Source organism: Pseudanabaena sp. UWO310, assembly GCF_006861605.1.
Lineage (GTDB): Bacteria > Cyanobacteriota > Cyanobacteriia > Pseudanabaenales > Pseudanabaenaceae > Pseudanabaena.
The window spans coordinates 57672-140982 of the sequence record NZ_SELU01000002.1 but is presented as its reverse complement, the minus strand read 5'-3'; the positions used below and the strand labels follow the sequence as shown (position 1 = coordinate 140982).

Here is an 83311-nt window from a genome sequence, read left to right as displayed (position 1 = left end):
ATATTCACTTAAGTCAGGACATCAAACCCAATAGAGAGTTGCGGCGCGAAGCGCCGCAACTCTCTATTGGGTTTGATTTTTGTCCTAACATTACTAACTATAGCTATAAAAACTAAACCTAGTAAGGGTTTTCAAGTTAAGAAATGGCTACGCCATTTCTTAACTTGGTATTATAAGTTATGGGAGAGAGCGAGAAAATACCCGAAAATAGAGCGATCGCCAAAATTCTTTGAGCGGATAAGCAATAAAGGTAATGGGATTAATAGTAACGATAATATCGCGAAATCCGTACTGAGCTAAAGTAGCGATCGCCCAAGCTACAAAACTTGCTGACATCACACCATAGGGATTGAGATCGCTTTTGAAAGGACCCAAAATCAATTTACGAATCAGACAAGGGGCATCAAGGCGACGCAATGTCACCAGATCGCCGATCGCACGCTTCGAGAGTTCATACAATGGGCTGAAGGCAGGATTAACTTCCGCTTCCGATGTATTTACCCAGATTTCTTTGGAAGTTATGGATTTATCTTCAGTTTTATCTTCAGCTTTATCTGCGGTTAAGGACTCTAGGAATAAATCCATCCAACGGAAAACAGAAAAGGTATTAACCTCATAGGATTTGTAAATTGATGCGGAATCTCTCGCCCCCAATAAATTAATGCCATGATTGAGGATGAGAATATCGACTTTTTGCAAGCGATCGCGTAGGGCTGATTCGTTACCTAACTGCCATGTCAAAACCTCTATTTCGCGATCGGTTTGGCGATCTGCCTCGACAGGGAAAGTAGCCTGCGACGAAGTCGTTAACGCAATCACCTGCGCTCCGCGCTTAGAAAGCTCTGACACCAAAGCCCGACCCATCGTTCCTGACGCGCCCGTAATCGCTATTACTTTGTCTTGAAGTGACAAGTCGATACCCTACATTCTTGCTACGGATTTAAACCTACTACAAAAATATGCCCTTCACGATCTAAATTGCGATCTAATACCAATTTCCAAAATGGCGTTGCCATTTTGGTATAAAACCAAGAATTAGCGTTGCGGCGCGAAGCGCCGCAACGTCTAATACCAAATCACAAAATGGCTACGCCATTTTGTGATTTTAAAACCCTTACTGGGTTTGGTTTTCAATTACCAAAAGTGTAGCCACACTTTTGGTAATTGGTATAATTTTTCACTGGGAAGGGAGTAACTGAAAAGCCTTATAAAACCTCATGGTAATTTTATTTTTATTGCTGATCTTTTCTTGTTTCCCAAAATAGGGATTAGTGAGAGCATAAGCCATCGATAAGCTCATCCATTAGCGAGAGCATGGTGCAAAAGGCGAGACATATGGGAAACTCAGAGCATCTGGCAATATTAAAACAAGGCGTAGCTGGGTGGAATAGATGGAGACTAGAAAATCCTGAAACTATTCCTAATCTGAGTGGGACTAATTTGAGACGAGCCAATCTACGCGAAGCGGATCTAAGTGGCGTAAATTTGCGTTGGACAAATCTGAGTAATGCCAATTTATTAGGTGCAAATCTCAGTAGATCCGATCTTGTCAAAGCAAATCTGCGCGAAGCTGATTTATATAAAGCAAATCTCAAGGATGCCGAAGTTAGTGGCGCTTATTTAAGTAGAGCCCATTTACGCGAAGCCTGCTTGCAGAGATGCGATCTGAGTTTAGCCAATTTGCAAGGAGCCGATCTCACTAATGCGTATTTTAGTGGCGCAAATTTGAGCGGGGCTGACTTAGATGAGAGCGATTTAAGCAATGCCAATTTAAATGAGACCAATCTAAGTAATGCCATTTTAAGCAATGCCATTCTCACCAACGCCGATCTTCGACGTAGTGACTTAAGCAACGCTAATTTAGAATATGCTAATCTTAGCAACTCAAATTTATCTGACTCAAAACTATGTACGGCTAATTTGAGTCATGCCAATTTGCAAGAATGCGATCTGAGTAATACGACTATTAATCAATCAAATTTAAGTCACGCGAATCTTGCTGATTCAATTCTTAGTAATGCCAATTTGAGTAATGCCAATTTAAGTTACACCAATCTCAAAAATGCTGTTCTTAGTAATGCCATTCTTAGCAATGCCGACCTGAGTGGGAGTAATTTGGAAGATACAATTTTAAGCGATGCAATTTTAAGCAATGCGAACCTGAGCGGTGCTATTCTCACGGGCGCACAACTCGTTTCGGCAAAGCTAGATGCCGCATTTTTGATCGGTACTAATTTAGTCAAAGCTAATTTGAGGCTAGCTACCCTAAATGGGGTTAGCTTATCTGAAGCTAATCTATTTGGCACAATTATGCCCGATGGTTCAATACAAAATTGCTAAATAGCTGTCGCCAATTGTACTAGGACATAAACCCCAAGAATTGACTGGCGGCGCGAAGCGCCGCCAGTCAATTCTTGGGGTTTGATTTGTCCTAAGTCAAGTGACTGTAGCTATAGCTAGGCATAATTAAAAACCAAACCCAGAAGAGCATACAGCCCGCGCAGCGGGCTGTATGCTCTTCTGGGTTTTAAGTTGGCGTAATACTTCCCTTAAGACTTTCCATTACTCCTTGGGTTTGCCACCAATATCTCCATCCCCATCAATATCGCGACCAGTGGCAGTTTCTAAGGCATCGATCGCTTTTCCAGCAGAATCTTTGGCAACTGCCCCAACATCGGTATTTAGGACATCGGTAACTTTTTTCAAATTCTCTTCGCCCACAACGCCTTCAACCTTATCCTTGATTCCTTCAGCGACTTCTCCAGCCTTCTGCTGTAGCCCGCTTACAAATCCACCAAATCCTGATTTTTGTTCTTCACTCATTTTGGGTAATCCTCAAGATTTTAGGTTAATTTATAGTAAATAGTTCGGCATAATTAAAAATCAAAATCAGAGAGGATACCGCCCGCTGCGCGGGCGGTATCCTCTTCTAAATTTTAAGTTTATGCTTATCTACTTAACAGTATAGTCTGAGAGCCTTGGGCAATGATGTTCTCAACAATACTTTAAAGTATGGATTTTTTTACAACGGGCTTTGAGAAAGGGTTTGCGTAGCAAACCCTTTTTCAAAGCCCAAAAGTAAAAGCCTTGCTTAGCAAGGCTTTTACTTTTGGGCTTTGAAAATTTGCCAGCTTAACCCGAACTGAAGTTACTTAATATGCTCCCTTGCCAAAGAGAACTAATCTTAGCGTTTCAATGAGAATTTCCAAATCAAAATTGAGCGTCCAGCGATCAATATAGAACAGATCTAGCTTGGCAACATCATCGATTGTATCCAGTTCCGATCGCCCCGATATTTGCCATAAGCCAGTTATCCCTGGCATTACTAAATGTCTTGTATGATGCCAATTACTAAATCGAGCTACATCACGTACAGGTAAAGGACGGGGACCAACGAGACTCATTTGTCCTAATAGTACGTTAAATAACTGCGGCAGTTCGTCAAGACTGGTGCAACGCAAAAAATGTCCGATGGGAATAATACGAGGATCCCGTTCGATTTTAAACATAACTCCATCCGAACTCTTGTTAAGATGCTCTAGTTCGGCTTGGCGGCGATCGGCATCCATAAACATGCTGCGAAATTTCCACATCCGAAAGGATTGACCTTGAAGCCCCACCCGATCTTGAGTATAGAATATGCTTCCTTGAGAACTGGCTTTAATCGCGATCGCAATTCCTATAAATACAGGCGATAAAACGATCAATCCGAATAACGAGGCAACCAGATCGAAACAGCGTTTAAAGATATATTCCCAATTTGCCAATAAATTTGACTCGATCCGAATCATGGGCATTGATGCAAAAATCTCTGGAGTACCGCGCCGATGCAACAGCATGAGGCTAGAGGGAACCAGTCTTAGTCCAATACCTGCATTGCGAAGTTGCCAATATAATTGCGAAGCTAGCTGTGTTTCGGGTAATCCTTCCGCAATTACTTCCTTAGCACCAGAGGTGATGATGGCTTGCATGGCGTGTGAGCTATTGGCAAGAGCCGAAGTCAGCACTCCCACAACTTTATAACCCGTTCTTTTTTCAATAACCTTGGTTAAGTAGGATATCCGATCGCTTGGAGCGACGATAAACACGGGGGTATGGGTTCTGGCAATTGGGAATTGATCGATAAGTATGGTTAGGAGCAGTCGCAAACCAATAATCATGATTACGCTACCGATCCAAGCAGGCAGAAAAAGCGATCGCGGCGCATCGACCGTAGGGTTATAAAAATAGCTGATGACTAGGGATGATAGATATACGCTACTTATAAACTGTCCCTGCTTTACATAATTACGCCATTGGGACTCCCCCCGATAAAAGTTGTGATAGGCAAATCCCCCCACGATCGCCACCGCAAAAGCCCAAAACAACCCAGTTAGACCTGCGAACTCGCCCCAATTTAGTTCGGGTGGGAGTGGAGAAAAGCCTTGATTTAAACTCAATGAACCCTTCCAAGCGATACCTAATCCCAAAATATCGCTAGCAATCAGTAATATCGTTCGCATCCAGTTAAATTCAAAGCCAGACCATGGCTGGATTTGATGACATGCCCGAATATCATACTTTTTGACATGCTTATCGGTTGATTGGCGATCGCTACTCACTCTCATGATCCTCTTCTGCTCTTAACCTGATTTTTCATCGCAAATTTGCTTAGTTAAGTCCCTGTTGGTTATCTTGCCCAAATTTGAGCTATAGCTGTCGCTATGCGGACAAATCAAAAAACCAAAAAAATGAATGGCGGCGCTTCGCGCCGCCACTCATTTTTTCGGGTTTATAGCTGTCGCCAATTGTACTAGGACATAAAACCCAAGAATTAATTGGCGGCGCAAAGCGCCGCCAATTAATTCTTGGGGATTTACGCCTAGCTACTTACTTAACAGTCGCTGCAAATGTTGCTTGGCAAACAAAAAAACAAAGCAGGGGTTATTAATTAAGTATCTTTGCCATAGCCGCTTTGGCTCCTGCACAAAGCGATATAGCCATTCCAAGCCGATCGCCATCATCCATCGAGGTGCTTGCGAAACCTGCCCGCTATGGAAATCAAAGGCAGCACCGACCCCAACCATTACCATGGACAGTTTCGGCTGGGCATAACTCATCCACAACTCTTGCTTAGGACAGCCAAGGGCAACAAACAACACTTTTGCCCCAGATTGAGCAATAAATTCGATATCTTTATCCATCTGGGATTCAAAGTCAGGATTATACAGATCTAGATAGGGAGGGGCATGTTTACCCGCGATCGCTAAATCGGGAAATTGCGACCTTAAGTTCTGCTCCAGTTTGTCTAGGGTTGCCGCCGTTGCCCCAAATAGATAGATCGGCAGATTTTCCCGCGCCGCACGATCGCATAGGGCAAGCATTAGATCGGGTCCATAGACTCTTTGCTGATTTCCTATTCCCAGCGATCGTAATCCCCATACCAATGGCATCCCATCGGGGGTAACGATCTCAGCATTTGCCAATACCTGACAATAGGTTGCGTCCCAATAGGCACTCATGACTACATGGACATTTGCCGCCACGATATAACAGGATTTATGATCTTGGACGAGGGTAGTAAGGCGATCGCAAATCTCGGTATAGCTAGTTGTGTCAATTCCAACATTCAGAATAGGTATACGCTGGCTCATATAGAAATTATGCCCTCAGGCAAACGCTGACTTCGCTCAATACACGCATAAGCCGAAGCATCTCACAACTCATTTACAATGCTTTGCGCTCAAATCCAAACCTAGAAAATTTTTGAAAGTGTTGATTCGCAACACTTTCAAAAATTTTCTAAGCTCATACCAAGTTAAGAAATGGCTAAGCCATTTCTTAACTTGGTATGAGCTTGGTATGAGATGGGTAGAAGCGATTATTGGGTAGACTAATTATTGAGTAGACTATATGTTAATATCGCTAAGGCAAAAAATACGGCTTTGGAGTTTTGATTCGCTCGATGAATACAGAAATTGCAGAAGATTTATTCACTCAGGGTATAGAACGCTACAAACAGGGTGAATCTGCGGCGGAATTAATTCCTGTGTTTGAAAAAGTATGCGATCGCCAACCTAAAGTTGCTAGCGGTTGGATCTGTCTATCTTGGCTTTATTTGCTCGATAACAATGCCAAGCTTGCGCTTAAGCCCGCCCAAAAGGCAGTTAAAATAGCGCCCGAAGATCCTCAAGGTCGCATTAATCTAGCGATCGCTATGCTAGAACTTTCTCAAAAGGGTGTGCGTGAGCAGGTAGAAGCCGCTCAAAACTGGCTCATGATTTTGAAAGATATTAAGCCCGAAATTGTTGAGAATTTTGAAGAAGGATTGCGTCGTCGTCCCGACTGGAAAGCCCTTGAAAAGGTTAGGGATTGGGTACTAAGCTAAAATTAAAACGATAAAATATCGTTTAATAATACCCATTATCAACATTTGTTAACAAGTATCGGTTAAATTCAATAAATAACTTCATTAAAGATCATATAACTTTATAACTAACATCGATTTGTCATCAAAACTTAACAGAGGATTTTTGTCAAGAGTGTTAGGCTACCTAAATATAAATTACTGAAACTGCTAATTTTTTTAATTACAGCTAGGGATAAATTTTTTTATTTAGAAGGAAGTTAACAAAATGATCTTAGAAAATGTCAGAGTAAAGCCCGATACCCGTAACCACAAAGGCTTTTTTGTTCTTGAAGCTTCTTACAAATTGGTCAATATTGACGGAAATGGATGGGCCTTGATCTGCTTGGATGACTATGCTTGTCATTATGTCGATCCCGACGATCTTAAGTTACCCAGAGGCTGGAAAAAGACAGTCAATAACGCAGTGATAGATGCCTAGCGATCGCCTTTGTGAGGTTTCCTCCATGCTTGATGATGAAAGTCTATTAAAAAAATCAAATTCGCAATAAAAAAGAGCAAACCTAAGTTTGCTCTTTTTTATTGCTCTTTTTTATTGCACTTTTTTATTGCAAGATTAAAGCCTAATACCAATTTCCAAAAGTGTAGCCACACTTTTGGAAATTAAAAACCAAGCCCAGTAAGGGTTGTAAAATCACAAAATGGCTACGCCATTTTGTGATTTGGCATAATACCAATTTCCAAAAGTGTGGCTACACTTTTGGAAATTAAAAACTAAACCCAGTAAGGGTTTTAAAATCACAAAATGGCGTAGCCATTTTGTGATTTAGTATAAAAGATGAATGGCGATGCAAAGCACCGCCATTCATCTTTTAGGCTTGAAGATAAATTAACAAAAAACCAGAAGTGAGATGTCACTTCTGGAAGATGTAATAAATACCTTCAACCGTTAATATCTAAATAAATAAAATCCCCATTTGTTAGTTACATGAGTAACCATGAAAATTTTAAACATATTTGACTAAACTACAAATCAAATATATTTATACTCATAACTACATTGATGTTTACTTTTCAGCAATTTACGAATAAATAAGTGCAAATTTCTATAATCTATGGTGATAAACACAGCTTTCTCTAGAAATAGGTACTTATTAATGTAAAGTGCTGAAAAAGTGATACCAACGAAAAATTTAAAGTTTACCTTGATGGATAGCCGAAAAAATTATCGACATCCTGCAAGGGCGACTTCTCTTTCTTCAGGTGGCTTCAGACTGGGAAACAAGAAGTGATTTTCTTCAACATACTGTGCTCCGAATAGTCCTTTTTCTGCCCAGAAGTATCGATCTGTTGTGTGCTCGTTCCGTCTTACAAGCAACAATGCTGGGGGAAGAATGCCATGTGTATGAATGTACTTACGTGCAGCCGTTACTGGCTTATCTTCTCCGCTATCGATACTAAATTGAGGAATATGTTCTAGGATTTTGCGCCCTTCTTGGCGACGTCTACTCTTCCGCTTACGTCTCCTTGCCAAATCAATACCTCCTAATTTAGACCCTGAAATGCGATCGGGATTACAAAACACTGATATTATAGCTAGGGTCAATAAGAAATTTCAACTTTTCTTTACAAATTTTTGTCACTGGTCATTTCCTGTGCCTTAGGTTGATACCAAGCCAAAATCTAGAAGTTAGGTTAGGTAATCATTACATCCCTATCTTTTACTCCAGTGATCGCTGTATCGACAACTACATCAATTTGCGGCAAAGTGGTTTAAAGCTTCGGCAAAGTCCCGAACTCCCCGAAATTGTCGGTATACCGAAGCAAATCTTACGTAGGCAACCTCGCTGACATCTTGTAAATATCGTAAAACCATCTCCCCAATTTCGACGCTTGAGACTTGATGGCGATCGCGTCCTTGAAGTTGCGCTTCGATTTCATCAATAATTGACTCCAGAGCCGTCTGCGATACCCCCGTTTTCTCACAGGCTCTGATCATGCCGCGCAGCAACTTCGACCGATCAAAGGATTCGCTCGCCCCATCACGTTTTAAAACCGTGATGGGGACAAATTCAATCCGTTCGTAGGTGGTAAATCGACGCTGACAGTTCAGACATTCTCGCCTGCGTCGGATACTACAGCCTGCCTCTGCCGAACGAGATTCTAAAACACGGCTATCAGTATGCTGACAAAACGGGCAAAGCATGACATATCTCAACTATGGTGTATAGGGATCGAATGGTATAGCTATATTCACTTAATACCAATTCTCAAAAGTGTGGCTACACTTTTGAGAATTGAAAACCAAACCCAGTAAGGGTTTTAAAATCACGGTTTTAAAATCACAAAATGGCATAGCCATTTTGTGATTTGGTATAAGTCAGGACATCAAACCGAATAGAGAGTTGCGGCGCGAAGCGCCGCAACTCTCTATTCGGTTTGATGTTTGTCCTAACATTACTGACTATAGCTATAAAACCGATTCTTTATTTATACAACTGTAAGTTATAGTGGTCAGTTTGGTGATGGGGAGCAAAGCCAAGGTATCGCAGCCTTGCAGGTATCATCCCGCGTAGGGATGTAAAACCACCGCTTTGAGAATGCGATCGCCTTTCCAGAGCGGTAAAGATAGCCATAATTTGCCTTCATCGATCCATTGTTGGCGCAATGCAGCGCTACTTAGTTGGGGATCCGTAGATTGGAGACAAATAATATTTAATGTCGGTTCGCAAACCAGCTCTAAATCCCTCGAAGCATCCACCCATTGCCGCAAATTATGCGATAGATCGAGTGATCGCTCAACTAGATAGCGACAGCCTTCTATGCCCATTGCCTTCATTGCCATCCACAATTTGAGGCTATCAGTGCGCCTTGTTCCTTGCAAATTGAGGTTACCAAAGTTGAGTGCGCGATCGTCCATATAGGGAAGTTCTCCTGCAAACCCATCCACCAAATGTTGTCGATCTTTTACGATGAGCATGGCACAGGTTCGCGCTACCCATAGCCATTTCTGAGGATTAAAGGTCATCGAGTCGGCAAGTTCGCAGCCTTGAAATAGAGGTTTTAGTTTGGGAGTAAAAATTCCCGCCCCACCATAGGCGGCATCAACATGAAACCAGCAATCATAACGCTTAGCAATGACTCCTACTGCTTGGATGGGATCGATCGCCCCTGTCACCGTTGTACCTGCGATCGCCGCCACAAAAAAAGGCGTTTTCCCTTGGCTAATTGCTTGTTGAATGGCTATTTCTAATTCCTCAATGAGGATTTCACCGCGATCGTTCGTAGGCACACGCACTAAGTTATCCTTCCCAATGCCAATCACATTCATTGCCTTCTCAAAGGAAGTATGGGCCGCATCGGAGACAAAGGCGACTAAATTACCAGAACCACCAACATTTTTGCTCTCAGGACATTTCCAATTTCTTGCCAATAAAAGCCCTGAAATATTAGCAAGGCTACCACCTGCGGTAAGCGTGCCAAAACAATCCTTGCCCATACCGAAGAAATGCCCAAACCATTGCATGAGCTGGGATTCCATTTCCGTAAATATGGGTGCTAGCTCGTAGCTCAGCATATTGTTATTGACTGCGGAAACTAGAGCGTCAGCCCAGATCGTGATGGCGGTGGGTACGCTGTCCATATGTCCCATATAACGGGGATTCTGGAAGTTAACTGTACGGGGCAAAATCTGCGATCGCACTTCGGATAGCAACTCTAAGAGTTCCTGTCCCTGTTGGGGAATGCGGAGCTCGAAAGCAGTTTCATCCTTGACAAAGGGATGACTTTGAGTATCCAGAACTGAATCCACGATCAGATCCACAAAGGCATAGCCTAACTTGCGGATGTCTTCGAGATTGGAGCGATCGGGATTGAGAAAATGGGAATTAAGGGAGAATTGGCGCGGGGAATCGGGCATTGTTACGTTTATTTATCAATGAGTCCCCAAGGGATACTGGCGATGGCATCGCAGGGGGATTTTAAGTTTAGTCGATGTAAGGGATGCGCGGAATCGAAGCAATCAAAGCCTTGGTATATTCGTGGTGAGGATTAGTCAAAACCGATGCGGTGCTGCCCTGTTCTACGATTTTACCGCCACGCATCACCGCAATGCGATCGCAAAAAAATTGGGCGACAGCGAGATCGTGGGTAATAAAGATATAGGTAAGTTTAAATTCCTGTTTGAGGTCGCGCATTAGCTGTAAAACTTGGCTCTGGATCGAGGCATCCAGCATACTTACTGGTTCGTCACAGATGACCAATTTTGGGTTAGTAATCAGGGCGCGGGCGATCGCGACCCTCTGTAACTGTCCTCCTGACAAATCGGATGGATAGCGCTCGGCTAGTTGCGAACTCAGCCCTACTTTTTCGAGAATGGCATATACCTTGTCGCGGGCGGCTTCGAGGTTGGGGACGATCTGGTGAATCAGCAGCGGGTCGGCTACGCTCCGAAATACGGTCATGGAGGGACTGAAACAAGCACGCGGATCTTGAAAGATCATCTGCATCTGCGATCGCATTTGGCGCAATTGTTCGCCTTTGAGCTTAGTGAGTTCCACGCTATTAAACCGCACCAAACCGCGATCGGGCTTAATTAATTGCAGGATCGCCCGCCCAGTCGTACTTTTGCCCGACCCACTTTCGCCAATAATGCCGAAGGTCTCACCTGAGAGGATCTCTAAGTCAATTCCATCAACAGCTTTGACCACACCAATCGAGGCATCAAAAAATCTAGCGATCGGATTGCCCCCAGTGACATAGTGCTTTTTCAGATGATTGACATAGAGAATCACTCTGGGAATAGACTTTTGCGGGACAGTAATTTTTTCAATTAATTGAGTTTCTTGCGGTTTTGGGTTCTCTTCCTGATTCTCTTCAGAAATATTTGCCTCAGTATTTATCCCAGTAGTTGCCTCAATATTTGCCTCTTCAGCAGCAATCGCAGGAGTATTGTCAGGGGATTGGAGATCTGGAATTACGGAAATATCTTGAATTACAGGAATATCTTGAATTACAGGAATATCTTCGATTTCCTGTTGGTTTTGATTGGATTCGAGAGCCTCGGGATGGAAATGTAGCACCGAAGTTAGCAAACTCTGGGTATAGGGATGTTGCGGGGAACGGAAGATCTGCTCGACGGTTCCCGTCTCCACGATCGCCCCGTTATACATGACGGCAATGCGATCGCAATATTCGGCAACCATACCCAGATCGTGGGTAACTAGCAATAAACCCATCGAACGACTTTTGCGAAGGGTCGTTAGCTCCTTGAGAATTTCCGAGGCGACAGTAACATCAAGACTAGTAGTCGGCTCGTCGGCAATCAACAAAACGGGATTCAGCAATAAAGAAAGGGCGATCGCAACTCTCTGGCGCATTCCGCCGCTAAATTCATGGGGATATTGCTTAGCACGGGATGGATCGATGCGAACGGCTCTCAGAGCTTCATTTAGCCGTTGCTTTGCCGATTGCGTCGATAGCTTAGGATAGTGAGATGCTAATACTTCCAGCCCATGTCCTTCTATGCTCATCAGAGGATCGAGTCTTGTCATCGGATCTTGAAATATTAGTCCGACTTTTTCCCCACGCCACTTACCATCTTTTTTTTCAGCGATCGCTTCGCCATCAACACATATCGTTCCTTCCATACTCGCGCTTTGGGGCAATAGCTTGATCAGCGATCGACCAATTGTCGATTTCCCGCACCCACTCTCACCGATTAAACCTAGCGCTTCACCTGCTTGTAAGTGGAAAGTGACGCGATCTACGGCGGGCAATGCATCGCCATAACGTACAGTTAAGTTTTCAACTTCAAGCAGCATGTTTTTAAGGTCTGAGTATCTAAAGCATCTCAAGCTAAAATATCACGCTTCAAGACATATAAAGTCTTTTACCATCAAATTTGCGTAAGCCTTAATTCATATTCATGGATATGTTTCATTCAAATATTCTTGAAGCAGAAGCTCCAATTTCTCGGTTTGAAATCCCTTAGCCAGCAATTGAATCTGCTGGACAAAAGGCAAATAGCGGATATCCCTTTGACCAATTTGCCCAGCGGTATCACCTAGTTTTTTGATTAAACCATCAAGAGCTAAATCCAACAACAACCTCAAGTCCTCCTCTGGTGGCACAACCAAATCTTCTGATTCTATTTTTCTTTCTTCCTTCTCCTCATATTTCCATGTAATTTCGAGATGCTTGCTCAATAGCCTAAACAATTCTTCAGAATGTACTGGTTTTTCAAGAAAATCATCCCCTCCTACGTCCAGACTTTTTTGCTGATCCTCATAGGCTACCGAAGCCGAAGAAACGATCACGATTAGTCCCTCTAATCTATCGTCCGCTCTGATCTGGCTCAACATCTCAAATCCATCCATCACTGGCATCGCCAAATCCGTTATCACAAGGTCAGGATGCTTGTCTCTTGTCTTCTCTAATCCTATCCGTCCATTTTCTGCTTCCGTAAGACTAAATCCTAACGGCTCCAGCAGATTAACAATCACCGACCTATTTTCCCATTTATCATCGACGATCAATATCTCCTTTCTCTCTCCTTCATATCCGATGATATTCTGTCCCTGTTCAACTGTTTTTTGCTTTACCCAGTCCTCGGCTACCTTTACTCCTATCCTGAAGCTAAATATGCTCCCTTTCCCTAGTTCGCTCTTAACTTGGATCTCTCCTCCCATCATTTGTACGATCCTTTGACTGATCGCTAGTCCCAATCCTGTCCCTTCCGATTGTTTCTTCTTCTCTCCTACTTGCTCGAAGGCTTGAAATATCCTTTCTATCTCTCCTTCCGCTATCCCTACTCCTGTATCCTCTACTTCTATCTTGATCTCTGCTCTTTCTACTCCTACTCCTACTCCTACTCCTACTCTAAATGTTACTTTCCCTTTGTCTGTAAATTTAATGGCATTGCTTAATAAATTAATAATTACTTGTCTTAATCTCTTTTCGTCTGTCTCGATCCCTTCTGGTAGCTCAGTTTCCCTTTCATAAATAAATTCGATCCCTTTTTGGTCGGCTCTCACTCGACATATTTCCACTACTCCTTGCAGAAATGACGGTAAATGGATCGTGTTTTCCTGTAGTTCTAGTTTCCTTGCTTCGATCTTTGATAGCTCTAGTACGTCATTGATTAGTGTCAATAGATGGCTGCCACATTGGTAGATGATATTGATCCCATGTCGTTCTTTCTCTTGCAGTTCTTTGGATCGGCTGAGGATTTGGGCATATCCTAGGATCCCGTTTAATGGTGTTCTTAGCTCGTGGCTCATGTTCGCCAGAAATTCGCTCTTGGCTTGGTTGGCGCTGTCTGCTTCTTCTTTTGCTCTCTGTAGCTCTTCAGTTCTCTCTGATACGCGGATTTCTAGATCTTCGTTTGATTTTTGCAAGGCATTGAATGAGTCCCTTAGTTGTTGTGTCATTCGCTCGAAGGAAGTAGAGAGAATTTCGAGTTCATCCATACCTTTATTAATTTTTAATTCAGGATTAACTGGCTGATTCGCATCTGACTCCATCAGCATCATTTGATTACATTCTTCGACAATTGGCTGCAAGCGTCGATTCAAACGCCTTACAAACCAAATTACGACCAAGACTAAAATGACACCAGCTCCTAATGTTCCTCCTAAAGTAATGCCTAAAACTGGTAACACAACAACATTTTTGGGAACAACTGCCAGCATCAGCCAATTAGTGCCCGCGACGCGATCATAAGCCCATATTTGCCCTTCTGATTCGAGAATTCCACTGCTATCCTGTATCTGCGGCCAAATTACTTGTAATTCAGGAATATCTCGATAACTATCTCTGGCTTTTGCCTTTGCTACATCGGGTGGATAGCCCAGTAGGTTTCCCTTTTGACTGATTAAAGCAAAATAGCCTTGATCGTGGAACGCCTTGTCCTTAATTTGTTGGGTAATGGCGTTCACATTAAGATCACTTGCCGTATAGCCCAATGTTTTCCCTTTATCGTCAAAGATGAGATAAGTAAAGGTACCCATAGTAATACCGTACCAATCATAGGGTTCACTCCACGCAGGTTTTCCTGCCTTAATACCAAATTGATAGTAGTCCTTGTCTGGATAAAACTCCGCATCAATTACATCCAAATAGCGAATGTTTTCATTAGGAGGGGGCAAGCGATCGCCTACCGAATCAGGAGATCCCTGATCGAGATAAAAATATGGATAAAACCATTTACGGTTGGTAATAATTCCATAGGGAGTTTGCCCAAATCCCGACCCCATTACTAGAGATGGACGTTTTTTAAAAAACTCAAATGTTAATCGTTTGTAATCCTTGGTAGTTATATTTGGCTGCGATCGCATAATTTGAAGCGCAACTTGCATATTAGCCGTAAAGGTTTCCACTTGAGAAATTTGACTCTCAACCTCGCGCACCTTGATCCTCAATGTCTTCTGTATCTCTTGTCTAGCTTGACTATCAAGTACTCGATAGACCAGTACTGACATGGCACTAAGTCCGACAAAAGCACCACCCAGCACATATATCATTAGACTAGTTCCAATTGACCGATGTGCTATGGAGTTTAATATTCCCGATTTATTCATCACTCGATCCTGCATAAGTTATATTTTGACCGTATTTATTAACTGTATTTATCTACTGAGCTACTGATAAAAAATTCTTGCGCCACACTCGTTAAGTTCGTATTAGATTGAATAGAATCATATCGAATCATCTCTTTTTAGAGAGGTAAAAGAATTAGGAACTCTGATCCTTGACCGATTATGGAGCTTACTTCAATACTTCCTTCATGTTTTTCTACAACGATCTGCTTAGCAATCGCTAAGCCCAATCCCGTCCCTTTTCCTACGGCTTTAGTCGTAAATAGATGATCAAAAATCTTATTTTTTACTTCCGCAGACATCCCTTTACCATTATCAGTAATTTTGATTTTCACATACTTCTCCGATCCTGAAGTTTGAATCGTAATTCGATTTGGATTGGCTTGGAGTTCGGCATAGCTACGTTTCTGACTGGCTTCATCTAGAGCATCAATCGCATTAGCTAAGATATTCATAAATACTTGATTAAGTTGTCCTGGGAAACATTTAATCGGAGGAATCTGACCGTATTCCGTGACAACTTCAATTTCTGGACGTTGTTCGTTTGCCTTGAGGCGATGGCGGAGGATCAAAATCGTGCTATCTAGCCCTTCATGGATATTAAAAGTCTGCTTAGCGTCACTATCGGCGCGGGAAAAGGTGCGGAGACTATTACTAATATCCTTGATCCGTTTGATTCCTTCTCGCATAGAACCAACCAACTTCGGTAAATCTTCGCGAATATAGGCAAGATCGATATTGTCAATTTCTTCTTGAATATCAGGATCGGGATCGGGATACTTTTTTTGGTAAAGATCTAACAAACCAAATAGATCCTTGATATAGCCTAAGGCGGGTTGGATATTCCCCCCAAGAAAGCCAATCGGGTTATTGATTTCATGGGCAACGCCAGCAACCAAATTGCCGAGAGCAGACAATTTTTCGCTTTGAATAATTTGCAGTTGAGAAGCTTGCAATGCGGCAGTTTTCTGCATCACCTGATCCTCTAACTTTTGCGTTAATAGGCTTAACTGTAGATGGGTTCTTACCCTAGCCAGTACTTCTTGTTCTTGAAAAGGCTTAGTAATATAGTCCACCGCACCTAGTTCAAACCCCTTGATCTTATTACTCATATCAGAAAGTGCTGTCATGAAGATAATGGGAATATTGGTGGTTTTGGGATTACTTTTTAGTCTTCTACAGGTTTCAAATCCATCAATTTCAGGCATCATCACATCTAACAAGATGAGGTCAGGCAGGTTTCGCTCAACCTGATGAAGGGCGCGTTCTCCACTCGTAGCGATCGCCACATCGTATCCCACATCGCTTAAAGCCTCTGAAATAACATCCAGATTAGTTGGGGTATCATCAACAATTAGAATCAAAGTATTAGAATCTTCAACAGTCATGCTCTCTATAATCCTCATTGTTATTAATTAGGTTTATTAATTAGGGTTATTAATTAGGGAGATATCGACGCAGTAGGGCTTCGATCTTTTCCGTTTTGAATCCCTTAGCCAGCAATTGAATCTGCTGGACAAAAGGCAAATAGCGGACATCCCTTTGACCAATTTGCCCAGCGGTATCACCTAGTTTTTTGATTAAGCCACCAAGAGCTAAATCCAACAGCAACCTCAAGTCCTCCTCAGGAGGCGCGACCAAAGCTTCTGATGCTACCACTTCCTCCTTTCCTCCCTTTTCATACTTCCACTTGATTTGCAAATGCTCACTCAATAGCCTAAACAATTCTTCAGAATGTACTGGCTTCTCTAAAAAGTCATCTCCTCCTTCCTCCAAACTCTTTTGCCGATCCTCTTGCCCTACGGATGCCGAAGAAACGATCACGATTAGTCCCTCTAATGTATCGTCCGCTCTGATCTGGCTCAACATCTCAAATCCATCCATCACTGGCATCGCCAAATCCGTTATCACAAGGTCAGGATGCTTGTCTCTTATCTTCTCTAATCCTATCCGTCCATTTTCTGCTTCTGTAAGACTAAATCCTAAAGGCTCCAGCAGATTAACAATCACCGACCTGTTTTCCCATTTATCATCGACGATCAATATCTCCTTTCTCTCTCCTTCATATCCGATGATATTCTGTCCCTGTTCAACTGTTTTTTGCTTTACCCAATCCTCGGCTACCTTTACTCCTATCCTGAAGCTAAATACGCTCCCTTTCCCTAATTCGCTCTTAACTTGGATCTCCCCTCCCATCATTTGTACGATCCTTTGACTGATCGCTAGTCCCAATCCTGTCCCCTCTGATTGTCTCTTCTTCTCTCCCACTTGCTCGAAGGCTTGAAATATCCTTTCTATCTCTCCTTCCGCTATCCCTACTCCTGTATCCTCTACTTCTATCTTGATCTCTGCTCTTTCTACCCCTACTCCTACTCTAAATATTACTTTCCCTTTGTCTGTGAATTTAATGGCATTGCTTAATAAATTAATAATTACTTGTCTTAATCTCTTTTCGTCTGTCTCGATCCCTTCTGGTAGCTCAGTTTCCCTTTCATAAATGAATTCGATCCCTTTTTGGTCGGCTCTTACTCGACATATCTCCACTACTCCTTGCAAAAATGACGGTAAATGGATCGTGTTTTCCTGTAGTTCTAGTTTCCTTGCTTCGATCTTTGATAGCTCTAGTACGTCATTGATCAATGTCAATAGATGGCTGCCACATTGGTAGATGATATTGATCCCATGTCGTTCTTTCTCTTGCAGTCCTTTGGATCGGCTGAGGATTTGGGCATATCCTAGGATCCCGTTTAATGGTGTTCGTAGCTCGTGGCTCATGTTCGCCAGAAATTCGCTCTTGGCTTGGTTGGCGCTGTCTGCTTCTTCTTTGGCTCGCTGTAGCTCTTCGGTTCTCTCTGATACCCGAATCTCTAACCCTGTAAAAGATGTTTTGAGTTGTATTGCCATCTGGTTGAATGCCCTTGCCAGTCCTGCGATCTCTTTAATGTCATTCCCTTCTACTTTGCGGTCTAGTTCTCCTGAGGCGATCGCTTCGCTGGCTTGCTGTAATTTCAATATCGGGAGCGCTATCCACTTTGCAGTATAGAGTCCCAATATGCTTGCTACAATTAATGCGCCAAAACAAAGAAAAATTGTCGTTCTTGTATTGTCATCAATCTGCGCCATGAAGTCTGATTCGGGTACGACGATTATACTCAGCCAGTCAATTCCATACTCGTCGCGGATATTGGAAACTTGGACGAGCTGTCTTTGGTTGTTGAGCGTAAATTCTAACTGCTGACTTTGGGTGATTTCGTTAAAACTACCGAAGCGTTCGAGTAAAACCTTGGATGTCCCACTAATTACTAAACTGTCCGCTTTTACGGCGGGAATTTGTTGCAGTTCCTTTTTCTGATAATCAATGATAAAAGGTTGCTCAATGGTGGAGCTAGCAATTAGATTGCCTGCGCGATCAATAATAAATGTCTGTCCTGTCTGTCCTACCTTGAGGTTACTAAGGAACCTATGGATTTTACTAATCCAAAAGCTATTGTTGGCGACTGCCACAAGCACATTATTTTTATCATAGATTGGATGGGATATTGTTATGGTGGGAAATGGCTGAGATCTTCCGAGAAAGGGTTTAGCAGCCCAAGTCGGCTTGCCTGCTTTTTGAGCAGCGATATACCAAGGACGAACTCTGGGATCGAATTTTGGTTGCGTCTCAATTAGAGAAGTTCTTTCTCCTTGATCATTAAGTTTGTACATTTTTCGCCGAGGGATGCTTTCCTGATCGACGATCGCAGCCATAATATAATTTTCACTACCATCAGGATTTACCGATTCCTCGACACTAATGCTAGTGCCATCAGCGAACCCAATTTGAATAAACTGAATCATATCTTTGCTGACTAACCGCCAAAAAGTTCGTTCTAGTTTTTTGGTGTCGGTTAAGTCGATTTGCTCCTCTTCGGAGGCGACTGCAATGGTTTGCCCGATCGTATAGGTTTTTTCTAGGTAGGCAAGAACTTGTAAGGTAATGCGATCGCTTATTTCTTGGCGTAATTGACTAGAAACATCATTAACCGCCTTCTGACCATTTCGTAGTGATAGATATCCCGTCAGCCCCACTGCGGCAAAGATTTGGAGCACAAATGGAACCACTAATACGAGCTGTAACGGCAGGGCTTTAGCTGATTTGACGCTAGACTTCATCATCGTTCCATTCATCTGTGTCGAATTTACATTGCAAAGACATTGAAAGAGATTAAATCACAATTTATCTTCGTAAAGGCAGAAGAATTGCAAAAATAGTTCCTCGCCCGATTATGGAGCTTACATCGATGCTTCCTCCATGCTTTTCTACAACGATTTGCTTAGCGATCGCTAACCCCAGCCCCGTTCCTTTTCCGACCCCCTTAGTAGTAAATAAATGGTCAAAGATCTTGGCTTTGACTTCTTCAGTCATACCTTTTCCATTGTCGGAAATGGTTATTTTGACATGATTATCTAACACCATAGTTTGGACAGTAATGCGATTGGGATTTGCCTCAATCTCTGCATAGCTAAGATTTTGACTGGCTTCATCCAATGCATCAATCGCATTAGCCAAAATATTCATAAATACCTGATTGAGTTGTCCAGGAAAACATTTAAGTGCTGGAACCCGACCATATTCTGTGATGACTCCGATCGCTGGACGGTGCTCATTTGCTTTGAGGCGATGGCGGAGGATCAAAATCGTGCTATCAATTCCTTCATGAATATCAAAGATTTGCATGGTATCGGTATCCGCACGGGAGAAAGTGCGGAGGCTATTACTAATAGCTCTAATGCGATCGCCTCCATTTTTCATAGCCCGAATCAAGTTGGGTAAATCCTCCCGCACATATTCAATATCAATTGATTCAAGTTCCTCAAGAATCTCTGCCCCGGGATCGGGGAACTTCGCAGAATATAGATCGATTAATCCCAATAGATCATTGATATAGCTTTGTGCTGCGCTTACATTACCCACGATACTACCCACAGGATTATTGATCTCATGGGCTACACCCGCGACTAAATTGCCCAGAGCAGACATTTTTTCACTTTGCACGATTAATAGTTGCGACTCTTGCAGTTCCTTAAGAGCCTGCTCAAGTTCTAGCGACTTCTGCTGAATTAAATCTTCTGCTTGTTTCTGCTCGGTTACATTGCGGATCGTAAATAGAACATTTTCAGTATGGCCCATCGGTACAACCCTGACTTCTTCGTATTGAGGCTTACCTTCAATGGTCAATACCTGATTATAGACATGCATTTCTCCTGTTTTCAGAACCAATTCAATATCACGCATTTTCTGCTGATAAAGTTCTGGTGATAAGTAATCCGCTAGTGACTTCCCAATCGGTTCTGCTTGAGCTGATGGATTGGGAGATTTTAACGCATTTACTTCTGACGATTCAGAATAGTCTAGATAAACTCCATCTCTATTAACCTGAAATATCATATCGGGAATTGCTTGAATGATGGCTCGTTTTTGGGCTTCACTTTCAGCAATTTGAACTAGCTGTAATTCCAGTTGGGCATTTAAGTTCGCTAATCGGAGAGAAGTAATCTGTTCTTGGTGGTATAGGTTGGCATTTTCCAAGGAAATCGCGGCTTGGGCACAGATAAAATTAAGTAATTCAACGCGATCGAGGGTAAATACACCGCTAGTTGCCCGATTTTCCAAATATAGTATGCCAATCAATTTGGCTTGATTGAGGAGAGGAAAACATAGCAAACTCTTGGGTTGTTCCCGAGTCAAATATTTCCCAATCACTGGTAGGGAAGTTTTACAGTCGTCTATCGCCACAAAAGTCTTCGTGTTTTTGACATATTGAATCAATTTAACGGGAACATTGACGTTGCCATCTAGAGCTTCGCTCGTCAGGGCGATCGCTTCAGGTGTAGCGATCGCCGCAACTTGCCATTCTCCTTGAGCGTCTGGCAAGATCAAGGCACAGCGATCGCCTCCAGAATTTTGGAGCACCACTTGCGTAAGTTCGTGCAATAACTGATCAATTTCAATAGTTCCAGAGATGCTCTGAGAAGCCTTAAGGAGCGCAGCAAAGTCCATCATGGCATTCATACTCGTAGAGGAACTGCTGGGATCGATCGAAGCATGAATCGATATATCGGGAATAGCAATCGTTGAGAGGGGTTCGATCTTCATGATTGGTGAGGCTGCTTGCTGGAGAATCACCTGCAATAGATGAGGATAGAGCCTTTCCAGATCTTCAACCTTGGCTTTAGCCCCCCAACGGGTATAGCCGTAGTAGGCTTCCTGCATATAGATAGCAGCAATCTTCTCTTTCCCCCAGTCCAGATAAAACTTAGCGGCAAGTTCGTTAGCCAGAGCTTCTTCTTGCATATATCCGTTAGCCTTAGCTCCAGCGATCGCGCGATCATAAAAGTCCATGGCTAAAGCCTTCTCCCCTTGAATGCGGAGAATTTCCGCCGAAACTAATTCGTACTTATGGAGATAATTAGTGGGAGAGTGGTTTGCTAAGTGTTGTAATTTTTGTTGATTGGCGATCGCGAGTTCAAGTTTGGTTTCTTTGGAAACGATCCCTCCTAAACTTGCTAAGGCTAAGCTTGCTAAGGAGTGATAGAAAGTATGGGCGGCAGTAAGAAGAAACCCAAAGGCGGCATCTTGGCTAGCGGTTGCCTTCACGGCATGGTCTAAAGCGATCGCATAATTGCCGAGGGTATAGTCAAATATCAGTCTCGACAGGTGAAAAGCGAAAAGACATTGATGGTTGTGGGTATTTTCAAAGCGTTGCAAAACTTCAGCATCACTCGGATCAATAGCATCTGAGCCATTGGCATTTGTATCGGCATTTATATCGGTATTTATATCGGCATTGATATCGGCATTTATAAATTTGTCATTAATACGCAGCCAGATCTTAGAATATTCAATGCAATGCTCCTGCTTAAATTGCTCTAAAATCGGCATGTACTTCACTTGGGCTTCTTGCAGAGACTCTAGAGGCTTGCCAATGAGAAATAAATGGGTGAAATACGCCATGATGCAGTAACTGACATATTCAATATCCGCAACTTCTAATCCCACTTCAATGCCCTGCGTCAGTAAAGGCAAAGTGGCATTTCCCGCCTCCTTACAAGTACAGACAAAGACCGCGAATAGCATATTTACTTTTGTTCTCAATGCCCGCGCTTGATATTGCTCCAACAAAGACAGGGCAACTTTGCCAGATTGATGGGCAGCATCTAAATCGCCAATTACAGCACAAAGTAACAAGCCATAGATCCCATAAGCATAGGCAGCTAGCTCCGAATATCCTTCGCGATCGCACAGATCCACCATCGTTAAGACTACGGCAGGAAACAATTCGGGCTTAACGTGATGGGTGGGTGGTGTAATTGTGATGAGAATCTGTAAGGCTGCAAGATAGACTGGGTCAGTCATTTGCGGCTTACTAACCAGTCCATCTTTACTGGGAAGTTGGGGCAGGTGATCTTGCCAGTTTGTCAGATCTACTAGAGATACACCAAGGCTTGTCAGTGCATTTAATCCCGTTTCAATAGCTTTTAACTGGAGATCTTGGGCGATATATATTTGTACCGATAACTCGTAAGCAAGGGTGCGATCGATCGGGCGATCGCATTCTTGCAAGATAATATCAATCAGTTTCAGAGCATCGGTAAATTCAATATTTAAATAGGCCGTTTCCGCAGCAGTCTCATAAAGCTGCAAGGTTAACTGATGGTCTGTTTGCCAAGAGTCTGATGGCAGTAAATTAATGGCTTCCTTGGCATAGCGTACCGCTGCGCTATAGGCAGTTGAGGCTTTAGCCCGTTTACAACCAGCAAAATTCAGATGCACAAGCTCTCTTTTTTCGGCAGGATCGGTGATTAAGGAGCTACTCGCATTGAGGTGACCCAGAATTTCAAATAGATTTTCCTCTTGCTCCAGACTAGAAAGATTTTGTTGCAATAGTCGTCCGATTGTCAGGTGAGTCTTTTGCTTTTGATCGTCAGGAATCAGTGAATAGGCAGCCTGTTGGACGCGATCATGCAAAAACCTGTAGTTAAGCGTTTCCTTGAGAGTTGGTTGGCTAATCGACTGCGACATATCGCTTTCTTCAAGATAAAACTTATAAATCTCGCTTTGAGGTAAAATCAACCCCTCCTGCAAAGCTACCCATAGCAAACCTGCTACCGACTCTGACGACCGCTCGGCAACTATAGCCAAAGTATCTAGATCAAACTGCGCACCCATACAAGCCGCCAGCTTTAAAATCGCCTGAGTAGTTACTGGCAATTTTTGCAACTGCAAAGCCATAAATTCCACTACATCATCCTTCAGAGCCGCATTCCGCACTTGGGCGATATCACATTGCCAATGGCTGGCATTGGCGTTAAAAGCGATCGCACCATCTTGATACAAAGCTCTGAGGAACTGAGTGGCAAAAAATGGGTTGCCTTGCGTTTTTTGCATTAATAGTTCCGTTAAGGGTTGCGCCAACTCTTCATGACAATGGAGCGTATCGGCAACCAAGAGATTCAAGCTATTCTGGTCGAGAGGTTGGAGGGCGATCGTACTTGTCGTTATATGCGTTTTACTGACCGCATCCAAGGTCAACATCAAAGGATGAGCCGTAGAAACTTCATTGTCTCGATAGGCTCCGATGACGAAGAGATACCCCGTTTCTAAGTCCTCCATCAATACCCGAATCAAATTTAGCGAAGCAGAATCTGCCCATTGCAAATCATCGAGGAACAAAACCAAGGGATGTTCGGGCTTGGCAAAGACGTGAATAAATTTCTGTAAGAGGGAATTAAATCGGTTCTGTGCGGCTGCCCCCGTTAGTGCGGGCGCGGGGGATTGCGCCCCCATAATTCGCTCTAATTCTGGGATGACATCAATAATGATTTGCCCATTTTCTCCCACAGCCTCTAAAAGTCGAGTTTTCCAAGTCTGCAATTGGAGATCGCTTTCGCCCATCAATTGCCCGATTAAGTCCCTAAAAGCTTGAACAAAAGCCGAAAAGGGAATATTGCGATTAAATTGATCAAACTTACCTTTGATGAAATATCCCCTTTGGCGGACAATCGGTTTATGCACCTCATTAACGACCGCCGTTTTACCAATCCCCGAAAATCCTTTAACTAGCATCAGTTCCGTTGCCCCATGGGCAACATGCTCGAAGGATTCTAGAAGGAGATTGACCTCGATTTCCCGCCCATACAGTTTTTCAGGTATCAGGAAGCGATCGCCCATGTCGCGTTTGCCGATCGCAAAGTTACTAATCTCCCCAAATTCTTGCAATTGATGTAGACATAGTTGTAAATCATGCTTTAGCCCTGAAGCACTTTGGTAACGTTCTTCGGCATTTTTAGCCATCAACTTATCAACGATATCCGAGAGCACAACGGGAATTTCGGGACAGATCTGGTGAATCGTGGGTGGTATTTTAGCTAAGTGACAATGCACTAATTCCATGGGGTCAAAGGAACCGAAAGGGCGTTGTCTAGCAAATAGTTCGTATAGCGTTACCCCAAAGGAATAGAAGTCTGTGCGATAGTCGATCCCCCGATTCATTCTTCCTGTCTGTTCGGGCGCGATATAAGCCAAAGTTCCTTCTAAGCCATTGGGGTTTTTAATTTCTGGAGTTTCCTTTGGCAATAGCGAAGCAATACTAAAATCAATTAATTTGATTTGGTTCGTTTCTGGGTGAATCAGAATATTGGCGGGTTTAATATCCTTATGAATAACGCAGGATTGGTGCAGTTCGTCCAAGATTTGAGTAATTTGGATGGCTATTTCCAATTTTTCCGCCAAAGATAATGGTTGCTTTTGGATATGCTGTTGTAGCGAAATACCTCCAAAATCTTCCATGACAATGGCGTAGCTATTACCACAGGCTTCCAAGCTGTAGGGGCGCACAATGCCGCTAACGTCCAATTTTTTGGCGATCGTGTATTGATTGCGAAATTTCAACAACTCATTGAAACTGGGGTAATCCTGTTGTAGCAGCTTAACTATCACGCCCCGACCGTTAGAGTCATCTATAGCTCGATAAACACTAGTTCGAGAGCCATTATAGATTTGCTCGGCAATAGTATAGCCAGCGAGTTGAGGAAATTTATGAAAATTATTACTTGCTATTAGAGACATGGTTATGGATCGATAACACTAAAGATAAGATTCGCCAAGATCTGTCATGTAGCCTCATTCTGTATCGACATCTTATTAATATCTGGATTTAGCTCTAAACCATTCAAATATCGCCTAACGATCACACTAAAATGATTTCCATTAAAACAAGATAAAATACTAGTGATACTCTTACCCCCTGCATATTTATTAGAGTATCTATTAGTACATCTTTTTACTAGAAAATCACCTAGATCCCCTATATATATTCTATGACAGATTACTTTTCTATTATACAGAAAGTATCAGACTAAAGTAGATACCAAGCATATATGCTGAGATTAAATCATCCCTATTAACTATAAAAATTGTGATAAGTTACATAGTCTAATTAGGAGCCAATATCAAAAGTAGCAATGTACACAATGCTTGCCACAAAAGCTTTAGGCTTTTATATTTAACTATGTTTAGTTACTTACAAGAACGGAACAGGTATATCAAATAGGCATATCAAACAGGCGATCACCTAAAATTATCCTATAACCAGATCGTTGAATATCTAATCTTTGAATGCATCTCTAAACAAATCCCTAAATCTAAATTTAGACACATCAATTTAAAAAATTATATTTCTATTAATTGAGTTAAAAAATCCAATGAATCATTTTTAAATTCTCATTATTTCTGTCATCCTTTAAGGCATAACTATCATTAACATGATTTTTTCTTTCACTTACTGCAATACATAAAAACACTCAATTCTCTGTAATACCAAGGCTCAAAATGGCTATGCCATTTTGAGCCTTTCAAACCCCTATACCAATTTCCAAAATGGCGTTGCCATTTTGGAAATTGGTATAGGGACAAAATCAAAACCGAAGAAGATAAGGTTGGCGCTTCGCGCCAACCTTATCTTCTTCGGTTTTATCGCAACTCAAAACTCCCAAAAACTAGTGGCGGTGCTTTGCACTGCCACTAGTTTTTGGGGGTTTATACTCTAAGTATCTAAGTAAACCTTACCTTGTTATCTTGTTATCTTGTTATCTTGTCTCGCTCGAACTGGGAACATCGAAGGACAACTCTAGTTGATCACTCGATTCTTCAATGGCGGATTCTTCCTTGCCATCGACAATATTAACGTCACTAGCATTAACAGCAACAACTCGCTCAGCAGGAACTTTATCGGCATTTTTATCAGCAATAACATTAGTAGAGCTAATATTGCTGATATCGCTCACAGCGGTATCTAAATTGTTCTCCGTCGGAACCCCAGTATTCACCACATCCTTGCTAACTTGAGTTTCCACCCGATCGCTTTCCCTAACGACGCGATCGCTCGCTTCCGCATTTTGCGTTTTAGTAGCAGCGCTCCTCAGTTTGATACTTACTTCGGTCGTTCTTTCTGCCACCAGAGCTATGCTCGCTGGGGATATATCTTCAGAGGTTTGTATGGGATCTTTTGCCGCGATCGCATCAAGGGCGGCTTCGGCGGATAAATCCATTTCTAATACCGAAGAATCCTTTGACTCCTCTTGGTTTGGAGTGTTTTCTTCATCAGGATTATCAAAAAGACTTACCAGATCGGGTAACTCTTCCCGCACCATCCGAATGGGCAGATTCGCGATTAACGCGGTCATGCGTTTATCCGACTCTAAGCGGATATCCAACGCGCCTTCATCAAGCTCTACATATCTTGAAACTACCCGCATGATTTCATGGCGCATATTTTCAAAAACCTGTGGCTCGATCGCGGCTCGATCGTGAGCCAAGATAAATTTCAAACGCTGCTTGACTTGCGCTCCACTGGGGACGTTACTTCTTTGAAACAGGCGATCGAGCAGTGTTGAAATCATTTCTAACCTCAGGAATTCCCACTAATCCAGCTAGACAGACGGGCAAAAAATCCTTTAGGGGGTACTTCGAGTTGTAAGAACTCGATATTTTTGCCTTCCAGTCTCTTTGCCACATTCTCATAGGCAGTGCCTGCTAGCGATGGCTTATCTGACAACACCAATGGTTCCCCTTTATTAGTAGAAACGATCACCTGTTCGTCATCAGGAATTACGCCAATTAATTTAACTGACAAAATATCCAGCACATCCTCGACACTCATCATGTCGTTATTTTTTACCATAGCTGGGCGAATCCGGTTCAAAATTAATTTAATATCGGTAATTCGGTTGGCTTCGAGTAACCCAACTACACGGTCGGCATCTCGCACTGCCGATATTTCAGGAGTCGTCACGACGATCGCTTCCTTCGCTCCTGCGATCGCATTTTGAAAACCTGACTCAATCCCTGCGGGACAGTCAATTAATACGTAATCAAAATATCGGCTTAAAACCTCTACTAGAGCCTTCATGTGAGCGGCGGTAATGGCGGTTTTATTTCGTGTTTGGGGAGCGGCTAAGAGCGATAGATTAGGTTGACGCTTATCTTTAACTAGGGCTTGATCGAGCTTACATTCTCGTGCAATTACCTCAAGGGCGGTATACACGATGCGATTTTCTAATCCCAATAAAAGATCGAGATTTCGCAAGCCAAAGTCAGCATCCACCAAAACCACTTTACGCCCTAGTTTAGCGAGCGCCATGCCGAGATTTGCTGAAGATGTGGTCTTGCCGACACCACCTTTACCGGAGGTAACAACGATAATGCGACTCATGTTTACGAATTACTGATTGACGAGGGATAGTTTAGCGAAGAATGATTAAATGCAGAAAAGTCAACTACTTGGACAATTTTAATTGCAGGTGTACCCTGCGTACTGACCAAGGCTACTTCTGGACAAAAAGATGTACTGGGAGTCTCAACACGAGCAATAAAACTAGCAATCCTAATCTGGGTGGCATTGAGGTGCAAAGCCATCACTACCGATTGGGCATTACCTTTAGCACCTGCATGAGCCATGCCTTTCAGCTTGCCACACACGATAATATCGCCTTCAGAGATTAACTCCGCACCAGCATTGACATCACCGAAGACAATAATACTGCCTGAATGCCGAATTTCTGTACCAGATCTTACGGTCATCTTAATGTATAGCGGATCATCCGTTGGCGCATTAGGAATTGGATTAAATCCTAACAACTCACGAAAGACAGTGCCTTGCTCAACAGAAAAACCCATACTAGCAGCATTGATCGCTGTCTGACGACGATTAGTGACAACACAATGCAACAATAATTGGTAATTTTGCAACGACTCATATATTTCTTGCAGTTGACGCGTATCCAATAGGCGATCGCCTGCTTGCAAATATACCTGCGTACGGGGTTTCCAATCATGACCACTCGCCGCCATGCGTTGCTCTAGCTGAGAAAGTATTTCTTCCCAAGTTAAAGTTAGTAATGAAGTCTCAGAATTAGTCGATGCCGAATCATCTGCACCAATAGATGGAGAAGATGGAGAAGACAGAGAAGATGAAGAACCATCGTTAGATTTATGAAATGGTAGCTTGATCTTTTTTTCAGTTGGCAATAATAGATTGAGCTTGCCCTCAAGGGTTTTAAACCTTACTTGGGAAATTTCAGGATCGGGAATTGCCTCAGCATCTGGCTGAGCCTTTTTAGTAGGCTGGCTGGGAATTGGCTTGAGTTCTCCCCCCTCCACATCTGCAACCGTAAGAGGGGCAGGGACATTGCCCAAGGAATCTTCACTTTTTTCGGTTACTACAATAACTTCAGGCATCTCCGCAGATGACAAATCCCCTGCAACCGACTGAAGTTTCGTAGGAGGCAGAGGATTCGATTTCACGGCAATATTACGCTGGTTGGCATTCATGAAGCTTTTTCAAATTTAGCACTGTCCATCCATCTACCACCAAAGCTCTCGGAATCACTAAGGTGGTGCAAAAACAAAAAAACAGAAAAACAGAAAACAAGGGGGCTTACGCCCCCTGTTTTCTCTAAGCCGACGGTAGTAACTGAAGGCTATTTTCAGAACCGTTAAGGGCTTCTTTTTCGATCACTTTGACCTTGCCATCGTCATCGACATCAACCTGTACGGAAGCACCTTCACGGACTTTACCTGTGAGGATCTCTTCCGCAAGAGAGTCTTCAAGTAAACGCATGATGGCGCGACGCAACGGACGTGCGCCGTAGCTAGGATTGTAGCCCTCTTGGACGAGTAGATCCTTAAAGCGCTCGGTTACCGTAAGAACGATATTCTTATCGAGCATCCGCTTGAAGAACTCATTGAGCATGAGATCGGCGATCTCCTTGACTTCGGGCTTAGTCAACTGACGGAAGACAATGATTTCATCAAGACGGTTGAGGAATTCTGGGCGGAAGTATTGCTTGAGTTCTTCGTTAACTAGGGAGCGAATGCGGGTATAGAGCGCATCTTCTTGGCTAGCAGCGAAGTCAAAGCCGAGTCCACCACCACCCTTTTCGATGACTTTAGAACCAACGTTCGAGGTCATGATCAACAGGGTGTTCTTGAAGTCAACCGTACGTCCCTTGGAGTCGGTCAAGCGACCATCTTCAAGGACTTGCAATAGCAAGTTAAAGACATCGGGGTGAGCCTTTTCGATTTCGTCGAATAGCACGACCGTATAAGGACGACGACGCACGGCTTCCGTAAGCTGACCGCCTTCGTTATAGCCGACATAGCCAGGAGGTGAACCGATCAATTTCGATACGGTATGACGCTCCATGTATTCGGACATATCGAGGCGAATCATCGCATCTTCAGAGCCAAAGAAGTAGGATGCGAGCGCTTTAGTTAGCTCGGTTTTACCAACACCTGTGGGTCCAGAGAAGATAAAGCTAGCGATCGGACGATTGGGGCTCTTGAGCCCGACGCGGGCGCGACGGATGGCACGGGAAATTGCTTTTACCGCTTCATCCTGTCCGATTACGCGACTATGCAGGGTTTCTTCCATCTGCATGAGCTTGACGGACTCAGACTCGGTAATCTTGAGTACGGGTACGCCAGTCCAAGAGCTGACAATGTAGGCGATATCCTCTTCGGTAACACGAATTTCAGGGGCATCCTCGGTGGGAGCTTCCGCCTTTTTGGTTTGGCTGAGAGCGCGAATCTGCTGTTTGAGATCGATTTCCTTATCCCGTAATTCCGCAGCTTTATCAAAGTCCTGCTTGCGAACTGCGTCATCCTTTTCTTTGAGGGTTAGACGTAATTCTTTGTCCAGTTCCTTGGCGGCGGGAGGTAATTGGGAGTTAATCAGCCTTACGCGAGAGCCAGCTTCGTCGATCAAGTCGATCGCTTTGTCGGGCAAGAAGCGATCGCTAATATAGCGATCGGATAGCTTCGCGGCAGCAACGAGGGCTTCATCGTCGATCTTGAGCTTGTGGTGTTCTTCGTAACGTTGGCGCAACCCGATCAAAATTTCGATGGTTTCTTCAACGCTAGGCTCACCAACCATGACAGGCTGGAAGCGACGTTCGAGGGCAGCATCACGTTCGATATGCTTGCGATACTCATCAAGGGTAGTTGCACCGATGCATTGGAGTTCGCCACGGGCAAGGGCAGGCTTGAGGATATTCGCGGCATCGATCGCACCTTCAGCAGCCCCAGCACCGATCAGGGTATGAACTTCATCAATTACCAAGATCACATTGCCAGCGGTGCGGATTTCTTCCATGATCTTTTTGAGGCGTTCCTCAAATTCACCACGATACTTTGTACCCGCCACTAGCAAGCCAATGTCTAACGTAACCACCCGTTTTTCTTGGAGAATATCGGGAATGTCACTGTTAGAAATGCGTTGAGCAAGCCCTTCCGCGATCGCAGTTTTACCAACACCGGGTTCACCGATTAGCACTGGGTTGTTTTTGGTGCGACGACCGAGGATTTGGATTACTCGTTCAATTTCTTTCTCGCGACCCACAACGGGATCGAGCTTGCCATCTTGAGCTAGCTGGGTCAAATTAGAACCAAACTCATCAAGGGTAGGCGTTTTGGTGCGTCCCGACGAACCACCACCTGCGGAGACTTCGGCAGTCTCGCCCAACATACGAATTACTTGAGTACGGACTTTGGACAGATCTACGCCCAAATTTTCTAAAACTCTAGCGGCAACGCCTTCGCCTTCGCGAATTAGTCCTAGCAACAAATGCTCAGTACCGATGTAGTTATGTCCCAACTGGCGAGCTTCTTCTAGCGACAACTCAAGGACTCTCTTGGCGCGAGGCGTGAAAGGTATTTCGACGGCGACAAAACCAGAGCCGCGTCCGATGATTTTCTCAACCTCAATCCGTGCATCTTTGAGGTTTACACCCATCGACTTCAGTACTTTGGCGGCAACGCCAGTTCCTTCTCCGATCAGACCCAATAGAATTTGCTCTGTGCCGACAAAGTTATGACCGAGGCGGCGAGCTTCCTCTTGAGCCAGCATGATGACTTTAATTGCTTTTTCTGTAAAGCGTTCAAACATGGCGTTTCCCCATACTTTGCTGCGTTCTGGTTAAAGTTAATACTAGCACAGCCTTAACAGCATTCTATAGGTACGGATCTCACTCCCTTTAACCAAACTTTTAACTAAACTTAAAGCTATGCCTTAGGTATATTTTTGGGTATTATCCACCTATTTACACAATATCTTCACATAATTTGTCGAACTTTGTAATTTAGAAAACAGATTTAACGCCCTTAAAGTGATTAGGCATAACTAAATAAGGCTTTTACTTTTGGGATTTGAGAAAGAGTTTGCGTAGCAAACCCTTTCTCAAATCCCGTTTCAAATTATCCCGAACTCACGTTAATTCAAAAACAAATTCCTTTGTCCCCAAAGCATCCAGATCCCGCCTACAGCCATAAATACCAAAACAATCTGCCGAAACTGCTGAGAACTCATACGACTGAGGATATATTTGCCCACGAGGTTAGCAGGTATTGCCGCTAAGCCGATCGCTAAACCTGCGATCGCCTGCTCTTGCGACAGGGCTGCTAGTAGCCCATAAGTAATCAGTTTGAAGACGTGAATAATCGTCATATGGGCAGCTTTAGTCGCAATCATTTGCTCCTTGAGCAAGCCATAACGTAGATAAAAAGGATTGAGCACTGGTCCCGTTGTCCCTACTAGCCCCGATACATAGGCTTTCAGAAAGCCTGCGGGCATAATATGCCATGCTTCGAGCTTAAATTTAGGTTTAGGCATTTGCCCTTGAGTCTCGGTTTGATTTGCATTAGGAATTTCAATAACTCCAGATTTTCCATATTCTTTAGTTTCTTGGGAATCGCTAGTCTCTTCAGAAGCGATCGCCAAAGCGGTCAATTTTGTTTCTAAATTATCTGGATTTAAATTATCTGGATTTAAATTATCTGGATCTAAATTATCTGGATCTAAATTATTTAAATTATTTAAATCAGGCTGAGATGCAGAGTTAGCTACGTTTTTGGTATCTGGGCTTTTTTCTAACTCAAACAAAACTGCACTGATCAGCAGGAATATACCAATGACTATTTGCAGCCCGTCAATATGAATTCGGGTAAAGGTATATGCACCAAGAATTGCCCCCAAAACTGCACCAGGAGCATACCAAGCCGTTAATTTCCAGTCAATATCGCGCCAAAACAGTAAAACTCGATGGGCATTCCCAAAAAACATACCAATCGTAATTACAGGTGGAACCGAGGCAGCCCCCATCAAGAGATTGACTAATGGGATTAAAACAAAGGGACTACCACCACCTGCTAACGTGCTAACTATCCAAGCAAAGAAACTAACTATGCTGAGATAGATAGTTGGCATGATTTCTGACATAGACATTAATAATTCGTTAATAATTCGTTAATTTGGGGATTTGGATAGGGGTAGGATACATGGAGCTTTGTGCTAAGTCTAAATTATTTATCAACCTATGAATCCATCGACCAGAATCTACCTAAGTGAGATCGATCGCAATTTCTTATCCCAACTCAGGGCGATCGACTGTGCCTGCTTAGGAGATTTCTGGAGCTTAGAAGCCTATCAAAGGGAAATCAACAATCCCAGCAGTGTTGTACTGGGCTTAACTACGGAAAATCACGAATTGTTAGGATTCGGTTGTTTATGGTCTGTGCTTGAAGAAGCGCATATTACCGTTTTAGCAGTGCGTCCCGAATATCAAGGGCAAGGATTTGGTAAGGCGATCGTCTGGGGGCTACTCAAAAAATCTCGCGATCGCCATTTGGAATGGGCGACTCTCGAAGTACGAGCATCCAATTATGTAGCGATCGCCCTCTACCAAAGCTTTGGTTTTAAGGAAATTGGGAGAAGACCTAATTACTATGAAGTAACAGGCGAAGATGCCCTGATGCTCTGGTGCAAAGGATTGCATACAGAGGAGTTTGGTTTATTGCTTGAGCAATGGCATGAGTCCATCTCCACAAATTTATTAGCCAAGGGCTGGAATTTATAGTACGCCTATTTCCAAAATGGCGTTGCCATTTTGGAAATAGGTAAAACGCGAGTGGCGACAGCTATATATGACTTATATATGACTGCCGTCAACTTTATCAGGACATACAGCGCTTTGCGCTCAAATCCAAACCAAGAAACTTTTTGAAAGTGTTGCGAAGCAACACTTTCAAAAAGTTTCTTGTGGTTCTTTTGATCAAAAATTGCTGTAAAACCCAAAAGAGGATTGCCGCACGGAGCGCGGCAATCCTCTTTTGGGTTTTAATTTCGTCCTAGCAAGACTAGAGACAGCTATATAACAGCTATATATCGATATATCTCTGCATATCTCTGCTTTTACTAATTACGATAGAATTAGTTTAGGTTTATGAGCAATTAAGTCGCTTTAGGGTTATAAGGTCTAAAAACGATGAAGATATCTGGCTGGGTGAAGAAAGCTATTGGCTTAGCGATCGCAAGTTTCGGCTTTTGGAATATAGCAAGCACAAGTGCCAATGCACAATTAGGAAATATAGTTGTCTACATAGCAGGCAATAATCCCGCAACTTTGAATGTTGTTCGACAAGTTGTAACTAACCCAGTGGTTGCCTCAGTTAATGGGCAAACCTCCATTGTTGCTGGCTCCTTTGATACATCAACCGCAGATTTTGTCACCAAAGAACTCCAAAAACGCGGCGTAGATGCCCAGCAGGGTTATCAAACTACTCAGACCGTACAAGCTCAAAATACGAATACTTCACCCTATGTAGCGCTACCGAGCTACATCCCCACCAATAACCTTGAGAATTTAGCACAATATCGCTACGTTACGGCTGTTCCTGTGCAATCCCCGACCACCCTATCTCAAGTACAGCAGTTTATTCCTAGCGCCTTTGTCGCCAAGTCAAATCGCGGTAACTATGTATATGCTGGCGGCTATGCCAATCGCGATGCCGCTGAATCTTTGAAATATTTCTTGCGATCGCAGGGCTTAGATGCTCGTGTACTCTATTTCTAAATTCCCCATTTCTAAATTCATCATTTAGAAATGTTACTAAATAACATTTCTAAATGAAAATCGCTAGATTGTGAATTGCATTGAATTTAAAGATTGTCAACTTTGAGAAATTTGAGCTAACTATGGACTCGATATTAAGACAAGGTAGTAAAGGTAGTGATGTAGTTGAGTTGCAGCAACTTCTCCAAGGCAAAGGATTTTATAGTGGCAGCATTGACGGGGATTTTGGTGCTGGCACAACCAATGCTGTCCTGAAATTTCAGCAGGCTAATGGATTGGTAGCCGATGGCATTGTGGGCAGTTCTAGCTGGGCTAAACTTCGGGCTGTCTCGACTGCCCAGACTCTACCAACCCTATTGCCAGGATCTAAGGGCTCGGCTGTAGCCCAAGCTCAACAATTGCTTAAAGACAAGGGCTATTATCAAGGTCGGATCGATGGTGACTTTGGCGTTGGTACGAGGGATGCGATCGTGGCATTTCAGAGAGCCAATGGGTTGACCGTTGATGGCAAAGTCGGCGAACAAACATGGAAAAAGCTTCAAGCACCTGCGATCGCGGTAGCTACGCCCACTCCACCGACCACGATTGAAATTGTGCGTCCATCGCCCTCACCAGCCCCCGCACCTTCGGCAACGCCTTCCGCCACACCTTCCGCCACGCCGTCAATTTTCGTACCGACGGAGGGTACTCCCATCGCTACTAGCGATCCCACCTCCTCATCAACACCCCCTGCTAGTGCAATCAGTCTAACTGATGCCGCAAATAGCTATAGCCGTGGGCGCTTACCCAATCAAACTGCGGCGCTTAACAATTTGCAAGCAAATATCACGCCAGAGATCTTGCAACAATTCTTTCAGCGTTGGCAAACCGCGTCTGGACTGGCAACCACAGCCACATCACTACCAGATGCCCTCAGTGGTTACAATCTTGCTCAGATGCTCAATCAAAATCTTGCCTTGCAGTGGTTGCAAGGGCAAATATCGTCACAGGCTCTTGCTAAATTCCGTCAAGATTGGTCAAATCTCAATGCAGGGGTTGGCACTACGACCACGCCATTTACGCCTAGCCAACCCAGTGACACGAGCAATCCTCCATTGCAACTAATCAATCTCAGCGATGCTGTCAAGGTTTTTAAGCGCTCGGCTAATCAGATCACGGCTCTAGAAAATCTGCAAAATGCTTTACCTGCATTGACCATGCAGCAGTTTTTCCAGCGGTGGTCAGTTGCTTCTGGACAGAATGCGATCGCAATTTCCTTGGTAGATGTATTCCAAGACTACGACAGCCAACAGTTTCCCAGTCAAATCACGGCTCTACAATGGCTGGAAAAGGAACTAACCTCGGCGAACTTAGAGCAATTTTCGCGAGATTGGCAAACCATCTAAATCCATCACTAAATCCATCAAAAAGTGCGCGAGGCGCACTTTTTGATTTAAAACCTCACCGTCCCTTGACGACGAACTACCCAACCATTCATCGTCCATTCCACTACAGTCGATGGCAACCCGCTTCCCAATGGTTCGGTAATACTAATTCCATCGCCGAGAGTCATGACCGAGGGAAAAGCGTCATTAATTTCGGTCATACTGCGTAAAGGCGGTTCATTACTCTTATTGGCACTGGTAGTCAGCATTGCTCCTGTTTGCTGCAAAATGGCGATCGCCGTTTGGTGATCGGGAATTCGCACCCCTAAAGTTTGAAAACCTTGATTGAGCTGACAACCGCGATCGCTCGCGGGCAAAACTAGAGTCACTGCTCCAGCAAAATATTGGTGGGCAGTCCGTTCCCAAGTTTCTAACTCTGGATGGTCTATATCCAAAAACAATAAAAACTCTTGCCAACTAGCCGCCATTAAAATTAATGGTTTATCGGGCGATCGCTGCTTGAGCGTATAAATATCTGCACTGCGATCGGGACGCACCGCCAAAGCAGGCACGGTATCGGTAGGAAAACTCACCAATTTCCCCGATCTCGCCCCTGCCACCAAAGCCGCTAAAGAAACTAAAGCCACAATTCCTACTTAATATCTAAATATAGCAATCCTAAATCATTTGTAGATTTTTGCGTTGCGATCAAAGCGATCCCCTACGGGATGCGTTTCCCAAGAGATAGATATGTGGCGGCGCTTCGCGCCGCCACATATCTATCTCTTATACCAATTCCCAAAAGTGTGACAACACTTTTGGGAATTAAAAACCAAACCCAGTAAGGGTTTTAAAATCCCAAAATGGCAACGCCATTTTGGGAATTGGTATTACTATATGGCTGCTGCCAGTCCCATTAGGACAAAATCAAAACCCAAAAGATAAAGGCGGCGCAAGCGCCGCCTCTATCTTTTGGGAATTAAGCACCAATTACCGCTGGAATTTCTGAAATCAAACGTAAATCAAACTCTTTATTTTCCAATTCCGCCACAACCGCCACGATCCCAGGACCAAAAAATCGCGTCAATTTATCTTGTTTTTGTTGCCAAGTTGCAATGTCCATCAAAGGCGATCGGAAACGTAAAACCAAACTGTAAGCACCCTTAGTCTCCTCTGCCTGAGAAATTTCTTCATAGATCCCCACCAAGATAGGACGTTCTTCATCGGTAGGACTCATACCCAATTTTTCTAAAACCTCATCTAAATGGGCCTTAATACCGTAGCGATACCGAGTTACATCTTGGCGTAGCTGCTTTTGGGTTGAAGTTTCTTGTGCCTTGCGTAAATTTAAAACCTCATCTGATAGAGAAACAACCACAGGTACTGGTTTGACTTCCGAAGACTTAAATGCAAAGCCCCCTAAGAGGATAGGAAAACCATAGAAAAATCCGATCAGATTCAGCGTGGAATTACCTTTAGCGTAAGCCCAAAAACCCACGACAAAAAGAATTCCACCAACAAACAAACCGATGGAAGCTAGAGATATCTTATTAAGTTTAAGCATGATCAAAATTTAATAATACTTAACAAATGTATCTGTTAAATGCATCTATTTTCTAAATCTCTTGGGGATCTGCCCCATTCTATAGCAATCAAAACCCGAGAGATGATTGGCGGCGCTTCGTGCCGCCAATCATCTCTGGGGTTTTGATTCGTCCTAGATATCTTTTACGTTGCTATAGTTATTTAAATTCTCATGTCAAAAAATTTTTTGTAGTCGGGTTGCCATCGTTAGACTATAAATGTATAAGTAGGATTTGCACCGATTTGACTAAACGCAAGAATTGTAAATTGACCCTTAGACAGGATTTTCATAATTCTAAGTAGCTCAAATCACCATTTTTATATTTGACAAGCTACAATCATCTAGGTGTAAATCCCCGTAGAAAAAGTTTTAGACAGTACGGATCTGAGGAATCTGGCATGAGCAAAACAGCCATCGACCTACCTATTGAAATCAAGTTGCCTGTTGGCAAACTTGGCGGAAATCTTGAAGAAATTGAAGAAGACCTTGAAGATGATGATGATATCGAACTCGACAAGGACGATTTAATTGATGACTCAGATGAGGACGCAGACATTGATGATGACCCTGACAAAACTGGCAAAGCAAGGGGGGCAAAAAAAAGAGCTAGCCAGACTAAGAAAAAACATTTTACCGAAGACTCGATCCGCCTTTACCTGCAAGAAATCGGTCGTATCCGCCTACTCCGCGCCGATGAAGAAATTGAGTTAGCGCGTAAAATTGCCGACCTACTGGAACTAGAATTAAAACGCGAAGAATTAGCCACTGAGGCTGACTGTCATCCTGATGATGTCCGCGAACCAGAATGGGCAATCAAAATGGGAATGCCCCTCGGCGAATTTCGCAAACGCCTCCATTCTGGTCGCAGAGCCAAGGACAAAATGGTGCAGTCGAACCTACGTCTAGTAGTATCGATCGCCAAAAAGTACATGAATCGCGGTTTATCCTTCCAAGATTTGATCCAAGAGGGTAGTTTAGGCTTGATCCGTGCCGCCGAGAAGTTCGACCATGAAAAGGGTTATAAATTCTCGACCTATGCGACATGGTGGATTCGTCAGGCCATTACCCGTGCGATCGCCGATCAATCCCGTACTATTCGCCTCCCAGTCCACCTTTACGAAACCATTTCGCGGATTAAGAAAACTACCAAGCTACTCTCTCAAGAAATGGGTCGTAAGCCCACCGAGGAGGAAATCGCCACCCGCATGGAAATGACGATCGAAAAGCTCCGCTTTATCGCCAAATCTGCCCAGTTGCCGATCTCTCTCGAAACTCCCATTGGTAAGGAAGAAGACTCCCGCCTCGGCGACTTCATTGAGTCCGAAGGTGAAACTCCAGACGATCAAGTTGCGAAGAGTCTCCTACGCGAAGACCTCGAAAGCGTGTTAGGTACTCTAAGCCCTAGAGAGCGCGATGTGTTGCGGCTCCGCTATGGCTTAGATGACGGACGCATGAAGACCCTCGAAGAAATTGGACAAATCTTCAACGTTACTCGCGAACGCATCCGCCAAATCGAAGCCAAGGCTCTCCGCAAGTTGCGCCATCCTAACCGCAATAGCGTTTTAAAAGAGTACATTCGCTAATTTATTCGCTGTTGAGTATCTACTATGACTCAAGCCTTACCTAAACCTTCTAAAACCTCCCTCTACGATCGCGATCTTCATCTCTGGTTAGAAGAGGCGATCGCCCAGTTAAAAGCTGGTAATTTTCAAAATCTTGATATTGAAAATTTAGTGGAGGAGTTAGAAGGCTTGGCTGGTAGGGATAGACGGGAAATAAAGCAAAGATTGACTACGCTAATCGAGCATTTGCTAAAGCGTTGCTATGTCAAAAGTGAATATGACTATGCAGGCTGGGTGGAAACCATTGATAGAACACGCAATGCCCTTAGAGATATTCTCAAGCAGTCACCGAGTTTAAGAAATTATGCTAGTAGTCCTGAGCTATTTCAGGATGCCTTTGATGATGCTCTACGCATAGTTAGAAGAAATACAGGTTATAAGTCCATAGATTTTCCTGATACATGGCAATTTAGTCGCGATATTGACGCATTATTAACTATTGATTTCTGGGAAAAGCAAAGCAGATAAGTTTCTATGTACCGATCAATTTTTCGATCAATTTCTTTGGACGCACCCTAATGGAGCAGAATCAGGAGCCACGTTTCGGTCAAGGTCATGCTGGAAGGCTTTAGGAATGGCAGTGCTCATGCTGGTTATTGGAGTAATGATGTTATTGCGGATTTAATGGCATTACTTGTGAGCGGAGATTATGTCCCTACGAAAAGAGTTCATACTGGTTGGCGCAGCTATAGCGAAGATCTAAAAAAGAATTAAATATAATAGTTTCAGAAAATTAAAAGCTCACAAAAATGACAACCCCTGTAACTATTGAAGACATTTATAAATTATTTGAAAGATCTCAAGAAAAATTAGACAAGAGCATAGCTGAAGCTGATCGCCGTTTTGCTGAAAGCGATCGCCGTTTTGCTGAAAGCGATCGCCGCGCCACAGAATCTAGAGCTGAACTAGAGAGACTTATTGCTGAGCGCGAAAAAAGCTTAGCAAAATTAGAGCGTACAGTTGAACGTACTAGCAAAGCCATTGATGCGCTAACTACTCGTTGGGGGCGTTTTGTGGAGGAGCTAGTTGAACCTGCGGTTTTAAGACTTTTTCAAGAAAAAGGCATTGATGTTAAAGAGGTATATCCGCGTGCACGAACCAAGCGACAAGGTGCAGCAATGGAGATCGACATCTTAGCCATTGATGATACTGAGTTGGTATTAGTAGAGTGCAAATCTCGACTTTCCAAAGATGATGTTGATGAATTTATCGAAAAGCTCAATCGTTTCAAAATTTCTTTTCCCCATTACAAAGACTATCAAGCCTATGGCGCAGTTGCAGGCATAGAAATTAATGAAGGTATAGATCGCTATGCCTATCGTCAAGGCTTGTTTGTAATTAAGCCATCAGGGGATAGTGTAGCGATCGCTAATGACGAAGATTTCAAACCATCTTATTGGTAAAAAAAGCTGAAAATAAGTTCTTAGACTGTCTTACTAAAACTATACATAGGCTCAGGATAAGTGTTATGATTAAAAGCCTGTGAAAAAATGACATCCTTTGAAACTAAATAAGTAAGTAACGGTTATGACAAAACGTACTCTACGCGGTAGTGTCCGCAAAAAGAAGCGCACCTCTGGATTTCGTGCCAGAATGGAATCTCCCACAGGCAGACGAGTAATTAAGGCTCGCCGCAGCAGAGGTAGAGTTCGCCTCACCACCGTATAGGCGATCATCTAATTGATCGTTTTGATCGTTCCGATGCGCTAATGCCAGATTTAATTCGCAATTTGCCTTTTATTTTGTATTTTATTTGATTTGCAATTGATAATCTCTAGTGCTTCCTAATCAAAACCGTCTGCGGCGGCGAGAAGATTTCGCAAAAGTATATGCTAATGGCGATCGCTATAGAGGCACTTACCTAAATCTGCGAATCCTTTTTGACAGCAATATTCCCCTAACAAGGATAGGCATAGTTGTCAGCAAAAAAGTCAGCAAGTTGGCGGTAACCCGTAATCGATTTAAGCGTCAACTTCGCGCCATTTTTCGGCAACTTCTGTCACAATTGAGATGTGGATTGCAAATAGTTGTAACAGTGACTACTGTTCAAAGCAAGCCAAGTTATCAAGAACTTTGGGATGACCTAAAGAATTTACTAGCAAGGGCAAAGGTTTTGCATGGCAGTTAATGAGGAAGTTTACTACGAAGGCGCACCTCACATTGGCGATCTAATTATTAGTTTGCTGATGAGTATTTTTGTGATCACAATTCCCTTTGGTATTGCTGCCATCACGAGAGCATTATGGTTGCGCTATAGAATCACCAATCGACGTATTACTGTCACAGGTGGTTGGATGGGGCAAACCCGTACAGATGTTGTGTATGCAGAGATCGCCAAGATTGTTACTGTCCCCCGTGGTCTGGGCAGTTGGGGAGACATGGTACTCACGCTTAAGGATGGTTCTCGTCTAGAGCTAAAATCCTTGCCAAAATTTCGCGAAACGTACGAATATATTGAATCGAGGCTGAGCCTCAAAGCGCGAGACATCAGTGGCGCGATCGGCGGCAAAGCCTAAAATATTGAAGGATCGTCCTCGACAATTAAATCTTGGGCGATCCTAATTTTCATGAGTGATATTCGTTATCATTCGGATGCAAACCCAACAGTAAAGTAGAAAATGGATTTCGGTGTAGGTTTTCTTTCCAACAACATAATGTTGCCTTTCCTAGATTTTTTCTACGGCATCGTGCCGAATTATGGATTGGCAATTATTGCATTAACGTTAGTTGTACGTTTTGTGTTGTTCCCCGTTAGCGCTAATCAGCTTCGCAGTATGCGACGCATGAAAATTGCTAACCCCGTAATGCAACAAAGAATCAAAGAAGTTCAAGAGCGCTATAAGAGCGATCCCGCTAAGCAGCAAGAAGAGCTAGCCAAGGTTAACTCAGCAAACTTCAAAGAGTTTGGAAATCCCTTGTCAGGATGCCTACCTGCCATTATTCAATTACCGATCCTGTTTGCACTGTTTGCAACCCTCAGGGGATCGCCCTTTGCCGATATTAATTATTCCTTAAATTTTCAGATTGCGGCTCCTGAAAATACAGCGCAGATCCAACATCAGCCCTTTACCTCTCCTAGCCAAAACGTTTATTTTGCCGATCGCGTTCATTATCCAGTATTGGCAACCGCAGAAAACGGTACGAACTTGGCGATCGGCGAAAAGTCCAAAATCGTTTTGCAGACATCTGAAGGTAAAGATTTTAATGCTTTATCCAATGAATACCCAGATATTGACCTGACAACCAAGTGGAAAGTCACTAAAGGTCAAGATTTGGTTGAGGTTTTAGAAGATGGAACCGTCATCGCCAAACAAGCAGGTGATGTCACAGTACAAGCAACGGTTCCCGGACTTGCCTCTAATAAAGGTTTCCTATTCATTAAGGCTCTTGGCAAAACTGGTGTTAAAAATGCTGATGGCAGCATTAACTGGGACATTGTGATCATGGTATTAGGATTTGGCGTAAGTCTTTATGCGAACCAATCCATATCCAGTGGCTCTACTCCTAAAATGGCTAATGCAACTCCTGAATCTTCGCAGCAGGAAACGATGAACAAACTCACGCCGATTATTTTCTCTGGCATGTTTTTGTTTTTCCCTCTGCCCTCGGGAGTCATGCTTTATATGTTGATTGCCAATATTTTCCAAACTTTGCAAGCTTTTATTGTTGCCAAAGAACCATTACCTGAGAATTTACAAAAGCTTGTAGCAGTTTCAGCTAGTTCTGGTGGTGCTAGCTCTAAAGCTGAAGGTAAGGCGATCGCTTCTAGCAAGGCGGAAACGAGCAAGATTCCCTTTGATGCCAAAGCTAAAGCAACCTTAGTGGATGACAAAGATAAGGATAGCAAGAGCCCTACCAAGTCCGCGATACCTTTTGAGCCTAATTCATCGAACTCTAAGAAAAAGAAGAAGGGCTCTTAATTTAAAGTGGGTGGTACAATGTGCCGCCCACTTTAATTATTAATTATGGCAATATTGCAAAAATATTGAACAGGTAATTGAACAGATATTTGATGGGGCAAGTGGGTTTATGGAAGATACTTCAGCAAATACAAAAGCAAGCGTAACCGCAAGTGCAAATTGGTTGCAAGAGCTTTTGGGATTGATGGGTTATGCAACTTCGGTAGATATCAGACTCGCAGACACAGCCCCAGAACAGGTCGGCACTTCTAACAACTATTGGGCAGAAATAAGTACTGAGGGTTTGCAGGATCAGCAAATTCAGCGACTAACGGGTCAAGATGGTCTAGTGCTTGACTCTTTGCAGTATTTGGCGAATGTTCTGCTCAATCGACATCTACAGGCAGAGCCAGCAGACGCGGAAAGCCGAAATTTTTATACTGTGGAATTAAATGGCTATCGATCGCAACGCCTCGCCAATTTACAATCCTTGGCAGATCAAGCCGTACAGCAAGTGCGGGAGACAAAGACCGAATTTGTTATTAAACAACTGTCTTCAGCCGATCGTCGCCATATTCACCAACTTTTAGAAGAATTTGCCGATATCGAAACCCACAGTCAGGGTAGGGAGCCAAATCGTCACTTAATCGTTAAATTGGTGCAGAGCTAATGGAAAACCTATACATACCTCAGATTGCCAAGGCTGTTAATGCCACAGAGGAATTTGAATTTAAAGAAACGATTGAGGGGCTAGAAACCTTAACCCCTGTTCAAGGCTTTATGAGCGTCCGCCACGTTGGTTCATTTATTGAAGTCACTGCCAAAGCGTCAACGATCATCACCTTAACCTGCGATCGCACATTGGTACAATTCAACTATCGTTTGGTAATCGATACTTCCGAGATGATTTGGTTGGCTGAGCCGTTACCTGAAAGCGAGTATCCCAAGGAACGGGAAATAGAAACTGGAGACTTAGTGGAGTCCCTATCGCCCAATGGTTACTTCGATGCTGCGGCATGGCTGTATGAACAATTAATCTTAGCCATTCCCTATCCCAAGATTGCTCCCGATGCGCCCGCCCTTGAGATATCGGATCGTCCTGACGAAAATTCAGATAAGACTTTAGACAAGCGGTGGGCAGCCCTAAGCTCCTTAAAATTTGAATAAAAATTTGAATATAGCTGTTGCCAAGTGTAACCCCAAGAATTGAATGGAGGCGCGAAGCGCCTCCATTCAATTCTTGGGGTTTGATTTTTCCTAAGTCAAGTGACTGTAGCTATATAGCTGCCGCCAACTGTATCAGGACATAAAAACCCAAAGAGAGTTGCCGCGCGGAGCGCGGCAACTCTCTTTGGGTTTTTGATTTTGTCCTAACAAAACTGGCGGCAGCTGTACAAAACAAGAATGGCGGCGCAAAGCACCGCCATTCTTGTTTTTTAGGTAAGCAATTGCTATGTCGCACAAGCAAATAGCTTTTCAAGTTGCAGTTTTTCGGCGGGGTTTTCAACCGTTTGCGCAATTTCCTTGGCTTTAGCACGTTGACCGATCGTCCAATAAACACTGCTGATATCCGAATGCGCTCTGGAGCGAATATTCGGATCGGGTGCAGTTTTAGCGATCGCTAAGCTTTCTTGTAAAATTGGCTCGACTAGTTCATTTAAGCCAAACTCACCATAGTTGCTGGCAATAATATTAAACGCAAAAAGGCGATCGATTGGTTGAGAGAAATTTTGAGCAATTGTTAAGGCTTGAGCCCATACTGTTTTAGCCAGTTCCGCCTTTTTCAGGATCTGGTACTGACGACCGACTTCTACCAATAGAGTAAACACATCACTTGAAGGGGTAACCTTTGTTAAACCTTGCAAACTCTGATCGAATAGTTGAAGAGCCTTTTCATTATTCTTGTCCTTGACATAGGAAATTGCCACGTTAGCAATACCTACGCTCTTTTCTACGGATTGATCATCAAGGTTAGCAATAACTTCCAAAGCCTTATCGTACTGCTTGGAAACTAAGTACTGATTAGCAATCAGAAAGAGCGATCGCGTTTTTAAAATTTCAGCATTGACGGTTGCCGTTTGTTCCACAACCTTGGGATCGGGGACAGCTTTCGCCTCTTTCGGCTCAACATTCTTAAGGTTTTTATTTGCTACCTTGGCATTGGCATTTGGGGAAGGCTTGGATTTCTTAGCATCTTTATCAGCGGCATCCTTAGCAGAAGCGATCGCCCGATCGCGCATCTGATCAAACTCTTCAAAAACCACACCTAACGAAGCCACCGCCTTAGCATGATCGCCAGCCTGTGCGTAGCTACCTGCAATCTCTACCCTTGCTCTTGTCTTGATATTTGGGTCTTCGATCATCGGTAACAAATCCGTTGCCGCCGCAATTGCGCCTTCAGAATTTGCCGCATCACCAATTTCGGTGTAGGCATTGGCGATCGCGGCAAAAGCACGGGATCTCACGTAGGCATCAATAATTTCGGGAGTTTCCCTATTTGCCTCAATTAGCAGCTTTTGGGCACTATTCTTATCGCCAGCTTCACCATAGGCTTGAGCAATTTTGATAGTCGCAAAAACTTTATCCACGGGATCGGTTAATTCCTTAACGATATCCAGAGACTTACCAAGGGAATCGATCGCCAACTTTGGTTGCGAAGCCTTGGTCAATCGTCCTGCAATATCTAATAGGGCAAAGGCTTGAAGTGATGGCTTAGGAATATCGTTGGCAGAGGCTAAGCCTTTCTGCAAAACTTTTGTGGATCGATCCAAAAGCCCCAATTCTAAATATTTACCTGCAATTTCGGTATAGGCAGCAACCTTTGCTTCGGGGGATGTCCCTGCGTCAGCTAAGGACACAAAACACTGAAGCGGTACGCCCTGAAACTTAGGATCTCCAGCTTTTGGGGAACTAGCTGCCCATACTGCCCCTGTTGTTGTCCAATTAATCAACAACGCTAAGCAGCCAGCCAGAAGCCTCATCCATATTTTTCGCATAGTTAATTCTGTCCTTGCGTAAATTATTGCGTGAAATATCTCTTGGATTCTACCCAATTCATAGGCGATCGCACCTAAATCTAGGGTTTGAATTGGATTTAAATTAGATTTGTGGGCTGAACTATAGCTACAGTCACTTGAATTAGGACAAATCATACCAATTCCCAAAAGTGTGGCTACACTTTTGGGAATTGAAAGCCAAACCCAGTAAGGGTTTTAAAATTACAAAATGGCTACGCCATTTTGTAATTTTAAAACCCCAAGAATTGGCTGGCGGCGCGAAGCGCCGCCAGTCAATTCTTGGGGTTTATGTCCTAGTACATTTGGCGATAGCTATAAAACCCTTGTGGGATTTAGGCTTTAATTCACAAAAGCGTAACGACACTTTTGTGAATTAAACACCAAACTCAGTAAGGTTTTGAGATTACCAAAATGGCGTTGCCATTTTGGTAATTGGTATTATGTCTATCCTAGGACAGAAAAACATCAAGAAAGATTGCGAAAGTTTAAGCTATCTGTTACATTTCTAAATGTAAGCTAGTTAAAAGGGATATCGATTATGTCTGACGAAAACCGTAACGTATGGAATTGGGGTTTTACTTCTGGTGCTGAAAATTGGAACGGACGCTTGGCGATGATTGGCTTTGTGTCGGCACTAGCGATCGAACTAATTAGCGGTCAAGGTGTATTGCACTTCTGGGGCATCCTGTAATTTTTTAATATAGCAACATAAGTTTTAGAACCCAAAAAAAGATGCTGGTCGGCGCATAGCGCCGACCAGCATCTTTTTTTGGGTTCTAACAAAAGATCCTCGCGTAGCGAGGATCTTTTTAGAGGGAAATTACGTTTGATGTAATTTTTCCGATAATTTAGCTATTCAGCCACATCAAGGACTACTGGCTCCTCAGCATCGGGAATAGCTTCAGCATCTTCTTCAATAGCTTCTGGATCTAACTTAATAGTTAGATAGCGAATCACGTCATCGGCAAGACGCATGGATTTTTCTAGGCTTTCAATCGTTTTAGGGGTTGCCGAGTAGTTTACTTGGATGTAAATACCTTCACGGTGTCCCTTGATGTCATAGGCTAATCTGCGTCTACCACGGTGTTGAATCGTGATATTTTCAGATTCTTGCTGTACTAAGAAGTCTTGGTATTTTGCGATCGCTGCATCGGCTTCCTGATCGGGAAGATCGGGACGCAGGATATACATGGTTTCGTACAAACGCTTAACTGTCATTTAATATTTTCCTTACGGTCAGTATTTGGCTTCTAGGAACTTACATAGAAGCAAGGATTTACTATTATATCGCTTTAGGGCGATCAATCATATAGTTTTTCATAAATTGTCCTACGGCCTTTCCAGTAAAGGGTTAGAGATGGCGGCGCAAAGCACCGCAACCTCTAGCTCTTTACTGTTTGAAAACACCGACATTTGATTTTAATCCATGGGCACTCTATCAATTTTATATATTAATCGTATAATTAAAAAATATTAAATAGTAAGTAGTTTGGCATAATTAAAACCCAAAGTCAGAGAGCGTACCGCCCGCGTAGCGGGCGGTACGCTCCTCTAGATTTTAAGTTTACTTATGTTTAGCTACTTAAGCATTTCAGCAAAAATGCTTATCTTAGTTGCAAGATGGAACAAACCCATGACAGTGAAGACTCATACAATCGCAGATGTTTTGATTGTAGAAGATGAGCTTGTTACAGCCAACGCACTCTCGGATGTTCTATCAGACTTGGGATTTCGAGTTCTGGAGATCGTTGACAGTAGTGATGGGGCGATCGCCTCGATCCATCGGCAACGTCCAGAGATTATTTTGATGGATATTAAATTAAGAGGCTCAGACAACGGGATCGCTGCGGCTAATGAGATTCATAAAACCGCTTCAATTCCCATAATTTATCTCACTGCTTTCAGCGATCCTGAGACGTTAAAACAAGCGATCGCCTCTTCCCCCTATGGCTACCTGACCAAGCCCCTGAGATACGCTGAAGTCAATGTAGCTATTATGCTGGCGTTAAAAAAGCATCAAGAAGAACAAATATTACAAGAAGCTCTCGACAAAGAAAAGGAACTGCATATTCTCAAATCTCGGTTGCTCGCCATGGCTTCCCACGAGTTTTCCACGCCCATGTCGGTAATTAGACTGTTGATTTGGAAGTTACAAAACTTTGAGGAGCAACTAACGAAAGAGAGCAGAGCTAAAAATCTGACTTCTATTCAATCTGCGATCAAAGATATTAACTGGTTATTGGAAGAAGTCAGATTTATTGCTTGTTCTGAGTCGGGTAAATTCCCATTTAATCCAGAACCTGTAGATGCTATTACCTATTGCCAGCAACTGGTTGAGAGTTTTCAAACCGAAGAAAGCGGGCGAAAATATCGAATTAAATTTGATAGCCAAGGACTAGCCTACAAGTTAAATATTGACAAAAAACTGCTGTGGCATATCTTCATGAATCTAGTTTCTAATGCTATTAAGTATTCCTATGAAGGTGGCACTATTGATGTGGATTTAACTTGTGACGCTCATCAATTATCTCTAAGCATTAGCGATCACGGCATTGGGATCCCTACAGAATATTTAAACAATTTATTTTTGCCATTTTTAAGGGCTGAAAATGTTGGCAATATTAAGGGATTAGGGATGGGGTTATACATTGTCAAACAAGCAGTGGAAGCCCATAATGGGAATATCAATGTCGAAAGTGAAGTCAATGTGGGAACTAAGTTTACAGTTGTTTTACCATCAGCAAAAGATCTATTAGAAGCTGAGTTAATAGAAAAACATTGAACTAACAATTAGAGCTACAGTATGAAGAATTCAATCTTCTAAGTAGCTGGGCATAATTAAAATCCAGAATCAAAACCTGTAGCGCACGCTGCGCGTGTGCTACAGGTTTTGGGGTTTTATATTTAATTGCACCTAGCTACTTACAGACCAAGATTCCAATCGATAGATTTCAATTTTACGCCTTGAGGAATAAGTCTAAAGACTTATTTTTTGCTCTTCAATCCATAGCGATCACCCATTATCACTAAAGTAAATTATAGGCTAGAAAGCTTGTATAGCAATAGATTCGCAATCTGAATGAATTCTTAAACACTATATGTAAGCCGATAGAATTTGTATTTAACAATACTTTACATATAACTAAAACAGGTGTAAGGTTTAGTTCATGTTAAAAGTCAGTATTAATTTTCCTTTATTACGGCATAGACCATGTTTCCTAAAGGAGGTAACGGCATGACAGAACTAGGAATGAACTGGAAAGAGTAAACGGCTATTGGTTATTTGTTGGGGCTATAACTAGGCAAATTTTTAAACTCAACGCATATATAAGTCTAGTTATCAGTCAATCACAAATCGATTATTTACTGTCTCACAAATTTTACTTTGTATGGGTTCCCGCTAGTAGCATAGGCTAGAGAATCCACATCAATTATTAATAGTAAATATTAATGGTAAAAGGTGAGACCTCAACATTGGAGGTTTTATGAATGTTCGTGGAAAGACGGCTCTAATCACTGGAGCCTCAAGGGGTATTGGTCGAGCAATCGCCTTAGAGTTGGCTCAACAGGGCGCACAATGCTTGATTTTGGTGGCAAGGGATCGCGATCGCTTAAATTCTGTAGTTTCCGAAGTGGAATCTCTAGGAATAGAAGCGGTGAGTTTGCCTCTCGATTTATCCCAAACTATTGAGGTAAATATTGCGATCGCTCAAGTCTGGCGGGATTATGGTCCCATTGATATTTTGATTAACTGTGCAGGTGTGGCGCATCAATCATCTTTTTTGCGATCGCGCTTTCAGGATGTTCAATCCGAAATCGAGGTCAATTTGCTAGGGATGTATGCAATCACGCGGATGGTGGCAAGACGGATGGCTGCTCAGCGCAATGGCAGAATTGTCAATGTTTCTAGCCTCATGGGTAAGGTTGCTGCGCCTACGATGGCAACCTATTCTGCAACTAAATTTGCGATCGTGGGGTTCACTCAGGCTCTGCGCGGAGAGCTAGCTGCCTACAATATCAAGGTATCTGCCTTGCTTCCATCTCTTACGGATACGGATATGGCGCAGGATCTAGAATGGTTTCGCTGGGTGGCGCTGATGACTCCCAATCAGGTTGCCAAAGCGTTAATCTCTGGATTAAATCGTGAAACTCCTGAAATCCTTGTCGGATGGCAAAGCCATCTCGCGGTATGGTGTCATCGCCTCTTTCCATCCCTAATGGAAAAGATCCTGTTAATCGCTGCTCCTAAAGTCGGCTAATACCAATTCACTGAAGTGTTGGCTCACTTCAGTGAATTAAAAACCAAACCTAGTAAAGTTTTGAGATTCCCAAAATGGCGTTGCCATTTTGGGAATTGGTATAAGACATTAGAAAGAGAAAGATGCTAAGCATCTTTCTCTTTAAGCAAATTTACGCAACATTTTAAAAAAGTAGGGAATATGATATTTCGCCGCCGCTTCTTCGTCGGTTTGTTTTGCATAGAACTTGCTGGCAATTTCTAACTCAAGTTGTTCCTTATGTTGATAAAAATTTAAACCTTGCTCAGGCTTGATATTTTTCCAGTAATTATCTTTAACCTTTATTACGGTAAGTAAGCTTAGTATAATTTCTCGCTTTTTATCTTCATTAGTTTCATTTTTAAATAGATTTAACCAAATATCTTTTAATTGATCTAAATTATTAAAATCTATTCCTAGACAATTTTTTATGCGCGGGCTAATCATTTCTAAATTAGCAGCTAAATTTTTATCTTGTTCCATTTCCAGAATCATTGAATGATAAACATCTTGAAGTAGTAATTTGCTATTTTTATAAAAAAATTGTGGTTGATATCTATCAAAAAATGACTGAAGTTCTGGGATTAGAAAATAAGCTTCTTTATGGATCAAACCTGTTACCCATATTTTATGATTTGCTTCGGCATTGACTTTGTTTATTTTTGTATTTTCGTAAAGATTAAAAAATATCTCTTGTGTAGTTTTAAATGGATAGTTATTGATTTTTCTTATTTGATTATCTAAATCTATGATGGCAAATATTTCTTTAGGATGGATATATTTTTTATCTGCATCCTGAGAAATTATTTCTGATAGCGTAAAATAGCTTTTAATTACGTCATCACAGTTTCCACAATTAAAGAATTTTGGTACTAGATCAAATTGAAACCAAGAATCAGGAGTACATTTTTTATAAAATGATGAATCTGGGGTTTCTTTTTCATCTTGATCAACTTGATTTAACTGACTTTGATAGGATTCAGGGGATCTAGATATTCTAATTTGTTCCTTTAGGATTTTTCCTTCGCATAGGACAAGAATCCTATCGCGAATTCTTTCTTGCTTTAAAATGTATTTACAATAATTTTGTAATTCTTCTTGATTAAAGCTCATAACTAGTTAGCAAGTCTTTCAGTGAGTTTTGGCTTTAATATCTTCACATGAGAGGGGGTTAGAGATTCACATACCTCATAAGAATGAGTTGCTAATATATATTGATTACTTGGCTCCCACTCTACCAAGTCTGTTGCAATTCTATATTGCCAATCTGGATGTAATGCAAGATCGACTTCATCCATTAATACAATTGCATTTTCTATATTTTTATATTTTAACCAGACATAAATGTTAAATCGTTTTAACTCACCATGACTCAAATCTTCTGGATAAAGTTCAATACTATCTTTAAATCTATCAAGTTTAAACGTTAAACCAGAAAAATCATCCGTAAGATTAACTTGTTTATCATGCAATAAAAAGTCTAAATCTTCCAATAGATTTTTATAGTTTTTGCCATATTCGCCAGTTTTAAGAGCTTCTTTAAAATCTTGATCTCCAGCACTTTTAAACAATTTAATTAGAATATCAGTCGCCAAAAAGTCATATGTGAATAGCCCAGATAATCTAGAGTTAATAGTTACAAGCTCTGATTGGTATATACTCTTATTACCAAACAAAGATTTTCTTGTTTCTCTAGATAAGAACAAAAAAATCTGAGTGGAGGGTGCTGCTAAAAAAATCTTATCAGATAAATTATTTAAGAACTCTCTCGAAACTTCTCCATTTACACTGGTTAATCGACAAAGCAAAACATTATTTTGAACAATATTTTCTGAATTGCAAGTAGTTATATTATATATATATTCTACGTTTACTTCTCTAAGCCATGACAATACGATATCAATATTATCGGAAAGTAATTTTTCGTTATTAAGAATAGATTTGTGCTTATTAAGTAGTTGAAGCTTTGCATCTCTTTCAATCTTGTTCACCGAAAATTCATCTAGTAATTCAACCCCAATTGATTCAAATTCTATACCTAGATTTGACAACTGCATCTTTAGATGTTCAGGAATTCTTTTAGAAGAGTTACTATTAGGTCTTGAATACATATCAAATTGCTCAATTATTTGTTTTAATTGAGATTCTTCATTTGGGAATTTAGAAATTATTTCTTGGATTGTACTTAGGCTATCAAAATTATTTGAATCGAAGCTATTAAATTTATCATAAGGTTTATCTAGAATCAAATTCACATAATAGTTACTGCAAACAAAAAACTCTAGATTTACTAATTTATTCCCATCCCAAATATCAATTATTGCTAATATTTTTTTCTCTTCTCCTTCAGGTAAATAAAATTCACTAAGTAAATCCTTTAAAGCAGGTAGTCTCTCAGATTTAGTTGAACAATGAAGTAATACAAAGATTAATTGCAATAAAGTACTTTTCCCACCACCATTCTGACTACCAAGCGGGAAAACTCTAGGATTAAAATCTTTCTCGAAAGTGATATCTACATCCTTTAAAACCCGAAAATCAGGAACTTGAACTCTTTGTAAATGCATATAAACTCCTGTTGTTTTTTTGTAACCGCTTAATTAACTGATTCCTGCTCAATTAATTTTACTGCATCTACCAAAATCTCATCGCGATCGCACATTGCCGCTAGCTCATCCGCCTCATATCGCCCTTCAAAAGCCTCGATCGCTGCACTAGCCAGTGCAATATTATAAGCTTCTGCTAAAGTTTCACTAAGTTCTAATTTACTAAGATAAGTTCCCTTTGCCTTACGACGCTGATTGGCACGCCGAATTTGAGTTGTCGAGTTATAAATTGAAAGATCCCACGATCGCGTAGTGCGTTTTTCTACCTTTTGCTTGATGAGATGAACTAATAGAATAATACTGTAGCTAAAAATTTTGCTGATTTTGTCATCCTTACTCATCTCCGTCATTTCCTCAACCAAAACCATTGCCGCAGGAATATCACCACAAACTAGCAGTTCTTTTAAAGTTAACAATTCTTCCATAAGTATGTTGCCTCATTCATAGAGTATTAACGAATCAAGACTTTGAATTTCTACTGAATCTAATCTGGAAACTTTCTCGCGGAGTGTAATATTCGCAAAATATCGATAAAACTCCCATTAACTCGATACACGATGAAATAAGGATTGATCACAATTTCTCTTGTCTCCTTGACTCGCCCAACACGTCCCATTTCTGGAAAAGTTTCCAATTGCTTTACAGCACTGCGAATCTTGATTACCAATTTTAAAGCAGCATCTGGATTGTCTCTAGCAATATATTCATGAATTGCTTCTAGATTATGTAGAGCTTTGCGTAACCACCTAACTTTCATTCAAGCGCCCAAACATAGTATCTACATCTTCATCACTAGCAAAATCTTCAGCATCCGCTTCAGCGATCGCTAAATTAATTTCCGCAATCTGCCACTTATATATTTCAATATAGTTCTCGATCGCCTCATTCAACAGGTAAGAGCGATCGCGATCTAGTTCCTTAGCGATCGCATCTAATGCTTCACGCTTTGTGCGATCGAGCCGAAAGGTAATCGTTTCCTTAGCTATAGCTGACATCGTATTATTAAGTAATGCGTTGTAATACAAACATTATACATTAGAGCTTTTAAAACGCAAAAATCCCAATAATTTTAAAAAAGCTTGCTCTGTAAGCCTTTCAAAAATTATCGGGATTGGTTGGGCAAAGTTCAGGTTTAAAAGCCTAGACAACTACAAAATTCACCAACTTTCCGGGAACTGCAATCACCTTCTTAATCTCCTTACCTTCGAGATACTTCTGCGCCGCTTCCGAACTGCGAGCATATTCCTCTAAGGCTTGCTTATCGTTGCTGGCGCTAGATGGCACTTGGAGACTACCGCGCACTTTGCCATTGATTTGGATGACGAGGGTAATCTCATCAACGGTGAGCGCATCAGGATCGTGGGTAAGCCAAGGCTGTAAATGAATCGAGCCTTCATTCCCAATCAATGACCAAAGTTCCTCAGCAATGTGTGGCGCAAAGGGAGCAAGCAAAGTTAAGAGGGTTTCAATACCTTCTAGAAAAGTAGCCGAACTCTTATCTTCCGCATCCTGCAAGGCATTACTGAGCTTCATCAATTCGGAAATGGCAGTATTCAACTGATAGCCACCATCGAAATCTTCGGATACTTCCTTAATCGCAATATGAATAGCTCGGCGGAGATTCTTATCAATTTTTTTAGAAATACCATTCTGCTTAGTTTCGGCAAAGCTAGAGACTAAACGCCATACCCGATTTAAGAAGCGTTGTTGACCTTCGACATCGGCATCTTCCCATTCCAAATCCTTTTCAGGAGGAGCTTTAAAGAGCGTAAACATCCGCAAAGTGTCGGCTCCATACTTAGCGATCGCATCTACAGGCGACACCCCATTGCCCTTAGATTTGGACATTGTGGCAAATAGCGCTTGCAAAGGTTCGCCTGTTTGGGGATCTTGGGGATCTTTCGGATCGACTAAAGCTGAAGGAACCCATTTATCCTTACCGCCCTTGTTAGGATTCATGTAGGTTAAGCCCTGCACCATGCCCTGAGTGAGCAATCTCGTAAAGGGTTCATCGAAATCGAGTAAGCCGCGATCGCGCAAAACTTTAGTCACAAAACGGGAATAGAGCAAGTGTAAAATCGCATGTTCCACGCCGCCGACATATTGATCGACGGGCATCCAATTATTAATAGCATGGCGATCGCCAATTTCTTGATCATTCCGCGCATCGGCAAAGCGCAAGAAATACCAAGAGGAATCGATAAAGGTATCCATCGTGTCGGTTTCGCGCTTTGCCGCCGTGCCGCATTTAGGACAGGGGACATTTACCCAAGAGTCCAATTGTGCCAAGGGGGAAGCGCCGCGACCTGTGAGTTCGACATCTTCGGGCAAAGCGATCGGCAAGTCGGCATGGGGCACGGGAACTATTCCGCATTTTGGACAATGGATGACGGGAATCGGACAGCCCCAATATCTTTGGCGCGAAATCAACCAGTCACGCAAGCGATAGGTGATTTTGGCGGTTCCCCATTGATTCCTTTCCGCAAGTTCCACAATCTTAGTTTTCGCCGTTACGGAATCTAAGCCGTCAAACTCTCCCGAATTGACCATAATCCCTGATTCGGTGTAAGCGGATTCCCTCACCCCCTGCTCCTCTCCCATAGGGACAGGGGAGTTAGAGGTGATGACGGTTTGAATCGGAAGGTTATACTGCTTCGCAAAGACGAAATCGCGAACATCATGGGCGGGAACGCCCATCACTGCACCTGTACCATATTCAAAGAGAACGTAATCGGCAATCCAAATGGGAACCTCTTTGCCAGTAAAGGGATTAACCACGCTTGCGCCGATCGCTACGCCACGCTTAGGGCGATCGTCGGAAGTGCGATCGATTTCGCTGAGATTTTTGACTTCTTCGATAAATTTGCTGACGGCTTCCTTTTGAGTAGCATTGGTCAAAGTCTCGACCAGAGGATGCTCTGGAGCAAGCACGACATAGCTCACACCATAAACCGTATCAGGACGGGTAGTAAACACAGTGATTTTCTCGTCACTGCCAACGATGGGGAAACTTAACTCTGCGCCTGTGGACTTGCCAATCCAGTTGGCTTGCATGATCTTGACACTAGAGGGCCAGTCCTTGAGCTTATCCAAATCTTGCAAAAGTTGCTCAGCATAGTCGGTGATTTTCAAGAACCATTGACGCAATTTGCGCTTCTCCACCAACGCACCCGATCGCCAAGATCGACCTTCACTATCGACTTGTTCGTTGGCAATTACGGTTTGGTCGATGGGATCCCAGTTAACCTTAGCTTCCTTTTGATAAGCCAAGCCTGCTTCCAAAAATTGCAAAAAGATCCATTGCGTCCATTTGTAATAATCGGGCGAACAGGTGGCTAACTCACGCTCCCAGTCGTAGGACAAGCCCACTTGCTGAAGCTGCGATCGCATATTGTCGATATTTGCATAAGTCCATTTCGCAGGATGGGTATTGCGATCAATTGCCGCATTTTCCGCAGGCAACCCGAAGGCATCCCAGCCCATGGGGTGCAATACTTCATAACCCTGCATTCTTTTGTAACGAGCAATTACATCGGTGATCGTGTAATTGCGGACATGTCCCATATGCAGATCGCCCGATGGATAGGGAAACATTGACAGCGCATAGAATTTCTTTTTGTTGGTTTCAGAACCAATTGCGTCGTTATTTACCTTGTCAAGTTGTTTCTCGGCCCAAACTTTTTGCCACTTGGGTTCGATCTGCTGGGGATTGTATCTAGTGTCCATTACTTATCAATCAATATGCGAAAATATGCGAATAAGAAAGCAAGCGATCGCTTAGATCGCGAGTCTTGAATCTTAATAATACTAAATATTTAGCATGAAAGCTCTAACCTACCTGAATTGAGGTGAAATACGATGACAGCCCAACTAGTTACACCCAATTTTACGAGCAATATTCATAGATTTACGGTGCAGCAATACCATCTCATGCACGATGCGGGGGTGTTTGCGGAAGGCGATCGCTATGAATTAATCAACGGAGAAATCAGAGAAATGTCCCCAATTGGCATCAAGCACGCAGTTTGTGTGGCAAAAACAGCAAGATTGTTTCAAATCAAATTAGGAGATCAGGTATTTATCTGGGTGCAAAATCCCATTATCCTTAGAAATCATTCCGAGCCTCAACCAGATCTTGCCGTCCTCAAATGGCGCGATGATTTTTATGCTAGTGCTTTGCCAACACCAGAGGATATTTTGTTGATTATCGAAGTTGCTGACAGCACGATCGCTTATGACCGCGATGTAAAAATGCCTTTATATGCTGCCAATGGGATTCCTGAAATGTGGCTATTTGATGTCAATCAACAAATTATCGAAGGATATTCGCAACCATCAGCTTCAGGCTATAAGCGATCGCAGCGATACGAGCAGGGTGATACGCTCTCTCTGCTTCCATTTCCTGATGTGATTTTTAATTGGGAAGCCCTGATCTAAAAATTTGATTGGCAGTGAGGTTTAGCTCAGGGAAAATTTGCGAGATCAAGCGATCGCTATTTTGAAATTTGCTAACTTGATATTCTCCATCCACCAAATTACAAACCGAGATGGTCGGTTGCTTGGGATTACCGATAAAGTTGCGTCCGCCCAATGCAGCATAATCAATAATCCAATATTCAGCTATTCCCATCTCTTCATAATCGGCAAATTTCAAATGATAATCATCTCGCCAATTAGTAGATACAATTTCGATCGCTAAAGGTATGGATGCACCCTGACTAAGCACTGATTCTTTTTTCCACCGTGGTTCATTGGGCAGATTGGCGCGATTTACCACTAATATGTCTGGGAAATATCCAGAATCTTTACCTTCAGGTCTGACGATTGCTTGGTTAGGAATGAGATATGGCAAGTCTAAGCGATCGATTAGTCCACTAAGCTTAACGGTCAAGAATCCCTTAGATTCTTCGTGATCTCCGACTGGTTGAGCCATTTCAATAATATTTCCGTTATGTAGTTCGTAACGCACGCCAGAATTTTCAGGAAGAAATTCCACAAATTCATCAAAGGTCGTCACTTTCGGTAAGGTTTGAATCATCATGGCGGTTATGCCCTGCCTACGACAAAAATATTGTTTCTATAATGCGAATATGAATATAAAGATGAGAAGAACATAGTACCCCTCACCTTCAACCTTAATAATACTAAACATTCAGCCCGATCAAAATGAAAGCTCCAGATTATCCAGACAATGAGGATGTTCGTATAAATGCATTGCGATCGCTAAATATTCTCGATACTAAGTCAGAGGAACGATTCGATCGCCTCACCCGACTCGCTAAACGCCTATTTGGGGTTTCGATCGCTATGGTTAATTTCGTTGATATTAACCGTCTGTGGGTTAAGTCTGTCCAAGGGGCGGAAATAAGCGAATCTCCTAGAGACACGTCATTTTGTGGTCATGCAATTTTGGGCAATGATATTTTGATCGTCTCTGACGCTTTATCGGATCGGCGATTTTACGATAATCCCTTTGTAATTGGAGATCCCAAAGTTCGCTTTTACGCGGGACTTCCTATCGTTGTGCCCAATGGTAGCAAAGTTGGTACGCTTTGTTTAGTAGATTACAACCCACGTACCTTTAGCGAGGAAGATCAGGAACTACTGCGTGATTTGGGGCAAATAGCCGAACAAGAACTCGCGGCTGTGCAAATGGCAACTATTGACGAGTTAACGCAAATATCTAATCGGCGTGGATTTATTGCGCTCGCCCTTCATTCCCTCAATTTATGCAAACGTTTAAATAAACCCGCATCTCTATTCTTTTTTGACCTAGATTTATTCAAAGAAATCAATGATCGTTACGGACATGCTGAGGGCGATCGCGCTTTGATCGGTTTCAGTCAAATTTTAAAAGAGGCTTTTCGTGAGTCCGATGTCATTGGTCGTCTAGGTGGCGACGAATTTGTGGTTTTGTTGACCAATACTAATCGTGCAGCCAGCAATTTACTATTGAGTCGTCTTGAGAAAATTAGGAAGGAGCATAACCAAAAAGAGGCGCGTGGTTACGATATTCTCTGTAGCGTTGGTATGGTTGAATTCGATCCTAATCGGCATCAATCCATCGAAGATCTTTTAGAAGATGGCGATCGCTTAATGTATACGCAAAAGAGAAGCAAACGCGCAAAGTCCTTACAATAGGATTGCTATATTTTTGATGAGGCTTCTCCAGATACTTTAATCAAGCAATCAATTTATTCAAAATCTTAATCATTCAAATTAATCATTCAAAATATTACTTATGTCACCCGATTATATAAAAGCCCAATTGATTCTGCTTATTTCCATTGTGGCGGCGATCGCCTTTGTTGGCTGCATTTACGAAATATCCTACGGCGCACCAGATTTTGGTTTTGCCACTACTTGGACAATTTTGCTAATCAGCGTACCCGTAGGTGTGTATAGCTTTGTCAAAGCCGTCAGCCTCGCCCGAAAGTCTATGCAATAAAATCATAAGTTAGCCATTGGGGCGCTAAGCGCCCTTTCTAAAACATTTGGCAAAAACAGTATGACCACTTCTCCACCTCTTCAGGGCACTGGTCAGCTAATGGGGGATGGATTCTGAAATGCCCATTTCATGCCAACAAAAAAGGTGCAAATATGTCGATCACGCTTTAGCTAACCAGTGCCAAATTTATAAGAACAATTATATTTCAGTAAGATATAAACTTAGAATTGTTTGCAAACAGCCAATGATTTTTTCAATTTCATTGATGTAATAGCGATCGCTATCAATGCTCACAACTTGATTGACTAACTTTAGAAATTGCCAACGCTCACCTGTTGTCACACATCCATAGATAGTATCAATCTGCTGCTTGGGATTTTTAAGGTTAACTAATTGTGCGCCATACATCTGAGCAATACATTGTCCTAAACCTGACTCCACATCATTTTTCTTAGCTTCGACTAAAGCAAAAATAGGTGTTTCGAGAGTATAGGAGATCGCCCCCTTGCTGAGAATAAAATCACATTCTCCAGTCAAGCCTCGCTCCTTATCAGCATCGAGATTCTTACCAGAATAAATGGCAAATTTGCGATCATTAATCCTTTCCATTTCTAGCAAAATTGGCGCAACAATAAACTCCGAACGCGCCTTTTCACTGCCAGACTTTAAAGCAAAGTCTAAACTAAGATTGAGAGTTTCATTGAGCCATTTACTAGGCTGAATTGGTAATGAATTCTCAAAAAGTCGATTATTAATCAAGGATAAAGATAGCTTTTCACGAACTTCAGTCAGACTAAAATCACTGTATGCCATACCATCTAAATTCCCGCTTTTATAAAAAACTGCTCTGAAGTTACTGCCAAGTTGGGAAATAAGTCATCACTTAATAAGCGATCGCCTCGATAAGTTTCAGGAGGGCGATCAACAAAAAACACCGTCAGGCTCCGCATCGGTGGATAAACGACCCAAACGCGATCGATTCCTGCACTCAAATAATCCATCGCCTTTTGGGCTAACTGATTGAAAGTCTGATCGGACGATACAATCTCAATCACTAATTCAGGCAATACGGGGCAAGGTGCATCCTCACACCAATCTACGGCAAGACGCTCATGGGAAACATAGAGCAAGTCAGGTACAGGAACCCAATCTTGCCCATGACGTTTTAGCATCACTGACCACTCAATCGCGACTTGTCCAAAACCATTAGCCCATGATGATAATTCACTCCAAAAGGATGCCGTTAGTCGGGAATGAAAAAACTTGGGTGACATTTTTTTTATTGCTTCTCCTTCAACTAACTCATAACTTGCGTCTATATCTGGTAATTTCAAAAACTCCTCTAAGGTTATTTTTTGCTTTACCTCTAAGTTAGTTTCGTCTTTTTCAATAAGAATGCTGGTCATATTTTGCTCCTAATCAAATTAGACAAGTTATACAAAAACTAAAAATGGCTACGCCATTTTTAGTTTTTCAAACCCTTACTAGGTTTGGTTCTTAATTCACAAAAGTGTTGTCACACTTTCGTGAATTGGTATTAGAGCTTTAAAGATTTTTGATGGCGCGGCTTCGCCGCGCCATCAAAAATCGGGTTCCTTTATGTCTTAATTTAGCAAATGGGCGATCGCCTCCATCAAAAAAGGGACAGCAACTTCATCCCAAAATCCTTCCGAGCGTCGTCCTGTTAATAACTGGAAATGTAAATTAAAGGCATGGGGATAGCCATTTACCTCAAGGCAAATATCCTCAGTCTCCAACGTACAACAAATCTTTTCGCCATCTGACAACTCGCTTGCCATCACCTGCATCGTCTCCGCGAGTTGCGAAGCTAATTTACAAAAATCTTTAAATTCGCTTTCAGTTAACTCGATCGCCCAACTTTCCGCCCCAACTAAACCCTTATATAAATCAACATCGGAACGAAACCCGATCCGCCAACCATCACCGCGAAGTAGTTTTTTCGCTGAATTTCGATCCGTAAAATTTAACATAGTCCTTTAAGAAATTTATAGTTTGTCGCACTTTATAAGTAGCTATGTAAGTAGCTATGTAAGCAGCTAGGCGCAATTAAATATAAAACCCCAAAGCCCGTAGCGCACGCTGCGCGTGCGCTACAGCTTTTGATTCTGGGTTTTAATTATGCCCAGCTACTTACGACAAACTATAAATTCAAGCCTTTCAGTCGCTCAGAATTTCAGGCTGGGAAATTTCATCAGACATTTCCATAATGGCGCGTAAAATCGGCTTCATCATGCGATCGTCATAATCATCATCTTCATAGCGTCTGAGCTTGGCTCTGTTGGCAACTTGCACAGTAATGCGATAACGATTGGAGGAGGCGTTTATCAGTTCTTCGACACGACGAATAATTTGTGACGAATCAATAGTGTAGCGTTTTGCCATAAAACCGAAAGAAAATGAGCCTTTTAAGTCTAACGCGATCGCACTCATCTTTAACCAATCATCTTGAGGCGATCGGAAAAAAATTTCAACCAAGCAAGTTTTGTGATGTAATATGATGGTCTGGCATAGCTATTTGGGGCGGATTCTTCAAATCCATGACTGCAAAGAAAGTACTGGTAATTGACGACAGCATAATGATCCGCAAAATGGTTAAAAGCATTTTGGCGGGAAAATATGATGTCTTAGAAGCAAGTGATGGCAAATCAGGTTTAGATGCTGCTCGCCGAGCCTTTCCTGACCTAATTTTGCTTGATTTCGTGATGCCCAAATACAATGGATATCAGACCCTACAGGCAATCCGTCGTGTCGAAGGATTGCAAAAGGTTCCTGTAATCATGATTTCTGGACTTAAAGAACAGGTTACCGAGCATGTTCCTGAGCCATTTACTGAGTTTGATTTCCTTGAAAAACCTTTTGAAGCGGATGTATTGGTATCCCGTATTCAAAACTTTTTAATACCTGAGCCCGTTCAATCAGTGCCAGAATCAGTATCTCGCTCTACCCCTGCGGTGGTCAGAGAGGTACAGCGTTCTGAGGAACCTAGCCTCCAAATGATTGTCAATCGACTCACCTCGACTGAGACTTTATTGGTGCAGGGGATTGAGAACTTGATTCAGCGTGAAGTTGTGGCAAGGTTTAACGAGTTAAATACGCGAATCGATCGCCAAGATAAGGATATTGAAACCTTAAATCAACGTATGGAAAAAATTTCCGAGCAAATCGATCATCAGAATAAAGGTTTGATGTTGATTCTCCGAGAGCTAAAAAGCTTACAGGGCAAGTAAAACAAATAAAACAAATAAAAAAAGAGGTGCTAAGCACCTCTTTTTTTATTTGTTTGGGGTGATTCTACTTAGGTGAGTCTAAGGCGACAACTGCGATGCCTGACTCGATCGCTTGATTGTCTAATTCACCATTCGGTGTGGTGCAGTAAAGCACCAGCAAAGGCAAAGCACCCACCACAATACCCAGCAAAGCAGGTACATAAAAACCAGAACTAAAGCTGAGGACGAAAGCAAACATAAAATTTCCTGCATACAAAATGGTCGGAAAAAGAATTTGCTGGCGGTTTAGGATTGGTTGGTCATTTTTGCCCCAAATTATGGAGGCAACGGTCATAAATAAGGAGCCAGTGCCAAACCAACCTAAAAAGTTTTGATAGGGCATTCCGTAAAATTCACCCGCTTGATGCCATTCCCAGAAAGGAAATGCGGTTTGACTCATGGCGGGATCGAGGACAAAGTCCCACGAAGTCAGCATTAATGCCCCAAGGGCGATCGCCATAATTTTATAGCCCCATCCCGTGCCGAAGCGCATTAAGGTCGCTGCGACTAAAAAGGCGGAGAATCCCATATAAAACCATGAGAGGGGGATCGTAAATGGAACTAGACCTGCAATCTTGTAACCTAAACCACTTAGGTAGGAATAGGCTCCAAAGGGAAATCCCGTGCTGGTTCCTAACAATTCGCTGCTAACGGACAAACCAATGGCAGGAATACAAAAAGCGAGGGTACGTTTCAGCCCGATGGTTTGCTTACCATAAAGAAATGCGGCGACCGCGCCAAAAATCATGTAAGAAGCACCACCATTTTGCATTCCCCATGAAAAGACTTGCAAACCAGCTTCGGACAAGCTTTCAATAAACTCGGTATTGGGCAGTACAAAAATTAGACCAAATAGCCCAAATACCATTGAAACTAGGTGCATTCCTAAATTAAACCATTGTGCGGGGATCGCTCGCCTCATCACGCCATTTACTCCCAGAAATAGTTGAAATTTAATTAATTGAGTTTGAACTTTGCTTTAACTAACTTAACAAAAGTATAAGCTAGCATACCATTCATTTTTAAGTTTGCGGTTTTGCTTCTTCAGCCTCAGGCTTAAAAGCCGATGCGGCTAATACCAATTCCCAAAATGGCGTTGCCATTTTGGAAATCTTAAAACCTTACTGGATTTGGTGTTTAATTCACAAAAGTGTTGTCACACTTTCGTGAATTGGTATAAGAAGAGAAGGTTGGCGCTTCGCGCCAACCCTCTCTTCTTATACCAATTCACTGTCAGGGTTTTCAAAGCTCAAATGGCTACGCCATTTTGAGCTTTGGTATTAGGTGGACTGAATCGACCATAGGGCGAGAAGCAGGAGCGAAATGGCGATCGCAAACCATAGAAAATTATTACGGCTATTAGTATTTGGCTTGTCGAGGGAAACTTCTCGAAAGGGCTTGAGGTTGCTGTTATCTGGCGTTGTTTTTCTTGCTACGGGCTTAGATTCATAGGTATCGGGAGACTCTAAAATTGGGACTTCCGAGACTACACCCTCTAGTTTGCCTAGGGGCGGCGCAGTCAAAATTCCCAACATATAACGTGCTGATTTTCGGACATTATTAACGGGATGCTTTTTGAGGCTCCGACAAAGGGCGATCGCTTCTTCGGTTCTGCCGACAGCATCATAGGAATTCGCCAGCCATACCAGAATTTCTCCGCCTAAAACCGTTTCTAAAACTGCTAGGGCACGGGCGCGTTCGAGCAGCGCGATCGCCTGTTGGTAATTGCCACTTTCAAAATTGCTAATCCCCTCTTGGTATAGCTGTGCGGCTATCTGGTCTGCACTGATTTCTTCCATCAGTAAATTTCTATCTCCATAGTTCAGTTATTATGGGAATTCCCAAATTCATGTTATAAAGTCACGGCACAAAGCGTCGTGACTCTATAACCCTGTCTGTGCTTTTAAAGCTTGGACTATCTCGTAGTTGGCGGCAGGCAATTGATAACTACTCAATTCATCAACGGTAACCCAACGAATTTCCGAACATGCATTCATCTGTGGTTCTCCCGCCAGATGGTTACAGTGATGGACGATCAGACTGACTCGCAGCGTTTCATATTCAAAATCCACGGTGATCAGATGATCGCCAACGGCAACATCGATCGCCAATTCTTCTTGCAATTCCCGCTTGATGCATTCTGGTGCAGTCTCCTGCCCCTCAATTTTGCCGCCAGGAAACTCCCAATATCCAGCCAGTTCGCCTTCAGGTAAACGGCGATCAATGAGAATGCGTTGGCGATCGCGATCCCAAACCACACCAACACCAATACATCGATATTTTTTCGGGATCGCATCTATGCCCAAATTAGCGCCCAAATCAGTCATCAATAAACTCCAAGCCCTTAGCCACAGGAGTTAAACCCTTTTCTGCTAACCATGTGGGGTTATACATTCGACTCTGATATCGACCACCACCATCACAGAGAATTGTCGCGATCGTATGCCCTTTGCCTAATTTACGAGCGAGTTTCACCGCCCCAACCGCATTCAGCGCCGCCGAACTACCAACAAACAAACCATCATGCTTGAGTAAGTACTGAGCCATCTCAATCACCTGCTGATCAGTGCCTTGAAACGCCCCATCTAATCTAGCGCGATTAAAATTTGCCGTTGCCCGATTAATGCCAATTCCTTCGGTAATCGAGTTCCCCTCAGCCTTAAATTCACCCGTAGTGATATAGCTGTATAAGCCCGACCCCGTCGGATCGATCAAGTAAGTAGCAATTTGGGGATTTTGCTCCTTCAGATAGGCAGTCACACCACCAATTGTGCCCCCCGTGCCCGAGGACATTACCACCCCATCAAGTTGACCGCCAGACTGCTCCCAAATTTCAGGAGCAGTGGTCTGATAATGAGCTTCGGAATTTGCTAAATTTTCAAACTGATTTGCCCAAAAAGAATTAGCAATTTCTTCCGAGCGTCTGCGAGCGACATGGTAATAATTATCGGGACTAGAGAATGGTGCAGGTGTACTTAACTCGACTTCCGCGCCAAGGGTCTTTAGCAGATCGATTTTTTCCTGCGATTGATTGCTAGGCATCACAATGACACTCCGATAACCACGGGCATTTGCGACGAGGGCTAGTCCAATTCCCGTATTACCCGCAGTACCTTCTACAATTGTGCCGCCCGCTTTAATAGTGCCAGCCTTTTCAGCCTCCAACACCATAAACAGAGCCGCTCGATCCTTCACACTTCCGCCTGGATTAAGCAACTCAGCCTTACCTAAAATTGTGCAACCCGTTGCTTCTGAAAGTGACTCGATTTTAATCAGGGGGGTGTTACCTACAGAATTAGCAAAACCAATACGAATATCGCTTGTCATGGAATATTAAAAGAAATGAACTACAGCAAAGATTTACAACTTGTCGATCGCTATCAGTATATTTGGGTCTGTAATAGTTATATAGGGATCTTCAAATTTGATTTTTCTAGGATTATTGCAGTTACGCACCATTTATGGCCCATATCATTTACTTTCCATAAATGTTGAGCCCCATAAATTTGGCTGCTCGTAAATAGACTCAACCATCCTTAGTTTAAAAGATCGGATTTGGCGATCGCTATAGATGCAACATATGCAACGACTGTATTACTTACCAAGATTACTTACCAAGTATTACAGAGAATATAATTTCTACATTATGGTAAACCTATGAAATTCTTAGTTGCTATTGATGGCTCTCAAGCAAGCGAACATGCTCTTGCCAAAGCCTTAATTTTTGCCGCACCTCTGCAATCTGAGATTATTCTACTGACCGTAGTTGAACCGCTTAGCAGCTATGTTCCTGAAGTGATGATGCCCACTGGGGACTGGGTTGGCTGGCGCGGACTGCCTGACATCGAGCTGGAGCGCAAAATTTTGAATGCGGGGCAAGCGCTACTCCAAAAAGCCCAAGACATCTGTCAAGCTAGTCATCTCGATACCAGCACCAGACTAGAAACGGGGCAACCCCGTGATGTGATTTGTTCTGTGGCGAAAGAAGAAAATGTCGATTTGGTAATACTCGGATCGAGAGGACTGGGATCTATAGAGCGATTGATGCTCGGAAGTGTCAGCGATTATATTGTTCACCACTGCGTTGCACCTGTTTTAGTGGTGCGTTAAAATTTAAGTGACATTTCTAAGTTACTTCAACCCCCGATCGCTATCTTGGATATTCCTGCCCGTCGCGTTCTTGTTTGTCAACATCGCACCTGTAAAAAAGACGGTGCGCCTGAGATCCTCGCCATATTGCAACAACAGAAACCGATTAATGTCACTGTAGAAGTCTGTGAATGTCTGGGGCTATGTGGTTCTGGCCCGATGGTGCTCGTATTACCCGACAATATCTACTATTGGCATATTACTCCTAAGAAGATTCAGTCAATTATTGAGACTCATTTGCTCGGTAATGCCCCAATCCCTAACCTGATGCATCCTCGATTGCATCCCCATTAAATGTAGCTAAGCAGAGAGCATACCGCCCGCGTAGCGGGCGGTATGCTCTTCTAGGTTTTAAGTTTACTGCTATAGCTATATTCACTTAAGTGAGGACATCAAACCCAATAGAGAGTTGCGGCGCAACTCTCTATTGGGTTTGATGTCCTGACGCTCTTTCTTTTTCATACAGAAAAGCCCATGCAAAAACATGGGCAAACTCTGGAATAGGGACAATTAATTCGATTAAATCAAACCTGAAAAGTAGTAGATATTAGTCCCTAGATTCGCTTTCTGGGAAAGAGAAAGCAATACTTAAAAAGCTCCAAATCCTGATAGAACCTTAGGAACAGTCATCAATAGAATTTTGAGATCCGACCATATAGTCCAGTCGCGAAGATAATTCAAATCACAATCCGTTACAGCATCTAGATCGAGCATCGTCGAGCGAGCGCTGACCTGCCAAGCACCTGTGACTCCAGGCAATGAATTTAACCTTCTTTGGCGATCGCCATTAATCCTCAACGCATCGTACAGAGCCCAAGGACGAGGACCAACGAGACTCATTTCCCCCCGCAAAACATTGAAGAGTTGGGGAAGTTCGTCAAGGCTATACTTGCGCATCCAACGACCAGCAGGAGTAATTCTCGGATCGTCTTCACACTTATGTAGCCCTGTTTGACCGCTCATTACTAGATGATGCAGTTTGTCGGCATCGGCAATCATCGTACGGAATTTAATGATTCTAAATAGCTTGCCGTTTTCTCCCACGCGCCACTGATGGAAAAATACAGAACCGCCAGAAGTGCTAGCAACGATCGCCGCCAATGCCAACATAACAGGACTGAGAATTATCAGAATTACCAAAGCCGCTAGCCAATCAAAAGTTCGCTTTATTGTCCAAGCGATCGCCCTACGCACCTGTGGCAATTCATCAGCTTGGGGCAAATTCAGGTAAACATCTTTGTGGGATCTCAAACATACATCGGCTAAATTCTTAAGTTTTGCTTCACCAATTACAGGTTCCACTCGGATTAAATTAACATTAGACCGATTGACATTCTTTCCTAAGCTATGAAGTACGATCAAGAGTTTCGTTACACTTAAATACTTGTGACAAAAAGCGCTGAAATTCCCGAAAGAATGGACAAGCAATTTGCTTTGCTTTATTTTGAGCATTAAATTAGAAATAAAGGAAGACTCGTCTGGGCTATCTGCCAGTTCAATCACTTGCATTTTGTTCACGATAAAACTAGTCATTTCTTCCCTCTCTACTACCTTAATGTCTATTCAATGCAATTCTTGTGCTTGCAATTCTTATGCTGGCAATTCTTAGACTTTTGCAATTCTTTATTCGGTTAAATATTTGATCAACCAATCGAAAAGTCCAAAGGATTTAATCTATTAATAAGAGTTCCCATAAGTAGTAGGAATATTACGGGAAACTCTAAATATCTAATGCAATGCAATGAAATAGTTAGGAACTCACTAGATAGGGCAAAGTGGAATTTATTCTTTATTTCACATTGCAGTTATATATCTCCAAAATTACTGAAGTAGGATTCAATTAAATCGGAAAATAGATTTATGCCTTTAATATACCTAGTTATCTATCAATTCCATTGATATAGCAACCACTAGAAGTTACTAAAAGGTCATAGTAAAAGTTATATAAAAGTTATATTATTTTTTCGCATTTCTCGCGGCAGGCAGTTAGGTTCGGATAATCCCCAAAGCCATCCATGCTGAAATATATAGCTATCGCCAAAGGTACTAGGACATAAACCCCAAGAATTGACTGGCGGCGCTTCGCGCCGCCAGTCAATTCTTGGGGTTTGATTTGTCCTAATTCAAGTAACTGTAGCTATAAGTAATACCAATTCACGAAAGTGTGACAACACTTTCATGAATTAACAACCAAACCCAGTAAGGTTTTGAGATTTCCAAAATGGCGTTGCCATTTTGGAAATTGGTATAACGTCAGTTCGGGTTAAGCTGGCAAATTCTCAAAGCCCAAAAGTAAAAGCCTTGCGTAGCAAGGCTTTTACTTTTGGGCTTTGAGAAAGGGTTTTCAAGTAAAGAAATGGCTACGCCATTTCTTTACTTGGTATTACTAATCTTCTTCCTCTTCATCCTCGACGGCGACAGACTTATAACTATGAGGGAGTTCTTTAACTGCATTAGCAATAACCCCGATCAAGTTCAGCTTTTGCAGGACAGATATCGCTTGGGAGAATTCGCCACGGGTGATTCGATCGATCCGAGCGACGGAGACCACCCCGCCACAATAAGAGGCAATCTGAATAGTATCGACAGTACCGAGAATCGGAGGAGCATCGACAATCACCAGATCGTACTCTTGTTCAAATTTGGAGATTAAATTTTGCATCCATTCCGAACTAAGTAAGGTCACGGAGTCGCTCGGAATTGGACCTCCCGTTAAGATGTCTATGGCTGAGTTGGAGGACTGGATCACATCTCGGCTATCTATGCTCCCTTTGCTTGCCAGTAATGTTGATAAGCCCCTTTCGTTGGGTAAGTTTAATTGCTTGTGTAAAGCAGGCGATCGCATATCGGCATCAATGAGTAGCACCCTTTTATGTAACCTAGCAGCACTAGTAGCAAGCCCAAGCGCAATGGTCGACTTCCCCTCACTCGGCAATGCCGAGGTAATGACGAGCGATCGGATGGGGGATTCCTGCGAATAGTTATTAAGCTGAATATTTTTATAGATTAAATCTAAGGACTCCCGAAAGGGGAGCCATTGCACGATTTCGATCGTCAGTGGGGAGACGGATTGCCCTTTGAGGAACTGGGGTAAAAAATTAGAATTTGACTCCTCCGCCTGCAAATATTGGGGAGTCATCCCCAGTAAGGAAAGTGAAGAAATTTGCTGCTCTAGATCGTCATAGGTATGCATCGTATCGTCTTGCATATCCCTCAGAAAAGCAGCCATCCCCCCAAGAAATAATCCTGCAACTACTCCTAGCAATAAATTTTTACGCAAGCCATCGGCCGAATCCGTTATCCCCAGCCCTGGCTCCTCAACTACTTGCCAATCAAATCCCCCTCTCGCGATCTCAAGACTTAATTCTTGCCGATTTTTAAGTAATGTTTGGAGGGTATCCTGTTGAACTTGTAATTTTGGCTTTAATGTTTCGTATTCACCGAGCAATTTGGGCAAACGATTAATTTCAGCACGCAAGTCCTGCTCTTGGGAAGCCAAAGTATCTAAGCGAGCCTGTAGAAGTGCCAATTGGGTCTGAGTTTCCACAATTTGACTGGCTAAGGTGATATCAATCCCACTGAGTTGATCGCCATTCCACTTGGGATAACTTGCTAAATTAGCATCACCCAAGATGCTTCTTCTCTCCTCCTCTAAACTTGCCTGCTGTTGCTTAAATCGTAATTCAAGAGCTTCTACAATCGGATTGCTGAGTTGAAATCGAGCTTTTTCTCGATTGAGGGCTACCTCTATCCCTTGCATCTCCGCCACGAGAGCTTGATAACGTTGCGACTGATTTAATCGGGTCAGTAATACGGCATCTTGCGGGGAAATGTTGAGCTTTTGTTGTAGCGATTCTAGGCGAGTGATCGCCTGCTCGTAGTCTAGTTTGGTACTCCGCTGCTGTTGCTCGATCGCATTTAGAGCTGAAGTAACTTCGGTGACTCGCTGATTTGCGTCAAACAAATTATTTTTGCGCCGAAATTCTTCAAGGGCTTCAGCCGCTTCAGAAATGCTTTTACGCACATTCGTTACTTGCTCGTCGATACCTGCTAAGCCATTCTGCAAACGTTTTTCCTGCTGTTCGCGATTGTAATCGGTATAAACTTTTTGAAAAGCTCTTAAAACCTGCCGAGTTTTTACGGGATCGACAGCGGTATATTGCACTTCGACAATTTTAGTTGGTGCTTCTTTGCCACCTAACATCCCAATTTTCAACGATTGCAGTTCTCCTCCAGTAATAGTAGGATATTCAGCCGCCAAGAGATTAGCCGCTTTCTGAAACATGGAAGAGCTTTGCAATAGATTTAGTTGCGTTGCGTAGTCAATCTGGACATTAGAGTCAATAAATGAGGAGGATGAGGTGTTGGATTTGTAAGTTGATTCAACCAACAACCGCATGACACTGGTGTATTTAGGTTTCGAGAGAAAATTGAGAACGACTGCGAGTGCTAGTCCTACAGTTAGACCACCCAAGAGCCAAAACCGACGACGGGATAGCACTGCAAAGATTTTGCCATAGCCTGGATCTTGCTCGACAACCACAGCGCCATTCGTTTTAGCAGCACCTGTATTCATAGGTTTATCCTTCGTATAGTCCTAACAATAAAAACTCTTTATACAAAAACTCTTAAATATTTAATTGAATTCTTAGTTGAATTACTTAGTCGAATTACTTAGTTGAATTACTAGTTGAATTATTGAACTTCTCTGCTGCTGAGGATTTCCGCTAAAGTTTGATCGACTTTTTTAAAGAAGACCGCCTCGGAAAAGTTAGAAAGGGCATGATCTCGGATTTTCGCATAGTCCCAGTCTATAGTCTGAGCCTCAATAACGGCGTTTTTTAAGGAATCCGCAGTTTGTTGCTCAAATAGAATACCCGTAAGCCCTGAAATTTGAGTATCCAAGACACCACCAGCACCGTAGGCGATCACGGGCGTACCGCTGGCATTGGCTTCGATAGGAACCAGCCCATAGTCTTCTAAAGCGGCAACAATCACAAACTTAGCCTTTGACATGAGGTTACATCGATCGCGATCGCTTACATGACCGAGAAATTTAATATTACGACCTGCTTTGGTTTGTAATTGTTTCGTTTCAGGGCCCTCTCCCGTCACAATCAAGGGTAGATCAAGCTGGTTAAAAGCTTTGACGATTATATCAAGGCGCTTATAACTGAGGTGTCTCGAAGAAACCAGACAATAATCATCTTTTTGATCATCAAAAATAAAGCGGCGATCGGAGATGGGATAATTGATCACTAAGGCTTCTTTGTGGTAAGTGTCCTGAATGCGCTTAGCTACGGTAGTTGAGTTAGCGATGTAGTAGTCGGGTGATTGCGCATAAAAAATATCTTGCTGTCGCATCTTGGCAAACACCAACTCAATCAATGGCTTCAGAACACTATAGGCTCCATATTCTCGGAGATAGGTATTAGTGTCCCACAGGAATCGCGTAATGTTATGGCAGAAGCAAATATGCAAAGCGTCAGGTCGTTTTTGTACTCCTTTGGCAAAGCTAGCACTGCTGCTCAAAATTAAGTCATAGGCTTTGAGATCCAGAGCCCTAAAAGCCGAGTAATAAAATGGCGCAAATAAGCGAAAATACTTACGAGTTGCGGGAATATTCTGCAAAAATGTGGTGTGGACTTCGCGATTGTCCAAATCAATGGTGTTATGGCGATCGTAGACGGAGGTAAAAATATCTGCGTCGGGGAAATGTTGACATAAAAGCTCAAATACCCTTTCAGCACCACCACGTTGTGTTAGATAGTCATGAACGAGAGCAATTTTCATTTAATTTTGATGAGACTCACTAAATTTATAATTTCAAATTACTAATTTCATTACTAATTTCAAAAAGCAATGTTCACAACAAAATACAACAAACCATAAAACGTCTTAGAATGACAGAAGAGAAGTTATATAAAAGTTATATTTAGATCTTTAAGGCGCATCTATGACGGCTGATGAGGCGGTAACATTTATAGAGTTGTCATTAGAAGAGCGCAGTCTGACTCGGGTCGAGCAGTCTGTCTTTCTAGGAGTATGGCAGGGCTTGTCTTATTCCGAGATTGCGAAGCAGACGGGTTATGATGCTGGCTATATTAAATTGGTCAGCCATAAGCTTTGGCACTTGTTAACAGAAACCTTTGGTGAAAAAGTAACCAAAAGCACAGTCCAGAATGTGATTCGCCGTCAGATGCAGTTGCGGAAAGCGGAGTCTCTCGCCATTGCTCCCCATGCCAATCCTACGGTCAACAGCAACCAAGACTGGGGCGATGTCATTGACGTAACTTTTTTTTATGGTCGGAGTGCCGAGTTAGGGATTCTCGAACAATGGGTTGATCGTGATCGCTGCCGCCTAGTGGCGATTTTGGGTATGGGAGGATTGGGTAAAACCGCCTTATCTGTCAAGCTTGCCCAACATTTACAGGGTAAATTTGACTTCGTGGTATGGCGATCGCTAAATAATGCCAAAACCCCTAGCGAAATGTTAGTGGCGATCATTCATTTCCTATCTCAACAGCGCGAAACTCCCGACACAACCGATATCAATGCCCTCATCTCCAGACTGTTGGAATATTTACAGCGCTACCGCTGTTTATTGGTACTAGACAATTTTGAATCCGTACTTAAAGATGAAGCCCAAGCGGGGGCATATCGCAAGGACTACGAAGGCTATGGTTCGCTGTTAAGAAGGGTTGGCGAAGTGTCGCATCGTAGCTGCATGGTTATTACTAGCCGTGAAATGCCTGAAGAAGTCGCGATGTTGGAGGGCGATATCCTTCCCGTACGAGCTTTACAACTGGATGGACTCGATGAATCCGCCGCCGAGCGGGTATTGGAGTCCAAAGGTATTAGAGCCGTAACGGGTAATTTACATCGTCTAGTGGATTGGTATCGCGGTAATCCCTTAGCCCTAAAGATTGCCGCTACTTCGATTAAGGATCTCTATTCAGGCAATATCGATCGCTTTTTAGAGCAGAAAACCATTATTTTTAGCGGCATTGGCAATCTGATCGAGCAGCAATATCAGAGATTAACCGCCCATGAAAAACAGGTAATGATCTGGCTCGCGATTAATCGCGAACCCGTCCAGCCTCAAGAGCTTCATTCGGACATCGTGCCCACGATGGAGCAAAATCATCTGATGATGTCTCTGCGATCGCTAAAACGACGCTCTCTTGTCGAGCATACTGCCGCAGGCTTTACACAGCAGCCCGTGGTAATGGAGTTCGTCACCAATCTCCTGATCGAGCAAATCTATCAAGAAATTACCCAAGAGCATCCCCTCGGAATTTTGCCAAGCATTCAATCAAAACTCAATCGCCAACTTTTCTACCTCCGCCACTACGCTTTAATTAAAGCCACGGCAAAGGACTACGTTCGCCAAAGTCAAATTCGGTTAATTTTAGAACCCTTGATTGCTAAACTCTTAGGACGTTTGGGTAGCAATCAGATGGTAGCCAAAGAGCTATTTCATCCCCTTGAGGAATTGCGCCGACGTGAACTGCGTCCCGATGGCGAGCTTAAGTCCACCTTTGGCTATGGCGGTGGCAATATTATTAATTTGTTATGTCATCTCGACTTTGATTTAACAGGTAAGGACTTTTCCTATCTAGCCATTCGTCAAGCTTACTTGTCGGAAGTGAAGCTCCATCGAGTTAACTTTGCCAAAACAGCGCTGATTAAATCCGTATTTGCGGAAGTAATTGGCGGAGTCCTGTCGGTAGACTTTAGCGCTGATGGCAAACTATTAGCGATCGGCGATACGAAAGGAGATATTCATCTGTGGCGAGTTAGTGATGGCAAGCCATTACTAACCTATCGTGGACATAAAGGATGGGTCGTTTCGGTCTCTTTTAATCCTGAAGGCTCGATCTTAGCTAGCAGTAGCATTGATCAATCGATCAAATTATGGGATGTATCGACGGGCGATTGTTTAAATACTTTGCAAGGGTATATCGGTGCGGTTATGTCCGTTGCCTTTAGCCCTGACGGCACAATTTTGGCAAGCGGACACGCCGATCGCACTGTGCGCCTATGGAAATCAGGACAATGCATCAAGATATTTCATGGTCATGAGGATATTGTCGAAGCAGTGACTTTTAGCAATCAAGGCAACTTGCTGGCAAGCAGCAGTGATGATTGTACGGTGCGAATATGGGATATCGATCAGGGTGAATGTATTCGTATGCTTGAAGGGCACGAAGATATCATCTGGTCGATCGCCTTTAGCAAAAGTAGCAACATCCTCGCCAGTGGTAGTGAAGATAAAACCACGCGACTATGGAATGTCGAAACAGGTAATTGCATTAAGACCTTTACTGGTCATACCCATACGGTGTTTGCGGTTGACTTTAGCCATGATGGCTCGACCCTTGCGACGGGTAGCGGCGATCGCACGATTCGGCTTTGGGATCTCAAAACCGCTCAATGCTTTAAAACCTTAACAGGGCATAACCATTGGGTGCGCTCCGTCGCCTTTCATCCCACGCGCTTAGAGCTTGCCAGTAGTAGCGGCGATGAAATGGTTAAGCTTTGGGAGATCGATACAGGTTTCTGTATGCGGACTTTTCAAGGACATACAGGGCGATCGTGGTCAACACCCAGTAACCAAAACGATAGCCAAACATCGGGAAATATTTCCAACGAGCATCTACTCAATCTCTGGGAAGTCACCTCAGGACAGCAGTTTCGGATCTTACAGGGCTATACCAATGCCATCCGCTCCGTGGTGTTTAATTTCGAACAAAGCCTCCTCGCCAGTGGTGGTGACGACTCCATTATTCGCCTCTGGGATGTCCAGTCAGGTAAATGTATTCGGGCTTTACATGGTCATGCTGGACATGTATGGCAAGTTGCCTTTAGTCCTAGCGGTACTCTATTGGCAAGTTGCGCCGAAGACTGCACGATCAAATTATGGGATGTCAGCAGCGGCAACTGCCTAGCCACAATTAGCGAACATCCCGATCTCGCCCGCACCTTGGTATTTAGTCATGACGGAAAGTTGCTAGCTACAGGTGAAACTAGCAAGGAAATTAAGTTAAGAGATATTGTCACTGGCGAATGTTTTCAAGTGCTACAGGGGCATACGGCGGCAATCTTAGCGATCGCTTTTAGTCCCGACAATCGCCATCTCATTAGCAGTAGCCGCGATAAAACCGTCAAGATCTGGGACACCCATACGGGCAACTGCCTCCATACGCTCAATCAACTGACCTCCCTAACTTCCAATATTACCTTCATGCCATTGCACCCCCATCTAGCCTTTGGTTGTGGCGAAAAATTCATTTATCGATGGAATATTCAGAATGGCGAACTGGTATCTGAGGGGCTAGGACATGAGGGTAATATCTTAACTATTGCGGCCGATCCCAAGGGCATCTTACTGGCTAGTGCGGGTGAAGATACCAAAATCAACATTTGGGACTGGCAAAGTGGTAAACCAATTAATAAGCTAATCGGGCATACGGGAACTGTTTATGCGGTGAAATTTTCCACGGATGGTAATTTTCTGGCGAGTAGTAGCCGTGATGAAACCGTCAAGCTATGGGATGTCAAAACTGGCGAATGTATCAGAACCTATCGAGAGCCACGCCCCTATGAAGGGCTAAATATTACCGATGCCACGGGGTTAACCCCTGCCCAAAAAGCTAAGCTCATTGCCCTCGGAGCGATCGAAGACCCCAAATAGCCCCAGTCCAATAAGTTATACCAAAACTAAAAATGGCTACGCCATTTTTAGTTTTGGTATAACTTATTGGGTTTGTTTTTTAATTCAACGTGAGTTCGGGATAATTTGAAACGAGCTTTGAGAAAGGGTTTGCGTAGCAAACCCTTTCTCAAAACTCACAAGTAAAAGCCTTGCTACGCAAGGCTTTTACTTGTGGGCTTTGAGAATTTGCCATCTTAACCAGAACTGACGCTAATTCACGAAAGTGTGACAACACTTTCGTGAATTAGTATTAATACCAATTCCCAAAAGTGTGGCTACACTTTTGGGAATTGAAAACTAAACCCAATAAGGGTTTTTAAATCACAAAATGGCTACGCCATTTTGTGATTTGGTATAAACTCTATCGCTGGAGCACCTGCTCGTAAACCAATTTCATTTGCTGGGCAATTACTTGCCAATCATAATTTTGCCGAACGTAATCTTGACAGGCTTCGCTCTTTGGCATTTGCCTTTGCCCTGACAAGGCTTCAATTATTCCTTGTGCTAATTGACTAGTCGTACTGCCCTCCAAGATGAGATCCGTAGAAAATGGCTGCAAAATTTCAGGAATACCACCAATGGGTGTTCCCAATACAGGTGTGCCAGCCGCCAGAGACTCGATCGCAATTAGTCCAAAACCTTCTAGCGATACACTGGGAATGATCGATAACTCCGCTGCTCGATAGGCGATCGGCAAGTCGCAATCGGCAACAAATCCCAATAGTTTTACCGAGTCTTCCAGTTGTAATTGCTGAATCTGCGATCGCAGACTCTCAGCGATCGCTCCTTTCCCAGCAATCAAAAGTAAAACCTCAGGATACTGCTGACGGACTTGAGCGATCGCGGCAATTAAGTTATCCAAACCCATACGCTGCACCAGTCGGCGCACACAGAGAATAATCCTTCGATCCTGCGCCCAGCCCAATCTTTCTCTAGCTTGGGCGATCGTTAAATCCACCTTAAATTCGGCGGTATCAATACCACCGCCTACAATAAAAATCTTTTCTAACGGCACACCATAGGTTTTATGTAAAATCTGCCGAAAGGCCTCCGACAAAACAATAAATCCATCCGCCCGACCATAGACCAATTTCTCGATCGCCCATTTCCCAAAAACCGATAATTTTCCCGCCCCTTCCGCTTTACTCTCCAAAGCCCAAGGACCATGAAAATGAATCACCAACGGCAGTTTACCTAAGCGATCGAGAATGGGAAAGGTATATAGGGCAAAATGCGACGCGACCAAATCAAATTGGGAATTGCTGATGACCTGTTTAAAGGCTTTTCGGACACCTAGCGATCGCTGTAAAGTTCCACTATGCGTACTAGCAAAGGTTTGTACTAATCCTCTAGAGCTTTGCTCAACGCGATCGGAACCAGCCACTAAACCACTTACCCCAACCCCTACTTGTGGCAGATAGTTCACACATCCGTAATAAACCCGCGCCAATCCACCTGCCTCTTCCAAAAACCAGCTGGTACCTAGCTGTAACGTTTTCATAAAACCTTATTAACTATTGACATCGCTGCATAAAAGCCGAAGATAGCAAATTGCTATCTTCGGCTTCCTTTTAATACTGACAGGTAACTGCTACCTGAATGTATGTTTTTGCTACTTAATCAGAATTAAGCAACAGAATCACTAGCCTTCTTATTACGCTTGATAGCCTTGCCACCAAAGAAAGCAGCAGCTAAAGCAATACCAGGCACAATGGCAGGAACGGGTACGGGCACTGGAGCAACTTCAAAGGCAATTGTCGATGATTGGAAAGTAATCGATGTAATAGCCTTGTCAAGTGCATCGTCAGCAAAAGTTAAAACAGCATTGCTGGTTGGGCTCGTCCAACTGCCATCAGCAGTGAGTCCAAGTTGAGAGGCAATTAGTGCTCCCGTAATTGTATCGGAAGGCGCATCATTGTAATTAATGGTTATTGAGTTGCCAGGATCGATCGAACCCCAAAGGAAAGCAAAGGATGAAACGGGGGCAGAGAAGGTATAGGTAGCAGAACCAGAGTTAAGTCCTGGAATAGAAGCACCCGTAGGCTCAGTAGCAGAGTAAGGGCCAACATTACCTAAAGGATTAGCGTATTGATTGACAACGCTACCATTTACTAAATTGTAGTTTCCAGACCAACCAGTGCCATTAGCAAAGTTGATTGATGCAGCACCGCTTAGAGCACCTGTCGATATAATAAGATCGCCATAACTAAAACTTGCAGCATTTGCAGCACCTGTAGAAAAGGAAACAGCAACTACACCGACAGTTGAAAGAATGGCAGAGGATAAGTATTTCATTACTTTATAAACCTATTTTGTGAATTTTTATAGATGATCTGCAAAAGATCTGGTGAATCTATGCGATTAACAAGATAGAAAGTATGGACTTTAGCACCACCATCACCACTTAGAATCGCTATTTCTAAGCTACTTAACTATCAAAGAAGAATATTGGATAATTGGAGCAACAGTAGCTAGTTACATATCTAGAAATGTTACCGATTGCAGCTTGGAACTACATATGCTTGGTAGATCATATTGCCCTATGCTAAGACCTACTTCAGTTATAGAGAAGTTACAAACTACCCAATTTAATAGTTGAAATCGCCTAGCGACGAAAAATTTGGTTTGATTTATGCAGCTAACTTCCTACAGCCTAGCTGCGATGTATGTATCTTACATGGAAAAACAGAAAGCGCAACGCCTAACCTATGCCTTTTTTTCGTAAAAAAGTTATATATCGGTTATGCATAAGTTATATTTTGTTATTTTTGTTACATTAAGAACTCTAGGATATAGAACCCACATGGCTTACACGATCGCATCAAATATATGTGAAGGCATAGCAGAATGCGTCCCTGCCTGCCCCGTAGCTTGTATTGAACAAGGCGAGGGGGCAAATGTTAAGGGAACTATTTGGTTTAGGATTGATCCTAAAATCTGTATTGACTGTGGAGTTTGCCTACAGGTATGCCCCATACAGGGAGCAATAGTTCCCGAAGAACGTCCTGAGCTAGTAGCTAGACATAAGTAAACTTAAAAACCAGAAGAGCATACCGCCCGCTGCGCGGGCGGTATGCTCTCTGGTTCTTTTAATGCTACTTTTACCCATCGTATGATGACAAAATTGTCGTAAAAAGTCCTATCTTGTTCTAGATGCTAAAGGGGCGTGATAGAATAAATTTAAGTACTAGTCGACAAGTCTCGACGTTTGCAAATACTTGCAAGAAGTAAACGCAAAGATAATTGTGTTTTCCCGATAGTACGCAAGCTCCGAAGAAGTAAACTCGATTACTACCTGTTTGTTATTTTGCAGGTAAGACTAGAGTCTATAGCAGCTAGAGCATCGCACCTGTGATGTTTTTTGCAGCGATCGGTTACAGTTAAAATCACTGCAAAAGTGGGCAAATGTCCCACTTTTTTGTTTTTAATTTGTCCTTTCAAACTGCTTCGAGAAGATTTCACTCTTCGTGATTTCTCCTTATCAAAGCTCGCATCAAAAGCATAAATCAACGCTCAGATCACAATTTTATTTATGAGTCATCCTCTAATTCCGCAAATTTTTCAAACTGCTGAAGAAGTGGCCTCGCCCCTTGGGTTAGAGGTGGTCGATGTGGTGCTGCATACCAATAAAAACCCGATCGTGTTGCGGGTCGATATTCGCAATCTCGACCAAGATACAGGATTAGATGACTGTGAAAGAATGAGCCGTGCTCTGGAGGCTGTCCTCGATGAGATCGACTTAATTCCCCATGCCTATGTGTTAGAAATTTCTAGCCCAGGTGCCGAACGGCAGTTACAGGGCGATCGCGAGTTTGTCGCTTTCCGAGGCTTTATGATCAACGTCAGTACGACCGTTCCCCATGATGGTAAACAAAGCTGGAGTGGTCATCTCATGGCAAGAAACGAAACCCATGTAACCATTAGTATCAAAGGTCGAATTGTAAATATTCCCCGCGAACTTGTCGATCGCGTTGAACTAGCAAAAATGGAATAGATCGGCAATCAAGAAAAGCGGCATAAGCAATTAATCAGCCCGACTGCGTATATGGGATGCCAAGGGCTTGACGACATCCTAACCTTCACATTTTGAAATTATTTAGTTTTTATCATAGCGAGCAAAATTTATGTCATTGTTGAATTTACCTGGATTGGGACAGATGGTAGAAGTGATTAGCAAAGAGCGAAATCTTCCCAAACATGCCGTCCAAAATGCGTTACGCGAAGCCTTACTCAAGGGTTACGAACGCTTTCGGAAAACCTATCGCTCCGATGGTATTAATTTTGAAGAAGAGCATTTTAATAACTTTGATGTAGAACTCGATCTCGAAGGTGAAGGATTTCGAGTTTTAGCGACCAAAACGATCGTTAATGAAGTTAGCGATGCCGATCATGAAATTGGATTGTTAGAGGTACGGGAAGTTGCACCTGAAGCTCAAGCAGGCGGAACTGTAGTCGTCGATGTCACTCCAGAACAAGGGGATTTTGGTCGGATGGCGGCAATCCAGACCAAGCAAGTATTAGCGCAAAAGCTCAGAGATCAGCAACGCAAAATCATTCAAGAAGAGTTTCAAGATGTTGAGGGGACTGTGCTCCAAGGGCGCGTACTTCGTTTTGAAACCACCTCGGTTATTGTTGCAGTCAGTAGTGGATTTGGTCAACCTGAGGTCGAAGCAGAACTTCCCAAACGTGAACAACTAGCGGGCGAAAGACCCTATCGTCCGAACATGACCCTCAAGGTGTATTTGAAGAAAGTATTTGAGGGATCGCGTCGAGGTCCCCAACTATTAGTATCGCGAGCAGATGCTGGGCTAGTCGTGTACCTATTTGCCAATGAAGTGCCTGAGATCGAGGAAGAAATCGTGCGGATTGTGGCAGTGGCGAGAGAAGCCAATCCACCATCACCTGCGGTAGGACCTCGGACAAAAATTGCCGTAGATACCCTCGAACGGGATGTCGATCCTGTGGGTGCTTGTATTGGCGCACGCGGAGCCAGAATTCAGGCTGTCGTATCCGAATTGCGCGGTGAAAAGATTGATGTAATTCGCTGGTCACCCGACCCTTCAACTTATATTGCCAATTCGCTAAGCCCTGCCAGAATTCAGGAAGTGCGGTTGATTAACGCCGATGAGAGAATTGCCCATGTGCTAGTACCTGAGGATCAGTTGAGTTTGGCGATCGGTAAAGAAGGGCAAAATGTTCGCTTGGCTGCTCGTCTCACTGGTTGGAAAATCGATATTAAAAATTTGGCGAAGTACGATTACAACGAAGAAGATCGCAAGATGGAAGCCGCCTCCACAAGGGCTGGAGAAAATCGGGTTGTCTTGCATAGTTTTGACCAAGATGAGGACGACGAGAATAACTAGGCATGTCAATGAAAATAAGGTAAGGATGGGCGGCGCAAAGCGCCGCCCATCCTTACCTATTTAGCGCTACCACATAAGGATAAGGAGTAAATTAGTTTGGCTCTGAAGCTGCACCGACGTTGTGTTAGTTGTCAATGTATTGCTTTGCGCGATAATTTCTGGCGTGTCGTACGTGTACCGATCGCTCCTGATCAAAACGATCAAGATGATCGTAATGATCGGGAAAATGTCCATCAACATTTTCAGATCCAGCTCGATCAAGGCATGGGACGCTCGGCATACCTATGCCAAAAGCTCGATTGTTTACAAATAGCTCAGAAGAAAAATCGTTTGGGGCGATCGCTCCGTACCCATATTCCGCCTGATATTTTTGATATTCTCAAGTCACGACTTGAGTTAATTAATAAAAATCATCAAACGCAATGAGTAAGCAAACCATTTTGGTCACAGGTGGGGCAGGCTATATCGGTTCCCATGCCGTAAAAGCTTTACAACTGTCTGGCTATCAGGTTTTGATTTTAGATAGTCTTGTTTATGGGCATCAAGATATTGCCGCAACGCTCGATGCTGAATTAATTATTGGAGATACAAACGATCGCCCATTACTGGATCGCCTATTTAGCGATCACCAAATTAGCGCTGTCATGCATTTTGCCGCCTATGCCTATGTGGGCGAATCTGTCAGCCAACCAGATAAATACTATCGCAACAATGTCGTTGGCACTTTATCCCTGTTGGAGGCAATGGTTGCAGCAAATGTCAAAAACTTTGTTTTTTCCTCCACCTGTGCCAGTTATGGCGTACCCCAACAAATACCAATTACTGAAGATCATCCCCAAGCGCCGATTAATCCCTATGGGGCTACCAAACTGATGGTCGAGCGTATTTTGCAAGATTTCGATGTTGCCTATGGTCTTAAGTCGGTAATTTTTCGCTATTTCAATGCCGCAGGAGCCGATCCCATGGGAGAAATCGGTGAGGATCACGATCCTGAGACCCATTTAATTCCCCTAGTTTTACAAACAGCAATGGGTAAACGCGATGCCATTACAGTCTATGGATCCGACTATCCAACCGCCGATGGAACTTGCATTCGCGACTATATTCATGTTACTGATCTTGCCGATGCCCATGTATTAGGATTGCAATATTTACTCGATGGAAACAGGAGTGAAATCTTTAATCTCGGTAATGGTAATGGCTTTTCTGTTAAAGAGGTCATCGATGCGGCAAAGCAAATCACGGGCAAGCCGATCGCTGTGGTAATGGGCGATCGCCGTGCAGGTGATCCACCTGCGTTAGTGGGCAGCAGCGAGAAGGCTAGAAAAATTTTAAATTGGCAACCTAAATACGCCGATCTAAATCTGATTTTGCGCCATGCATGGCAATGGCACCAAAAGCGTCATTGCTAACAAAAAGGGGCGCAAAGCGCCCCTTTTTGTTAAATGGTCGGCAATGAAAAATGCTATAAAAGTCGGTCTATTTTTTGTGCTAATTCAAAATCAAGGGCGCTAATCCCATTGGCATCATGGGTAGTCAGGTCGATCGTCACTTTGTTATATACATTAAAAAGTTCGGGATGATGTC

72 protein-coding genes and 1 pseudogene (1 of these 73 running past the window's edge) are annotated in these 83311 nt (G+C 42.9%); 30 read left to right on the top strand and 43 right to left on the bottom strand.

Translation table 11 applies throughout. The annotated features are described in order from the left end of the window. Positions 1-177: 177 nt before the first annotated feature. Positions 178-912 (bottom strand): bifunctional sterol desaturase/short chain dehydrogenase, encoded by a 735-nt coding sequence (locus tag PseudUWO310_RS01690; protein ID WP_142598473.1) that lies wholly within the window; start codon positions 910-912, stop codon positions 178-180. A 423-nt stretch (positions 913-1335) separates the two neighbouring features. Here PseudUWO310_RS01690 and PseudUWO310_RS01685 point away from each other — a divergent pair, with 423 nt between their 5' ends. Next, positions 1336-2340, top strand: a complete 1005-nt coding sequence (locus PseudUWO310_RS01685) for a pentapeptide repeat-containing protein (protein ID WP_223805495.1) — start codon at positions 1336-1338, stop codon at positions 2338-2340. A gap of 222 nt (positions 2341-2562) precedes the next feature. Here PseudUWO310_RS01685 and PseudUWO310_RS01680 read toward each other — a convergent pair whose 3' ends face one another. The 3 genes from PseudUWO310_RS01680 to PseudUWO310_RS01670 all read right to left on the bottom strand — a co-directional run bounded on the left by PseudUWO310_RS01680 (position 2563) and on the right by PseudUWO310_RS01670 (position 5633). Continuing rightward, positions 2563-2823, bottom strand: coding sequence for a hypothetical protein (locus PseudUWO310_RS01680; RefSeq protein ID WP_009629139.1), 261 nt, complete (start codon positions 2821-2823; stop codon positions 2563-2565). 329 nt (positions 2824-3152) lie between these two features. Then, complete coding sequence (locus PseudUWO310_RS01675; protein WP_142598469.1) at positions 3153-4607, bottom strand: sugar transferase; 1455 nt, start codon at positions 4605-4607, stop codon at positions 3153-3155. 258 nt (positions 4608-4865) lie between these two features. Continuing rightward, positions 4866-5633, bottom strand: coding sequence for a WecB/TagA/CpsF family glycosyltransferase (locus PseudUWO310_RS01670; protein ID WP_142598467.1), 768 nt, complete (start codon positions 5631-5633; stop codon positions 4866-4868). 311 nt (positions 5634-5944) lie between these two features. On the opposite strand from PseudUWO310_RS01670, the gene PseudUWO310_RS01665 reads away from it, so the two are divergent. After that, on the top strand, positions 5945-6367 hold the full coding sequence (locus tag PseudUWO310_RS01665) for a tetratricopeptide repeat protein (RefSeq protein WP_009629136.1): 423 nt from the start codon (positions 5945-5947) through the stop codon (positions 6365-6367). 247 nt (positions 6368-6614) lie between these two features. After that, on the top strand, positions 6615-6827 hold the full coding sequence (locus PseudUWO310_RS01660; protein WP_009629135.1) for a hypothetical protein: 213 nt from the start codon (positions 6615-6617) through the stop codon (positions 6825-6827). Positions 6828-7571: 744 nt separating this feature from the next. Here PseudUWO310_RS01660 and PseudUWO310_RS01655 read toward each other — a convergent pair. The 14 genes and pseudogenes from PseudUWO310_RS01655 to PseudUWO310_RS01595 form a co-directional block, all read right to left on the bottom strand. Then, the gene (locus PseudUWO310_RS01655; protein WP_040689531.1) at positions 7572-7880 is read right to left on the bottom strand and encodes a DUF3155 domain-containing protein; all 309 of its coding nucleotides are present in this window, start codon (positions 7878-7880) and stop codon (positions 7572-7574) included. 219 nt (positions 7881-8099) lie between these two features. Then, positions 8100-8552, bottom strand: a complete 453-nt coding sequence (gene nrdR / locus PseudUWO310_RS01650; RefSeq protein WP_009628890.1) for a transcriptional regulator NrdR — start codon at positions 8550-8552, stop codon at positions 8100-8102. Positions 8553-8909: 357 nt separating this feature from the next. Further along, positions 8910-10265: a pyridoxal phosphate-dependent decarboxylase family protein gene (locus PseudUWO310_RS01645; protein ID WP_142598465.1), complete on the bottom strand. Its 1356-nt coding sequence runs from the start codon at positions 10263-10265 to the stop codon at positions 8910-8912. 67 nt (positions 10266-10332) lie between these two features. Next, positions 10333-12168, bottom strand: a complete 1836-nt coding sequence (locus PseudUWO310_RS01640) for an ABC transporter ATP-binding protein (RefSeq protein WP_142598463.1) — start codon at positions 12166-12168, stop codon at positions 10333-10335. A gap of 102 nt (positions 12169-12270) precedes the next feature. Continuing rightward, positions 12271-14868 (bottom strand): hybrid sensor histidine kinase/response regulator, encoded by a 2598-nt coding sequence (locus PseudUWO310_RS01635; protein WP_223805494.1) that lies wholly within the window; start codon positions 14866-14868, stop codon positions 12271-12273. 194 nt (positions 14869-15062) lie between these two features. Further along, positions 15063-15917, bottom strand: a complete 855-nt coding sequence (locus PseudUWO310_RS01630; RefSeq protein ID WP_411729011.1) for a sensor histidine kinase — start codon at positions 15915-15917, stop codon at positions 15063-15065. A gap of 36 nt (positions 15918-15953) precedes the next feature. After that, positions 15954-16331 (bottom strand): annotated as a pseudogene (locus tag PseudUWO310_RS23840) (response regulator); the annotation flags it as partial. A 49-nt stretch (positions 16332-16380) separates the two neighbouring features. After that, a complete protein-coding gene (locus tag PseudUWO310_RS01625) occupies positions 16381-19110 on the bottom strand; it encodes an ATP-binding protein (RefSeq protein ID WP_190315870.1) in 2730 nt (909 codons plus the stop codon). A gap of 49 nt (positions 19111-19159) precedes the next feature. Then, positions 19160-25051, bottom strand: coding sequence for an AAA family ATPase (locus PseudUWO310_RS01620; RefSeq protein ID WP_142598457.1), 5892 nt, complete (start codon positions 25049-25051; stop codon positions 19160-19162). Positions 25052-26070: 1019 nt separating this feature from the next. Continuing rightward, on the bottom strand, positions 26071-26883 hold the full coding sequence (gene minE / locus PseudUWO310_RS23495) for a cell division topological specificity factor MinE (protein WP_142598454.1): 813 nt from the start codon (positions 26881-26883) through the stop codon (positions 26071-26073). 8 nt (positions 26884-26891) lie between these two features. Further along, complete coding sequence (minD, locus tag PseudUWO310_RS01610; RefSeq protein WP_009626820.1) at positions 26892-27695, bottom strand: septum site-determining protein MinD; 804 nt, start codon at positions 27693-27695, stop codon at positions 26892-26894. A gap of 2 nt (positions 27696-27697) precedes the next feature. Continuing rightward, positions 27698-28813: a septum site-determining protein MinC gene (locus tag PseudUWO310_RS01605; protein ID WP_223805493.1), complete on the bottom strand. Its 1116-nt coding sequence runs from the start codon at positions 28811-28813 to the stop codon at positions 27698-27700. Positions 28814-28937: 124 nt separating this feature from the next. Then, a complete protein-coding gene (locus tag PseudUWO310_RS01600) occupies positions 28938-31427 on the bottom strand; it encodes an ATP-dependent Clp protease ATP-binding subunit (protein ID WP_009626822.1) in 2490 nt (829 codons plus the stop codon). Positions 31428-31751: 324 nt separating this feature from the next. After that, positions 31752-32762 carry a sulfite exporter TauE/SafE family protein gene (locus tag PseudUWO310_RS01595; protein WP_223805492.1) on the bottom strand — a complete coding sequence of 337 codons (1011 nt, stop codon included), beginning with the start codon at positions 32760-32762 and terminating at the stop codon, positions 31752-31754. 91 nt (positions 32763-32853) lie between these two features. On the opposite strand from PseudUWO310_RS01595, the gene rimI reads away from it, so the two are divergent. The 3 genes from rimI to PseudUWO310_RS01575 all read left to right on the top strand — a co-directional run bounded on the left by rimI (position 32854) and on the right by PseudUWO310_RS01575 (position 35774). Continuing rightward, positions 32854-33393, top strand: coding sequence for a ribosomal protein S18-alanine N-acetyltransferase (gene rimI / locus PseudUWO310_RS01590; RefSeq protein ID WP_142598452.1), 540 nt, complete (start codon positions 32854-32856; stop codon positions 33391-33393). Between the two features lie 408 nt (positions 33394-33801). Then, positions 33802-34389, top strand: a complete 588-nt coding sequence (locus PseudUWO310_RS01580) for a hypothetical protein (RefSeq protein WP_142598448.1) — start codon at positions 33802-33804, stop codon at positions 34387-34389. 122 nt (positions 34390-34511) lie between these two features. After that, positions 34512-35774 carry a peptidoglycan-binding domain-containing protein gene (locus PseudUWO310_RS01575; protein WP_142598446.1) on the top strand — a complete coding sequence of 421 codons (1263 nt, stop codon included), beginning with the start codon at positions 34512-34514 and terminating at the stop codon, positions 35772-35774. 47 nt (positions 35775-35821) lie between these two features. Here the strand turns inward: PseudUWO310_RS01575 and PseudUWO310_RS01570 are convergent, their stop codons facing one another. Continuing rightward, complete coding sequence (locus PseudUWO310_RS01570; RefSeq protein ID WP_142598444.1) at positions 35822-36400, bottom strand: L-threonylcarbamoyladenylate synthase; 579 nt, start codon at positions 36398-36400, stop codon at positions 35822-35824. Between the two features lie 332 nt (positions 36401-36732). Continuing rightward, entirely contained in the window at positions 36733-37317 is a 585-nt protein-coding gene (locus tag PseudUWO310_RS01565) for a DUF2854 domain-containing protein (RefSeq protein ID WP_142598442.1), read from the bottom strand. 419 nt (positions 37318-37736) lie between these two features. On the opposite strand from PseudUWO310_RS01565, the gene rpoD reads away from it, so the two are divergent. The 9 genes from rpoD (at position 37737) to PseudUWO310_RS01520 (ending at position 44026) form a co-directional block, all read left to right on the top strand. Then, a complete protein-coding gene (gene rpoD, locus PseudUWO310_RS01560) occupies positions 37737-38921 on the top strand; it encodes an RNA polymerase sigma factor RpoD (protein WP_009626829.1) in 1185 nt (394 codons plus the stop codon). Positions 38922-38945: 24 nt separating this feature from the next. Next, a complete protein-coding gene (locus tag PseudUWO310_RS01555) occupies positions 38946-39428 on the top strand; it encodes a DUF29 domain-containing protein (RefSeq protein WP_142598439.1) in 483 nt (160 codons plus the stop codon). A gap of 281 nt (positions 39429-39709) precedes the next feature. Then, positions 39710-40363: a DUF3782 domain-containing protein gene (locus PseudUWO310_RS01550; protein ID WP_142598437.1), complete on the top strand. Its 654-nt coding sequence runs from the start codon at positions 39710-39712 to the stop codon at positions 40361-40363. Positions 40364-40487: 124 nt separating this feature from the next. Continuing rightward, positions 40488-40628: a 50S ribosomal protein L34 gene (rpmH, locus tag PseudUWO310_RS01545; RefSeq protein WP_009626678.1), complete on the top strand. Its 141-nt coding sequence runs from the start codon at positions 40488-40490 to the stop codon at positions 40626-40628. Positions 40629-40737: 109 nt separating this feature from the next. Then, the gene (gene rnpA / locus PseudUWO310_RS01540) at positions 40738-41088 is read left to right on the top strand and encodes a ribonuclease P protein component (RefSeq protein ID WP_009626677.1); all 351 of its coding nucleotides are present in this window, start codon (positions 40738-40740) and stop codon (positions 41086-41088) included. After that, on the top strand, positions 41078-41476 hold the full coding sequence (locus PseudUWO310_RS01535; protein ID WP_142598435.1) for a PH domain-containing protein: 399 nt from the start codon (positions 41078-41080) through the stop codon (positions 41474-41476). Before rnpA ends, PseudUWO310_RS01535 begins: the two co-directional genes overlap by 11 nt. A 102-nt stretch (positions 41477-41578) precedes the next feature. Beyond that, a complete protein-coding gene (gene yidC / locus PseudUWO310_RS01530) occupies positions 41579-42880 on the top strand; it encodes a membrane protein insertase YidC (protein WP_142598433.1) in 1302 nt (433 codons plus the stop codon). A 109-nt stretch (positions 42881-42989) separates the two neighbouring features. Next, positions 42990-43529: a protein jag gene (locus PseudUWO310_RS01525; RefSeq protein WP_142598431.1), complete on the top strand. Its 540-nt coding sequence runs from the start codon at positions 42990-42992 to the stop codon at positions 43527-43529. Continuing rightward, on the top strand, positions 43529-44026 hold the full coding sequence (locus tag PseudUWO310_RS01520) for a YceD family protein (RefSeq protein WP_142598429.1): 498 nt from the start codon (positions 43529-43531) through the stop codon (positions 44024-44026). The genes PseudUWO310_RS01525 and PseudUWO310_RS01520 overlap by 1 nt, the downstream gene beginning before the upstream one ends. A gap of 284 nt (positions 44027-44310) precedes the next feature. On the opposite strand, the gene PseudUWO310_RS01515 is transcribed toward PseudUWO310_RS01520, so the two are convergent. After that, positions 44311-46011, bottom strand: coding sequence for a tetratricopeptide repeat protein (locus PseudUWO310_RS01515; RefSeq protein ID WP_142598427.1), 1701 nt, complete (start codon positions 46009-46011; stop codon positions 44311-44313). A gap of 403 nt (positions 46012-46414) precedes the next feature. On the opposite strand from PseudUWO310_RS01515, the gene PseudUWO310_RS01505 reads away from it, so the two are divergent. Beyond that, on the top strand, positions 46415-46567 hold the full coding sequence (locus PseudUWO310_RS01505) for a high light inducible protein (RefSeq protein ID WP_009626671.1): 153 nt from the start codon (positions 46415-46417) through the stop codon (positions 46565-46567). Positions 46568-46728: 161 nt separating this feature from the next. On the opposite strand, the gene rpsF is transcribed toward PseudUWO310_RS01505, so the two are convergent. Continuing rightward, complete coding sequence (gene rpsF / locus PseudUWO310_RS01500) at positions 46729-47094, bottom strand: 30S ribosomal protein S6 (RefSeq protein ID WP_142598423.1); 366 nt, start codon at positions 47092-47094, stop codon at positions 46729-46731. A 415-nt stretch (positions 47095-47509) separates the two neighbouring features. On the opposite strand from rpsF, the gene PseudUWO310_RS01495 reads away from it, so the two are divergent. Both PseudUWO310_RS01495 and PseudUWO310_RS01490 read left to right on the top strand, forming a co-directional pair. Then, the gene (locus tag PseudUWO310_RS01495; protein ID WP_190315869.1) at positions 47510-48658 is read left to right on the top strand and encodes an ATP-binding protein; all 1149 of its coding nucleotides are present in this window, start codon (positions 47510-47512) and stop codon (positions 48656-48658) included. Between the two features lie 703 nt (positions 48659-49361). Next, the gene (locus tag PseudUWO310_RS01490) at positions 49362-50135 is read left to right on the top strand and encodes an SDR family NAD(P)-dependent oxidoreductase (protein WP_142598419.1); all 774 of its coding nucleotides are present in this window, start codon (positions 49362-49364) and stop codon (positions 50133-50135) included. A 141-nt stretch (positions 50136-50276) separates the two neighbouring features. Here the strand turns inward: PseudUWO310_RS01490 and PseudUWO310_RS01485 are convergent, their stop codons facing one another. From PseudUWO310_RS01485 to leuS, 6 genes are all read right to left on the bottom strand, one after another. Further along, complete coding sequence (locus PseudUWO310_RS01485) at positions 50277-51266, bottom strand: hypothetical protein (RefSeq protein WP_142598417.1); 990 nt, start codon at positions 51264-51266, stop codon at positions 50277-50279. 2 nt (positions 51267-51268) lie between these two features. Continuing rightward, complete coding sequence (locus PseudUWO310_RS01480) at positions 51269-52720, bottom strand: AAA family ATPase (RefSeq protein ID WP_142598415.1); 1452 nt, start codon at positions 52718-52720, stop codon at positions 51269-51271. Between the two features lie 29 nt (positions 52721-52749). Further along, the gene (locus PseudUWO310_RS01475; RefSeq protein ID WP_142598413.1) at positions 52750-53184 is read right to left on the bottom strand and encodes a DUF29 family protein; all 435 of its coding nucleotides are present in this window, start codon (positions 53182-53184) and stop codon (positions 52750-52752) included. Positions 53185-53243: 59 nt separating this feature from the next. Further along, positions 53244-53516 (bottom strand): type II toxin-antitoxin system RelE/ParE family toxin, encoded by a 273-nt coding sequence (locus PseudUWO310_RS01470; protein ID WP_142598412.1) that lies wholly within the window; start codon positions 53514-53516, stop codon positions 53244-53246. Continuing rightward, a complete protein-coding gene (locus tag PseudUWO310_RS01465) occupies positions 53506-53754 on the bottom strand; it encodes a CopG family ribbon-helix-helix protein (protein ID WP_223805491.1) in 249 nt (82 codons plus the stop codon). The genes PseudUWO310_RS01470 and PseudUWO310_RS01465 overlap by 11 nt, the downstream gene beginning before the upstream one ends. 145 nt (positions 53755-53899) lie before the next feature. After that, positions 53900-56485: a leucine--tRNA ligase gene (gene leuS, locus PseudUWO310_RS01460; protein WP_142598408.1), complete on the bottom strand. Its 2586-nt coding sequence runs from the start codon at positions 56483-56485 to the stop codon at positions 53900-53902. A gap of 132 nt (positions 56486-56617) precedes the next feature. On the opposite strand from leuS, the gene PseudUWO310_RS01455 reads away from it, so the two are divergent. After that, entirely contained in the window at positions 56618-57196 is a 579-nt protein-coding gene (locus tag PseudUWO310_RS01455; protein ID WP_142598406.1) for a Uma2 family endonuclease, read from the top strand. On the opposite strand, the gene PseudUWO310_RS01450 is transcribed toward PseudUWO310_RS01455, so the two are convergent. After that, positions 57174-57797: a Uma2 family endonuclease gene (locus tag PseudUWO310_RS01450; RefSeq protein WP_142598483.1), complete on the bottom strand. Its 624-nt coding sequence runs from the start codon at positions 57795-57797 to the stop codon at positions 57174-57176. The genes PseudUWO310_RS01455 and PseudUWO310_RS01450 overlap by 23 nt on opposite strands. 128 nt (positions 57798-57925) lie before the next feature. Between PseudUWO310_RS01450 and PseudUWO310_RS01445 the strand changes: the two genes are divergently transcribed. Together PseudUWO310_RS01445 and PseudUWO310_RS01440 are read left to right on the top strand one after the other, a co-directional pair. Further along, the gene (locus PseudUWO310_RS01445; protein WP_142598404.1) at positions 57926-58900 is read left to right on the top strand and encodes a sensor domain-containing diguanylate cyclase; all 975 of its coding nucleotides are present in this window, start codon (positions 57926-57928) and stop codon (positions 58898-58900) included. Positions 58901-59000: 100 nt separating this feature from the next. Then, positions 59001-59207: a hypothetical protein gene (locus PseudUWO310_RS01440; protein WP_142598402.1), complete on the top strand. Its 207-nt coding sequence runs from the start codon at positions 59001-59003 to the stop codon at positions 59205-59207. Positions 59208-59405: 198 nt separating this feature from the next. Here the strand turns inward: PseudUWO310_RS01440 and PseudUWO310_RS01435 are convergent, their stop codons facing one another. From PseudUWO310_RS01435 to PseudUWO310_RS01420, 4 genes are all read right to left on the bottom strand, one after another. Beyond that, the gene (locus PseudUWO310_RS01435; protein ID WP_142598400.1) at positions 59406-60020 is read right to left on the bottom strand and encodes a hypothetical protein; all 615 of its coding nucleotides are present in this window, start codon (positions 60018-60020) and stop codon (positions 59406-59408) included. 5 nt (positions 60021-60025) lie between these two features. Continuing rightward, a complete protein-coding gene (locus PseudUWO310_RS01430; protein ID WP_142598398.1) occupies positions 60026-60613 on the bottom strand; it encodes a Uma2 family endonuclease in 588 nt (195 codons plus the stop codon). A 198-nt stretch (positions 60614-60811) separates the two neighbouring features. After that, entirely contained in the window at positions 60812-61198 is a 387-nt protein-coding gene (locus PseudUWO310_RS01425) for a DUF1818 family protein (protein WP_142598397.1), read from the bottom strand. Positions 61199-61385: 187 nt separating this feature from the next. Further along, the gene (locus tag PseudUWO310_RS01420; protein WP_040689404.1) at positions 61386-61610 is read right to left on the bottom strand and encodes a DNA-directed RNA polymerase subunit omega; all 225 of its coding nucleotides are present in this window, start codon (positions 61608-61610) and stop codon (positions 61386-61388) included. A 155-nt stretch (positions 61611-61765) separates the two neighbouring features. On the opposite strand from PseudUWO310_RS01420, the gene PseudUWO310_RS01415 reads away from it, so the two are divergent. Further along, complete coding sequence (locus PseudUWO310_RS01415) at positions 61766-62455, top strand: PleD family two-component system response regulator (protein WP_040689399.1); 690 nt, start codon at positions 61766-61768, stop codon at positions 62453-62455. Positions 62456-62519: 64 nt separating this feature from the next. On the opposite strand, the gene cruF is transcribed toward PseudUWO310_RS01415, so the two are convergent. The 4 genes from cruF to PseudUWO310_RS01395 all read right to left on the bottom strand — a co-directional run bounded on the left by cruF (position 62520) and on the right by PseudUWO310_RS01395 (position 65821). Continuing rightward, complete coding sequence (gene cruF / locus PseudUWO310_RS01410) at positions 62520-63416, bottom strand: gamma-carotene 1'-hydroxylase CruF (protein WP_142598395.1); 897 nt, start codon at positions 63414-63416, stop codon at positions 62520-62522. Between the two features lie 358 nt (positions 63417-63774). Next, positions 63775-64293 (bottom strand): tetratricopeptide repeat protein, encoded by a 519-nt coding sequence (locus tag PseudUWO310_RS01405; protein WP_142598393.1) that lies wholly within the window; start codon positions 64291-64293, stop codon positions 63775-63777. A gap of 84 nt (positions 64294-64377) precedes the next feature. Further along, positions 64378-64821 carry an 8-oxo-dGTP diphosphatase MutT gene (gene mutT, locus PseudUWO310_RS01400; protein WP_142598391.1) on the bottom strand — a complete coding sequence of 148 codons (444 nt, stop codon included), beginning with the start codon at positions 64819-64821 and terminating at the stop codon, positions 64378-64380. After that, the gene (locus PseudUWO310_RS01395; RefSeq protein ID WP_142598389.1) at positions 64814-65821 is read right to left on the bottom strand and encodes a cysteine synthase A; all 1008 of its coding nucleotides are present in this window, start codon (positions 65819-65821) and stop codon (positions 64814-64816) included. Before PseudUWO310_RS01395 ends, mutT begins: the two co-directional genes overlap by 8 nt. A gap of 330 nt (positions 65822-66151) precedes the next feature. On the opposite strand from PseudUWO310_RS01395, the gene PseudUWO310_RS01390 reads away from it, so the two are divergent. Together PseudUWO310_RS01390 and PseudUWO310_RS01385 are read left to right on the top strand one after the other, a co-directional pair. Further along, positions 66152-66604, top strand: coding sequence for a universal stress protein (locus PseudUWO310_RS01390; RefSeq protein WP_055075854.1), 453 nt, complete (start codon positions 66152-66154; stop codon positions 66602-66604). A gap of 45 nt (positions 66605-66649) precedes the next feature. Next, a complete protein-coding gene (locus PseudUWO310_RS01385) occupies positions 66650-66937 on the top strand; it encodes a (2Fe-2S) ferredoxin domain-containing protein (RefSeq protein WP_055075855.1) in 288 nt (95 codons plus the stop codon). Between the two features lie 294 nt (positions 66938-67231). On the opposite strand, the gene hepC is transcribed toward PseudUWO310_RS01385, so the two are convergent. From hepC to PseudUWO310_RS01370, 3 genes are all read right to left on the bottom strand, one after another. Beyond that, complete coding sequence (gene hepC, locus PseudUWO310_RS01380; protein ID WP_142598387.1) at positions 67232-68176, bottom strand: heterocyst development glycosyltransferase HepC; 945 nt, start codon at positions 68174-68176, stop codon at positions 67232-67234. A gap of 853 nt (positions 68177-69029) precedes the next feature. Then, positions 69030-71219 carry a GumC family protein gene (locus PseudUWO310_RS01375; protein WP_142598385.1) on the bottom strand — a complete coding sequence of 730 codons (2190 nt, stop codon included), beginning with the start codon at positions 71217-71219 and terminating at the stop codon, positions 69030-69032. A 119-nt stretch (positions 71220-71338) separates the two neighbouring features. Continuing rightward, the gene (locus PseudUWO310_RS01370; protein ID WP_142598383.1) at positions 71339-72436 is read right to left on the bottom strand and encodes a glycosyltransferase; all 1098 of its coding nucleotides are present in this window, start codon (positions 72434-72436) and stop codon (positions 71339-71341) included. Positions 72437-72599: 163 nt separating this feature from the next. Here PseudUWO310_RS01370 and PseudUWO310_RS01365 point away from each other — a divergent pair, with 163 nt between their 5' ends. Further along, complete coding sequence (locus PseudUWO310_RS01365) at positions 72600-76340, top strand: NB-ARC domain-containing protein (RefSeq protein WP_142598382.1); 3741 nt, start codon at positions 72600-72602, stop codon at positions 76338-76340. Positions 76341-76722: 382 nt separating this feature from the next. Here the strand turns inward: PseudUWO310_RS01365 and PseudUWO310_RS01360 are convergent, their stop codons facing one another. Both PseudUWO310_RS01360 and PseudUWO310_RS01355 read right to left on the bottom strand, forming a co-directional pair. Then, positions 76723-77862: a glycosyltransferase family 4 protein gene (locus PseudUWO310_RS01360; protein ID WP_142598381.1), complete on the bottom strand. Its 1140-nt coding sequence runs from the start codon at positions 77860-77862 to the stop codon at positions 76723-76725. A gap of 125 nt (positions 77863-77987) precedes the next feature. Continuing rightward, positions 77988-78656 carry a hypothetical protein gene (locus PseudUWO310_RS01355; protein ID WP_142598380.1) on the bottom strand — a complete coding sequence of 223 codons (669 nt, stop codon included), beginning with the start codon at positions 78654-78656 and terminating at the stop codon, positions 77988-77990. Between the two features lie 508 nt (positions 78657-79164). On the opposite strand from PseudUWO310_RS01355, the gene PseudUWO310_RS01350 reads away from it, so the two are divergent. The 5 genes from PseudUWO310_RS01350 (at position 79165) to galE (ending at position 83136) form a co-directional block, all read left to right on the top strand. Next, positions 79165-79392, top strand: a complete 228-nt coding sequence (locus tag PseudUWO310_RS01350) for an indolepyruvate ferredoxin oxidoreductase subunit alpha (protein ID WP_142598379.1) — start codon at positions 79165-79167, stop codon at positions 79390-79392. A 501-nt stretch (positions 79393-79893) separates the two neighbouring features. Beyond that, positions 79894-80355, top strand: coding sequence for a ribosome maturation factor RimP (rimP, locus tag PseudUWO310_RS01345; protein WP_055075298.1), 462 nt, complete (start codon positions 79894-79896; stop codon positions 80353-80355). A gap of 130 nt (positions 80356-80485) precedes the next feature. Then, on the top strand, positions 80486-81724 hold the full coding sequence (gene nusA, locus PseudUWO310_RS01340; protein WP_142598378.1) for a transcription termination factor NusA: 1239 nt from the start codon (positions 80486-80488) through the stop codon (positions 81722-81724). A 96-nt stretch (positions 81725-81820) separates the two neighbouring features. After that, entirely contained in the window at positions 81821-82150 is a 330-nt protein-coding gene (locus tag PseudUWO310_RS01335; RefSeq protein ID WP_223805489.1) for a YlxR family protein, read from the top strand. Then, positions 82147-83136 (top strand): UDP-glucose 4-epimerase GalE, encoded by a 990-nt coding sequence (gene galE / locus PseudUWO310_RS01330; RefSeq protein WP_142598377.1) that lies wholly within the window; start codon positions 82147-82149, stop codon positions 83134-83136. The genes PseudUWO310_RS01335 and galE overlap by 4 nt, the downstream gene beginning before the upstream one ends. Positions 83137-83189: 53 nt before the next feature. Here galE and PseudUWO310_RS01325 read toward each other — a convergent pair whose 3' ends face one another. After that, a protein-coding gene (locus PseudUWO310_RS01325; RefSeq protein WP_009628057.1) for a 4a-hydroxytetrahydrobiopterin dehydratase crosses the window boundary here: on the bottom strand, positions 83190-83311 show its 3' portion. The gene runs 163 nt beyond the window's last position; only the last 122 of its 285 coding nucleotides appear in the window; the start codon falls outside the window, past its right edge; its stop codon occupies positions 83190-83192.

Coding starts and splice junctions, on each gene's coding strand:
- PseudUWO310_RS01550 (WP_142598437.1), top strand. CDS start 39,710: ATGACAACCCCTGTAACTATTGAAGACATTTATAAATTATTTGAAAGA.
- rpoD (WP_009626829.1), top strand. CDS start 37,737: ATGAGCAAAACAGCCATCGACCTACCTATTGAAATCAAGTTGCCTGTT.
- PseudUWO310_RS01465 (WP_223805491.1), bottom strand. CDS start 53,754: ATGTCAGCTATAGCTAAGGAAACGATTACCTTTCGGCTCGATCGCACA.
- PseudUWO310_RS01685 (WP_223805495.1), top strand. CDS start 1,336: ATGGGAAACTCAGAGCATCTGGCAATATTAAAACAAGGCGTAGCTGGG.
- yidC (WP_142598433.1), top strand. CDS start 41,579: ATGGATTTCGGTGTAGGTTTTCTTTCCAACAACATAATGTTGCCTTTC.
- PseudUWO310_RS01430 (WP_142598398.1), bottom strand. CDS start 60,613: ATGACCAGCATTCTTATTGAAAAAGACGAAACTAACTTAGAGGTAAAG.
- PseudUWO310_RS01645 (WP_142598465.1), bottom strand. CDS start 10,265: ATGCCCGATTCCCCGCGCCAATTCTCCCTTAATTCCCATTTTCTCAAT.
- PseudUWO310_RS01575 (WP_142598446.1), top strand. CDS start 34,512: ATGGACTCGATATTAAGACAAGGTAGTAAAGGTAGTGATGTAGTTGAG.
- PseudUWO310_RS01625 (WP_190315870.1), bottom strand. CDS start 19,110: ATGAATGGAACGATGATGAAGTCTAGCGTCAAATCAGCTAAAGCCCTG.
- PseudUWO310_RS01555 (WP_142598439.1), top strand. CDS start 38,946: ATGACTCAAGCCTTACCTAAACCTTCTAAAACCTCCCTCTACGATCGC.
- PseudUWO310_RS01565 (WP_142598442.1), bottom strand. CDS start 37,317: ATGCTTAAACTTAATAAGATATCTCTAGCTTCCATCGGTTTGTTTGTT.
- nrdR (WP_009628890.1), bottom strand. CDS start 8,552: ATGCTTTGCCCGTTTTGTCAGCATACTGATAGCCGTGTTTTAGAATCT.
- nusA (WP_142598378.1), top strand. CDS start 80,486: ATGTCATTGTTGAATTTACCTGGATTGGGACAGATGGTAGAAGTGATT.
- PseudUWO310_RS01395 (WP_142598389.1), bottom strand. CDS start 65,821: ATGACAAGCGATATTCGTATTGGTTTTGCTAATTCTGTAGGTAACACC.
- PseudUWO310_RS01375 (WP_142598385.1), bottom strand. CDS start 71,219: ATGAATACAGGTGCTGCTAAAACGAATGGCGCTGTGGTTGTCGAGCAA.
- PseudUWO310_RS01605 (WP_223805493.1), bottom strand. CDS start 28,813: ATGAATGCCAACCAGCGTAATATTGCCGTGAAATCGAATCCTCTGCCT.
- minD (WP_009626820.1), bottom strand. CDS start 27,695: ATGAGTCGCATTATCGTTGTTACCTCCGGTAAAGGTGGTGTCGGCAAG.
- PseudUWO310_RS01640 (WP_142598463.1), bottom strand. CDS start 12,168: ATGCTGCTTGAAGTTGAAAACTTAACTGTACGTTATGGCGATGCATTG.
- PseudUWO310_RS01435 (WP_142598400.1), bottom strand. CDS start 60,020: ATGGCATACAGTGATTTTAGTCTGACTGAAGTTCGTGAAAAGCTATCT.
- PseudUWO310_RS01440 (WP_142598402.1), top strand. CDS start 59,001: ATGTCACCCGATTATATAAAAGCCCAATTGATTCTGCTTATTTCCATT.
- rpsF (WP_142598423.1), bottom strand. CDS start 47,094: ATGACAGTTAAGCGTTTGTACGAAACCATGTATATCCTGCGTCCCGAT.
- PseudUWO310_RS01420 (WP_040689404.1), bottom strand. CDS start 61,610: ATGGCAAAACGCTACACTATTGATTCGTCACAAATTATTCGTCGTGTC.
- PseudUWO310_RS01680 (WP_009629139.1), bottom strand. CDS start 2,823: ATGAGTGAAGAACAAAAATCAGGATTTGGTGGATTTGTAAGCGGGCTA.
- PseudUWO310_RS01620 (WP_142598457.1), bottom strand. CDS start 25,051: ATGTCTCTAATAGCAAGTAATAATTTTCATAAATTTCCTCAACTCGCT.
- PseudUWO310_RS01350 (WP_142598379.1), top strand. CDS start 79,165: ATGGCTTACACGATCGCATCAAATATATGTGAAGGCATAGCAGAATGC.
- PseudUWO310_RS01480 (WP_142598415.1), bottom strand. CDS start 52,720: ATGCATTTACAAAGAGTTCAAGTTCCTGATTTTCGGGTTTTAAAGGAT.
- galE (WP_142598377.1), top strand. CDS start 82,147: ATGAGTAAGCAAACCATTTTGGTCACAGGTGGGGCAGGCTATATCGGT.
- PseudUWO310_RS01580 (WP_142598448.1), top strand. CDS start 33,802: ATGAAGATATCTGGCTGGGTGAAGAAAGCTATTGGCTTAGCGATCGCA.
- PseudUWO310_RS01485 (WP_142598417.1), bottom strand. CDS start 51,266: ATGAGCTTTAATCAAGAAGAATTACAAAATTATTGTAAATACATTTTA.
- PseudUWO310_RS01475 (WP_142598413.1), bottom strand. CDS start 53,184: ATGGAAGAATTGTTAACTTTAAAAGAACTGCTAGTTTGTGGTGATATT.
- PseudUWO310_RS01665 (WP_009629136.1), top strand. CDS start 5,945: ATGAATACAGAAATTGCAGAAGATTTATTCACTCAGGGTATAGAACGC.
- PseudUWO310_RS01515 (WP_142598427.1), bottom strand. CDS start 46,011: ATGATTTGTCCTAATTCAAGTGACTGTAGCTATAGTTCAGCCCACAAA.
- minE (WP_142598454.1), bottom strand. CDS start 26,883: ATGATTTCAACACTGCTCGATCGCCTGTTTCAAAGAAGTAACGTCCCC.
- mutT (WP_142598391.1), bottom strand. CDS start 64,821: ATGACTGATTTGGGCGCTAATTTGGGCATAGATGCGATCCCGAAAAAA.
- PseudUWO310_RS01405 (WP_142598393.1), bottom strand. CDS start 64,293: ATGGAAGAAATCAGTGCAGACCAGATAGCCGCACAGCTATACCAAGAG.
- PseudUWO310_RS01635 (WP_223805494.1), bottom strand. CDS start 14,868: ATGATATATGTGCTGGGTGGTGCTTTTGTCGGACTTAGTGCCATGTCA.
- PseudUWO310_RS01600 (WP_009626822.1), bottom strand. CDS start 31,427: ATGTTTGAACGCTTTACAGAAAAAGCAATTAAAGTCATCATGCTGGCT.
- PseudUWO310_RS01660 (WP_009629135.1), top strand. CDS start 6,615: ATGATCTTAGAAAATGTCAGAGTAAAGCCCGATACCCGTAACCACAAA.
- rimP (WP_055075298.1), top strand. CDS start 79,894: ATGAGTCATCCTCTAATTCCGCAAATTTTTCAAACTGCTGAAGAAGTG.
- PseudUWO310_RS01675 (WP_142598469.1), bottom strand. CDS start 4,607: ATGAGAGTGAGTAGCGATCGCCAATCAACCGATAAGCATGTCAAAAAG.
- PseudUWO310_RS01505 (WP_009626671.1), top strand. CDS start 46,415: ATGTCTGACGAAAACCGTAACGTATGGAATTGGGGTTTTACTTCTGGT.
- PseudUWO310_RS01490 (WP_142598419.1), top strand. CDS start 49,362: ATGAATGTTCGTGGAAAGACGGCTCTAATCACTGGAGCCTCAAGGGGT.
- PseudUWO310_RS01360 (WP_142598381.1), bottom strand. CDS start 77,862: ATGAAAACGTTACAGCTAGGTACCAGCTGGTTTTTGGAAGAGGCAGGT.
- cruF (WP_142598395.1), bottom strand. CDS start 63,416: ATGAGGCGAGCGATCCCCGCACAATGGTTTAATTTAGGAATGCACCTA.
- PseudUWO310_RS01455 (WP_142598406.1), top strand. CDS start 56,618: ATGACAGCCCAACTAGTTACACCCAATTTTACGAGCAATATTCATAGA.
- PseudUWO310_RS01470 (WP_142598412.1), bottom strand. CDS start 53,516: ATGAAAGTTAGGTGGTTACGCAAAGCTCTACATAATCTAGAAGCAATT.
- leuS (WP_142598408.1), bottom strand. CDS start 56,485: ATGGACACTAGATACAATCCCCAGCAGATCGAACCCAAGTGGCAAAAA.
- rpmH (WP_009626678.1), top strand. CDS start 40,488: ATGACAAAACGTACTCTACGCGGTAGTGTCCGCAAAAAGAAGCGCACC.
- rimI (WP_142598452.1), top strand. CDS start 32,854: ATGAATCCATCGACCAGAATCTACCTAAGTGAGATCGATCGCAATTTC.
- hepC (WP_142598387.1), bottom strand. CDS start 68,176: ATGACTAGTTTTATCGTGAACAAAATGCAAGTGATTGAACTGGCAGAT.
- PseudUWO310_RS01370 (WP_142598383.1), bottom strand. CDS start 72,436: ATGAAAATTGCTCTCGTTCATGACTATCTAACACAACGTGGTGGTGCT.
- PseudUWO310_RS01495 (WP_190315869.1), top strand. CDS start 47,510: ATGACAGTGAAGACTCATACAATCGCAGATGTTTTGATTGTAGAAGAT.
- PseudUWO310_RS01520 (WP_142598429.1), top strand. CDS start 43,529: ATGGAAAACCTATACATACCTCAGATTGCCAAGGCTGTTAATGCCACA.
- PseudUWO310_RS01450 (WP_142598483.1), bottom strand. CDS start 57,797: ATGATTCAAACCTTACCGAAAGTGACGACCTTTGATGAATTTGTGGAA.
- PseudUWO310_RS01670 (WP_142598467.1), bottom strand. CDS start 5,633: ATGAGCCAGCGTATACCTATTCTGAATGTTGGAATTGACACAACTAGC.
- PseudUWO310_RS01355 (WP_142598380.1), bottom strand. CDS start 78,656: ATGAAATACTTATCCTCTGCCATTCTTTCAACTGTCGGTGTAGTTGCT.
- PseudUWO310_RS01595 (WP_223805492.1), bottom strand. CDS start 32,762: ATGTCTATGTCAGAAATCATGCCAACTATCTATCTCAGCATAGTTAGT.
- PseudUWO310_RS01445 (WP_142598404.1), top strand. CDS start 57,926: ATGAAAGCTCCAGATTATCCAGACAATGAGGATGTTCGTATAAATGCA.
- PseudUWO310_RS01525 (WP_142598431.1), top strand. CDS start 42,990: ATGGAAGATACTTCAGCAAATACAAAAGCAAGCGTAACCGCAAGTGCA.
- PseudUWO310_RS01390 (WP_055075854.1), top strand. CDS start 66,152: ATGAAATTCTTAGTTGCTATTGATGGCTCTCAAGCAAGCGAACATGCT.
- PseudUWO310_RS01630 (WP_411729011.1), bottom strand. CDS start 15,917: ATGCAGAAAACTGCCGCATTGCAAGCTTCTCAACTGCAAATTATTCAA.
- PseudUWO310_RS01415 (WP_040689399.1), top strand. CDS start 61,766: ATGACTGCAAAGAAAGTACTGGTAATTGACGACAGCATAATGATCCGC.
- PseudUWO310_RS01365 (WP_142598382.1), top strand. CDS start 72,600: ATGACGGCTGATGAGGCGGTAACATTTATAGAGTTGTCATTAGAAGAG.
- PseudUWO310_RS01425 (WP_142598397.1), bottom strand. CDS start 61,198: ATGTTAAATTTTACGGATCGAAATTCAGCGAAAAAACTACTTCGCGGT.
- PseudUWO310_RS01535 (WP_142598435.1), top strand. CDS start 41,078: ATGGCAGTTAATGAGGAAGTTTACTACGAAGGCGCACCTCACATTGGC.